The organism is Roseospira visakhapatnamensis, assembly GCF_014197915.1.
Classification (GTDB): domain Bacteria; phylum Pseudomonadota; class Alphaproteobacteria; order Rhodospirillales; family Rhodospirillaceae; genus Rhodospira; species Rhodospira visakhapatnamensis.
The window spans coordinates 114,006-229,348 of the sequence record NZ_JACIGK010000001.1; the positions used below are offsets into that span (position 1 = coordinate 114,006).

General features: G+C 71.0%; 94 protein-coding genes (2 of these 94 cut by a window edge). 37 read left to right on the plus strand and 57 right to left on the minus strand.

From position 1 onward, the window contains the following. Window positions 1-640, plus strand: partial view of an acyl-CoA dehydrogenase gene (locus GGD89_RS00475; RefSeq protein WP_184042133.1) — the final stretch only. The gene continues 1,184 nt to the left of window position 1, outside the view; 640 of the gene's 1,824 nt are visible here — the last part of the coding sequence; its start codon lies off the left edge, out of view; its stop codon occupies window positions 638-640. A gap of 169 nt (window positions 641-809) precedes the next feature. Here GGD89_RS00475 and GGD89_RS00480 read toward each other — a convergent pair whose 3' ends face one another. Beyond that, on the minus strand, window positions 810-1,196 hold the full coding sequence (locus GGD89_RS00480; RefSeq protein WP_184042134.1) for a tautomerase family protein: 387 nt from the start codon (window positions 1,194-1,196) through the stop codon (window positions 810-812). A gap of 715 nt (window positions 1,197-1,911) precedes the next feature. Between GGD89_RS00480 and phbB the strand changes: the two genes are divergently transcribed. The 5 genes from phbB to guaB all read left to right on the plus strand — a co-directional run bounded on the left by phbB (window position 1,912) and on the right by guaB (window position 9,710). After that, a complete protein-coding gene (gene phbB / locus GGD89_RS00485) occupies window positions 1,912-2,640 on the plus strand; it encodes an acetoacetyl-CoA reductase (protein ID WP_184042135.1) in 729 nt (242 codons plus the stop codon). Between the two features lie 638 nt (window positions 2,641-3,278). Further along, window positions 3,279-5,855 carry a sensor histidine kinase gene (locus GGD89_RS00490; protein ID WP_246422181.1) on the plus strand — a complete coding sequence of 859 codons (2,577 nt, stop codon included), beginning with the start codon at window positions 3,279-3,281 and terminating at the stop codon, window positions 5,853-5,855. A 173-nt stretch (window positions 5,856-6,028) separates the two neighbouring features. Then, complete coding sequence (locus GGD89_RS00495) at window positions 6,029-7,279, plus strand: Ppx/GppA phosphatase family protein (RefSeq protein ID WP_343058471.1); 1,251 nt, start codon at window positions 6,029-6,031, stop codon at window positions 7,277-7,279. Beyond that, the gene (locus GGD89_RS00500) at window positions 7,276-8,094 is read left to right on the plus strand and encodes an RlmE family RNA methyltransferase (RefSeq protein WP_184042137.1); all 819 of its coding nucleotides are present in this window, start codon (window positions 7,276-7,278) and stop codon (window positions 8,092-8,094) included. Before GGD89_RS00495 ends, GGD89_RS00500 begins: the two co-directional genes overlap by 4 nt. A gap of 152 nt (window positions 8,095-8,246) precedes the next feature. Continuing rightward, the gene (gene guaB, locus GGD89_RS00505) at window positions 8,247-9,710 is read left to right on the plus strand and encodes an IMP dehydrogenase (RefSeq protein WP_184042138.1); all 1,464 of its coding nucleotides are present in this window, start codon (window positions 8,247-8,249) and stop codon (window positions 9,708-9,710) included. 57 nt (window positions 9,711-9,767) lie between these two features. Here guaB and GGD89_RS00510 read toward each other — a convergent pair whose 3' ends face one another. The 14 genes from GGD89_RS00510 to GGD89_RS00575 all read right to left on the minus strand — a co-directional run bounded on the left by GGD89_RS00510 (window position 9,768) and on the right by GGD89_RS00575 (window position 26,574). After that, window positions 9,768-11,051 carry a hypothetical protein gene (locus tag GGD89_RS00510; RefSeq protein ID WP_184042139.1) on the minus strand — a complete coding sequence of 428 codons (1,284 nt, stop codon included), beginning with the start codon at window positions 11,049-11,051 and terminating at the stop codon, window positions 9,768-9,770. Continuing rightward, on the minus strand, window positions 11,048-12,172 hold the full coding sequence (locus tag GGD89_RS00515) for an NAD(P)/FAD-dependent oxidoreductase (RefSeq protein WP_246422144.1): 1,125 nt from the start codon (window positions 12,170-12,172) through the stop codon (window positions 11,048-11,050). The genes GGD89_RS00510 and GGD89_RS00515 overlap by 4 nt, the downstream gene beginning before the upstream one ends. A gap of 120 nt (window positions 12,173-12,292) precedes the next feature. Further along, a complete protein-coding gene (gene irrA, locus GGD89_RS00520) occupies window positions 12,293-12,703 on the minus strand; it encodes an iron response transcriptional regulator IrrA (RefSeq protein WP_184042140.1) in 411 nt (136 codons plus the stop codon). Window positions 12,704-12,824: 121 nt separating this feature from the next. Next, window positions 12,825-14,255, minus strand: coding sequence for an NAD(P)H-dependent flavin oxidoreductase (locus tag GGD89_RS00525; RefSeq protein WP_221238254.1), 1,431 nt, complete (start codon window positions 14,253-14,255; stop codon window positions 12,825-12,827). Window positions 14,256-14,633: 378 nt separating this feature from the next. Then, entirely contained in the window at window positions 14,634-15,389 is a 756-nt protein-coding gene (gene ugpQ / locus GGD89_RS00530) for a glycerophosphodiester phosphodiesterase (protein ID WP_184042141.1), read from the minus strand. A 141-nt stretch (window positions 15,390-15,530) separates the two neighbouring features. Continuing rightward, entirely contained in the window at window positions 15,531-17,651 is a 2,121-nt protein-coding gene (gene pnp / locus GGD89_RS00535; protein ID WP_184042142.1) for a polyribonucleotide nucleotidyltransferase, read from the minus strand. Window positions 17,652-18,053: 402 nt separating this feature from the next. Continuing rightward, entirely contained in the window at window positions 18,054-18,323 is a 270-nt protein-coding gene (gene rpsO / locus GGD89_RS00540) for a 30S ribosomal protein S15 (RefSeq protein WP_184042143.1), read from the minus strand. A gap of 149 nt (window positions 18,324-18,472) precedes the next feature. Then, window positions 18,473-19,426: a tRNA pseudouridine(55) synthase TruB gene (gene truB, locus GGD89_RS00545; RefSeq protein ID WP_184042144.1), complete on the minus strand. Its 954-nt coding sequence runs from the start codon at window positions 19,424-19,426 to the stop codon at window positions 18,473-18,475. Beyond that, window positions 19,416-19,904: a 30S ribosome-binding factor RbfA gene (rbfA, locus tag GGD89_RS00550; protein WP_184042145.1), complete on the minus strand. Its 489-nt coding sequence runs from the start codon at window positions 19,902-19,904 to the stop codon at window positions 19,416-19,418. Before rbfA ends, truB begins: the two co-directional genes overlap by 11 nt. Before the next feature lie 305 nt (window positions 19,905-20,209). Continuing rightward, window positions 20,210-22,843, minus strand: coding sequence for a translation initiation factor IF-2 (gene infB, locus GGD89_RS00555; RefSeq protein ID WP_184042146.1), 2,634 nt, complete (start codon window positions 22,841-22,843; stop codon window positions 20,210-20,212). Between the two features lie 76 nt (window positions 22,844-22,919). Continuing rightward, on the minus strand, window positions 22,920-23,744 hold the full coding sequence (locus GGD89_RS00560; protein ID WP_184042147.1) for an RNA-binding protein: 825 nt from the start codon (window positions 23,742-23,744) through the stop codon (window positions 22,920-22,922). Window positions 23,745-23,788: 44 nt separating this feature from the next. Beyond that, the gene (gene nusA / locus GGD89_RS00565; protein ID WP_184042148.1) at window positions 23,789-25,501 is read right to left on the minus strand and encodes a transcription termination factor NusA; all 1,713 of its coding nucleotides are present in this window, start codon (window positions 25,499-25,501) and stop codon (window positions 23,789-23,791) included. 19 nt (window positions 25,502-25,520) lie between these two features. Further along, on the minus strand, window positions 25,521-26,090 hold the full coding sequence (gene rimP / locus GGD89_RS00570; protein WP_343058474.1) for a ribosome maturation factor RimP: 570 nt from the start codon (window positions 26,088-26,090) through the stop codon (window positions 25,521-25,523). A gap of 283 nt (window positions 26,091-26,373) precedes the next feature. Continuing rightward, window positions 26,374-26,574, minus strand: coding sequence for a hypothetical protein (locus tag GGD89_RS00575; RefSeq protein ID WP_184042149.1), 201 nt, complete (start codon window positions 26,572-26,574; stop codon window positions 26,374-26,376). Between the two features lie 160 nt (window positions 26,575-26,734). Here GGD89_RS00575 and GGD89_RS00580 point away from each other — a divergent pair, with 160 nt between their 5' ends. After that, window positions 26,735-29,281, plus strand: coding sequence for an adenylate/guanylate cyclase domain-containing protein (locus GGD89_RS00580; RefSeq protein WP_184042150.1), 2,547 nt, complete (start codon window positions 26,735-26,737; stop codon window positions 29,279-29,281). A 74-nt stretch (window positions 29,282-29,355) separates the two neighbouring features. On the opposite strand, the gene GGD89_RS00585 is transcribed toward GGD89_RS00580, so the two are convergent. Next, complete coding sequence (locus GGD89_RS00585; RefSeq protein WP_184042151.1) at window positions 29,356-29,613, minus strand: DUF6489 family protein; 258 nt, start codon at window positions 29,611-29,613, stop codon at window positions 29,356-29,358. Between the two features lie 538 nt (window positions 29,614-30,151). On the opposite strand from GGD89_RS00585, the gene GGD89_RS00590 reads away from it, so the two are divergent. The 6 genes from GGD89_RS00590 to GGD89_RS00615 all read left to right on the plus strand — a co-directional run bounded on the left by GGD89_RS00590 (window position 30,152) and on the right by GGD89_RS00615 (window position 38,422). Further along, window positions 30,152-32,242, plus strand: a complete 2,091-nt coding sequence (locus GGD89_RS00590; RefSeq protein ID WP_184042152.1) for a thioredoxin domain-containing protein — start codon at window positions 30,152-30,154, stop codon at window positions 32,240-32,242. Between the two features lie 191 nt (window positions 32,243-32,433). Further along, on the plus strand, window positions 32,434-33,414 hold the full coding sequence (locus GGD89_RS00595; protein WP_184042153.1) for a quinone oxidoreductase family protein: 981 nt from the start codon (window positions 32,434-32,436) through the stop codon (window positions 33,412-33,414). Between the two features lie 312 nt (window positions 33,415-33,726). Then, complete coding sequence (gene mnmG, locus GGD89_RS00600) at window positions 33,727-35,718, plus strand: tRNA uridine-5-carboxymethylaminomethyl(34) synthesis enzyme MnmG (protein ID WP_184042321.1); 1,992 nt, start codon at window positions 33,727-33,729, stop codon at window positions 35,716-35,718. Beyond that, window positions 35,715-36,479 carry a 16S rRNA (guanine(527)-N(7))-methyltransferase RsmG gene (locus GGD89_RS00605; RefSeq protein WP_184042154.1) on the plus strand — a complete coding sequence of 255 codons (765 nt, stop codon included), beginning with the start codon at window positions 35,715-35,717 and terminating at the stop codon, window positions 36,477-36,479. Before mnmG ends, GGD89_RS00605 begins: the two co-directional genes overlap by 4 nt. Before the next feature lie 43 nt (window positions 36,480-36,522). Further along, complete coding sequence (locus tag GGD89_RS00610) at window positions 36,523-37,350, plus strand: ParA family protein (RefSeq protein ID WP_184042322.1); 828 nt, start codon at window positions 36,523-36,525, stop codon at window positions 37,348-37,350. 64 nt (window positions 37,351-37,414) lie between these two features. Then, window positions 37,415-38,422, plus strand: coding sequence for a ParB/RepB/Spo0J family partition protein (locus GGD89_RS00615; RefSeq protein WP_184042155.1), 1,008 nt, complete (start codon window positions 37,415-37,417; stop codon window positions 38,420-38,422). Between the two features lie 37 nt (window positions 38,423-38,459). On the opposite strand, the gene GGD89_RS00620 is transcribed toward GGD89_RS00615, so the two are convergent. The 9 genes from GGD89_RS00620 to hemE all read right to left on the minus strand — a co-directional run bounded on the left by GGD89_RS00620 (window position 38,460) and on the right by hemE (window position 52,254). Further along, on the minus strand, window positions 38,460-39,164 hold the full coding sequence (locus tag GGD89_RS00620) for an SOUL family heme-binding protein (RefSeq protein WP_246422146.1): 705 nt from the start codon (window positions 39,162-39,164) through the stop codon (window positions 38,460-38,462). A gap of 264 nt (window positions 39,165-39,428) precedes the next feature. After that, window positions 39,429-39,929, minus strand: coding sequence for an acetone carboxylase subunit gamma (locus GGD89_RS00625; RefSeq protein WP_184042156.1), 501 nt, complete (start codon window positions 39,927-39,929; stop codon window positions 39,429-39,431). 92 nt (window positions 39,930-40,021) lie between these two features. Further along, complete coding sequence (locus GGD89_RS00630) at window positions 40,022-42,340, minus strand: hydantoinase B/oxoprolinase family protein (protein WP_184042157.1); 2,319 nt, start codon at window positions 42,338-42,340, stop codon at window positions 40,022-40,024. A 2-nt stretch (window positions 42,341-42,342) separates the two neighbouring features. Further along, window positions 42,343-44,508, minus strand: a complete 2,166-nt coding sequence (locus GGD89_RS00635) for a hydantoinase/oxoprolinase family protein (RefSeq protein ID WP_343058478.1) — start codon at window positions 44,506-44,508, stop codon at window positions 42,343-42,345. Between the two features lie 489 nt (window positions 44,509-44,997). Then, the gene (locus GGD89_RS00640; protein WP_184042159.1) at window positions 44,998-47,085 is read right to left on the minus strand and encodes a sigma-54-dependent Fis family transcriptional regulator; all 2,088 of its coding nucleotides are present in this window, start codon (window positions 47,083-47,085) and stop codon (window positions 44,998-45,000) included. Between the two features lie 591 nt (window positions 47,086-47,676). Further along, complete coding sequence (rho, locus tag GGD89_RS00645; protein WP_184042160.1) at window positions 47,677-48,933, minus strand: transcription termination factor Rho; 1,257 nt, start codon at window positions 48,931-48,933, stop codon at window positions 47,677-47,679. A gap of 510 nt (window positions 48,934-49,443) precedes the next feature. Beyond that, window positions 49,444-49,905: a protoporphyrinogen oxidase HemJ gene (gene hemJ, locus GGD89_RS00650; protein ID WP_246422154.1), complete on the minus strand. Its 462-nt coding sequence runs from the start codon at window positions 49,903-49,905 to the stop codon at window positions 49,444-49,446. A gap of 46 nt (window positions 49,906-49,951) precedes the next feature. After that, the gene (gene hemH, locus GGD89_RS00655; RefSeq protein WP_184042161.1) at window positions 49,952-51,076 is read right to left on the minus strand and encodes a ferrochelatase; all 1,125 of its coding nucleotides are present in this window, start codon (window positions 51,074-51,076) and stop codon (window positions 49,952-49,954) included. Window positions 51,077-51,183: 107 nt separating this feature from the next. Continuing rightward, window positions 51,184-52,254: a uroporphyrinogen decarboxylase gene (hemE, locus tag GGD89_RS00660; protein ID WP_343058479.1), complete on the minus strand. Its 1,071-nt coding sequence runs from the start codon at window positions 52,252-52,254 to the stop codon at window positions 51,184-51,186. Between the two features lie 641 nt (window positions 52,255-52,895). Here hemE and GGD89_RS00665 point away from each other — a divergent pair. The 5 genes from GGD89_RS00665 to dnaQ are packed head-to-tail and all read left to right on the plus strand — an operon-like array spanning window position 52,896 to window position 56,676. Further along, complete coding sequence (locus GGD89_RS00665; RefSeq protein WP_184042163.1) at window positions 52,896-53,750, plus strand: pyruvate, phosphate dikinase/phosphoenolpyruvate synthase regulator; 855 nt, start codon at window positions 52,896-52,898, stop codon at window positions 53,748-53,750. Beyond that, entirely contained in the window at window positions 53,747-54,397 is a 651-nt protein-coding gene (locus tag GGD89_RS00670; RefSeq protein ID WP_343058481.1) for a Maf family protein, read from the plus strand. The genes GGD89_RS00665 and GGD89_RS00670 overlap by 4 nt, the downstream gene beginning before the upstream one ends. Window positions 54,398-54,447: 50 nt before the next feature. After that, on the plus strand, window positions 54,448-55,290 hold the full coding sequence (locus GGD89_RS00675; protein ID WP_184042326.1) for a shikimate dehydrogenase: 843 nt from the start codon (window positions 54,448-54,450) through the stop codon (window positions 55,288-55,290). 58 nt (window positions 55,291-55,348) lie between these two features. Then, window positions 55,349-55,966, plus strand: a complete 618-nt coding sequence (gene coaE, locus GGD89_RS00680) for a dephospho-CoA kinase (RefSeq protein ID WP_184042164.1) — start codon at window positions 55,349-55,351, stop codon at window positions 55,964-55,966. Continuing rightward, on the plus strand, window positions 55,966-56,676 hold the full coding sequence (dnaQ, locus tag GGD89_RS00685; protein WP_184042327.1) for a DNA polymerase III subunit epsilon: 711 nt from the start codon (window positions 55,966-55,968) through the stop codon (window positions 56,674-56,676). Before coaE ends, dnaQ begins: the two co-directional genes overlap by 1 nt. Before the next feature lie 187 nt (window positions 56,677-56,863). Here dnaQ and GGD89_RS00690 read toward each other — a convergent pair whose 3' ends face one another. Next, complete coding sequence (locus tag GGD89_RS00690; RefSeq protein WP_184042165.1) at window positions 56,864-57,112, minus strand: YfhL family 4Fe-4S dicluster ferredoxin; 249 nt, start codon at window positions 57,110-57,112, stop codon at window positions 56,864-56,866. Window positions 57,113-57,566: 454 nt separating this feature from the next. Here GGD89_RS00690 and GGD89_RS00695 point away from each other — a divergent pair, with 454 nt between their 5' ends. From GGD89_RS00695 to GGD89_RS00705, 3 genes are read left to right on the plus strand one after another with little or no spacing between them, the layout of a single operon-like run. Continuing rightward, window positions 57,567-59,285 carry a 2-oxoacid:acceptor oxidoreductase subunit alpha gene (locus GGD89_RS00695; protein WP_184042166.1) on the plus strand — a complete coding sequence of 573 codons (1,719 nt, stop codon included), beginning with the start codon at window positions 57,567-57,569 and terminating at the stop codon, window positions 59,283-59,285. Between the two features lie 12 nt (window positions 59,286-59,297). Next, window positions 59,298-60,137, plus strand: coding sequence for a 2-oxoacid:ferredoxin oxidoreductase subunit beta (locus tag GGD89_RS00700; protein WP_184042167.1), 840 nt, complete (start codon window positions 59,298-59,300; stop codon window positions 60,135-60,137). Window positions 60,138-60,190: 53 nt separating this feature from the next. Then, window positions 60,191-60,694 carry a ferritin-like domain-containing protein gene (locus GGD89_RS00705; protein WP_184042168.1) on the plus strand — a complete coding sequence of 168 codons (504 nt, stop codon included), beginning with the start codon at window positions 60,191-60,193 and terminating at the stop codon, window positions 60,692-60,694. Between the two features lie 29 nt (window positions 60,695-60,723). Here GGD89_RS00705 and GGD89_RS00710 read toward each other — a convergent pair whose 3' ends face one another. After that, on the minus strand, window positions 60,724-61,359 hold the full coding sequence (locus tag GGD89_RS00710) for a LysE family translocator (protein ID WP_184042169.1): 636 nt from the start codon (window positions 61,357-61,359) through the stop codon (window positions 60,724-60,726). Window positions 61,360-61,535: 176 nt separating this feature from the next. Here GGD89_RS00710 and mnmE point away from each other — a divergent pair, with 176 nt between their 5' ends. Beyond that, on the plus strand, window positions 61,536-62,870 hold the full coding sequence (gene mnmE / locus GGD89_RS00715) for a tRNA uridine-5-carboxymethylaminomethyl(34) synthesis GTPase MnmE (RefSeq protein WP_184042170.1): 1,335 nt from the start codon (window positions 61,536-61,538) through the stop codon (window positions 62,868-62,870). Between the two features lie 20 nt (window positions 62,871-62,890). Here the strand turns inward: mnmE and GGD89_RS00720 are convergent, their stop codons facing one another. From GGD89_RS00720 to GGD89_RS00735, 4 genes are all read right to left on the minus strand, one after another. Beyond that, window positions 62,891-63,562 carry an acyloxyacyl hydrolase gene (locus tag GGD89_RS00720; RefSeq protein ID WP_184042171.1) on the minus strand — a complete coding sequence of 224 codons (672 nt, stop codon included), beginning with the start codon at window positions 63,560-63,562 and terminating at the stop codon, window positions 62,891-62,893. A gap of 85 nt (window positions 63,563-63,647) precedes the next feature. Further along, entirely contained in the window at window positions 63,648-64,937 is a 1,290-nt protein-coding gene (locus GGD89_RS00725; protein ID WP_184042172.1) for a D-alanyl-D-alanine carboxypeptidase family protein, read from the minus strand. Next, the gene (locus tag GGD89_RS00730; RefSeq protein WP_246422155.1) at window positions 64,934-65,890 is read right to left on the minus strand and encodes a site-specific tyrosine recombinase XerD; all 957 of its coding nucleotides are present in this window, start codon (window positions 65,888-65,890) and stop codon (window positions 64,934-64,936) included. The genes GGD89_RS00725 and GGD89_RS00730 overlap by 4 nt, the downstream gene beginning before the upstream one ends. Window positions 65,891-66,035: 145 nt before the next feature. After that, entirely contained in the window at window positions 66,036-66,536 is a 501-nt protein-coding gene (locus GGD89_RS00735) for a MerR family transcriptional regulator (protein WP_184042174.1), read from the minus strand. Between the two features lie 272 nt (window positions 66,537-66,808). Here GGD89_RS00735 and aptA point away from each other — a divergent pair, with 272 nt between their 5' ends. From aptA to GGD89_RS00750, 3 genes are all read left to right on the plus strand, one after another. Further along, a complete protein-coding gene (aptA, locus tag GGD89_RS00740; RefSeq protein ID WP_221238257.1) occupies window positions 66,809-68,140 on the plus strand; it encodes an omega-aminotransferase AptA in 1,332 nt (443 codons plus the stop codon). 376 nt (window positions 68,141-68,516) lie between these two features. Beyond that, on the plus strand, window positions 68,517-68,948 hold the full coding sequence (locus tag GGD89_RS20315; protein ID WP_184042175.1) for a hypothetical protein: 432 nt from the start codon (window positions 68,517-68,519) through the stop codon (window positions 68,946-68,948). 314 nt (window positions 68,949-69,262) lie between these two features. Continuing rightward, window positions 69,263-70,375 carry a mitochondrial fission ELM1 family protein gene (locus GGD89_RS00750; protein ID WP_184042176.1) on the plus strand — a complete coding sequence of 371 codons (1,113 nt, stop codon included), beginning with the start codon at window positions 69,263-69,265 and terminating at the stop codon, window positions 70,373-70,375. 4 nt (window positions 70,376-70,379) lie between these two features. On the opposite strand, the gene GGD89_RS00755 is transcribed toward GGD89_RS00750, so the two are convergent. From GGD89_RS00755 to GGD89_RS00770, 4 genes are all read right to left on the minus strand, one after another. Then, window positions 70,380-70,988 (minus strand): methyltransferase family protein, encoded by a 609-nt coding sequence (locus GGD89_RS00755; protein WP_184042177.1) that lies wholly within the window; start codon window positions 70,986-70,988, stop codon window positions 70,380-70,382. A 50-nt stretch (window positions 70,989-71,038) separates the two neighbouring features. Then, the gene (locus tag GGD89_RS00760; protein WP_184042178.1) at window positions 71,039-71,395 is read right to left on the minus strand and encodes a cereblon family protein; all 357 of its coding nucleotides are present in this window, start codon (window positions 71,393-71,395) and stop codon (window positions 71,039-71,041) included. A 133-nt stretch (window positions 71,396-71,528) separates the two neighbouring features. Next, a complete protein-coding gene (locus GGD89_RS00765; RefSeq protein ID WP_184042179.1) occupies window positions 71,529-71,891 on the minus strand; it encodes a histidine triad nucleotide-binding protein in 363 nt (120 codons plus the stop codon). 58 nt (window positions 71,892-71,949) lie between these two features. Next, the gene (locus tag GGD89_RS00770; RefSeq protein WP_184042180.1) at window positions 71,950-72,675 is read right to left on the minus strand and encodes a hypothetical protein; all 726 of its coding nucleotides are present in this window, start codon (window positions 72,673-72,675) and stop codon (window positions 71,950-71,952) included. A 538-nt stretch (window positions 72,676-73,213) separates the two neighbouring features. On the opposite strand from GGD89_RS00770, the gene GGD89_RS00775 reads away from it, so the two are divergent. After that, window positions 73,214-74,635 carry a D-alanyl-D-alanine carboxypeptidase gene (locus GGD89_RS00775; protein ID WP_184042181.1) on the plus strand — a complete coding sequence of 474 codons (1,422 nt, stop codon included), beginning with the start codon at window positions 73,214-73,216 and terminating at the stop codon, window positions 74,633-74,635. Window positions 74,636-74,695: 60 nt separating this feature from the next. Here GGD89_RS00775 and parE read toward each other — a convergent pair whose 3' ends face one another. Continuing rightward, window positions 74,696-76,729 carry a DNA topoisomerase IV subunit B gene (gene parE, locus GGD89_RS00780; protein ID WP_184042182.1) on the minus strand — a complete coding sequence of 678 codons (2,034 nt, stop codon included), beginning with the start codon at window positions 76,727-76,729 and terminating at the stop codon, window positions 74,696-74,698. 192 nt (window positions 76,730-76,921) lie between these two features. Here parE and GGD89_RS00785 point away from each other — a divergent pair, with 192 nt between their 5' ends. From GGD89_RS00785 to GGD89_RS00795, 3 genes are all read left to right on the plus strand, one after another. Beyond that, a complete protein-coding gene (locus GGD89_RS00785; RefSeq protein ID WP_184042329.1) occupies window positions 76,922-77,293 on the plus strand; it encodes an acyl-CoA thioesterase in 372 nt (123 codons plus the stop codon). 35 nt (window positions 77,294-77,328) lie between these two features. Beyond that, on the plus strand, window positions 77,329-78,075 hold the full coding sequence (locus GGD89_RS00790) for a glutamine amidotransferase-related protein (RefSeq protein ID WP_184042183.1): 747 nt from the start codon (window positions 77,329-77,331) through the stop codon (window positions 78,073-78,075). Window positions 78,076-78,207: 132 nt separating this feature from the next. Beyond that, the gene (locus GGD89_RS00795) at window positions 78,208-79,017 is read left to right on the plus strand and encodes a class I SAM-dependent methyltransferase (RefSeq protein WP_184042184.1); all 810 of its coding nucleotides are present in this window, start codon (window positions 78,208-78,210) and stop codon (window positions 79,015-79,017) included. A gap of 9 nt (window positions 79,018-79,026) precedes the next feature. Here GGD89_RS00795 and ygfZ read toward each other — a convergent pair whose 3' ends face one another. The 5 genes from ygfZ to cobW form a co-directional block, all read right to left on the minus strand. Further along, the gene (gene ygfZ / locus GGD89_RS00800; RefSeq protein WP_184042185.1) at window positions 79,027-80,016 is read right to left on the minus strand and encodes a CAF17-like 4Fe-4S cluster assembly/insertion protein YgfZ; all 990 of its coding nucleotides are present in this window, start codon (window positions 80,014-80,016) and stop codon (window positions 79,027-79,029) included. 86 nt (window positions 80,017-80,102) lie between these two features. Beyond that, window positions 80,103-83,231: an ATP-binding protein gene (locus tag GGD89_RS00805; protein ID WP_184042186.1), complete on the minus strand. Its 3,129-nt coding sequence runs from the start codon at window positions 83,229-83,231 to the stop codon at window positions 80,103-80,105. A gap of 161 nt (window positions 83,232-83,392) precedes the next feature. Further along, the gene (locus GGD89_RS00810; protein WP_184042187.1) at window positions 83,393-83,788 is read right to left on the minus strand and encodes a PilZ domain-containing protein; all 396 of its coding nucleotides are present in this window, start codon (window positions 83,786-83,788) and stop codon (window positions 83,393-83,395) included. Window positions 83,789-83,845: 57 nt separating this feature from the next. Further along, entirely contained in the window at window positions 83,846-84,880 is a 1,035-nt protein-coding gene (locus GGD89_RS00815; RefSeq protein ID WP_184042188.1) for a radical SAM protein, read from the minus strand. A gap of 174 nt (window positions 84,881-85,054) precedes the next feature. Continuing rightward, window positions 85,055-86,128, minus strand: coding sequence for a cobalamin biosynthesis protein CobW (gene cobW / locus GGD89_RS00820; RefSeq protein ID WP_184042189.1), 1,074 nt, complete (start codon window positions 86,126-86,128; stop codon window positions 85,055-85,057). 310 nt (window positions 86,129-86,438) lie between these two features. Between cobW and recA the strand changes: the two genes are divergently transcribed. After that, window positions 86,439-87,548, plus strand: coding sequence for a recombinase RecA (gene recA / locus GGD89_RS00825; protein WP_184042190.1), 1,110 nt, complete (start codon window positions 86,439-86,441; stop codon window positions 87,546-87,548). Between the two features lie 121 nt (window positions 87,549-87,669). Here the strand turns inward: recA and GGD89_RS00830 are convergent, their stop codons facing one another. Then, window positions 87,670-88,470, minus strand: coding sequence for a response regulator transcription factor (locus tag GGD89_RS00830; RefSeq protein ID WP_184042191.1), 801 nt, complete (start codon window positions 88,468-88,470; stop codon window positions 87,670-87,672). Window positions 88,471-89,193: 723 nt separating this feature from the next. Here GGD89_RS00830 and GGD89_RS00835 point away from each other — a divergent pair. After that, window positions 89,194-89,868 (plus strand): hypothetical protein, encoded by a 675-nt coding sequence (locus tag GGD89_RS00835; protein ID WP_221238258.1) that lies wholly within the window; start codon window positions 89,194-89,196, stop codon window positions 89,866-89,868. A 197-nt stretch (window positions 89,869-90,065) separates the two neighbouring features. Here the strand turns inward: GGD89_RS00835 and GGD89_RS00840 are convergent, their stop codons facing one another. Together GGD89_RS00840 and GGD89_RS00845 are read right to left on the minus strand one after the other, a co-directional pair. Then, entirely contained in the window at window positions 90,066-90,473 is a 408-nt protein-coding gene (locus GGD89_RS00840) for an RNA-binding S4 domain-containing protein (RefSeq protein ID WP_184042193.1), read from the minus strand. Then, window positions 90,470-93,118, minus strand: coding sequence for a helicase-related protein (locus GGD89_RS00845; protein ID WP_184042194.1), 2,649 nt, complete (start codon window positions 93,116-93,118; stop codon window positions 90,470-90,472). Before GGD89_RS00845 ends, GGD89_RS00840 begins: the two co-directional genes overlap by 4 nt. A 219-nt stretch (window positions 93,119-93,337) precedes the next feature. On the opposite strand from GGD89_RS00845, the gene GGD89_RS00850 reads away from it, so the two are divergent. Then, window positions 93,338-93,748, plus strand: a complete 411-nt coding sequence (locus tag GGD89_RS00850; RefSeq protein WP_184042195.1) for a GFA family protein — start codon at window positions 93,338-93,340, stop codon at window positions 93,746-93,748. A 20-nt stretch (window positions 93,749-93,768) separates the two neighbouring features. Here the strand turns inward: GGD89_RS00850 and GGD89_RS00855 are convergent, their stop codons facing one another. The 5 genes from GGD89_RS00855 to GGD89_RS00875 form a co-directional block, all read right to left on the minus strand. Further along, the gene (locus GGD89_RS00855; RefSeq protein WP_184042196.1) at window positions 93,769-94,770 is read right to left on the minus strand and encodes a hypothetical protein; all 1,002 of its coding nucleotides are present in this window, start codon (window positions 94,768-94,770) and stop codon (window positions 93,769-93,771) included. A 118-nt stretch (window positions 94,771-94,888) separates the two neighbouring features. Next, on the minus strand, window positions 94,889-96,052 hold the full coding sequence (uxuA, locus tag GGD89_RS00860) for a mannonate dehydratase (RefSeq protein ID WP_184042197.1): 1,164 nt from the start codon (window positions 96,050-96,052) through the stop codon (window positions 94,889-94,891). Window positions 96,053-96,127: 75 nt separating this feature from the next. Further along, complete coding sequence (locus GGD89_RS00865; RefSeq protein ID WP_184042198.1) at window positions 96,128-96,877, minus strand: FCD domain-containing protein; 750 nt, start codon at window positions 96,875-96,877, stop codon at window positions 96,128-96,130. Further along, on the minus strand, window positions 96,874-98,685 hold the full coding sequence (locus tag GGD89_RS00870; protein ID WP_184042199.1) for a glycoside hydrolase family 2 protein: 1,812 nt from the start codon (window positions 98,683-98,685) through the stop codon (window positions 96,874-96,876). The genes GGD89_RS00865 and GGD89_RS00870 overlap by 4 nt, the downstream gene beginning before the upstream one ends. Window positions 98,686-98,773: 88 nt before the next feature. After that, a complete protein-coding gene (locus tag GGD89_RS00875) occupies window positions 98,774-99,754 on the minus strand; it encodes a TRAP transporter substrate-binding protein (protein WP_184042200.1) in 981 nt (326 codons plus the stop codon). Window positions 99,755-100,111: 357 nt separating this feature from the next. On the opposite strand from GGD89_RS00875, the gene GGD89_RS00880 reads away from it, so the two are divergent. The 5 genes from GGD89_RS00880 to uxaC are packed head-to-tail and all read left to right on the plus strand — an operon-like array spanning window position 100,112 to window position 107,245. Then, window positions 100,112-100,660 carry a TRAP transporter small permease gene (locus tag GGD89_RS00880; RefSeq protein ID WP_184042201.1) on the plus strand — a complete coding sequence of 183 codons (549 nt, stop codon included), beginning with the start codon at window positions 100,112-100,114 and terminating at the stop codon, window positions 100,658-100,660. Then, entirely contained in the window at window positions 100,660-101,967 is a 1,308-nt protein-coding gene (locus GGD89_RS00885; RefSeq protein ID WP_184042202.1) for a TRAP transporter large permease, read from the plus strand. The genes GGD89_RS00880 and GGD89_RS00885 overlap by 1 nt, the downstream gene beginning before the upstream one ends. Window position 101,968: 1 nt before the next feature. Further along, window positions 101,969-104,347, plus strand: a complete 2,379-nt coding sequence (locus GGD89_RS00890; protein ID WP_184042203.1) for a glycoside hydrolase family 31 protein — start codon at window positions 101,969-101,971, stop codon at window positions 104,345-104,347. 40 nt (window positions 104,348-104,387) lie between these two features. Further along, the gene (locus GGD89_RS00895) at window positions 104,388-105,836 is read left to right on the plus strand and encodes a mannitol dehydrogenase family protein (RefSeq protein ID WP_184042204.1); all 1,449 of its coding nucleotides are present in this window, start codon (window positions 104,388-104,390) and stop codon (window positions 105,834-105,836) included. Further along, the gene (uxaC, locus tag GGD89_RS00900) at window positions 105,836-107,245 is read left to right on the plus strand and encodes a glucuronate isomerase (RefSeq protein ID WP_184042205.1); all 1,410 of its coding nucleotides are present in this window, start codon (window positions 105,836-105,838) and stop codon (window positions 107,243-107,245) included. The genes GGD89_RS00895 and uxaC overlap by 1 nt, the downstream gene beginning before the upstream one ends. A gap of 39 nt (window positions 107,246-107,284) precedes the next feature. Here the strand turns inward: uxaC and GGD89_RS00905 are convergent, their stop codons facing one another. The 8 genes in view from GGD89_RS00905 to GGD89_RS00940 are tightly spaced (at most 57 nt apart) and all read right to left on the minus strand, a layout consistent with a single transcriptional unit that may run on beyond the window. After that, entirely contained in the window at window positions 107,285-107,758 is a 474-nt protein-coding gene (locus tag GGD89_RS00905) for an NUDIX hydrolase (RefSeq protein WP_184042206.1), read from the minus strand. After that, window positions 107,755-108,378 carry a hypothetical protein gene (locus GGD89_RS00910; RefSeq protein WP_184042207.1) on the minus strand — a complete coding sequence of 208 codons (624 nt, stop codon included), beginning with the start codon at window positions 108,376-108,378 and terminating at the stop codon, window positions 107,755-107,757. Before GGD89_RS00910 ends, GGD89_RS00905 begins: the two co-directional genes overlap by 4 nt. After that, complete coding sequence (locus GGD89_RS00915) at window positions 108,375-109,418, minus strand: beta-ribofuranosylaminobenzene 5'-phosphate synthase family protein (RefSeq protein WP_184042208.1); 1,044 nt, start codon at window positions 109,416-109,418, stop codon at window positions 108,375-108,377. The genes GGD89_RS00910 and GGD89_RS00915 overlap by 4 nt, the downstream gene beginning before the upstream one ends. A 31-nt stretch (window positions 109,419-109,449) precedes the next feature. Next, complete coding sequence (locus tag GGD89_RS00920) at window positions 109,450-110,814, minus strand: adenylosuccinate synthetase (RefSeq protein WP_184042209.1); 1,365 nt, start codon at window positions 110,812-110,814, stop codon at window positions 109,450-109,452. 38 nt (window positions 110,815-110,852) lie between these two features. Beyond that, window positions 110,853-111,845 carry a phosphoribosylaminoimidazolesuccinocarboxamide synthase gene (locus GGD89_RS00925; RefSeq protein WP_184042210.1) on the minus strand — a complete coding sequence of 331 codons (993 nt, stop codon included), beginning with the start codon at window positions 111,843-111,845 and terminating at the stop codon, window positions 110,853-110,855. Window positions 111,846-111,902: 57 nt separating this feature from the next. Further along, window positions 111,903-113,465 (minus strand): bifunctional phosphoribosylaminoimidazolecarboxamide formyltransferase/IMP cyclohydrolase, encoded by a 1,563-nt coding sequence (gene purH / locus GGD89_RS00930; RefSeq protein WP_184042211.1) that lies wholly within the window; start codon window positions 113,463-113,465, stop codon window positions 111,903-111,905. A 26-nt stretch (window positions 113,466-113,491) separates the two neighbouring features. Continuing rightward, window positions 113,492-114,574 carry an Ldh family oxidoreductase gene (locus tag GGD89_RS00935; RefSeq protein ID WP_184042212.1) on the minus strand — a complete coding sequence of 361 codons (1,083 nt, stop codon included), beginning with the start codon at window positions 114,572-114,574 and terminating at the stop codon, window positions 113,492-113,494. Continuing rightward, window positions 114,571-115,343: the 3' portion of a M20/M25/M40 family metallo-hydrolase gene (locus GGD89_RS00940; RefSeq protein WP_184042213.1), read on the minus strand. It continues 583 nt past the right edge of the window; the window shows 773 of its 1,356 coding nt (coding positions 584-1,356); its start codon lies off the right edge, out of view; the stop codon is at window positions 114,571-114,573. The genes GGD89_RS00935 and GGD89_RS00940 overlap by 4 nt, the downstream gene beginning before the upstream one ends.

A 115,343-nucleotide genomic window follows, 5' to 3' on the forward strand; every position in this document is an offset into this window, starting at 1 on the left:
CATGGACCTGCTGACCCCGGTGGTCAAGGGCTGGTGCACGGACGTCGGATTCGAGGTCAGCGACCTCGGCGTCCAGGTGTTCGGCGGCACCGGCTACATCGAGGAAACCGGCGCCGCCCAGTTCCTGCGCGACGCCCGCGTCTGCCGCATCTACGAGGGCACCAACGGCATCCAGGCCATCGACCTGGTGGGCCGCAAGCTGCTGCACGACCAGGGCGCGGCGGTGAGGACGCTGGTCACCGACATGCGCGCCACGGTCTCGGCCCTGGAGGCCGGCGCGCCGACCCGCAACACCCTCGACGCGGCGTCCCTGGCGCCGCCGCTGGGCGCGGCGGTGGACGACCTGGAGGCCGCCTCGGCCTGGATCCTGGAGCACGCCTCGCCCCTGGCGGCGCAAGGGGCCAGCACCCCCTATGCCCACCTGTTCGGCATCGTCACCGGCGGCTGGCTGATGGCCCGGGCGGCCATGGAGGCCCGGCGCCGCCTGGACGCCGACGAGGGCGACCCGGCCTTCCTGACCGCCAAGATCGCCACCGCGCGCTACATGGCCGACGCCATCCTGCCGTTCACGGGCGCCCATCGGGCGGCCATCGTGGCCGGCCCCGACAGCCTGATGGCGCTGGAGCAGGACTGGTTCTGATCCGTCGGCTCACCGGGCCCGCTCGGGATGACGGCGGACCGTATGGGGTCCAGACGGCCCATGCGGTCGTCGGTCCGAACGCCCATGCCCGGGTGTCCCGGGCCCCGAGGCGTCGGGACCGGGGGCGTCGGAACCGGGGGCGTCGGGACCGGGGGCGGACGCCGGGCCGTCATGACCCAGCCAGTTGCGCCTCGCCGTTCCCGAAGGACCAGTCGATCGGATCGTTTTCCGTCAGGACCACCATGACGTCCTGGCGACGCAGGCCGAGCCGGGCCTCGAGATTCGCGGCGATCGCGGCGTAGAACGCCGTCTTCTGCGCCGGGGTCCGGCCGCGTTTCATCGTGACCGCGATGAAGATGCAGTGGTCGGACCGGTCCACGCCCAGGTAGCCCCGATCGAACAGCAGTTCATCCCGGCCATGCTCCGAAATGACCTGAAACCGGTCGTCGGCCGAAACCCCAAGGCTGTCGACCATGGCGTCGTGCACGGCATCGCCGACGGCACCCTTGTGGTCGGGTCCCTTGCCGACGGGCACGGAGATTCTCAGAAACGGCATGCTGGCGTATCCTTTCGTGTCGCACAAAAGGGGATCCCAACGGTCATGGACCATGACCGTTGGCGGCGAAGCCGGCCCGCCCCCCGCCCCGCCACCCCGGGCGACATGCCCTCGGTGGCCGGGTGGCGGCACGAACCGGTGCCGTGGTGGACAAGACGCCCTCGTCCACCGCTGGTGCTTTTCGAGACTGACCGTCGACGCCACTGGCCGGCGCGCCATCTTACCCGAACGAGGGCCCGCCCCTCCACGACGGGATGCCCGACCCCGGGGAGATCGCGGCGGCGGAACGACCGGACACCGCGGATCCCCCTGCCGCCATCGCGGATCGGCGCGCGGGCCAGGGGCACCTCCGGCGTCCGGCGCGGCCCATTCCCGGGCGTGTTGCTCGGAAATTGATGCGAACGGCCTCTTTCTCCCGTGAACAAACCTCGCTAGACTGCGCTCATGGATGCCCAGGGTTGGCCCCGTCCAGCCCAAGGCCATCAGTCATCCATGGGACGACAGTATGTGGGGTCTTTCACCCAAAACCCTTCCTTTCCGTCAGCCTCACGCGTTCATGGCGTGATGGCGGCCTTCCTCACACCGGGCGCGGAGCCCTAGAACAGGGTGTTGCCCCGGGTTGGCACCCAGCCAGTCCGATCGCGCCTGTCGTTCCAATAAGAAACACGCTCATCACCGCGTTTGGGTCATCACCATACGAACAGGGAACAGAAACATGTCCAATGGTCGCGTCGCTCTCGTCACCGGCGGTACCCGAGGCATCGGCGCCCGGATCAGCCTTGAGCTCAAGGAAGCCGGCTACACCGTCGTCGCCAATTACGGCGGCAACGATGCCGCCGCCGAGAAGTTCAATCAGGAGACCGGCATCACGGTCAGCAAGTTCAACGTCGGCGACTACGAGGCCGTCAAGGCCGCCATCGAGACGATCGAGGCCGAGAAGGGTCCGATCGACGTGCTGGTCAACAACGCCGGCATCACCCGCGACAGCACCTTGCATCGCATGACCCCCGATCAGTGGCACGAGGTGATCGACACCAACCTCGGGTCGGTGTTCAACACCACCCGGTGCGTCATCAACGGCATGCGGGACCGCCAGTTCGGCCGCATCGTCAACATCACCTCCATGAACGGCCAGTGCGGCCAGATCGGCCAGGCCAACTACGCCGCCGCCAAGTCGGGCATGAAGGGCTTCACCAAGTCGGTGGCCCTGGAGGGCGCCGCCAAGAACGTCACCGTCAACAACGTGGCCCCCGGCTACACCGACACCGAGATGGTGCGCGCCGTGCCCGCCAATGTGCTTGAGAAGATCGTCGCCGGGATCCCGGTCAAGCGCCTGGGCTCGGTGCATGACATCGCGCGCGCGGTGCTGTTCCTGGTGGCCGACGAGGCCGGCTTCGTCACCGGCTCGACCCTGTCCATCAACGGCGGTCAGCATATGTACTGATCCGGCGTCCCGCGCGGAGGCCGGCGGATGATCACCCGCATCCGCCGGCGGGATCACCTCCGCGCCGGGAGCACCCGATTTCGCGAGACGGCCACGGACCCTTCCGTGGCCGTTTTCGTATGCGGACGGATCCCGGACAGGCGCGCGCGCCTGCCCCGCCGGACTCAGGGGTGGGACAGCACCGGAAGAAAGCAACCGATAGGTTCGCGGGCGATCATTTCACCAACGATATCAAGTCGGCGTCACGTTTCATGCAAAGCTGTTTTTCTGTTTCTCATCCGAATGACGGCGACCGGCGCAACACCCATTGTTCACCTGGATTATTGAAGCCGCAGGTCGTAAACTTCTTGTGTTCAGGATCCCGACTCTTGGGGGCACGTCGGGCTCTCCCGTCGCCCCGCATGTGCACCGGATCGGCACGGCGTGCAGCGCCTCCTGTTTGACAGTGCCCTCTGTTTGACAGTGCCCCCTGTTTGACAGTGGTCGACACCATGCGCTGGTCCCGAGTGAGGCACGAACGCCCCAGATCACACCGCCGCGAGGCCCGATCCGAACGCCCCGTCTCAAACCGGCGGGCATCCGGACCGGGGCGGCCCCCCCGCCTGCTCGCCCCCGTCGCGGCGGTCGCGGCCGTGGTGATGCTCTTCCCGGCGACCGCCGCCGCCCAGGCGCCACCCCAAGGCTTCGGCGAGACGCTGATCGCCGCGCTGACCACCTCCGACGCGCTGCTGGCCGAGGGGGCGAGCCTTCTTGTCCTGTCCCTGGGCCTGGGCGTCCTGGCCTGGTGGCAAAGCCGCCGCCGGCGCGCCAGCGAACGCGAGACCGAGGCCCTGGCCGACCAGGTGGAAACCCTGCGCGCCGCCATGGCCGCCGGCCCCGATACCTGCTTCGCCTGGCTGTACCGGCCCCCCCGGGTGCTCTGCGCGCGCCGCCTCGCGGTGCTGCTGAACCTGCCGGACGGCACGACCTCCGACATCGGCGCCGTGGTCGCCGCGCTGCGGCCGGACATCCGCCCGGCGCTGACCCAGGCGCTCGACCGGCTGCGCCAGGACGGAACGCCGTTCTCGCTGGAGACCACGCGGGCGGACGGCGAGCGGCGCCTGGACCTGCGCGGCCTGCGGGTCCACGACGCCACCGACAACCGCCCGCTGGCCGATGTCCTGTGGGTCCGCGACGTCACCGACGACGGGCGCGCCGTGGACCGCCTGGCCCGCGAGGCCGCCCGCCAGAGGGCCGAGGCCGACCGGCTGCGCGCGGTGCTGCACGCGCTGCCCCTGCCGGTGTGGGTGCGCGACGGCGACCTGGCGCTGATCTTCTGCAACGCGGCCTGCGCGCGGATGATCGAGGCCGCCGACGCCGCCGACGCCGTGGCCCTGGGACGCGACCTCGCGGTGGGCGAGGTGGGCCGTGACCTGCGGGCCCTGGCCGCCCGCAGCCGGGCGGTGGGGGCGCCGCTGTCGGAGCGGGTGCACCTGGTGGTGGATGGCGCGCGCCGCCTGATGGACGTGACCGAGGCCCCGTTCCTCGACGACTCCGATGGCGGCCAGGACCGCCTGACCGCCGGCGTGGCCCAGGACAGCACCGCCCTGGAGGACCTGGACAACCGCCTGACCCAGGAGCAGGCCGGCCAGGCCGCCGTGCTGGACCGCCTGTCGACGGCCATCGCCATCTTCGGGCCGGACACGCGGCTGAGCTATCACAATCCCGCCTTCGCCCGCCTGTGGCGCCTGGACCCGGCCTGGCTGGACCGGGACGGCCCGGGCTACGGCGCCCTGCTGAACCGGCTGCGCGACCAGCGCGCCTTGCCGGAGGTGGCCGACTACCCGGCCTTCCGCACCGCCGAGGTGGGCCGCTTCACCACCCTGATCGATCCGCTGGAGGATCTGATTCACCTGCCCGACGGCAAGACGTTGCGCCGGGTCATCACCCCCCAGCCCAAGGGCGGGCTGCTGTTCACCTATGAGGACGTCACCGACGCGCTCAGCCTGGAGCGCTCCTACAACACCCTCTCGGCGGTCCAGCGCGAGACGCTGGATCACCTGCATGAGGCGGTCGCCGTGTTCGGCGCCGACGGACGCCTGAAGCTGGCCAACCCGGCCTTCGAGGCCCTGTGGGGCGCGCACGCCGCCGACCCCGAACTGGCCCTTCCCCTGTCCGAGTTCATGGACCTCCAGCAGGCGCGGTTCGCCGACGAGACCAGTTGGCGCCACCATCGCTTCGCCGTGCTGGCGCCCCCCTCGCACCGCGCGCCTCATCGCGGACGGGTGACCCCGCAAGGCGCGATCGTGCTGGACTACGCCTGCGTGCCCCTGCCCGACAGCGGTGTCCTGCTCAGCTACAACGACGTGTCCGATACCGCGCGGGTCGAACACGCGCTGCGCGAACGCGCCGCCACCCTGAGCGCGGCGAGCATGCTGCGCGCCGACTTCATCGCCAGCCTGTCCTATGAACTGCGCACGCCGCTGACCACCATCGCCGGCTTCTCGGAGATGCTGTCGGCCGAGTACCACGGCCACCTGAACGCCCAGCAGATCGACTATGCCCAGTCCATCGCCGAGACCGCCCGCGACATGATCACCCTGCTGGACGACACCGCCGACCTGGTGGCCATCGAGGCCGGGCGCGCCGGGCTGGAGGTGGCCGCCTTCGACATCGCCGACCTGGTGGCCCGGGTGATGACCGTCAGCCGCGACCTGGTGCGCCGCCGCGCGGTGGCCATTCAGGTGGATTGCCCGCCGGACATCGGCTGGATGGTCGGCGACGCCGACCGCATCCGCCAGATCCTCACGCACCTGATGGGGCGGGCCATTCGCGCCTGCGCCGCCGGTGGGCATGTGACCGCGCGGGTCGCGCGCGCCCCGGCGGCGGACGGATCGGAGGTCCGGGGTTCCGACGGCGAGCCCCCGGAGGCCGCCGGCGCCGGGACCGGCCCCGGCGACCAGGGCCTGGAACGCATCGTCTTCAGCGTCGGCGACGACAACGGCGAGACCGCCGGCCGGCGGCTGGCCGCCGGCGCCGACCTGGGCGACGGCGGATCGCTCACCATGCTGCTGGTGCGGCGCTTCACGGAAATGCACGGCGGCACCATGACCCTGCAGGCGCTGCCGGGGACGGGCACCACGGTGATCTGCAGCCTGCCGTCGGGCCGGGCCGACACCATGCCCCAGGCCGCGGCGGACACGCTCCACCGCGACGACGCCACCGCCCCGGCCTGAGTGCTTCCCTCCCCTCGCGCGGACATCGTTTAACAAACGATTCCAACGCGAGGGGAGGTGCACTACACTGCACATGAGAGATACTAGATGTGGTCCCCCAGACGGGGCCTCCCGGACAGGCCCCACGGACCCGCCCGGACGAGGTTCCGACGTCCTGTCGCCCGAGCGTGCCCGTGCCCTTCGAACCGCCCAGCCTTCGCATCCCGCCCCTTCGCGTCCCGCGTCTGCGTGTCGGCGCGGCGTCCGTCGTGCCGGAGGCGCACGAGGCCCCGCGACCCGAGGCGTGCCGGGATCTGGCACCGGCCCCCCCCGCGCGCCTGTCGCCGCACGGGCGGGCGGAGCGGCGCCCGGCCGGCCTGCCCGCGTCGTCCGCCGGCAGCCGTCCCACCTTCGTCGCCGTGGACCTGGGCACCAACAACTGCCGCATGCTGGCGGCCCGCCCGGATCCACGCGGTGGCTTCCGGGTGGTGGATTCCTTCTCGCGCATCACCCGCCTGGGCGAGGGCCTGCACGACAGCAACCAGCTGTCGGAGGCCGCCATGGCCCGCACGGTCGAGGCCCTGCGCGCCTGTGCCCGCAAGATGAGCCGCCATCATGTCGCCGGCGCCCGCATGGTGGCCACCGCCGCATGCCGCCACGCCGCCAACGGGGCGGCGTTCCTGCATCGGGTGGAAGTCGAAACCGGCCTGCGCCTGGAGATCATCCCGCCCGACGAGGAGGCCCGCCTGGCGCTCGCCGGCTGCGCGCCGCTGTTGCGGCCGGGCTGTCGCGGCGCGGTGGTGTTCGACATCGGCGGCGGCAGCACCGAACTGATGTGGGTCGCGCCCGGCGGCGACGCCCGCGACCACGGCGAGGGCGACTCCGGCACGGGTGGCGACGACGGCGAGGGCGGCGTCAACGGACGCGGGCGACCGCGCGGGCCGCGCATCGTCGCCATGGCCTCGCTGCCCGTGGGCGTGGTGACCCTGGCCGAGGCCCGGGGCGGCGACCTGGGCGACCAGGACTATGCGCAGGTGGTGGACGAGGTCCGCCGCGCGCTGCGGGACTTCGACGGGTGCCACGGCATTTCCGAGCGCCTGGCGATGGGCGAGCCCATCCAGATGCTGGGCACCTCGGGCACCGTCACCACCCTGGGGGGCGTGATGCTGGATCTCCCGCGCTACAACCGCGACAGCGTGGACGGCCTGGAGGTGGACTTCCTGTCCATCCGCGCCGTCAGCCGCCGGCTGCGGACCATGACCTGCGACCAGCGCGCCCGCCATCCCTGCATCGGCACCGATCGGGCGGACCTGGTGGTCGCGGGCTGCGCCATCCTGGAGGCGATCTGCGACCTGTGGCCGACCGGACGACTGCGCATCGCCGACCGGGGCATTCGCGAGGGGGTATTGATGGACCTGATGCGGGCCGCCAGGGTGCTGGCATGACCGGTCGCGGCGGGGGACGAGGCGGACGGGGACGCGATGACCGAGGACGGGGCGGCGGCCAGGGCGCCGGGGAGAGTGGTGGCGGTGGCGGCGACCGGCCGGTCGGTTCGGGCCGCAAGCTGCACACCCGGGTGAAGACGGCGCGAGGCCGTAAGACCTCCTCGACCCGCTGGCTGCAACGCCAATTGAACGATCCCTACGTGCTGGAGGCCCGCCGCCAGGGATTCCGCTCCCGCGCCGCCTTCAAGCTGATCGAACTGGACGACCGCTTCGGCCTGCTGCGCCCGGGCCTGCGGGTGGTGGACCTGGGCGCGGCGCCCGGCGGCTGGACCCAGGTGGCCGTCGCCCGCGTGCGCGCCGGCCAGCCGCCCGGTGGCGGCGGCCCCAGGTCCAACGCCACCGGCCTGGTGGTCGGCCTGGACATTCTCGACTGGGAGGATGTGGTCGGCGCCGTCTGCCTGACCCTGGACTTCATGGACCCGGCCGCGCCGGACCTGCTGCGGCATCATTGCGGCGGCCCGGTCGATCTGGTGCTGTCGGACATGGCGGCACCCACCACCGGCCACCCCCAGACCGACCATCTGCGCGTCATGGCCCTGGCCGAGACCGCCTGGGACTTCGCCGAGGCGGTGCTGGCGCCCGGCGGCACGTTCGTCTGCAAGGTGTTCCAGGGCGGCACGGAAGGGGCGCTGCTGACCCGCATGAAACAGCTGTGCGCCAGCGTGAAGCATGCCAAGCCGCCGGCCAGCCGCAAGGACTCGGCCGAGATCTATGTGGTCGCCCAGGGGTTCAAGGGCCGCCCGACCGACGCGTAATCGACCGCGCCGGGCCGCCCCCGCGCGTCCGTCACACTCCGTCATGCCGCCGGCGAATGCCGGTCATGGCCGGCCCGCCCCTTGGCGCGCGCCGCCCGGCATGGCATATCCGGGGCTCCCCCCGATCCAGGCCGACATCCAGGAGGCAGTCCATGGCGTTTCCCGAGGCTCTCACCTTCGACGACGTGCTCCTCGTGCCCGCCGCCTCCGAGGTTCTGCCGTCCACCGCCCAGACCCGAACCCGGGTCACCCGGACCATCGAGCTGGGCGTTCCGCTCATGTCCTCGGCCATGGACACGGTCACCGAAAGCCAGATGGCCATCGTCATGGCCCAGTCGGGCGGCCTGGGGGTGATCCACAAGAACCTGACCATCGAGGAGCAGGCCGAGGAGGTCCGCAAGGTCAAGCGCTACGAGTCGGGCATGGTCGTCAACCCCGTCACCATGCATCCCGACCAGCCGCTCGCCGATGCCCTGGCCATGATGGCGCACCACAAGATTTCCGGCATCCCCGTGGTCGAGCGCGACACCGGCAGGCTGGTGGGCATCCTCACCCATCGCGACGTGCGCTTCGCCACCAACCTGGACGAGCCGGTCAGCGAGTTGATGACCCGCGAACGGCTGATCACGGTGGCCGAGGGGGTGTCGCAGGACGAGGCCAAGCGGCTGCTGCACCGCCATCGCATCGAGAAGCTGCTGGTGGTGGACGACGCCTTCCGCTGCGTCGGCCTGGTGACGGTGAAGGACATCGAAAAGGCGTCCACCTATCCCCATGCCGCCAAGGACGAACGGGGCCGGCTGCGGGTGGCCGCCGCCACCGGTGTGGGCCCGGACGGCCTGGCGCGGGCCGAGGCGCTGCTGGAGGCCGGCGTGGACGTGGTCGTGGTCGACACCGCCCACGGCCATTCCAACGGCGTGCTGGACACCGTGACCCGCGTCAAGGCGCTGTCCAACTACACCGGGGTCATCGGCGGTAACGTGGCCACGCCCGACGGCGCCAAGGCGTTGATCGACGCGGGCGCCGATGCCGTCAAGGTGGGCATCGGCCCGGGGTCGATCTGCACCACGCGCATCGTCGCCGGCGTGGGCGTGCCGCAGTTCAGCGCCATCCTGGAGACCGCGCGCGTCTGCCAGGACGCCGACGTGCCGCTGATCGCCGACGGCGGCATCAAGTACTCGGGCGACCTGGCCAAGGCCATCGCCGCCGGCGCCGACGTGGCCATGGTGGGATCGCTGCTGGCCGGCACCGACGAGGCCCCGGGCGAGGTGTTCCTCTACCAGGGCCGGTCCTACAAGTCCTATCGCGGCATGGGCTCGGTCGGCGCGATGGCCCGCGGCTCCGCCGACCGCTACTTCCAGCAGGAGGTGCAAAGCACCCTCAAGCTGGTGCCCGAGGGCATCGAGGGCCGCGTGCCCTACAAGGGGCCGGCGGGCACCATCCTTCACCAGTTGATGGGCGGCCTGAAGGCGGCCATGGGCTACACCGGCAACCGCACCATCGCCGACCTGCACACCCATGCCCAGTTCCGCCGCATCACCAACGCCGGCTGGCGGGAAAGCCATGTCCATGACGTGGCCATCACCCGGGAAGCGCCGAACTATCGGGAGACGCTTTAGAGAGGGCCGGGGACCGGGGAGCGGCCAAGGCGGCGGTTCCCCCGGTCCCGGCGCCGTCTACTCCACCGGGGTGATCGCCTCCCAGCGATGCACCACGTCCAGGCCGTCCAGCACCACGCCGTCGAAGCCCAGGTCCATCAGGCCGACGAAGTGCTCCCCCAGGTGCGTCTTCCAGTCCGGATCCCAGTATTCGGTGAAGTAGGCACCGGGCCGATCGCGCACCGTGGCGGACAGCCAGCGGGGATCCCCCAGGCGCCACTTGGGTTGCCAGTAGTAGGTATCCTCCCGGGCCAGGGCGACGTTGAAGGTCGCCAGCACCATCCGCCGCGCGCCCAGCTTCTTGTAGCGCAACTCGGCCACCTGCTGCGCCGTTAGCGCCCGGCCGCCGATGACGAACGGATTGACGATGATGATGTCGTGGTTGGTGGCGCGCAGCGCCCCCACCAGCAGGCTCACGTCGCCAAACCCGCCGCCGTGCTCCAGCACCAGCGCCGAGCGGGCCTGACGCGGATCGGTGATGTTGTCGGCGTTCTCGCCCATCGGGCGACCGCCGGGCACGCGGTCCAGCCGGCCGTGGTCGTCGGTGTCCACCAGCAGCAGCACGCCGGCCTCGGCGGCCAGCCGGTGCGCCTCGACCACGCCCTCGGCGTCCACGCAGTGATCGACGGACAGCAACGCCATGTCCAGGTCGCGCAGTACCGCCAGCGTTTCCGGATCCAGCGGCGGTTGGCCACAGAACTGGCCGTCCAGCACCAGGCCGTCGACGGCGCCGACGAAGCCGCTGCTGATCTCGCCCACCCCGGCGGCCGGCGAGTCGGGATCGACCGCGCCCAGGCCGGCCTCGACGGCGCGCGCCGCCTCCAGCACCGCCTCGCGGCGGTCGCGCACGGCCAGCGGCGCCCCGCCCCGGGCCAGGATGGCGAATCCCGGATCGCGGGCGCGGGCATAGCGCGCCAGCTCGCGGACGATGGCCCGCAGCTCCTCGCGGAAGGCGGGGATGGCCCAGGGGGGCAGCGACAGCAGGGGCTCGCCGGGACCCTCGGGCTCGGCCACCGGCTGCTCCGCCCGCAGCGCCTCCAGCAGGGTCGGGCGCGGCTCCGGATCGTACAGCCCCTCGGGCTCCATGCTCTCCTGTTCGGGCGCGAGGCCCAGATCGCGGAGCTGCTCCATCAACCGCTGGGTCCCCATGACCGGCGGGCCGACCGGCGAGTCCGAGGCCGCCGGGTCCTGCGCCCGGGCGGCGGGGGGCGGCGACATCACCGCCCCCAGGGACAGCGCGGCGACAAGCGCGCGGGCGGGCCAGACGGACCGGCGGGCGGGGTATGAGCGGTTGGCTTTCATGCGGCGACCTCCGCCACCATTTCGGCGATCGCCAGGCAGGCGGTCAAGCCCGGACTCTCGATCCCGTAAAGCGCGGTGTATCCGGGCACGCCGGTCTCGCGCGGGGACTGGATGACGAAATCCCGGGCCGGCGCGCCCGGTGCCTGGATCTTGGGGCGGATGCCGGCATAGGCGGGATGCAGGGCCCCGTCGGGCAGATCGGGCCAGTAGCGGCGAATGCTGGCCTCGAAGGCGGCGCGGCGACCCGCGTCCACGGTGTAGTCGACGGCGTCGTCCACCCAGGCCACGTCCGGGCCGAACCGGCCCTGGCCGCCCAGGTCGCGGGTGTAGTGGATGCCCAGGCCGGCTTGGCCCGGCACCGGATAGACCAGGCGGTGGAACGGCGGGCGCCCCGACAGGGCGAAGTACACCCCCTTGGCATGGTGGAGCGGCGGGATCGGCGCGGCGGGCACGCCGGCCAGCGCGCGACTCAGGGGCTGGGCGCCCAGGCCGGCGCAGTTGACGACGCCATCCGCCCGCAGCGTCATCGGCGCGGCCCCCCCCACCGCCAGCACCACGCCCGCCGCCTCCACCCGGCCGCCGACGACCGGCGCGCGCACCGCCAGCATGGCCCCGGCCGCCTGGGCGTCCCCCAGCAGCGCCAGCATCAGGCCGTGGCTGTCGACGATGCCCGTGGTCGGCGAGGCCAGGGCGGCGGTGCAGGCCAGGCCGCCGGGCTCCAGGGCCATGGCCTCGGCCGCCGTCAGCCAGGGCAGGTCCACGCCGGCGGCGGCGGCCCGCGCCTGGACGGCGCGCAACCCGTCGATCTCCGCCGCGCCGCCGGCCGGGGTGGCGACGATCAGCTTCTCGCAACGCTCATGGGCGATGCCGCGCTCGGCGAGATAGGCATACAGAAGCGTCTTGCCCCGCACGCACAGGCGCGCCTTGAGGCTGCCCTCGGGGTAGTAGACACCGGCGTGAATCACCTCGCTGTTGCGGGCGCTGGTGACGGTGCCGAAGGTCTCGGCGGCCTCCAGGAGGATCACCTCGCGGCCCGCCCGGGCCAGGGCGCGGGCCACCGCCAGGCCGACCACGCCGGCCCCCACCACCACCCGCTCGACCCGCTCCATGCCGCCGCTCATGTCCTTGCCGTCGCACACCCGGGCCTGCCGGGCACACGCCGTCCGTCCGTCTGGGTGTCATCACGTCGCGGCGGGAGTGTGCGGACCGGACCGGCGCCGGTCAAGGTCCAGCGCCCTGGATCAGTCGTCCAGGCGGACGATGACGTCCACGCTCTTGATGCGCGTGCCGTCAGGGGCCTCGGGCAAGGTCCCGATGGGGATCTGCTGTCCGGGAATGTCCGACAGCTTGCCGGTGCGCTCGTGGAAGAAATGGTGGTGCACCGAGGTGTTGGTGTCGAAATACGACCGCCCGGCCTCGACCACGATTTCCCGCAGCAAGCCGACCTCGGTGAACTGGTGCAGTGTGTTGTAGACCGTCGCCAGGGACACCCGCATGCCGGTGGCCAGGACCTCGGTATGCAGGATCTCGGCCGTGATATGGCGATCGCCGGCGTCGAACAGCAGATGGGCCAGCGCCAGACGCTGGCGCGTCGGCCGCAGGCCCGCGTCACGCAGACGATCGGCGGCCGTGGGGTGCTGGGCCATGTCCATCAAGGCGCTCCTGCTCTCCAACCGGTTTCACGGCCTATCCCATGCCACCAGGGCGCGCGGCCCACGCCGGCATGTCCGGCCCGGGCCCGTGGCGTCCCTCGGGCTTCCCTCGCGTCCGCCGTCAGTCTCCGGTCTCGATCCGCGCCACCAGTTCCCCGACGGACGGCACGCGCCCGTTGGCAAAGAAGGGATCCGTTGCGAATCGGTAGGCGTTGTGACCGGCAAACATCAACTCATTCTCGATATCACCACCATGAGCGATGTTCTGCAAGGTTTTCTGAATACAAAATGATCGGGGATCCGCGCGCCGCCCCGTGTTTCCCTCGTCCCCTTGCGACCAATTGGAGAAGGCGCACGCCGACAGGCACCCCATGCAATTGATCTGATCGGCCAGGATCTCCCGCGCCTTCGCGGGCGTCACGTAGATCAGGGTGGAGTCCGGGGTGCGCAGAACCTCGGTATGGCCCTCGGCCATCCAGTCCTTGATCATGTCCAGGGCGGACTCGGGCACGAACACCTGGCGACCGCGCGCGCCCACCGCCAGGGCCGCGTTGTGGGTCTCGTCGGGTTCGCTGGCGTAGGGCACCTGGCGCGCGCTGCGGGCTTCCAGGTCGTCCAGGAACGCGTTGCGGACCGCCGACGAATAGAAACCGGTGGGGCTGAAGCGGTGCAACAGCACGTCGCCCTTGGCCAGCCGCAACAGGCGCTGCTTCCAGGACTCGGGGATGGGGCTTTCCCGCGTCAGCAGCGGCCGGGTGCCGAACTGAAAGGCGATGGGTCCCAGATCCGGGTTGTCGATCCAGTCGGCCCATTCGCGCAGGTACCAGACGCCGCCGGCCATGAAGATGGGCACCTCGGGCGAGCCGGCCTCGCGCATGGACTTGCGCAGCGCCGCCACCCGGGGGTAGGGCGATTGCGGCTCGCGCGGGTTCTCGCTGTTGGACAGGCCGTTGTGCCCCCCGGCGAGCCAGGGGTCCTCGTAGACCACGCCGCCCAGCCAGTCGGCGGTCTTGCGATAGCTGCGCTTCCACAGCGCGTTGAAGGCCCGCGCGGAGGAGACGATGGGGTAGTAGGACACCCGGAATCGCTCCGCCAATTCGCCCAGGCGATAGGGCATGCCGGCGCCGCAGGTGATGCCGTGGATCAGGCCGCGCGCGCCTTCCAGCACCCCCAGCAGAACGCGTTCGGCGCCCCCCATTTCCCACAGCACGTTCATGTGCACGCGGCCGGCCCCGCCGGCCATCTCATGGGCGATGCGCGCCTGGGTGATGCCCCCCTGAATGCCGAAGGCCACCAGCTCCTCGTGACGTTCCCGGCGCGTCTTTCCCTTGTAGATCTGGGGAAGGATGTTCCCGGCATCGTCGTAGCTGTCGGCGTTCACCGCCGAGAAGGTGCCGACCCCTCCGGCCGCCGCCCAGGCGCCGGAACTCTGTCCGTTGCTGACCGCGACGCCCTTGCCCCCTTCCACCAGGGGCAGAACCTCTCGTCCGGAAATCTTGAGCGGATTGAGACGCTTCACACTCGACCCTTTCGCCTGATCCCAGTGGCCCATGAGCGAGTCTCATCGGCCTTATATCTCTTGGGGCCGTGGTCCGACCCGCGCCCACACCCGGCACCCCCGACGCGCGTGACGGGCCCCCCGGGAGACCGGCCCGCGACGACGCGCGCCCCTCGGGCCTCCCCTGGCGACCCACCGCATCCTGTGTTGGGAGAGGGGACATGGAAGGGAAACCGGCCGGTTCTCACGCCAACGACAGCCCCACCCGGGCGCCTCCTCGACCATGGTGTTCGCGGCGGCCTCGGACCTCCGTCGACGGCGGACCACAATCACCCGAAAACCCGCCGGGAATCCACTGGATTCGTGTGATGTCCCGCATGGGTAGCGGTCCACAAAAATCACGCGTCACGCCATGGTTCGACACGCGGCCGCTCAAGCACCCGCCATCGGCAACAGAACCTCGGGGCGATCGGTGAAGATGCCGTGCACGCCCCAGTCCCACAGGTTGGCGGCCCGCCCCGGATCGTTGACGGTGTACACCATCACCCGATAGCCCGCGTCCAGCACCTCGGCCACGTCCCGCGCGCGGATGACGTCGGCGTCGGCGTGCACCGCCCAGACGTCGGCGGCCTCGGCCTCCGACCGCCAGTCGTCGGTCAGCGCGCCCAGCAGCAACCCGCGCGGCCATTGCGGCGTCACATCGCGGGCCACCCGCAGCGCCGGGCGGCTGAAGCTGGATACCAGCAGCGGCGGCGCCGCCGCCGGCCACATCGCCCGGGCCACATCCAGGGCGACGACGGCGGTGTCGGTGTCGCGCCCCGGGGCGGGCTTCAGTTCCATGTTGGCACCCAACCCCATATCCGCAAGCAGGTCCAGGACCTCCTCCAGGGTGGGCACCAGTTCGCCGGCGAAATCGGGCGCGAACCACGTGCCGGCATCCAGGTCGGCCAGGGCGGCCAGCGTCGTCTCGGCGACGCGGCCGGCGCCGTCGGTGGTGCGCTCCAGGGTATCGTCGTGGATCACCACCGGACGGCCGTCGGCGGTCAGCGTGACGTCGAACTCCACCCAGCGCGCGCCCAGTTCGGCGGCGCGGCGAAAGGCCGCCAGGGTGTTCTCGGGCGCCGAGGCCGAGGCGCCGCGATGGGCGATCACGGCCGGCACGGCGGCGGCGGGGGCGACGGTGGTCATGGGGTGTCCTCCCTTGCGAGGGCGGCACGATACGAACGGTCCTTGACCATGACCGTTGGCATGACAGGGAGCGGGGCCGAGGTCTCCCCCGGCCCCGCTCTGCTGTCGGACGCCCCGATGAACGGAACGGTGCCCGCGCGGTCAGTCCGCCGGCGCCGTCAGATCCTCGCCGGTTTCCTGATCGACCTGCTTCATGGTCAGCTTGACCTTGCCGCGATCGTCGAAGCCGAGGACCTTCACCTTGACCATGTCGCCCTGGTTGACGACGTCGGTCACCTTCTGCGGCCGCTTCTGCGACAGCTCGGAGATGTGCACCAGGCCGTCGCGGCTGCCCAGGAAGTTCACGAAGGCGCCGAACTCGACCACCTTCACCACCTTGCCGTTGTAGACCACGCCCATCTCCGGATCGGCGGCGATGCCCTTGATCCACTCCACGGCGCGTTCGGCGTTGGCCGAGTCGGTGGCGGCGATCTTGATGGTGCCGTCGTCCTCGATGTCGATCTTGGTCTGGGTGGTCTCGGTGATCTCGCGGATCACCTTGCCGCCGCTGCCGATGACCTCGCGCACCTTGGACGGGTTCACCTTGATGGTGGTGATGCGCGGCGCGTTGCCGGAGACCTCGTCGCGGGCGCTGGTCAGCCCCTTGGCCATCTCGCCCAGGATGTGCAGGCGGCCGTCGCGGGCCTGGTTCAGGGCGACGTCCATGATCTCCTTGGTGATGGACGTGATCTTGATGTCCATCTGCAGGGCGGTGATGCCCTCGGCGGTGCCGGCGACCTTGAAGTCCATGTCACCCAGGTGATCCTCATCCCCCAGGATGTCGGTCAGCACGGCGAAGCGGTCATCTTCCTTGATGAGGCCCATGGCGATGCCGGCCACCGGGCGCGGCATGGGCACGCCGGCGTCCATCAGCGCCAGCGACGAGCCGCACACCGTGGCCATGGAGGACGAGCCGTTGGACTCGGTGATCTCGGAGACCACGCGCATGGTGTAGGGGAAGTCCGCCTTGACCGGCAGCAGCGGCCGGATGGCCCGCCAGGCCAGCTTGCCGTGGCCGATCTCGCGTCGGCCGGCGCCGCCCATGCGGCCGGTCTCGCCCACCGAATAGGGCGGGAAGTTGTAGTGCAGCATGAAGTGCTGGCGGTACTCGCCCTCCAGCGCGTCGATGATCTGCTCGTCCTGGCCGGTGCCCAGCGTGGCGACCACCAGGGCCTGGGTCTCGCCCCGGGTGAACAGGGTCGAGCCGTGGGCGCGCGGCAGGAAGCCCACGTCCACCTCGATCGGGCGGACCGTCTTGGTGTCGCGGCCGTCGATGCGCTGGCCGGTCTCCAGGATGGAGCCGCGCACGATGTCGGCCTCCAGGGCCTTGAAGGCGCCGGGCATCAGGGCCTGGCCGGCCTCGTCGTCGGCGAAGGCGGCGGCCACCTCGGCCTTCACCTCGGCCACCTTGGCCTGGCGGGCCTGCTTGTCCGCCTCGGCATAGGCGGCGCGCAGCCCCTCGGCGCCGATCTCGCGCACGCGGGCGGCCACGGCCTCGGCCTCCGGCGGCGGTGGCGGCACGTCACGCGGTTCGCGCGCGGCCTTCTCGGCCAGGTCGATGATGGCGTCGATGACCGGCTGGAACTGCGCGTGGCCGAAGGTCACGGCGTCGAGCATGATCTCCTCGGACAGCTCCTGGGCCTCGGACTCGACCATCAGCACGCCGTCCTTGGTGCCGGCGACCACCAGGTCCAGGTCGGACTCCTTGACCTGATCGAGGGTCGGGTTCAGCACCAGCTGGCCGTCGATGTAGCCCACGCGCGCGGCGCCGATGGGACCCAGGAAGGGCAGGCCGGACAGCGTCAGGGCGGCGGAGGCGCCGATCATGGCGACCACGTCGGGATCGTTTTCCATGTCATGGCAGAGCACGGTGCAGATGACCTGGGTCTCGCACTTGTAGCCCTTGTGGAACAGCGGCCGGATGGGCCGGTCGATCAGCCGCGAGACCAGGGTTTCCTTCTCGGTGGGCCGGCCCTCGCGCTTGAAAAAGCCGCCGGGGATCTTGCCGGCCGCGAAGGTCTTTTCCTGGTAGTGCACGGTCAACGGGAAGAAGTCGATTCCCGGACGCGCGGCCGAATCGCCGACGGCGGTACACAGCACCGTGGTCTCGCCCAGCGAGACCAGGACCGCGCCGTCCGCCTGACGGGCGACACGGCCGCTTTCCAGGACCAGCCGGCGGCCGCCCCAGTCGAGTTCGGTGCGGGATACGTTGAACATGGACATGCGTCTTGTCTTTCTCTTGCAAGCTCGTCGCCGCCCGTATGCGCACCCACCGGCCGCAGACTCGCGCGAGCACGCGGGCCCCTTGCGTCCCTGTCGGCGCGGTGCGGCCATCGGCCCGGCGATCCCGTCCCGTCGAGGGACCGGGGCGCGGTGGGTCGGCGGACGAACGCCAGGGGACACGGAGAGGGGGCCGGCGTCTCGGCCGGACCGATCGACGGTCCGGCGTGCCGGGGGCGGGAGTCCGGGTCCAGCCCGGAATCCGCAACGCGCGGGGGGCGCGGTCCCGCGATCGGCGTGAGGATCGGCCTACCCGGCCCTGGTCGGGTCCCGGTTTCGGTGGCCGGCTCACTGCGCCCTGATTGCCCGTGTGACAACGAAGGGGACACGGGCGATCCCCCTTTTTTACTTCCGCAGGCCGAGTCGGCCGATCAGGCTTTCGTAGCGCGCCTGCTCGCACTTCTTGACGTAATCCAGCAGGCGCCGGCGCTGGCCCACCATCATCAGCAGGCCCCGGCGGGAGTGGGTGTCCTTCTTGTGGACCTTCAGGTGTTCGGTCAGGTTGATGATCCGTTCGGTCAGGATGGCCACCTGCACCTCGGGCGATCCGGTGTCGCCTTCGTTGGTGGCGTATTCCTTGATCAGGTCCTGCTTGCGTTCGGCGGTAATCGACATCGGGAACTCCATGAGGTCGGGGCTGGGCCGCCCCGAAGGCGATTGGGTAACGACCGGACGCGCGGGCGGGCTGGGCCGCGCCCCCTCCGGATCGACTGGGACAAACACGGGGGCCGGGCTCACCGTGGGGGACCCCCCGGCCAACCCGGTCACAGGTTCATGACGCGGACCGGGCGGATCTCTCCGCCGACGATCCGAACCATCGCCACCAGACGCGACCCCGCCATGGCCCTCAGGACCGTGTCGGCGTCCGCCCCTTCCGGTCCCGTGTCCACGGGAGACCGGGACAGCACCGGCAGCACGGCCAGCGATTGCCCCAGGGACAGGCGGCAGGCTTCGGCGTCCGTCAGGGCCAGGGCCGGGATGTCGTCCAGCGCGGTCTCGACGGACAGAAGAAGCTCGGAAGGGTCGAGACTATGCCCCACGGCGTCCAGCTTTTCCAGGGAAATCGCCTGGGACTCGTCGAACGGCCCGCAGGCCAGCCGGCGCAATCCGGACATGTGGGCACAGGTCCCCAGCGCCTCGGCCAGATCGCGGGCCAGCGACCGCATGTAGGTGCCCTTGCCGGACCGCACCAGAAGGGTGATCCGATCGGGATCGGCCCGGGCCTCGGCCTCGGCGGTCAGGATGTCGATGGCGTCGATGCGCACCAGGCGCGGACTCAGGTCCACCGGCTGGTCGGCCCGCGCCAGATCATAGGCGCGCTTGCCGTCCACCTTGATGGCCGAGAAGCGGGGCGGCACCTGCGACACGGTGCCGAGGAAGGCCGGCAGCGCGGCCCGGACCTCGTCCAGGGTGGGCCGATGGGCGCGGGTTTCGGTCACCCGGCCTTCGGCATCGTCGGTGTCCCGGGCCTCGCCCCAGCGGATGTCTAGGCGGTAGACCTTGCGGCCGTCCATGACGTGGCTCACCGTCTTGGTGGCCTCGCCCAGGGCGATGGGCAGGATGCCGGTGGCCAGCGGATCCAGGGTGCCGCCATGGCCCACCTTGGCGGCGTCGGTGGCCCGGCGAACCCGGGACACCACCCGCGTGGAGGTGATGCCTTGCGGCTTGTCCACCACCAGCCAGCCGTGCACCGGCTTGCCCTTGCGCCTACGTCCCATCGCATCGTCCGGAGTCGGCCGCCTCGGGGGCGGGCCCATCCCCAACCCGATCCGGGTGATCCCGGTCGAGATCCCGGGCCACGTCCGGGCGGTGCAAGATCGCCTCGATGCGATCGGCGGTATCGAAGGTCTCGTCCACCGCGAAGGTCAGGTCGGGCACGTGGCGCAGATTGACCTTGTGGGCCAGTTCGTGGCGCAGGAACGACTTGACGCGCTTGAAGCCGGCCAGCACCTCGGCCTCGGCCATGTCGCCACCCCCCAGCGGCACCACGTAGACGGTGGCGTTGCGCAGGTCGGGGCTGACCCGTACCTCGGTGACGGTGACCGGACGCCCGGCCAGGGCCGGATCGCGAATATCGCCCCGCTCCAGCGTCCAGGCCAGCGCGTGGCGCAACTCCTCACCGACGCGCAACTGGCGCTGGCCGGGCGGACGGGCGGTCCTCTGCGACGAGGCGGACCGGGTGGCGTCTCGTCTCATGATGACGCGACTCCCTGTCTGGATGAGAAACGTGAGAGGGGAGAGCGCCGTCGCATCATCGCCCCGGCGTGTCGCCGGGTCCCCGGTCCCGTCCCCGCGAGGGAGGCGGGAACCGGGGGTCATGCTCCATCGATCCGACGCGGGCCTCGCCCCGGTGCCGGACGCAGGCGACCGGCCGCTCGTGCACTGATCCAGACAAAAGATGCGGTCCACAGTCTTTTGTCTGGATCGAACGTGCGCGAAAAACAATGTCTTGTGCAGCGACCTTTGCATTCAAGGGTGAATTCCTTGCATGCGTCGCCGCACTAGAGTTCGGCCGCCACCTCCTCCAGCTCGAAGCACTCGATCATGTCGCCCACCTGAAGGTCGTGATAGTGCTCGAACGACATGCCGCACTCGTAGCCCTCGCGCACCTCGCGGACGTCGTCCTTGAAGCGCTTGAGCTGGCCCAGGCTGCCCTCATGGATGACCACGTCGTCGCGCAGCAGGCGCACCTTGGCGCCCCGCTTGACCACGCCCTCGGTGATCATGCAGCCGGCCACCTTGCCCACCTTGGTGATGTTGAACACCTCGCGGATCTGGGCGTAGCCGATGAAGTTCTCCTTGAACGTCGGCTCCAGCATGCCGGCCAGCAGTGCCTTCACGTCGTCGGCGACGTTGTAGATGATGCTGTAGTAGCGGATCTCCACGCCGTCGCGCCGGGCCATCTCGCGGGCCTGAGGGTTGGCGCGGACGTTGAAGCCGATGATCAGGGCGTCGGACGCCTTGGCCAGCGTGATGTCGCTTTCGTTGATGCCGCCGACCGCCGAGTGCAGCACCCGCACCCGGACCTCGTCGCTGCCCATCTTCTCCAGCGTGCCGATGAGCGCCTCGACCGAGCCCTGCACGTCGCCCTTGATGACCACGGGCAGTTCCTTGGCCTCGCCGGCATGGATGCGCTCGAACATCTGCTCCATGGTGCCGCGCGCCGACTTCACGAACTGGGCCTCGCGGTCCTTGCGCTGGCGATAGCCGGAGACCTCGCGAGCCTGCGCCTCGTCGGCGACGACGATGAAATCGTCGCCGGCCTCGGGCATGCCGTTGAAGCCCAGCACCTCGGCGGGCGTGGCTGGACCGGCCTCCTCCAGGCGCTCGCCGCGTTCGCTGACCAGCGCCCGCACGCGGCCCCACTCCTTGCCGCACACGAAGGTGTCGCCGATGTGCAACGTGCCGCGCTGGATCAGCACCGTGGCCACGGACCCGCGCCCACGCTCCATCTTGGCCTCGATCACCGCACCCTCGGCCACCCGGTCCGGGTTGGCCTTCAGGTCCAGCAACTCGGACTGGAGCATCAGGGCCTCTTCCAGCTTGTCGAGGTGCAGGCGCTTCTTGGCCGAGACCTCGACGCACAGCACGTCGCCGCCCATCTGCTCCACCACCACTTCGTGGTTCAGCAGCGCGGTGCGCACCTTGTCGGGATCGGCCTCGGGCAGGTCGATCTTGTTGATGGCCACGACCATCGGCACCTTGGCCGCCTGGGCGTGGCGGATGGCCTCCACCGTCTGCGGCATGATGCCGTCGTTGGCGGCCACCACCAGCACGACGATGTCGGTCACATGGGCACCGCGCGCGCGCATCGCCGTGAAGGCGGCGTGGCCCGGCGTGTCGATGTAGGTGACACGCGCGCCGGAGGCCGACTGCACCTGATAGGCGCCGATATGCTGGGTGATGCCGCCGGCCTCGCCGGAGACCACGTCGGCCTCGCGCAGCGCATCCAGCAGCGACGTCTTGCCGTGGTCCACGTGACCCATGACGGTGACCACCGGCGGACGCGACATCAGCGTCTCGTCCTCGTCGGGACCCGCCACCAGGCCGATTTCCACGTCGGCGTCGGACACCCGCTTGGCCTTGTGACCGAAGTCCCCGATCACAAGTTCGGCGGTGTCGGCGTCGATGACCTGGTTGATGGTGGCCATCACGCCCAGCTTCATCAGCGACTTGACCACGTTGCCGCCACGCTCGGCCATGCGGTTGGCCAGTTCCTGGACGGTGATGGTCTCGGGGAGCGTGACCTCGCGGATGACCCGTTCCTGCGGCTGGGACTGCTGCTTGCGGCGCTCCTTCTGCTGGGCGCGGCGCATGGCCGCCATGGAGCGTCCGCGTTCCGACCGGTCGTCGCCGGTCAGCACCGAGGAAATGGTCAGCTTGCCGCGCCGCTTGGGCTCGACACGCTTGGTCGACGGTGTCTTGGCCGGCGCCTTGGCCGCCGGGGTGGCGGTGGCACCGCGCCGCGCCGGACCGGCGTCCTGCTCACCCTCGCGGCCGGTGGCCGGACGGCCCCGGGCCGCCGGACGCGCGCGATCGGCCTCGGCGCCATCGGCGCGCGGCTTGTCGCGGCGGGCCGCCGCGTCGGCGACCGGGCTGGCGGCCGCCGCCGCCGCATCGGCCGGCGTCGCGGTCCGGACGGCGCCGGGCTCACGCGGCGATGCGACCTCTTCCTCGGCCCTGCGGCGAGCGTCCTCCGCCTCGGCCAGGCGGCGCGCCTCGTCCTCCTCGGCCTTGCGGCGGGCGTCCTCCGCCTCGGCCAGACGACGCGCTTCCTCCTCGGCCTTGCGACGGACCTCCTCCTCGGCCTTGCGGCGCGCCTCGTCCTCGGCGCGCTGCTGGGCGGCCTGGAGGGCGCGCAGGCGATGCGCCTTTTCCTCGTTGGTCAGGTCCCCCGACAGGGATTCGGCGACCTCGCGCAGGCGCGCGTCGGATCCGCCGCCGCGCCCCCGGCGCGCCGCTTCCGCCTCGGCGGCGTGGACGGTGCGTTTCTTGCGCACCTCCACCTGGACCACCTTGGAGCGTCCATGGGAGAAGTTCTGGCGCACCTGGCCACTTTCCAGCGGGCGCTTCAGTTCCAGCTTGCCGCGCGAAGACAGCGACAACGGGGCCTTACGTTCCTTCTCGTCCGCCATTCGAACCAGCTATGCTCCATACCCTTGCCATGGGCCGGGCCCCGGATGGGCGACGGCCTTCGAATACACCCTGGCCTCATCGGGCCGGGCGCGCGCGAGTCCCACGCGTCCCGTCCGGATGCGCCGGGTCGGTCTCTGACCCCTCGGCCCGGACCATGGAAACGGGACCCATCACCGGCTCCGCCCGGAAACCGGCAAGCAACACACAACTCTCCAGGAGACGCGTCGCCAGGCGCCCCGTGTCCAGGGCCACATGCACGGCCCGATCCCGGCCCAGCGGCCGCCCCAGTTCCGCGGCGGTGAAGGCCGTCACCAGCACCGGTTCCGCCCGAACCCCCTCCTGGATCGGACGCTTTCCATCGGGGCGATCCAGATCGTCGCCGCCGGACTCTGCGGCCCGGGCGCGGGCCAGGGCGGCCGCCAGGGCCGCGACCTTGGTCCGTCCGTCCGGAGCCCCGTCGCTGGCCGCCAGAAGCACGCCAACAGCCCCCTCGCGCAGACGGGCGCGAACCTTTTCATACCCGGTCACCACCTGCCCGGCGCGGCGCGCCAGACCGAGACCATTCAAGCATCGTCGGACGAGCAGGGCCTCGACCCTGTCGGCCAGATCGGGCGGCACGGTGACGGGGCGGCGCGCGGCCCGGGCGAATGCACGCCGGGACGACGCCATCTCTACCATATCGCGGCCAGGGCTCAACCACAAACCTCGCCCCGGCAGCCGTTCATCCACATCGGGGACCACCTGACCGTCCAGATCGAGCACAAAGCGGATCAGACGGCGCCTGGGACGCCGCTCACGGGTGACGATACAGCGCCGTTCACCCTCGGGAAGGGACTCGCCAGAGTCGTCCTCCGGGGCATCATCGCCCGCGTCGTCGGTCCTATCGGCGCCCTCGATCATGGCCGCGCCCCCGCGATCCCCCGCGATCCCCGCTTGCGCCCCGGTCAGCCGGCGCGGTCGGAGTCGTCGTCCACGGCGGCGGTGTCCGCGTCCCCCGCCGCGTCTTCCGCCACGACCTCAACCTCGAGGCCAACCCCAGACTCAGTCCCAGACTCAGTCCCAGGGTCCGTCCCGGCGTCGGCATCGGCGTTCGCGTCCGTTGCCGCGCCCACGTCCCCCTCGGACTCCGCGCCGGAGTCGGCCGCCACGTCGTCGTCGTCGAACCAGTGCGCCCGCGAGGCCATGATGATGGTGTTGGCCGTCTCCTCGTCCATGGCCTCCAGGCCGACGATCTCGCGCAGCTCGTCGCTGGCCAGATCGGCCAGATCGTCCAGGGTCTTCACCCCGGCCTGACCCAGGGCCACCAGCATGGTCGCCGACAGCCCGTGCACGAAGGTCATCTCGTCGTCCACGCCCAGCTCGCGGCGCTGCTCGTCGGCGACACGCTCGCGTTCCTCCAGGTAGGACTGGGCCCGCTCCTTGAGTTCGGCGGCGATGTCGGGATCGAAGCCCTCGATGTCGGCGAGTTCGTCGTCGACGACGAACGCCACCTCCTCCACGGAGCTGAATCCCTCGGTGACCAGCAGATGGGCGATCACATCGTCCACGTCGAGGGCATCGATGAACGCCTGCGAGCGGGTGCGGAACTCCTCCTGGCGGCGCTCGGATTCCTCGGCCTCGGTCAGGATGTCGATGTCCCAGCCGGACAACTGCGACGCGAGACGCACGTTCTGGCCGCGCCGGCCGATGGCCAGCGACAGTTGCTCGTCGGGCACCACCACCTCGATGCGGTTGGTGTCCTCGTCCAGCACCACCTTGGCCACCTCGGCCGGGGCCAGGGCGTTGACCACGAAGCTGGCCGGCTCCTCGGTCCACTGAATGATGTCGATCTTCTCGCCCTGAAGCTCGGCGACCACCGCCTGCACGCGCGAGCCGCGCATGCCGACGCAGGCGCCGACGGGATCGATGCTCGAGTCCCTGGACAATACCGCGATCTTGGCGCGCGAGCCCGGGTCGCGGGCCACCGCCTTGATGTCGATGATGCCGTCGTAGATCTCCGGCACCTCCTGGGCGAACAGCTTGGCCATGAACTCCGGCCGGGTCCGGGACAGGAAGATCTGCGGGCCGCGCGGTTCCTGGCGCACGTCGAAGATGTAGGCCCGCACCCGGTCGCCGTTCTTGAAGTGCTCGCGCGGGATCAGTTCGTCGCGGCGCAACAGCGCCTCGGCGCGGCCCAGATCGACGATGACGTTGCCGAACTCCACCCGCTTGACCAGGCCGTTGACGACCTCGTCCATGCGGTCCTTGTATTCCTCGTACTGACGCTCGCGCTCGGCCTCGCGCACGCGCTGCACGATCACCTGCTTGGCGGTCTGCGCGGCGATGCGGCCGAAATCGATGGGCGGCAACGGATCGATCAGCTCGTCACCGGGCTCGGCGTCGGGCTTCTTGCGCCGGGCGCGGTCCACGGTGACCTGGGTGGCCTCGTCCTCGACCTCCTCGACCACCTGCAAGCGTCGCTCCAGGCGGATTTCGCCGGTGCGCCGGTCGATGGCCGCGCGGATGTCGTGATCGTGTCCGTACTTGGACCGGCCCGCCTTCTGAATGGCCTGCTCCATGGCCACGAACACCTCCTCGCGCTCGATGCCCTTGTCGCGCGAGACCGTGTCGGCCACCTGCACCAGTTCGGGCCGGCTCATGCCGGCAATACGTTCCATCTGACTCAGTCTCCCGAAACTACGCGTCCTGCGCCGCGGCCCGATCCGGCGCCGGATCCCGGCGGGCATCCTTGTCGGCCTTCATGACCGCCGCGATCAGATCATCCGTCAGCACCAGCTTGGCCTTGGTCAGCGATCCCAGCGGCACCCGCCACTCGGCCACGCCCTCGTTGGTGGGCTCGTCCAGCCGCAGCGACACCACGTCGTCCTGGTCGATGCCCAGCAGCCGCCCCTTGGCGCGCCGCCGGCCGTCCACCGCCAGATCCGCCTCCAGCCGCACCGCGTGTCCGGCGTAGCGCGCGAAGTCGGCGCGCCGGGTCAGGGGCCGGTCCACGCCGGGCGAACTGACCTCCAGGTCGTAGGCGCCGGCGATGGGATCGTCCACGTCCAGCACCGCCGACAGCGCATGGCTGATGGCCTCGCAGTCCTCCACGGTGATCGGCAGGCCATCCACGCGATCGGCCATCACCTGAAGGACCTTGCGTTGGCGGCCCATGAACAGCACGCGCACCAGTGTGAAGCCCATACCCTCCAGGACGGGTGCCACCAGGTCCACCAGCGGGCCGTTGTCGCCGATCAGCCGCGTCACGCCTGTTGCCGCTCCATCCCTTGCGATCAGGTCCCCACCCCCGACGTGACGACGCCATCGCCGGACTTCGGGAACAAAAAAAAGGGGGGCCGCTGGCCCACCCCATCATGGCGTCCCGGGTCCGTATCATGGTCCGGTCCGTTATGAGGATCGATACCGTCGTCGTATACCAACATTGCCGACCGCTGGCAAGACCGCGTCCCAGGGCGATTCGGTTCCCCATGGGGCATCCCGTCCGACCGCGCCCCTCCGGCGCTGGTCCCGCCGCGTCTCCATGCCGGCCTTAGCGCCGCTCGGCATACCAGCCGTGGCGCGCCGGCCATGGCCTGGGCGCGGCGCCCCCCTCGAACAGGTCGCCCCCCGTGACGATCTGATCCCAGGGGTCGGCGCCCCGGGGTCCGGTGTCGCGCACGAACTCGACGGCGCCGTTCCGCCCGACCGTGCCATGGATGCGCGTCACTTCGCCGCCGCCGGGGCGGGACACGCGGACCGGCCGTCGATGTCGGGTGACGGATCCTGCGCCCTTGTTCCCGCATCGGTCTCCTCTTACCCTTTTCTTTAAGGTCCCGGTGTCAGAATGGGGGACGCGGCCGGCCGGTCGGCGCGGCCGCGCCATGATGCCGACCGCCTTGGGGATTCGGGGCATGCCGACGATCGCCCACTACGAGGTCTACACCCTGGAGGACACGGGCTGGGTCCTGCACGCCCGCTATGTCACGGCCGAAAAGACGCGCGCCCTGGAAGAGGCCAGCGCCCTGGAGGCCCACCTGGGCCGCCCCACCAAGGTGATGCGGGAAAGCTACGACACCGACACCAATCGGTACGGCGAGCAGACCGTCTACCTCAGCCCCAAGGCCGTGGACCTGCGCCGGAACCAGCGCGCGCGCCGTGACCGTACCCTGGCGCGCCGCCGGGGCACCAGGGCCAGCCTGGGGGACGACCTGGGGGACTCCGAGTGGGGCCGGCCAACCGCGTCGTCCGGGCCTGTCGGCGCCGGGTACCGCCCCAATGCGCGGATTCCCGCCGGACTGAGCCAGTTCGCGGGACCGGGAAACGCCCAGGCCGGCCGCACCCGCTTCGGCGCGCCCACCCATGCCCGCTCCACGGGGGATCTGCTGGCGCGCCTGCTGTTCGTGCTGGTCGCCAGCCTAATCATCGCCACGGCGGGCGCGGCGGTGCTTCCGGTCGTCATCAACATGCTGCGGAGCTTCGACGTGGTCGTCGACAGCCGCTCGCTGTCCAACTCCCTGTTTTCGGTGTTCATGGTCCTGTTCCTGCTCAGCGGCTTCGTGTTGACGCTGCGCCTGGTTCCCCTGCAGGGCGTCGCGGGCGAAGACCAGCCGCGGCGGCGGCGACGCGCGCCCGGCGGCGCGCGGGTCCCGGGACACGCCGCCCCGCCGGGCGCGGCAGACGCCGCCGGCACGGTCCTTGGCGCGCCCACCGAGACGGAGACCACCAGCGCCGACCGGACGGTGGTGGAGGACCGCGCTGGCCAGGAGGCGGCCGAGACCCCGGACGACCGATCGCCCCCGCCCGCGACGGACGGCGACATCGACAAGAAGCGAAAAAGGAAAATTCAGGACGAAGAGGAAAAAGAAAGGAAAAGGCTGAAGAAAGAACTTGAAGACCAGAAAAAGAAACAAAAAGAAAAAGACCAGAAATCAGAGCAAATCCTTGCGGAGATGGACCTGACCGACGATCCATACGACGAGTCCATGGATGAGCTGACCCTGGACCCGCCCCCCAGCCGGGCCTTCGAGACCGGTCACGCCCTCACGGTGGACTTCCTCGGCACGTATGTCGCCGCCCTCAAGGACCTACGTCCCAAACTGGACACCTTCAACCGCTTCGGCATCAACCTCTACCTGGCCGGCGTCTGCGACGTGGTGTCCCAGACCGCGCACCTGAGCCAGGAGGAGTTCCACAAGCTGTTGCGCGAGACGGTGGAGGTCATGGGAACGCGCCCGGAACTGGCCAACTCGTTCGTCGAGCGTCTCGACACCTATCTGGCCGAGGACCGCTACGCCCGCATGGTGCGCTTCGGACGCGAGGCCATGACCCTGCACCAGTCCGGCGCCGACAATGCCTTCGCCAGCCTGGGCATGGTGCTGGAAGACTGGAACACCCCCAAGACACAGACCATCACCGGCAGCACCATCGCCATCGTCTTCACCGACATGGTGGGCTCCACCGACCTGACCAGCGAACACGGCGACCTCAAGGCCCAGCAGACCCTGCGCGCCCACAACGCGGCCGTGCGCTCGGCGCTGGCGCGTTTCAACGGTCGCGAGATCAAGCACACCGGCGACGGCATCATGGCCACCTTCGAGCATGTGCCCGACGCCGTCTGGGGCATGATCGACGTGCTCAAGGCGGCGCGCGTCCATAACCAAGCCGAGTCCGAACTGCCGCTTCGGATTCGGATCGGCATCAACGCCGGCGAGCCCATCAGCGCCGAGAACGACTACTATGGCCTGGCGGTCACGGTGGCGGCGCGCGTCTGCGCGCAGGCGGACATGGACGAGATCATGGTCAGCCAGATCGTGCGCGACATGTGCGAGGGCACCAAGCTGGTGTTCGAGGAGCGGGGGACCACCTTCCTGAAGGGCATCAAGGACCCCCAGCGGCTGCACGAGGCGGTGTGGGAGGGATCACCGTCCCGCCAGCGGCGCGCGGGGTCCGCCGCCGACGCCCCGCCGGCGGACGGCACGGCTCCGGCCACCGGCGCGCCCCCTCCCGGACCCGCCGACGACGGGACGGCGGAGACCGCCCTCACCGCCGTGCCCAGCCAGCCGGGGGCCGGACAGGTCCACGACGGCGGCGCCACCATCGACCCGGAGGCCGACGGCTGGCAGGAACCGCGCCTTGATCCGGACCCGGCGTCCGGCCCCCGGGCGGCGGCCGATCCCCGATCCGATCCCCGATCTGATTCTGGACCCGAGGTCCGGCGCGCGTCCGACTCCGACGGCGGTCCGGCGCCCGACGCCAGGGGCGAGACGGGGGACACCACGCGGGCCGACATCGGCGGTGATGCCGGCAGCGACGCCCCCTCCGACGTCGTCGACCGGACCCCGGCCCGGGACGGCGGCGCGCCGGGATCGGCCGCCCCGCCGGACACAACGGCCACGGCCCCCACGACGGAGAGTTCGACGACGGAATCCTCGACGACGGGGCGCCCCGCCTCCGCCTGATCCCGGCCGGCGGCGGGTCACGCGCCGCATGCGGAGCGTCGCCAGGCCCGGGGATCGGTCGGATCCGGTGGCCGTTACGGCGAGCCGCCGGTGGCCCGGCTGGCGGCCTGGGTGAACTGCTGCCAGAAAAATTTTTGAAGATGTTCCAGGTTGCCGATCTGCGCCGGCAGCCAGGTCCGGAACAGAACCTCGGGATCGGTGGCCGCCAGGTTGGCCTCCAACCGCTCCTGCAACTGCGCCATCACCGCCGACTGCATGGGCTGGACGTCGGGCAGGCCGAGGAAGGCCCGGGCCTCCTCCGGCGTGCAATCAATGTCGATATGCAGCTTCATCGGTGGTCTCCTCCCGGAGTCGGGGTGGACGGGGCGTCGCGACCGTGCCAAGGGCGAGACCCATGATCCCGGCGATCGTCGCACCCGCACGAGGTCCTGTTATTCCAACGGTCATAGAGACTGACCGTCGCCGTCCGTGGCCGATGCCGCTGGTATGAGGACTCCTGCCTGCCAGGGATCGTGCCCGGGACCCTGCCCGGGACCCTGCCCGGGACCCTGCCCGGGACCCTGCCCGGGACCCTGCCCGGGACCCTGCCCGGGACCCTGGTTGTATCGCCAGCCGTGGATCCCAACCTAAGGCAACGGGCGCGCGGTTTCCAGTGCGGCCCCACGATCCCTTGACCGGCCGTCCTTGCGCCTGACTGGTCAGTCCCAAGGACATGCGCCGCCCCGGACGCCCGACGGGGCATCCCGTCGATACGACCGGAGCCGCGTCGCGGCACCGGAGGCGATACCGACGCCGTCGCGTCGGCCGCCCGACACCACGTTGACCCCTTCTGTCGGGCGGTATTCCCCCCCCACGCGGAGTCGAGACGCGATGAGCCACAACCGCCTGGCCGACGAAACCAGCCCGTACCTGCTGCAACACAAGGACAACCCGGTCCACTGGTGGCCCTGGGGCGAGGCGGCCTTCGCCGAGGCCCGGGCGAGCGGCCGGCCGGTGCTGCTGTCGGTGGGCTACGCCGCCTGCCACTGGTGCCATGTCATGGCCCACGAGAGCTTCGAGAACCCGGCCATCGCCGCGCGCATGAACGCCCTGTTCGTGAACATCAAGGTGGACCGCGAGGAGCGCCCGGACGTCGACGCCCTGTACATGGGGGCGCTGGCGCTGATGGGCGAGCCGGGGGGCTGGCCGCTGACCCTGTTCCTGACCCCGGACGGGCGGCCGTTCACCGGCGGCACCTACTTCCCGCCCACGCCGCGACACGGGCGGCCGGGCTTTCCGGCGGTGCTGGAGCAGGTGTCCGCGCTGTTCCACGCCGACGACGGACGGGTGGCGCGGGCGGCGACCGGCCTCTGTCAGGCGCTGGAGGCCCAGGCCCGGGGCGGCGGGAGCGGGGAGGGGCCGGACGCCGACGGACCGGATGGGGCCGGCGCCGTGCCCACCCTGGCCGATCAGGATGCCTGGGCGCGGCGCCTGCTGGATCACCTGGATCCGGTGCATGGCGGCCTGGCCGGCGCGCCCAAGTTTCCCATGGTCACGGCCCTGGACGCCCTGTGGCGCGCCTTCCGCCGCACCGGTGACGAGTCCCTGGGCGACGCGGTGCGCCTGAGCCTGACCCGCATGGGCCAGGGCGGGATCTACGACCACCTGGGCGGCGGCTTCGCGCGCTACAGCACCGACGAGCGCTGGCTGGCGCCGCACTTCGAGAAGATGCTCTACGACAATGCCCAGGTGCTCGACCTGATGGTCCGGGTCTGGGCGCGGGACCGGACCCCCCTGCTGTTGGCGCGCATCGAGGAGACCGTTGCCTGGGTCGAGCGGGAGATGATCGCCGACAACGGCGCCTTCGCCGCCACCCTGGACGCCGACAGCGAGGGCGAGGAGGGACGCTTCTATGTCTGGCGCGAGGCCGAGGTGGATGCCGTGCTGGACGGCGATCCGGAGACGGCGGCGCTGGTCAAGGCGGCCTACGACGTGACCGCGGCGGGCAACTGGGAGGGGCGGGTGATCCTCAACCGCTCGGGCCCCCAGCCGGTGCCGCCGCCCGGGTGGTCCACCGACGATGTCGAGGCCGCCCTGGCGCGCGGCCGGGCACGGCTGCTGGCGGCCCGGGACACGCGGGTGCGCCCGGCCCGCGACGACAAGGTCCTGGCCGACTGGAACGGCCTGATGATCGCCGCGTTGGCGCGGGCGGCGGCGGTGCTGGACCGGCCCGCATGGCGGACGCGGGCGGAGACGGCCTTCGCGGCCGTGGTCCGCGATCTCGGCTGGCGTGACGAGGCCGGCCACGCACGCCTGAGCCATGCCTGGCGCCAGGGGCGGCGGCGCAAGGTCGGCGTTCTGGACGACCTCGGGCATATGGCCCTGGCGGCCCTGGCGCTGCATCGCGGCACCGGGACGGCGGATTATCTGGAGCACGCGCGCGCCTGGGTCGACACCGCCCTCGCCCTGTACGGGGACACCGAGGCCGGGGGCTTCTTCCTTGCCGCCGCCGATGCGCCCGACCTGATCGTCCGACCCAAGAGCGCCATGGACACGCCCGCGCCCTCGGGCAACGGGGCGCTGGCGCTGGCGCTGGCGCGGCTGGCGGCGATGACCGGCGACGAGACAGACGCGCGCCAGGCCGAGGCGACGGCCCGCGCCTTCGCCGCCGTGCTGCCCCGGGGCTATCCGCACACGGCGACGCTCCTGGCGGCGCTGGAGGCGCTGGCGCGCTGTCCCCAGGTGGTGGTGGTCGGCCGGTCCGACGACCCGGGCACGGCGGCGCTGATGGGGGTGGCGGCGGCCAGTCCGGACCCGGATCTGGTGCTGACCCGGGTGACGCCGGGCGATGCCGTGCCGGCCGGGCATCCGGCGGCGGGCAAGACGGCCGTCGCGGACCAGGCCACCGCCTACGTCTGCCGGGGACCCACCTGCGGCGCGCCGGTGACCGATCCGGCGGTCCTGGCCCGGGTGCTGGACTAGATGCGACTCCGGCGACGGCGGCCTCCCCCCTTGGCCCACCGGTGGTCCGCCCTTGGCGCGCCTCTGGTCCTGCCCTGGTCGCGGTCTCCGTCGCGTGCTATCCGGACGGCACGGCAGCCGGCGGGGACCGCCCGCGCCCGCGCGCGGATCGTCGTTGGATGCCCGGTCACTGCCACGAAAGGAGCCCGGCCATGTCCCACGCCATCCGCTTTCACAAGACCGGCGGCCCCGAGGTCCTGAGCTGGGACCCCGCGCCGGACGGCGACCCCGGCCCCGGCGAGGTGCGGGTGCGTCACCGCGCGGTGGGCCTGAACTTCATCGACACCTATCATCGCTCCGGCCTCTATCCGGTGGCGGCGCTTCCCTCCGGACTGGGGCTTGAGGCCGCCGGGGTGATCGAGGCGGTGGGGGCGGGAGTCCAGGGATTCGCGGCGGGGGACCGCGTCGCCTATGGCACCGGGCCTCTGGGGGCCTATCGCGAGACCCGGGTGATGGCCACGGACACCCTGGTCACGCTCCCGGACACCATCGACGACACCACCGCCGCCGCCATGATGCTGCAGGGCCTGACGGCGCAATACCTCATCCGCCGCCTGTTTCCGGTCCAGCCGGGCATGACCGTGCTGGTCCATGCCGCCGCCGGAGGCGTGGGGTTGATCGCCTGCCAGTGGCTCAGGCACATCGGGGCCACGGTCATCGGCACGGTGGGCTCATCGGAGAAGGCGGAGCTCGCGCGGGCGCACGGCTGTGATCATCCGATTCTCTACCGTGACGAGGATTTCGTCGCCCGGGTGCGGGAGATCACCGGCGGTCGGGGCGTGCCGGTGGTCTATGATGGCGTCGGCCAGGACGTGTTCGAGGGTTCGCTGGACTGCCTGGCGCGGCGCGGCACGATGGTCACCTTCGGCAATGCCTCCGGGCCGGTGCCGCCGGTCTCCCCGCTGACCCTTTCCGACAAGGGATCGCTGGTCCTGACCCGGCCCAAGCTGATGGACTGGGTGGCGACGCGGGACGAGTTGGTGGCGGCGGCCGAGGACCTGTTTTCCGTCGTCTCCAGCGGCGCGGTGCGCGTGGCCGTCCATCAGACCTACGCCCTGAGGGACGCCGCCCAGGCGCATCGGGACCTGGAGGGGCGCAAGACCACCGGCTCGACGGTGCTGCTCCCGGCGTGAGGACCATCGGGACGGGGGAGGGGACCGCCGGGGCCTGTTTCACGTGAAACACACGGTTGGGGAAGGGGAGGGCAGCCCTCGTTGTTTCACGTGAAACAGTTGGCCAAGCGCGTGATCACCCGTCGGTGACGAGGCGCGCATTCGCGCCTCTCCCGGCTCCGCGAGCCCCTTCGTGTCGCGGCGCGAGACACCACCGCACCGCGTCGCCCCTGGAACCCGGTGGCCACCGCCTCTATAAGGACGGGGTCCACGCCCGATGACGCGGACGCCGCCGGGTCCCACCCCGTCCCCATGACCGACCCCGTGCCGCCCATGCCGCGCTCGACCCCATCGTCTGGCCCACACACACTGCCCCCCGCCGACGTCCTGGTCGTGGGCGGCGGGCACGCGGGGGTCGAGGCTGCCGCCGCCGCCGCGCGCCTGGGGGCGCGTACCCTGCTGCTCACCCATCGGCGCGAGACCATCGGCGCGATGTCCTGCAACCCGGCCATCGGCGGCCTGGGCAAGGGCCATCTGGCGCGCGAGATCGACGCCCTGGACGGCCTGATGGCCCGGGCCATCGACCGCGCCGGCATCCAGTTTCGCGTGCTCAACCGCTCCAAGGGACCGGCGGTGCAGGGGCCACGCGCCCAGGCCGACCGCCGCCTGTACGCCCGGGCCATCCAGGACCTGCTGGCCGGGGTCCCGGGCCTGGACATCGTCGAGGGCGCCGTCGAGGATCTGATCGTTGACTCCACGCCGCGCCGGGCCGACACCGACCAGGGCGTCGTCGCCGGTGTCGTGCTGGCCGACGGCCGGCGGCTGACCGCCGGCGCCGTCGTTCTGACCACCGGGACCTTCCTGCGCGGGGTGCTGCACCGGGGGCACGCCACCACCCCCGGCGGGCGTCTGGGCTGCCCGGCCGCCCTGGGCCTGTCCACCGCGCTGGCCCGCCTGGGCCTGCCGCTGGCCCGCCTGAAGACCGGCACGCCGCCCCGCCTGGACGGCCGCACCATCGACTGGGAGGCCCTGGCGCCACAGCCCGGCGACATCCCGCCCGAACCCTTTTCCAGCCTGACCGACCGCATCACCACGCCGCAGGTGCCCTGCCACATCACCACCACGACCCCCGCGACCCACGCCCTGATCCGCGCCAACCTGACCCGCTCGGCCCTCTACGGCGGCCGCATCGAGGGCATCGGCCCGCGCTATTGCCCGAGCATCGAGGACAAGGTGGTGCGCTTCGCCGACCGCGACCGCCATCAGATCTTCCTGGAGCCCGAGGGGCTGGACACGCCCACGGTCTACCCCAACGGCATCTCCACCAGCCTGCCCGATGACGTTCAGGCCGCCCTGGTGGCCACCATCCCCGGGCTGGCGCGCGCGCGCATCCTCCAATCCGGCTATGCCATCGAGTACGACATGGTGGACCCTCGCGTGCTGCGCCCGACCCTGGAGGTCGCCCGCCTGCCGGGCCTGTTCCTGGCCGGCCAGATCAACGGCACCACCGGGTACGAGGAGGCCGCCGCCCTGGGCCTGATGGCCGGCGTCAACGCGGCCCTCCTGGCCGGCGCCCGGGCCGGCGACCGCCGCGACCCGGCCGGCGCGCCCGCCGACGACCGGCCGGCCTTCACGCTGGATCGGGCCGAGGCCACCATCGGCGTCATGATCGACGATTTGGTGACGCGCGGCGTGACCGAGCCCTATCGCATGTTCACCAGCCGCGCCGAATACCGCCTGCGCCTGCGCGCCGACAACGCCGACGAGCGCCTGACCGACCGGGGCCTGGCCGTCGGCCTGGTGGGCCGGGAGCGCGCCGCCCACTGGCGCGATCGGGCCGCGCGCCTGGCCCAGGCCCGCGCCCTGCTGGACGGGCTGTCCATGACCCCGACGCACCTGAACCGCGCCGGCTGGCGCATCAACCAGGACGGCCAGCGCCGCACCGCCTTCGACCTGCTGGGCCAGCCCGACGTGACCGTGGCCCGGCTGGCGACCCTGTGGCCCGCGCTGGCCAGCATCGACCCGGCCAGCGCCGCCCGCCTGGAGGTCACCGCCCGCTACGACCGCTACCTGGCCCGCATGGACCGCGACATCGCCCAGCACCGCCGCGACGAGGCGCTGCGCCTGCCCGACGGCGTGGACTACGCGGCCATCGGCGGCCTGTCCACGGAGATGCGCCAGGTGCTGTCCCGGGCCCGCCCGGCCACCCTGGGCGCCGCCGCGCGTCTGCCCGGCGTCACCCCGGCCGCGCTCACCGCCCTGCTGGCCCATGTGCGCCGGCGCGACCCCGGCGCCCGCGCGCGGCCCGGGACCGCCGGACCATGACCCGCCGCCCCCGATCCCCGATCCGTCCCACCGCCCCGCCCCGGACCACCGCCCGTCCGGCGTCGGCGCGGACGGCGCCCCCGCCGCCGCTGGCGGACGACCCCCCGGCCGCCCGCGCCGCCCGCCGCGACGCGCTGGCCGCCGTCCTCGGCTGCCCCCCCACGGCGATTCCCGACGACACCGTCCGCCGCCTGGAGACCCTGCTCGACCTGCTGGCCCGCTGGACCCGTCGCATCAACCTGGTGGCCCCGTCCACCCTGACCGGGCCGGACCGGGGGTGGGCGCGGCACGTGCTCGATTCGGCCCAGCTCCACCCGCTGATGCCCGGCACCGCCCGTCGCCTGGTGGACCTGGGATCGGGCGCCGGCTTTCCCGGGCTGGTGCTCGCGATCCTGGGCGCGCCCGATGCGCACCTCGTCGAGTCGGACCGGCGCAAGGCCGCTTTCCTGCGCGAGGCCGCCCGCGCCACCCACACAGCCGTCACCCTTCATGCCGCCCGGCTGGAGTCCGTCGCGCCGCTCGCGGGCGACGTGGTCACCGCCCGCGCCCTGGCCCCGCTGCCGGACCTGCTGCCCCTGGTGTTGCGTCACCGCGCGCCGGACGGCCTGGCGCTGCTCCCCAAGGGGCGGGACGTGGAGACGGAATTGACCGCCTGCCGGGATCAATGGATCATGCGCCTGAGCAGCCAGCCGGCGCGCGGTGATCCCGCCGGCCGCATTCTCGTCATTCGGGAGATCCACCGTGTCGCCACCCCCCGCTGACACGCCCACCCGGGGGCGCGCCGGTGCCCCCCGGACCGGCCCCATGGGCATCGGCCCCACCACGGGCACCGGTCCGCGTATCATCGCCATCGCCAACCAGAAGGGCGGCGTGGGCAAGACCACCACGGCCATCAATCTGGCGACCGCGCTGGCCGCCACCCAAACGCGTGTTCTGGTCATCGACCTGGATCCGCAAGGCAACGCCTCCACGGGCTTCGGCATCGCCCGGGGCAATCGCGGCCGCGACAGCTACCAGCTTCTGTCCGGCACCCTGCCGTTGTCCGAAACCCAGGTGGACACCGGGATTCCCGGCCTGACGCTGGTGCCCTCGGGGATGGACCTGGCGGGCGCCGAGCTGGAACTGGTGGACATCGACCGCCGCGAGCACCGCCTGGCCGATGCCCTGACCCGGACTCCCGCGGGGCGTCCCGGCCCGAGCGACGCGGCGGTCGACTACATCCTCATCGACTGCCCGCCCGCCCTGGGCCTGCTGACCCTCAATGCCCTGGTGGCGGCGCACGCGGTGCTGATCCCGCTGCAATGCGAGTTCTTCGCCCTGGAGGGCATCAGCCACCTCATGACCACCGTCGAGCGGGTCCGCGCCCGCTTCAACCCCGCCCTGGAGATCCAGGGAATCGTGCTGACCATGTTCGACCGCCGCAACAACCTGTCGGACCTGGTGGCCGAGGACGTGCGCACCTACTTCGGCGACAAGGTCTACGAGACGGTCATTCCCCGCAACGTCCGCGTCTCCGAGGCACCATCGCATGGCAAGCCGGTGCTGCTCTATGACCTGGCCTGCGCCGGATCCAGGGCTTACGTGAAGCTGGCCGGCGAGGTGATCCGCCAGACCCGCACCCTGGCGGCGTAGTACCCGACCGGCCCCCGGCGACCCGCGTCACGCTGGTCCCTCCGACTTCAGACCACGGATACAAATGGCCAAACGACAGACTCTCGGGCGCGGCCTGTCCGCCCTGTTCGGCGAGGCGGAGGCCTCGGCCATCGCCGCGTCGGCCGACGACACCGGCGCCGGTCCGGACGCCACCGCGATCCCGTCCGGCACCGGCGACGCCGCCGCGCCGGCGTCCGGCGTGCGCCAGCTGCCGGTGGACCGCCTGAGCCCCAGCCCCTTGCAGCCGCGCCGGGTGTTCGACGAGGCCGGGCTGGACGAACTGGCCGAGAGCGTCCGCCATCGGGGCGTCCTGCAGCCCTTGTTGGTGCGCCCGCGCGCCGGCGCGCCCGACCAGTATGAGATCATCGCCGGCGAGCGCCGCTGGCGCGCCGCTCAGCGCGCCCAGGTGCACCAGGTGCCGGTGCTGGTCCGGGACTTCACCGACCGCGACACCCTGGAGGTCGCCCTTGTCGAGAACCTGCAGCGCCAGGATCTCAATCCGATGGAAGAGGCCGAGGGCTACCGCCGCCTGGTCCACGAGTTCGACCACACCCAGGAGGCCCTGGCCGAGGCGGTGGGCAAGAGCCGCAGCCATGTGGCCAACACCATGCGCCTGCTGACCCTGCCGGAGGAGGTGCGTGGCCTGCTCAACGACGGCGCGCTCACCGCCGGCCATGCCCGGGCGTTGCTGACCCTGGAGCACCCCACGCAGGCCGCCCGGGACGTGGTCCGCAAGGGCCTGAACGTCCGCCAGACCGAGACCCTGGCCCGCGAAATGGCCCAGCGCCCGGCCCAGGCACGCCCCCGCAAGGGCAGCGGCCCGCGCGCCGGACGTCCCGACAAGGACGCCGACACCCTGGCCCTGGAACGGGACCTGAGCGCTCAGCTCGGTATGGCGGTGAGCATCGACATGAAGGCGGGCGGCGGCACCCAAGGCACCGTCACCGTGCAGTACGCCTCGCTGTCGCAGCTCGACGAGATCCTGGCCCGCCTGTCGCGCGGCCCCTCGGCGGAGGATGGCGACGACATCACACCGTCGCCCTTTGGGTAAGCCACCGCCCGCCGAGGCGTCCGGGCATGCGCGGTCGTCACCGCCGCTCCACGGCCACGGCCACCTCGTTGCGGCGCAGGAAGGGCAGGGTCCAGGGCGGATCGTAGAACCACGCCACCGGCTGGCCCACCGGGCGCCACGCGGTCCGGTCGAGAGCCGCCAGCAACGCCGCCTTGCGCGCCTCGGTCCGGTCGTCGTTGCGGAAGCCGGAGAAGCGCAGCACCGCCATGTCCCGCCCGGGCAGGCCCACGATGCGCACCCGCGCATGGGTGGGAACGGGCGCGGTGTCCGGCGTGGACCCGTCGGGCAGGAAGAAGCGCATGACGTAGGCGTCCTCGCCGGCGGCCCCGGTTCGGTCCGATCCCGTGCTTTCCACGGGCACGGTCATGGGAATCTTCGTGCCCGCGCGCCCGCCGCCCGTCGGCCGGGCCACCGGCGTGGTCATGGCCACCGTCTCGCCCTGGCGATTGGCTCCGGAGATGTAGTCGAACAGCAACCGGAAGGCGGCGTTGCCGGTGGTGGGCGCGCCGTCGTCGCGGGGGATCACCTCGGCGGCGACCCGATCGCCATAGCGGCGCACCTCGACATGACGGGTGCCGTCGTCCCCGGGCACGGACAGACGGTCCTCGATGGTGAAGGCGGACTCGGGCGTGCCCGAACGGCCGCCGGTGATGGCGCAACCGGCCATGGCCAGGACTCCCACAAGGCTGATCGCCACGAAGGCGCGAGATGAGCGTGTCATGCCCAGACATACGGCATTCGTGTCCACCCGGATCATGGGAGGCCCCAGGGACGCTGGACGTTGGGCGTCGGGCGTCGGGTGCTGGGCCTCGGGCACGCGGCGGGACGTCGCGCCGCCCGAAGGGACGTCCCCCATCCCAACCGCCGATGGGGGCGAAGGTCCGTCCTCCGCCCCCGATCGACAAACGCCGATCGACAAACACCGATCGGCGGCCCCGATGACCGGCCCGATGACCGGCCCGGTGACCGCCCGCCGGCGCGGGGATCAGGCGCGCTCAGGTACCGGCAGCTTCACCCAGTCCCGATAGAAGGTCTCGATATCCGGTTCGAAGTCATGCACCACCGGATACCAGGGCGTCGGTGCCTCCACGTCGTGCATCACCCCGCAGGTCGGGCAATAGTATTCCCGGTAAACCTGCCAGGCGGGATCGGGCGCCATGAGGCGTGGATAGACCTCGGCCATGGCCTCTTCGGTATCCCGCACGTAAACGAGAGCATTCAGCTTCCAGTTTTCGTCACAGTCACCAAAGTTGTGGCCACACTCGCACATCGTCACCCACGCCTTATCCCTGGTCTGGACGATGTGGAGATGGGGGCCGAGCGGCAGAATGATCCGGGTATCGAAGGACGCCTTGTCCTGCAAAACCTCCAGGTACAGGCGGAAACGGTCGGCGTCCTTGGGCATGGACAGCATGCGATGGACGGTGGTCCAGGGCGCGCGGCCCTCGATCAGATCGGCGATCTGGTGCTTGGTGTAGCTGGACATGCGTTTGAGTCCCTTGCTCGATATCCGTCACGGGGTGGGGCGGGGAGGGCAGGGGACGCGACGGCGGCACCGCCCCCCGGCCGCGTCCAGTCCTATTCCTCGACCAGCACGACGGTGCGCACGTCGGGCAGCGTCGACAGGTCATTGCGGTGCCGGGCGCCGAAGGCGGGCACGCCCAACTCGTCCTCCGTCAGGGTCCAATCCCCGGGCAGGTCCCAGAAGGCGCGGAAGCGGGCCAGGAAGGTGTCGCTGAGCCCGAAGCTGCTGGCGAACATGTGCTTCACCGGAAGGGCGGCCTGCTTGGCGAGGATGCGTTCCCGCTCCTCGGCCATCCACGCGCGGGTCGGCTTGGCGCGGGCGAGGCGCTCCCGGCGGATGTCCGCGCGCCGCCTGGCCGTGGCCTCCCCATCCACCGCATAGCGCCCCTCCGCGTCGCGCGCGAACACCGCGCCGTAAACGGTTTCGGCGAACCGGGGCAGCACAAGGCGGTCGTTCAGGTCGGCTTCCACCGCCGCCGGATCCCGGTCCAGGGGATCGCCGAAGCCGGGACCGCCGCGCAGGTAGTTCAGGTACAGGTCGTGGTTCTCGAAGATGGACTCGGTGGTCATGGCCTGGTTGTCGCGTTTGACCACGGCGCTCGCGCCCAGGTGCTGTTCGTAGGCGCGCGCGTCCGGATCGCGGTCGGCGCCCAGGGGCAGGGACAGGCCCTCGGCGATGCGCGCCTTGAGGTCGGTCTTGTGGGCCTCGAAGCGGTATCCGGTGGCCGAGGGATAGCCACCCATGAGCCCCCAGTCGGAGTTCATGTAGCCGTTGCCCATGAAGTACATGGTCCAGTCCTCGGCCTTCCAAACCATGCGCAGGGTCTCGAAGCCGCAGCCGCCCCGGTACGTGCCATAGCCGCCGGAGTTGGTCTTCACGGTGCGCCCCAGGTAGAGCAGGGGCTCGGCCAGCTCCCAGATCTCCATGTCGCCCATGTCGCCCTCGGGGTTCCAGATGGCGGCCGCGTTGTTCAGGCCATCCTTGACCGCGCCGGCGCCGGTGCCGCAGGCGGCGGCCTCGAAGCTGTTGACGGCGTGGATCTCCAGATCCTGGTTGATTCCGCCTCCCTGGAGCCAGTTGGAGGTATTGGCGTTGCCGGCGTTGACCTCCTCCAGGTAGCCCCGGGCGAAGTAGGCGGAGCCCAGCCCCCGCCATAGGGCGCTCCAGCCGGACACCAGGAAGTGCCAGGCGTAGGCGTGGCCGGTGCGCCGGTCGTCCGGGTTCATCCAGGTGCCCTTGGGTAAGCGGAACTGGGTGCCGTAATAAGCGCCGTCGTTGATCCGCTCGGTGGGCACCAGGGTCTGGGTCATCATCACCCAGATGCCCGAGGTGAACGCCACCTGGTTGGCGTTGTACGTATGCCAGCCCCAGCGGCTCGCGCCCTCGAAGTCAAGGCGCCAGGTGGCGTCGGGCTTGATCGTGATCTCCACCGGCGCGTGCATGATGGTATCGACCTTGGCGAAGGCCGAGGGACAGCCGATGTCCTCGTGGGCGTAGGGCACGTCCACGAAGGCCACCCGGCGGTAGGTGCCGGGCACAGTCATCGCCTTGACACGGCTGGCCAGGCCCCGGCGGCCCTCCTCGATGACCTCGTGGGCGAAGGTCCTCCAGGTCTCCAGGCCGTCCTCGCGGATGACCTCCTCCACCAGGTCGCGGATCATGTGACAGCCGGCGATGCGGGTGCGTTCGTCCAGGATCCAGTATTTCGTGGTGCGCACGGCGCGCTGGCTTTCATGCAGCCAGTCGCGGAAGGGCTGGTCGTTGGCGCCGGTCTTGCGGCAGGTGATCTGCACGCCGTCCCCGAAGCGCTGCACCTGGCCCGTGGACATGGACCCGGGCCCCACCGACCCGGTGTCGATGACATGGGTCACGCCGCCCACCCAGCCGACGAGCGTATCGTCGGCGAAGATGGGGACGATGGTGGCGATGTCGCAGGGATGCACGTTGCCGATGGAGCAGTCGTTGTTGGTGAACATGTCGCCGGGGTTGATGCCGGGATTGGACTCCCAGTCGTTCTCGATCATGTACTTGATGGCCGCGCCCATGGTGCCGACGTGGATGATAATGCCCGTGGAGGTCAGCACGCAGTCCCCGGCGGCGTTGTACAGGGTGAAGCACAGTTCGCCTTCCTGCTCGACGATGGGCGAGGCGGCGATTTTCTTGGCGGTCTCGCGGGCATGCACCAGACCGCCGCGCAGCTTGGAGAACATCTTCTCGTAGGCGATGGGGTCGTTTTCCTTGAAGGCCAGGGCCTTCAGGCCGTTGTAGAAACCGGTTTTGGCGGTGCGGGCCAGCACGGTGTCGCGGTTCTGCTTCAAGGTCTTGCCGCCGCCGGCCAGGCCCGCGTGGATCGTCTTGGAGATCACGTTCATGGTCAGGCGCTCCCCTGGGCGGTGGTTTCCGTGAGATGGAACAGCCGGTGCTCGTCCAGCCAGGCGGCGAAGCCATCGGGGACGACGAAGGTGGTGGCCGAGGATTCGATGATGGCCGGGCCGGTGATGTGGTTGCCGGCCTTCAGGGCCTCCATGTGCCAGACGGTCGCGTGGACCCAGCGGTTATGGCGGAAGACCGCCCGGCGGCCGATGCGGGCGTCCTCGGGCGGATCCTGGCCGGCCAGCGGCTCCTTGGGCAGGTGGGGCTTCTGGGTGGCGACCACGCCGCGCATGATGGCGCCGGTGATGCTGAAGCCCAGCTCCGGCGAGCGCGCGGCGCTGGCGTAGACGCGGGCGTAGGTTTCGTCGAACGCCGCCACCAGCCGGTCCCAGTCGGCCGCCGTTGTCGCCGAGGTGACGGGGGAGTCGATCTCCAGGTCGTTGAGCTGCCCCATGTACTGCATGCGGTAGCCGGGGTGGAGGGTTACCGCCGAGGCCTCGAAGCCGTTGATGGCGAACTCCTCGATCACCTTGGCGGCCAGCTCGGCCCAGGCCTCCTGAAGGGCCGAGACCGCCTGCGTCTTGAAGGCATCGGGCGCGCCGCCGGGAACGGCCACGTCCACGGACTTGTCGTACCGGTATTCGAAGTCCGCCGTGGCGCAGCCGAAGGCGGAGAATCCGGCGGCCCAGGCCGGGACGATGACATCCTTGAAGCCCAGTCCCTCGGTGTAACCATAGGTGTGCACCGGCCCGGCGCCGCCGTAGGAGAAGCAGACGAAGTCCGTGGGGCTGTAGCCCTTGGCGCTGATGGTGGCCCGCAGGTGGTCGCGCAGGCTCAGGTCCAGCAGCTCGACCACCCCGGCGGCGGCTTCCTCCACCGACAGCCCCAGCGGATCGGCGATCTGCGCCTTGAGCGCGGCGTGGGCGCGCTCCACATCCAGGGTGATCTGGCCGCCCAGGAAGTTGTGCGGATTCAGGTACCCCAGCACCACATGACAGTCGGTGACGGTCACCGTGTCGAGGCCGCCCTCGGGCCAGCAGACGCCCACCCGGTAGCCGGCGCTGTCCGGCCCCAGCTTGATGGCGTTGGTGTGGGGATCCAGGCGGACGAAGCTGCCGGCGCCCGCACCCACCGAGTCCATGGCCACCAGGGGCAGGGACAGCACCAGGCGGGCCATGTCCGGGTCGGCGGCGATGGCGAAACTGCCCTTGGTGATCAGCGCCATGTCGAAGCTGGTGCCGCCGATGTCCGAGCAGGCGATGGTGTCATACCCCAGCAACTCACCCAGGAACTTGGCGCCGATCACCCCGCCCACGGGGCCGGACACCATGGTGCGGGCCAGTTCCTTGGCCTTCCAGCTGATGGTGCCGCCATGGGTGGCCATGACGCGCAGGTCGTGGCGGGCGCCCTGGGTCCGCATGCGGTCGCTGATCCGGGTCAGGGTCTTGCGGGACGGTTCGGCGGCGTAGGCCTCCAGGATGGTGGTGTTGGTGCGATGGCTCTCCTTGCGCACCGGGTAGTAATCGACGGAGGCGAAGATGGGCAGGTCCGGCTTACCGTGTTCGGTGGCCACGGCCCGGCAGATGTCCCGCACCCGGCGTTCGTTGCCGCCGTTCTTGTGGGAGTGCAACAGGCTGATGGCGATGGCCTCCACGCCCAGGGCGATCAGCTCGGCCGCCGCCTGGCGCGCCTCGTCCTCGCGCAGGGGAATGGCCACGTCGCCTTGGGAATCGGTGCGCTCGGTCACGCCCCGGGTGCGCTCGATCGGCACCAGGGGCGGGTCGTAGCGATGGGTGTTCAGGTGGATACGATCCTCGAAGGCATAGCCGAGATAGGACTGGATGGCCCGCCCCATGCGGTGGAAGTCCTCCACGCCCCGGTTGACGATCAGGCCGACGGCGAGCCCCTGGCGTTGAACCACCCGGTTGAGCATCGCCGTGCCCGAGTACACGCAGGTGATCATCTCGGGATAGACGTCCTCGATCGACCGGCCCCATTGGGCCAGGGCATCGACCGAGGAATCGGAAATCGCCAGGGACTCGTCGGCGGGATTGCTCTGCGCCTTGCCGACGACGAACTCGCCGTCGGCCTGGACGAAGAAGGTGTCGGTCATCGTGCCGCCGGCATCGATGCCCATGACCTGGACCGAATTGGCTTGGTGTCCCACTGTGTCCTCCCATGAGACCTGTTCTGGGTGACGTCCGGGGACGGACCCGCGCGGCGGGGGTCCGATGGACGCCACCGGGAGGCAGGGCAACCGTCGTGCCATGGCAGGAACGACAAGGACTCTGTTGTATTTTCAAGGGGTTGGAAGGCAGTCATCGGGTCCTGACCGCGTCCGCACCCTGACCGGTTCGCGTTTGCGGTCCGGACGCGTCATCCGAAATCCGGATCCACGCAAGGGGGTCGGTACGCGACACGGCACGGCATGGCCTCGGGCCTGCGAGAGGCTGGATCACGGCCGGGCGGCCGCCCGGACCCGCCCCACGACATCATGGGGAGGACACCCCTCAAGCCCCCATTTCTCTTTTCAAATCAAAGGAATAAGTCCGAGGCTCCGGCAAGCGGCGGGGCAACGCCCCGCATCGGCGCCCTACCTGGGGCACGCGGCCTGTGTCGTGTCGTGTGGATCACGACGCCGGCGTGGCCGCGCGGTCTACCGACCCCCGTGTCGCGACCGCGCCGGCCGGGCCTGAAGGGCCGAAACCCGATCGACGCGGTGGCGTTTCATCTTCTCGTAAAGCGTGCTCTTGGCGATCCCCAGACGGGTCGCGGCCCGCGTCAGGTTGCCGCGTTCGTGGGCGATGGCGTCGACCATGGTTTCCCGTTCCCGGTCGGCCAGCGACACCGGATCCCCCGCTGCCGGCGCGGGACGGTGTCCGGGACCGGTGTCGGCGTCGCGATCGTCGTCGCCGCCCCCCTCCGGGGGGCCGGTCCCGATCCTCGCGGACCGCGGCGCCGGCGCCTCGGCGTAGTCCGGCGGCAGGTCGTCCCGGGTGACCCCCTCGCCCTCGACCAGCAGCATCAGGCCCTCGACCACGTTGCGCAGCTCGCGGACGTTGCCCGGCCAGGGATGGGCTTGCAGCGCCGCGATCAGATCCGCCGAGGGACGCTTCGCCGCCACGCCATAGGCCCGCCGGGTCTGGTCGATGAAGTGCCGCACCAGGATGGGGATGTCCTCCACCCGGTCGGCGAGACGCGGCAGGTGAAGCACGGTCACCGCCAGCCGGTAGAACAGGTCCATGCGGAAGGCACCGGCGGCCACGTCCGCGCGCAGGTCGCGATTGGTCGCGGCCACCACCCGAACCTTGATCCGGCGTGGTTTGTGTTCCCCCAGCCGGTAGACGACGCCGTCCTCCAGGACGCGCAGGAAATGGGCCTGCAGGTCCGGCGGCATCTCGCCGATTTCGTCCAGGAACAGGGTGCCGCCATCGGCGGCCTCGAACTTGCCGCCCATGCCTCCCCGGCGGGCTCCGGTGAACGCGCCATCGCCGTAGCCGAACAGCTCGCTCGCCAGCAGATCCCGCGTCATGGCGGCGCAGTTCAGGGGCACGAACGGCCCGGTGCCCCGGGGTCCGGCGGCATGCAGGGCGCGCGCGAACACCTCCTTGCCGGCGCCGGTCGGCCCCAGCAGCAGCACCGGAACCGGCAGCCGCGCCAGGCGGCGGGCCTTGGTCTTCACCGCCGCCAGGACCGCGCTGGTTCCGACGATGGCGGCGAAGGGATCCGCGTCCTCGGTCCCGGGGGGGACGGCCTCGGCCACCGCCGGGGATCGATGCCCGGGACGCGACGCCGGGATGGCCAGCAGCGTCCCCAGGTGTTCGGCCCGCTCCATCACCGGTTCCAGCCAGTCCCGCTTGAGCCAGGGAGGCAGGGGGGTGTCGGGCGGAGCGTTGTCCGGCCAGGGACCGGGCAGGGCCACGTCGTTGCAGGCGCCCAGATCCAGGCCCAGGCCATTGAGATACGCCTCGGCGCGATGGTTGGCCCGAACCATCCGGCCCCGATGGTCGAAGATCATCACCCCCTGATCGGCCCATTGCCGGGTGCGCGTCAAGGCGACATCGAGCAGTCGAGCCCGGCGCTCGCCGTGCACGGCGGCCAGGCGGGCCTCGATCCGGCTGGCTCCGGTGACCGCCAGGGCCAGGCAGTGCGTGTTGTGGCTGCCCTTGAGGCCGGAGATATCCAGGACTCCCACGATGCGCCCGTCGTCAGGGTCGTGAATGACGGTGGCCGAGCAGGTCCAGCGCTTGATGCCCTCGCAGAAGTGCTCGGCGGCGACGATGCGCACCGGCTGTCCGGCGGCCAAGGCCGTGCCGATGGCGTTGGTGCCACTGACGGACTCGTGCCAGGCCGCGCCCGGGACCAGGCGAATATCGTGACTTCGCGCCTTGGCCTGCGGATCGCCCTCGACCCACAGAATGACACCCTCGGGATCGGTCAACACCATCACGGTCCGGGACTCCGCCAGGAACTGCCGCGCCTGCGCCATGACCGGCCGCGCGGCCTGAACCAGGTCCCGGTGCCGGTCCTTGAGGGCGTCCAGGGCGTCCTCGGCGACCATCACGGGCGCGGACCGGCGAACCGGATCGACACCAAGGGACTGGCAGCGGCGCCAGGAGTCTTCCACCGTCCGGCGCACGGCATCGGTGGGCATGCCCTCCCCGGACAGGAATTTCTCCCAGGCGGCCATGGTCGTTGTGTCGCCGCCCGGCCCGACGGCTCGGCTGTACGGGGTGCCTGCCATGACGGAACCCTCCCCGAGGTCGTCCGTCCATGGGACGATCCTTTTTCATTGCGTCTTCAGTATAAACCACGGTTCCCATGTTGTCTGCGGACACCCCGCCGCCGTCGCGCCAGCACCCGATCTCGGGTGCGCGCCACGGCGTTTCCGAACGCCCGGTCGGGACACCGGCCAGAGGATCGTCCTAAGCAAGGCGTGGACCATGTCCCGTCGCCCTGGTTCGCGCGGACTCAGGGACCCTCGGGGCGGGGTCTGGGGACACGCCGACCGGTCGGACCCGGACAACCCGTCCGGATCCGGGTCGACTCGCCCGGAATCCGATCACCGACCCGTGATCTTGACTCCCGCCCCATGACACCTGCCGATGCGACGGCACCCCGCCACGGGGTCCGGAGTCCAGACCGCGATGCAGGGCACTCGTCACCAGCACACTATTCAGGAAGAACCGTTAGATCATATCGTAGGGACCACGGACCACGCTGTCCGCAACCTTAGAGCATGGTGCGTGAGTCTGGACTCACGCACCATGATTTATGATTCTGATATTTAAGAAAATCGTCGTCGCGATCCGGTTCGGATCGCTCGGGATTTTCTTTAACTATTCATACTATCGAAGAAATCATTATTGTTCTTGGTGTCCTTGAGCTTGCTCAGCAGGAATTCCATGGAATCCTGCACGCCCATGGGCATCAGGATACGACGCAACACCCACATCTTGGACAGCGTTCCCTTGGGCACCAACAGCTCTTCCTTGCGGGTGCCGGAGCGGGTGATGTCGATGGCCGGGAACACACGTCGGTCGGACAGCTTGCGGTCGAGGATGATCTCGGAGTTACCGGTACCCTTGAACTCCTCGAAGATCACCTCGTCCATGCGCGATCCGGTCTCCACCAGGGCGGTGGCGATGATGGTCAGGGAGCCACCTTCCTCGATGTTGCGCGCGGCGCCGAAGAACCGCTTCGGGCGTTGCAGCGCGTTGGCGTCCACGCCCCCCGTCAACACCTTGCCGGAACTGGGCACGATGGTGTTGTACGCGCGCGCCAGACGGGTGATGGAATCCAGCAGGATGACCACGTCACGCTTGTGTTCCACCAGCCTCTTGGCCTTCTCGATGACCATCTCGGCCACCTGCACATGGCGGCTGGCGGGTTCGTCGAAGGTGGAACTCACCACCTCGCCGCGTACCGAGCGGGCCATGTCCGTCACCTCCTCGGGTCGCTCGTCGATGAGCAGAACCATGAGGTAAACGTCTGGATTGTTTGATGAAATCGCGTGGGCGATGCTTTGCAGCATCATCGTCTTGCCGGTACGCGGCGGCGCCGTGATCAGCGCGCGCTGACCCTTGCCCAAGGGCGTGACCAGGTCGATGACCCGGGTGGTGAAGTCCTTGCGGGTCGGATTGTCGATCTCCAGCGACAGCTTCTCGTCCGGATACAACGGCGTCAGATTGTCGAAATTGATGCGATGCCGCACGTTGTCCGGATCCTGGAAGTTGATCCGGTTGACCTTCAACAGGGCGAAGTAGCGTTCCCCATCCTTCGGCGCCCGGATCTGACCTTCCACCGTGTCGCCGGTCCGCAGCGAGAAGCGTCGCACCTGGCTGGGCGAGACATAGATGTCATCGGGACCAGGCAGGTAGTTTGCCTCGGGAGAACGCAAAAATCCGAAACCATCCTGGAGGATCTCCAGGACACCGTCGCCGAAGATCGCCGTTTCGTTTTCGGCCAGTTGCTTGAGAATCGCGAACATCATTTCCTGCCGTCGCAGGGTGCTCGCGTTCTCGATTTCCAGCTCTTCGGCGAACGCCAAAAGATCCGTAGGGGTTTTCTTCTTAAGATCCTGGAGATGCATGGTGGTCTCGACGATCGCGCATGCGGGAGGCGGGGCGCGGGCTGGGGAGGGGAATCGCCGGTGGCGCCGTCGTGATCGACGGACTCTCCGAGGTCCGGTCCAGGGCCGCCAGGCGCGGTGAGGGTCCATCGACTCCCGATGTCCGATCCCGTACGACCACGGACGAAGATCAGGATGCGGCGACAGAACGATGAGGAAACCGGGGGTCACGGCACATGACGTGCGACGGTCCGGGCACCGCTCCCGTCAGCGCCCCGTGAGCTTCCACGAGAACACCGAGGGGCCAGACCCGCACGGCCTCACGCCACCTCCGGGAAACGAAGATTTGCCTGGATGACCAGCCCGATGAGGGATGAGACGGGTCGGGTCCCCACGGACCCAACCAACGGCAGACTACGGAAAGCCAGACCCCCACGCAAGGAAAAAACCCGGGCTTGTGCCCCGGCCTGTGCCCAGGCCCGTGATGGTGATGTGGCGGCGCGCGCGTCACGGTGCGCGTGCCCGGGCCGGCTAGAACGTCGGCTTGACGATCACCACCGTCACGATCACCAGCATCATCAGCGTCGGCACCTCCCCCCAGACACGATAGAACACCGCCGAATGCGTGTTCCGGTCGGCCTCGAAGTTCTTCCGCCACCGGGCATAGACGCCGTGCGCCACCAGCATCCCCGCGACCATGAGCAGCTTGATGTGGAACCAGCCGTCCAGCAGGAACTGTCCCCACAGAAGCAGGCCCGTGACCAGCACGATCCCCAGCGCGGGGTTCATGATCGCCCTCAACAGGCGCCGCTCCATGACCTTGAATGTTTCGGAGGCCGACGACCCGGCCTGTTCCCGGGCGTGATACCGATAAAGACGGGGCAGATAAAACAGTCCAACCATCCACAGGATGACGCCGACGACATGCAGGGCCTTGATCCACAGCATGTAGTCATACAGATCAAAGAGATCCATAAAATCCACGTATTCCATGGGTTTTATCCTCCCCATCGTTCCGGTCTGGCCCGAACGGGTGGCATCACGGTGTTTTCGTCTGCCGAGGATTGGGAACATGCGGACACATGCTCCAGGTCTCGGCGCAAACTCGCGCGCCCACCTGGGAGCACAGCCGCCCCTGCGCCGGTCCCGCCTCGATCAGGCAGCCGTCGCCCTCGGTCGGGTTCACCGCCCGGCTCACCAGGTCGGCCAGGCCCTCGATGAACGCGGCATGGGTTTGCACCGTCGGCACCCGCACATAGACCGGGACACCGCGCTCGCGGGCCAGGTCTCCGTACTCCAGATCCAGTTCCACCAGCGTCTCGGAGTGCTCCGAGACGAAGGCCAGCGGCACCACCACCAGCGGCACGCCATCGGCGCCGGCCCGCACGATCTCGGATTCCGTGTCCGGACCGATCCACTCCAGCGGCCCGACACGGCTCTGGTAGCACACCAGCCAGTCCAGGTCCGGCTGGTCCATCTGTTCAATCACGGCCCTGGCGGTCATCTCCACCTGGCTCTGGTAGGGATCGCCCTTCTCGATGCTGGTCTTGGGCAGGCCATGGGCCGAGAACAGCACCCGGGGCCCGGCGGTCAGGCCGTGGATCTCCACCCCGGCGCGGGCGCGACCAAGGCCCTCCAGCGTCAGATTGGCCAGCGCGGTGACAAACCCGGCTTCGGTGGGATAGCAGCAGACCGTCAGGGTCTCGGCCGACAGGCCCCGTGCCTCGGCGATTTCCACCCAGGCCCGCAGCGAGGATCCGCTGGTGGACCCCGAGTGCTGCGGGTAGAGCGGCAGCAGCACCACGGTATCCGGCTTGAAGCGCTTCACCTCGTCCACGGCGGCGCGGGTCATCGGATGCCAATAGCGCATGGCGATGAACACGCCGATCTCGTCGGCCAGACCACGGTCGGCGAGCACCGCCGCCAGCGCGTCGGTCTGCGCCTTGGTCTGCTCCACCAGGGGCGAGCGACCGCCGATGCGGTCGTAGATGGCGCGGGCGACCGGCGCCCGGCGTCCCGAAATCAAGCGCGCCAGGATCCAGCGCACGGGCGCCGGCAGGCCAATGATCGCCGGGTCATTGAACAGGTTGAACAGGAAGGGCTTGACCGCCTTCAGGCTGTCCGGACCCCCGAGATTGAACACAACAACAGCCAGTCGGCTCATGATCTCTCCAGATCCCCGTCTCGCCGATGGTCCAGCGGGCGGGGGAGCGCGCGGCGCGCGGCTCCCTCGTCATGCCGCCGGCATGTCACCAGCGAGTCGGGCCAACCCTACACCGAACCAGGGCGCGGCGCATTGCGAACGCGGTCCATCAGACGCGCCACATTCTCGGGGGGCGTCTGCGGCACGATCCCATGGCCAAGATTGAAGACATGGGGCCGATGTCCACCCAGGGTCTTCAGGACATGATCGGTGGCCGCGTCCAGCGCCGCGCCGCCGACCACCACGTGAATCGGATCCAGATTGCCCTGGGTCACGGCCAGCGGCTGGATGGCCTCGGCCGCCCAGCCGCAGGGTAGGCTGGTGTCCAGGCTGACGGCGGTCACGCCGGTGTCGCGCACGAAGTCGGGGTACAGTAGGCCGGCCCCGCGCGGGAACCCGATCACCGGAATGCCGGGCCGCTCGGTCTGAATGCGCCGGGTCAGGCGCCCGATCGGCGCCACCACCCAGCGCCGGAAATCGGCCTCCGGCAGCGCGCCCGCCCAGGTATCGAAAATCTGCACCGCCTCGGCGCCGGCGTCGATCTGGGCGATCAGGTAGTCTCCGGTCGCCTGCACCAGGGTGTCGATCAGGCGTTCGAACAGGTCCGGACGGCCATAGGCCCAGGCCTTGGTCTTGGCGAAGTCCTTCGAGCCGCCGCCCTCGATCATGTAGGTGGCCACGGTCCAGGGCGCGCCCGCGAACCCGATCAGGGCGGTGGTGTCCGGAATGGCCTTGGCCAGGCCGCCCACCGTCTCCAGCACCGGCCGCAGATGATCCAGGACCCGGCCGACGTCGAGTTTGGCCAGGTCGTCCTCGGTCTTCAGGGCGTCGAGCACCGGACCCTCGCCCTGCCTGAAGGCCAGATCCTGCCCCAGGGCGTGCGGAATCACCAGGATGTCGGAAAACAGGATGGCGGCGTCGAAGCCGTAGCGCCGCAAAGGCTGCAAGGTCACCTCGACGGCCAGTTCCGGGTTGTAGCACAGGTCCAGGAAGCTTCCCGCGGTCCGCCGCGTCTCCAGGTACTCCGGCAGGTAGCGCCCGGCCTGACGCATCAGCCACACCGGCGGCGGCCATACCGCCTCACCCGCCAGGACACGAAGGAAGGGCTTGTCGGCCGACGGGGCGCTCGACTGGGACACGAGGACATCTCCGGCTGGTTGCGACCCGGACGCGGGTCGGGGGAAACGGATCGATCCGGGGCCTCGATCGTGGCCAAACGCGGATCCGGCCGAGGAACCGGCCGACGGATCAGATCCTCCTTCTACCCATTCATAGAAGGAAAAAAAAGAGGAGGTGGTTGTTGTGGATGCCGATGGATTTCGGGAATTCGCGATCGTCCCGAGGTTATCCCCGGCCACGACCGGCCGGGGACGCCGTGTCGGCATGGCGTGTCGCCGGTCTGTGGGCAGGTCCGGGATGATCCGGGAGGGGTCGGGCGAGTCCATCATGGCCGTCCCAGGAGTCGTGGGACGCGAAAACCCGGCCTGCCCATCGACCGGGGAAAGCGGGAGTCATGGGGATAACGACTCCCGGATCGCGCGCGCCGTCCCCAAAGTCCCCGGAACCGCTTCAGGGTTATTCCGGTGGGGACAGGCAGGGGGGTGACCGGACGGGCGAACCGGGGTAAAACCCGGGGTCCGTGACGAGGCCGTTCCTTGTCCCCAGGACCGCCCCGGTCATGCACAGGGTTGTCCCCAGGACCAGGGTCCGACTCCGGGTCGATCCGTGGCGCATGGCGCGCGGGACCGCACCCATCGTGTTTCTCCGGCGAGCCCGAGGTGTGGTCGTGACCGAACACCATCTGCATCTGGTCTCCGACGCCACCGGGGAGACGATCAGCAGCGCGGTTCGGGCCTGCCTGGTGCAGTTCGACACCGTGCCGAAGGTCAACCAGCATCTCTGGTGGCTGGTGCGGACCCCGGGACAGGTGCGGCGCCTGATCGAGGGCATTCAGGCCCATCCGGGGGTGGTATTCTTCACCCTTGTGGATCCGGAGATCCGCGTCGTCCTGGAAGATGCCTGCCGGGATCTGGGCGTGCCGGCGGTGCCGTTGCTTGATCCGGTCCTGCTGGCCCTGAAGCAGTACTTCCAGGCCGACTTTCGCAGTGATCCGGGTCGTCAGCACAATCTTGACGACGCGTACTTCCGCCGCATCGACGCCATCCACTACACCCTGGCCCACGACGACGGCCAGCTGCTGGAGAAGCTTCACGACGCCGATGTCATTGTCCTGGGCGTCTCGCGCACATCCAAGACGCCGACCTGCATGTACCTGGCCAACAAGGGATTCAAGGCGGTCAATATTCCGCTGGTGCCGGCTGTGCCGGTGCCGGATCAGGTGCTGGCCCTGGTCAGGGATCCGGCGACGGATGCCGGCACGGCACCCCTGATCGTGGGGTTGACGCGCGAGGCCCGCAGCCTGTCACAGTTGCGCCGAAACCGCTTACGCGTTATGCACGAGAGCGTGGATAGCATCTACGCAGACGAGGAACACGTGCGGGACGAGGTGGCCCGTGCCCGGCGTCTGTTCGCCCGTCATGGCTGGCCGGTGATCGACGTCACCCGCAAGTCCATCGAGGAAGTGGCGGCGGCCATCATCCAACGCATTCAACGTCATCAGGGAATGTCGTGGTGACCGTATCCTACACAAGCCGCGTCGCGGTGCCCGCCGCCCCGAGCGCCCTGCCCCTTCTGCTGGCGTCGGCAAGCACCACACGCCGGGCCTTGCTGCTCGCGGCCGGTGTGCCGCTGGCGGGACATAGCGTGATGCCCATGGATGAAGGTGCCCTTCGCGACGATCTGCGGGCCGAGGGCGCCACCACCGAACAGGCGGCCGACCGCCTGGCGCTGGCCAAGGCGCAGATCGTGTCCAGCCGTTATCCCGGGACCCTGGTGCTGGGCGCCGACCAGATTCTGGAAACCGCCGATGGCGCCTGGTTGGGGAAACCTGCCGATCGCGCGGCGGCGAAGACGCAGCTTGAGGCCCTTCGCGGGACCACCCATCGTCTGGTGTCGGCGGCCGTGCTGGTTCATGATGGCGAACCGGTCTGGCGCACGGTGAGCGACGCGCGCCTGACCATGCGCCCGTTCACCGATGATTTTCTGGAGGCGTACCTGAATGCCACCAGCAAGGCGGTGACCCAGAGCGTCGGCGGATATCAGGTGGAAGGCATGGGTCTCCAGCTCTTTTCCCAACTTGACGGCGATTACTTCACCATCCTGGGCCTGCCCCTCATGGCGGTGCTGGAGGCCCTTCGCGCTCGTGGCGTGGTGCTCGCGTGAGTCTGGCCGACTCCGTTCCCGCCAATGCCAACGGTGCGGGCGGGCCGCGCCTGCCCAGCGGCGCCGCCCGGGTGGCGGGCGTGATCGGCTGGCCGATCGGTCATTCGCGTTCGCCGCGTCTGCACGGGACCTGGCTGGCCTGGTACGGCATCGACGGCGCCTATGTGCCGCTGCCGACCCCGCCGGACAGGGCCGATGAAGCGTTGCGCGCCTTGCCCGCGCTCGGGCTGGTCGGGGCCAATGTCACGGTCCCGCACAAGGAACGGGCCTTTCGGGCTTGCGATACCCTGACCGACCGCGCCCGGCGCGTGGGTGCCGTCAATACCCTGTCGATCACCGAAATGGGTGGCCTTCACGGCGACAGCACCGATGGCTTCGGGTTCCTGGAAAACCTGCGGCACGGGGCGCCGGGCTGGGATGTGACCCGGGGTCCGGCGGTGGTGCTGGGCGCGGGCGGCGCGGCGCGGGCGGTCTGCGCGGCGCTGCTGGAGGCCGGCGCGCCGGCGGTGCGCGTGCTCAATCGCACCGTGGCCCGGGCCGAGACCCTGGTGGCCGACCTCGACGAGGGCGGTGTCATGACCGTGGCGCCCCTGGCGGACGCGGCGGCGGCGCTGATCGATGCCGCGCTGCTGGTGAACACGACGTCCTTGGGCATGGTGGGCCAGCCGTCCCTGGTCCTGGATCTGGCTCCGCTGCCCCCCGACGCGCTGGTCAATGATCTGGTGTACGCGCCCCTGGAGACTCCCTTGCTGGCCGCCGCGCGGGCGCGCGGCAACGGCGTGGTGGATGGCCTCGGCATGCTGTTGCATCAGGGCCGGCCAGGCTTCCAGGCGTGGTTCGGCGTCGACCCGGAGGTGACCCCGGCGCTGCGCCGCGCGGTTCTGGATGACTGAACGGACGTTGGTCACGACCCGGCGTCGGGCCCGGGGCGCACGCCTCGGCGGCCGGCGCATGACGGTCCTCGGCCTGACGGGTTCCATCGGCATGGGAAAGTCGACGGCCGCCCGCATGATGCGCGGGCTGGGCGTGCCGTGCCATGACGCCGACGCCACGGTGCACGCCTTGCTGGGACCAGGCGGCGGCGCGGTGGCCGCCGTCGCGGCGGCGTTTCCCGGCGTGGTCCACAACGGCGCGGTGGACCGCGCGGCGCTGGGCACGCGGGTGTTCGGCGACGACGCGGCCTTGAAACGGCTGGAAGCGATCCTGCATCCTCGGGTGCGCGCGGCCGAGCGGGCCTTTCTCCGCCGCCAAGCCTTGGCACGCCGGCGGCTGGTGGTGCTGGACGTGCCCCTGCTGTTCGAGACCGGGGGCGAGCACCGGTGCGACCTCGTCCTGCTGGTCACGGCGCCGGCCTTCCTTCAGGCCCAGCGGGTATTGCGCCGTCCCGGCATGACGCCAGAGCGGCTGGCCCGGATCCGGGCGAAGCAGATGCCGGAGGCGGACAAGCGCCGCCGCGCCGATCGGACGGTCAACACCGGCCTGGGCATGGCGCCGGCCTATCGGCGGGTGCGCGCGCTGGTCGATTACCTGCGGGCCGCGCCGGCCGGCCCCATGACGAGGACCTCATGATTCGCGAAATCGTGCTGGATACGGAGACCACGGGCTTCGACCCGGACCAGGGCGACCGCATCGTGGAAATCGGTGCGCTGGAGCTGCTCAACCACGTGGCCACCGGCCGGACCTATCACGTCTACCTGAACCCGGAACGGGACATGCCGGAGGGCGCCTACCGGGTTCACGGCCTGTCCAGTGCCTTCCTGGCGGACAAGCCGCTGTTTCACGAGGTGGTGGACGCTTTCCTGACCTTCATCGCCGACTCGGCGCTGGTCATTCACAACGCCGCCTTCGACATGAAGTTCCTGAATGCGGAACTGGCCCGCATCGACCGCCCGCCCCTGTCCATGGACCGGGCCATCGACACCGTGACCATGGCCCGGCGGAAGTTCCCGGGGGCGCCGGCCAGCCTGGACGCGTTGTGCCGACGGTTCGCCATCGACAACGCCCATCGCGCCCTGCATGGGGCGCTGCTCGACAGCGAATTGCTGGCCGAGGTCTATCTGGAGCTGATGGGGGGACGCGAGCCGGGACTGGGACTCATGAAGACCGGCGCGGCGCGGCGCGGCGCGGACCCGGATGATCCTGGAGGAGCGGACGGCGCCCTGCCGTCGGCGGCCACGCGACCCCGGCGGTCGCCGCGCCCGCATCAGGAAAGCGCGGCGGAACGGGACGCCCACGGGGTGTTCCTGACGCGCCTCAAGGACCCGATCTGGTTGCGTTGACCCGACAGGGCCCCGCCGATCCCTGCATGACGGATGCGCGCATGATCACACGCACGTGATCACCGGGACATGACCACAGGGGGCATCGGTGAACGGTGGCCCGACGAACGGGGGTCGCCGGGCCGGCCACCGACTCCAGCGGTCCAGGACATGGGCCGCCGGATATCCTGACACGGACCGTCCGGGCTCAGGCGGCCTGCAGGCGCTCGAACTTGGCCTGCAACTGCGCCGGAGTCTCGGCATGCGCCGGATCCTTCACGATGCAGTCGACGGGGCAAACGCCAATGCACTGCGGATCGTCGAAATGGCCCACGCACTCGGTGCAGCGATCGGCGGCGATGACGTAGATCGTGTCGCCCTCGGAAATGGCGTCGTTGGGGCATTCAGCGATACAGGCATCGCAGTTGATGCAGGTGTCGATGATTTTCAGGGCCATGGATTGGGGATCCTCTTGAACGGTCGGGTCGTCCGGTCGGACCAAAGCGACGGGACAAACCCATGGGTGGTGAATGATCCAGCCCGGCGCGGGACGCCGGGGACTGGACCAATCCAGGGTGCCAGGGCCTCGGTCCCGACGCAACGGGATGAGCTATGGGGTCATCGAACCGAGCCGGTGTCCCAAGGCGATACACCCGTCCGAGCGGTACGCAAAACGCGAGATGGCGGCAATGATGTGTGTCAATCAGCGCCCCATCGCGTTCCTGTCTATTTCGTTGCGAACCCCATCATGGGGGGGCTATACCGGCAGACTTGCGCGGTCTTGTCTCCTCGTCCTCCCCTTCTCGGTCGGTCGTGGGGTGCCCTGGCACCGCGCCCCCGACGAGAGACGCCCGCGGACGGGCGCCGGCATGAGCCCGGACTCGGGCCCCGGATGATTTGGGAAGGACTTCATGGCGCATACTTCGGTCTCCATCGCCCTGACAGGCAGTGGCGGTGCGGGCGTGATGACGGCGGGACAGAGTCTTCTGGACGCCGCCGCCAAGGCGGGATTCTACGGCCTCATGGGGCGGACCCTGGGCCCCCAGATCCGGGGTGGCGAGTCGGCCGCCCTGCTGCGCCTGGGCACGCACCCGGTGCAGGGCACGGATGACGGTTACGACATCATCGTCGCCTTCGACTGGGGGAACTTCGCCCGGTTCCACGACGAAATGCCGCTCAATCCGGGCAGCGTGGTGATCGCCGATCCCCACAACGGCGCCGTGCCCGACGTGCTGGCGCCCAGCAATCCCCACGTGGTGATGGTGCCGTTCCACGACCTGGCGAAGGGCATTCAGGGCGGGCGCGTCAACATGGTCGGCCTGGGCCTGATCGCCGCGCTGATCGGGCTCGATCAGGCGTTCCTGATCGAGCGCCTGTCGCGCCAGCTCGCGGGCAAGGGTGCCGAGGCGCTGGCCGCCAGTAAGGCCGGCCTGGAGGCCGGCGCCGGGGCCGCCGCCGCCATCACCGGTGTCGCGCCCCTGTCGGCGCCGGACCCGGCGCGCGGCGAGCGCTGGTCGCTGACCGGCAACGAGGCCGCCGGCCTGGGCGCCATCCAGGGGGGCGTGCGCTTCTGCGCCGCCTATCCCATCACCCCGGCCACCGACGTCCTGGAATGGCTGGCCCCCAACCTGCCCAAGGTGGGCGGCATGCTGGTCCAGTGCGAGGATGAACTGGCCTCCATCAACATGCTGCTGGGGGCCAGCTTCGGCGGCACGCCCTCGGTGACGGCCACGTCCGGCCCCGGCCTGGCGCTGATGACCGAGAGCCTGGGTCTGGCCGTGGCCTCGGAGACGCCGCTGGTGGTGGTCAACGTGCAGCGCGGCGGGCCGTCCACCGGCATCCCCACCAAGTCGGAACAGTCGGACCTGAACATCGCCGTGCATGGCCTGCATGGCGACGCGCCGCATGTGGTGACCGCGCCCCTGTCCATCGGCGACTGCCTGTTCACCACCCAGTGGAGCGTCTATCTGGCCGAAAGCCTTCAGACGCCGGTGATCGTGCTGTCCGATCAGGTGTTGGGCCAGTCGCGGGCCATCATCGATCGCCCGGCGGACATCGCCTTCATCGGCCGCCGCCGGGTGCCGGAAACACTGGACGCCAGCTACCGCCGCTACGAGCTGACCGCCGACGGCATCTCCCCCATGGCCCTGCCGGGCATGGAGGGCGCCTCCTACACGGCCGAGGGGCTGGAGCACAACCCGTTCGGCCATCCCTCGACCCAGACCAACTTCCACGAGGAACAGCTCGCCAAGCGCCGCCGCAAGGTGGAGGGCTTCGACTACGGCGATCCCTGGGCGATGACCGCCGGAGACCCGGACGCCGACATCGTCGTGCTCACCTGGGGCTCGTCCACCGAGCCCGCGCGCGAGGCGATGGAACGCGTCCGCGCCGAGGGCCGGCGTGTCCGTCTGGTGGCGGCCCGCCTGATCGCGCCGGTTCCGGTGGACCGGTTGACCGCCGCCCTGGAGGGGGCCCGCCATGTCGTGGTGGTGGAGCAGAACCACAGCGGCCAGTACTGCAACCTGCTGCGCGCTCACATGGACCTGCCCGGCACCGTGCATCCTCTGCATCGCCCCGGCCCGCTGCCCCTGCGGCCCGGGGAAATCGTCGACCACCTTCGCGGCCTGTAGGGAGCGCGCGTCATGGATGTCCCCCTGGAAGAGACCCCCGTCTACAAGGTCAAGAGCTACAAGTCCGACCTGAAGCCGATCTGGTGCCCGGGGTGCGGCGACTTCTCGGTGTTGTCGGCCATCATGCGGGCGCTGACCGAATTGCAGCTGCCGCCCCACCAGGTCTCGTTGGTGTCGGGCATCGGATGCTCGTCTCGATTGCCGGCCTATTCCACCCTCTACGGCTTCCACAGCGTGCATGGCCGCGCCCTGCCGGTGGCGAGCGGCCTGAAGCTCAGCCGCCCCGATCTCACCGTTCTGGCGGTGGGCGGCGACGGCGACGGCTTCTCCATCGGCGGCAACCACTTCATCCATGCCTGCCGGCGCAACGTGGACATGACCTATATCGTCATGGACAACAGCGTCTACGGCATGACCAAGGGCCAGGCATCGCCCACCACGGATCCGGAGTGGCCGGGATCCAAGCTGACGCCGGACGGCCCGGGAGTGGCCGCGTTCAAGCCGCTGGAGATGGCCCTGTCGGCGGGCGCGACCTTCATTGCCCGGGCCTTTTCGGGCGATCCGCTGGAGGTGGCCCGCCAGATCTGCGAGGGCATCCAGCACCCCGGGTTCTCGTTCGTGCACGTCCTCAGCCCCTGCGTCACCTACCGTCCGGAACAGAAGACGTGGCGCGAGCGGGTCCACGAGGGCTTTCCCGAGCCCACGGATGATCGCCGCGAGGCGTTCTTGCGTCTGCTGGACGACGACGCCTTCTCGACCGGCATTCTCTACAAGGGCCGGACCGGGGCCTTCCAGCCGCACGCCGAGGCGACCACCCGGGCGGTGGCGCTGGGCGATCAGTTCGTGATCTGATCCCCGGCCGGAGGACACCCGCCGGGCATCGAGACAGGAAAGGGACGACGGGGATGGAGACGGTGGAGGAGTTCCTGGCGCACGCCGTGGCCCTGGAGGAGGACTCGGCGGTGCGCTTCGACGACATGGCCGATGCCCTGGAGGTGCACCAGAACGACGAGGTCACCGGACTGTTCCGCCGCATGGCCCACTTCTCGCGCCTGCATCTGGCCGAGGCGCAGAAGATGGCCGAGGGTCTGGACCTGCCGCACTTCAAGCCCTGGGAATACAAGTGGCCGGACGCGGAGGCGCCGGAAACGCCCGAGATGGACGCCACCCACTACCTGATGACACCGCACCACGCGCTAACCCTGGCGCTGGACAGCGAGAAACGGGGGCATGCCTTCTACGCCGATCTGGCGGCCAACAACGGTAACGACCGGATCCGGGAACTGGCGATGGAGTTCGCGGAGGAAGAGGCCGAGCATGTAGCCTTGCTGGAAACCATGCTGGCCAAGTATCCCCTGCCGCCCGGGGACTGGGACGAGGACATGGACCCGCCGGTGGCCGTGGATTGAGGTGAGGGCGGCGGTCGCCGCCCGCGTCGCTACAGCTGCGCCCGCAGCCCCTGGACGATGGACCCCAGACCCATGAGGCCCAGCACCGCCGCCACGGTCAAGCCGATGCCGGTGGAGACCGACGGGATGCGCACCAGCACGCGGATGGCCCGGCCCAGGCTGGCGTAGATCAGGAACACGCCCGCCGCGACGGCCGCCAGGGCCACGGTCAGGGCCAAACCCAGGGCCATGGAACTGCCCTCCCGGGGGATGATCTGCGGGAACAGGGCCACGAAAAAGACGATGGCCTTGGGGTTCATCAGGGTGACGACGAACACGTCCACGAAACCCCGCGCGCGCAGCGTGGCGGCCTGTCCCAGCGAGGACTCCAGGGCGCGGAACGGGTTGTGACGGGCCAGATCCACCCCCAGCCATACCAGATAGCCGCCGCCCAGCACCAGCATGACCCGGAACAGCGTGTCATAGGTGTCCATCACCACGCCCACCAGGGCGAAGGAGGCCAGCGCCTGAAGCACGGATGCCGCCACGTTGCCGGCGGCGGCGGGCAGGGCCCGCGCCACCCCGTGGCGGGCGCCGGTGGCCAGGGCCAACACGGTGGTCGGGCCGGGAATCAGGCCCACCGCCAGGATGGTCAGGCAGTAGGTGGCCCATTGCTGCGTGGTCATCGGGCATCGGGTCCCTGTGGGTGCACGATCAGGCTTCCATACTAGGAAGATCCCTGGGGGTTCACGATTAAAAAGTGTTCACGTCGGCCAGGCCCTCGGAACCGGCGTCGCTCCCGCCCGTGCCGGCTCCGTTTTCCGTCTTGACCGATCCCCTCGGCGGCGACCACACCTCGGCTATGACCGACATCTCTACCCTGTTCGCCCTGTCCACCGCGCCCGGCCGCGCCGGGGTGGCGGTCGTCCGCGTCTCCGGCCCGGGCGCCGGCCCCGCCCTGCTGGCGCTGACCGGCCGCGAGGCCCTGCCGGCGCCGCGCCGGGCCACGCGGACGGTGATCCGCGATCCCGCTACCGGCGAGACCCTGGATGACGGCTTGGTGCTGTGGTTTCCCGGGCCGGCCAGCTTCACCGGCGATGACGTGGTGGAACTGCACGGGCACGGGGGACGGGCGGTGACGCGGGCCATCCTGGACGCCCTGGCCGCCCGGCCCGGACTGGCGCCGGCCGAGCCGGGGGCCTTCACCCGCCGGGCGTTCGAGGCCGGCAAGCTGGACCTGACCGCCGTGGAGGGCCTGGCCGACCTGATCGACGCCGAGACCCGGGCCCAGCACCGCCAGGCGCGCCGGCAGATGGACGGTGCCCTCGCCCGCCTGACCGAGGGCTGGCGGGATCGGCTTGTCCGCCTGCTGGCCCACCTGGAAGCGACCCTGGACTTTTCCGACGAGGACCTGCCCGAGGCGCTGCTGGCCGATCAGGCGTCGGCGGTGGAGTCGCTGCGCGCCGAGATCGACGCCTGCCTGGCCGACGACCGGCGCGGCGAGCGCCTGCGCGACGGCGTGCACGTGGCCGTGCTGGGACCGCCCAACGTCGGCAAGTCCAGCCTGGTCAACACCCTGGCCCGGCGCGAGGCGGCCATCGTCTCGGCGGAGGCCGGGACTACGCGTGACGTGCTGGAGGTGCACCTGGACCTGGGGGGCGTGCCGGTGGTGCTGGCCGACACGGCGGGCCTGCGCGAGACCGGGGACCTGGTGGAACGGGAGGGCGTGCGCCGCGCCCGTGCTCGCGCCGAGGCCGCCGACCTGCGCCTGCTGTTGCTGGACGGCACGATCGACGCGCCGCTTGATGAGACTCTCGCGACGCTGGCCGCCGATCCCGACACCCTGGTGATCCACACCAAGGCGGACCTGTGGTCCAGGCGGCCCGACGGGGTGTCCCTGCCCCTGTCGCTGGTCACCGGCGCCGGGTTCGACGCCGTGATGACGGCCGTCGCCGGCCGGGTCCAGGCCCTGGCCGAACTGGGCGCCGGGCCGCCCTCGCCGCTCACCCGGGCGCGCCACCGCCAGGCGCTGGCCGAAACCCGCGAGGCCCTGGCGCGCGCCGCCGAGGCGCCGTTGCCCGAACTGGTGGCCGAGGACCTGCGCCTGGCGCTGCGGGCGCTCGGCCGCATCACCGGCCGCGTGGACGTGGAGGACCTTCTGGACGTGATCTTCGGAGACTTCTGTATCGGCAAGTAGCGCGCGGCCGGGGTGGCCCGTCAGTTCCCCAGGATCAGGTCCAGCGGCAGGGCATAGTTCAGGGTCAGCGTCTCGATGCCCGGGTTGCGGTCCCCCAGGCCGGCGTTGGAGATGTGGTGATAGGCCACACCCAGGCGGCCGCCATGATCGAACTGGTAGGCCGCCTCCAGCCCGGTGCGGAACTCCAGGGGGTAGCCGAGGTCGCGGCCGTCCCCGGCGCTGTAGTACCCCAGGGCGGCGCTGGGACTGATCAGGAACCGGTCGCCGAAAAACACGTCCAGCATGACGCCGCCGTAGCCATACACCGCGCCCCGGTCGGTGATCTCCACGCCGGTGATGGGCGTCAGGCGCCAGAGCTTGGTGGGCAGGCGGGCTTCCAGGCGCACCATGGAGACGGTGTCGTTGCCGTGATCGTTCTCGTTGTCCAGGCGCACGTTATGGGCGCCCGCGCCGACGGTCAGGCGGAACGGTTCCTCCGGCCCCTCCGCCCACACGTCGTTGCCGCGCAAGTGATCGCCGATCAGGCCCGCGCCGATGACCGCGACCGAGGCGGCGGCGATCAGGTTGAAGTCCTGATCTGCCCGGGCCGGCGCCGGCATCGCCGAGGTCAGGGCCGCCACCGTCACCGCCGCGACCGCCGTCGTGCCCATGCCGGCGCGTCGCCCCCGCCGTCCCCGTGCCTCGATCCGCATCGGCGCGTCTCCCCCCTTTGATAAAAGGCCGCCCACCTTACCGCCTCTCCGGACGCGAGGGAACCGGGGCCACGGCGTCCCGAGTCTAACGCAGCGACCGGCGCAGCCGGGCCACCGCCTGCATGGCGGCCCACATCATGCGCGGGCTGCGCACCACGCAATACCGCCCGCGCGCCTGGCGCTGCCGGCAGATGGAGCGCGCCTGTCCGGACCCCAGCGCGGCCACATAGGCGCGGTGGCGCACCATGCCGCCCATGCCGGCCGGGGAGGTCAACGGCTTGCCCCCATACACCCGCGCCACCTGGGTGGCCACCGACCGGGCGCGGCCCCGGCTGCGGAAGGTGCCCATCTCGATGGCCCACCCGCCGGCATAAAGGCCGCCGCAGCCCTCCACATCGGGGGCCGGCTGGACGCGCACGGCGCGCGGCGTGACGAGGGTCGCCAGACTCGGGGCGGCCGGGGTCAGCACCGGCGCGTCCGCCGCCTCGGTCCCGGCCGTGGGTCCGGTCTCGTCCTCGGTGCTCACGTCCCCCTTCCCCTCGGCCTTGACGTCGGCGTCGGCTTCGGCCGACAGGCGATCGAAACCGGCCTCCATGAGCCGGGTGATGGTGGCCAGGCGATCGGCGCTGGACGCGCCGCCCATGACCACGGCGATCACCCGCCGTCCGTCGCGCTCGGCCGAGCCGGCCAGGTTGTAGCCGGCGGCGCAGGTGAAGCCGGTCTTCAGGCCGTCGGCGCCGGGCAGGCTGGACAGCAACGGGTTGTAAGTGCCCAGGGCCTGGCCCCGGAACCGGAACACCCGGGTCTCGAACGCCGCCATGCGGTCGGCATGATCCCGCCACAGGGCCAGGGCGAGGCGGGCCATGTCGCGCGGCGTGCTCTGGTGGTCGTCGTCGGGCAGGCCGGAGGCATTGCGGAAGGTGGTGCGGGTCATGCCCAGCTCCTCGCGGGCGACCCGGGTCATGGCGCGGCCGAAGGCGGCCTCGTCGCCGGCCAGCAACTCGGCCACCGCGACCGCCACGTCGTTCGCCGAGCGGGCGACCAGCGCCGGGATGGCCTCGGCCACGGGCATCGAATCGCCCGGCGGCAGGCCCAGCTTCACCGGGTTGGCCGCCGCCGCCCCTCGGGAGATGGGAATCAATGTCTCCGGGGTCAGGGTGCCGGCGTCCAGGGCCCGGAACAGCATCAACACCGTCATCATCTTGGTCAGCGACGCCGGATAGCGCAGGTGGTTGGGCTTGCGGGCATCCAGCACCCGGCCGCTGGCGGCATCCAGCACCACATAGGCCTGGCGATCCTCGAAGGCCCATGCCGGCGTCGCCAGCAGCACCCCCAGGCTCGCCAGCATCAGCAGCCACCGGATGCGGCCGCTCATGCCGGCGGCTCCCGGGGCTCGCCGTCGGCCGGGTCCCGCCCCGCGAGGGGATGATGGTCGCGCACCAGGGCACGCAGGCGGGCGTCGAGCACATGCGTATAGATCTGCGTGGTGGAGATGTCGGCATGACCCAACATGGCCTGCACGCCCCGCAGGTCGGCGCCGTGGGCCAGCAGGTGGGTGGCGAAGGCATGGCGCAGCACGTGCGGCGACACCCGCCCCGGGGGCAGGCCGGCGCGCGCCGCCAGCTCGGCCAGCATCTTGGTGACGCCGTCGCGGGTCAGGTGGCCGGCCGCCGCCCGCGAGGGAAACAGCCACCGCTGACCGGCGCGGCGGGCCGATCCGGCGCGGGCCAGGAAGGTCTCGCGCGCCGGCAGGTAGGCGCGCACCGCCATCCGCGCGGCCTCGCCGATCGGCACCACGCGCTCCTTGTCGCCCTTGCCGCGCACCAGCAGCACCTCGGGGTCTCGGGCCACGGCGGCCAGCGGCAGCGCCACCAGTTCTGAAACCCGCAGACCGGCGGCATAGGCCAGTTCCAGGAGGGCGCTGGCACGCAGGCCGTGCGGCCCCTCCCAGGCCCGGGCGGCCTCCAGCAGGCGCTCGACCTCCGATTCCTCCAGCGTTTTCGGCAACGGCCGGCCCAGGCGTGGCGGGTCGAGCCCATCGGCGGGATTGTCCGCGCGGCGCCCGTCGGCGGCCAGGAAGGCGTAGAACTGGCGCAGGGCCGAGCGCCGCCGCGCCGCCGTGCGCGGCGCCATGCCCTGGTCCGTCTGGTGAGTCAGGAACGCCCGCAGATCCTCGGACCCGGCGGTGTCCAGGGACGCCGCCGCCGGCGCGCGGCCCAGGAACACGGCCAGGGCGTCCAGGTCGCGGCGGTAGGCGTCCAGGGTGTGCGCCGAGGCGCCCCGGTCCACCGCCATCATTTCCAGGAAGGACTCGACGTGTCGTGACATGGGCGCGGGCGGTCCCGATGGGCCGGTCGAAGGCATGCGCGACTGTAGCAGACCGGGCCGGCGCCGTCGCCGCGTCCGATCGCCCCGGGTTCGGGGCAGGGTTCGGGGCAGGGTTCGGGGCAGGGTTCGGGGCAGGGTTCGGGGCTCAGGGTTCGGGTGGGCGGCCGGCCGGCTCCCCGGGCGCCGACGCCTCTCCCGTGTCCTCGCCGGTGGCGTCCAGCAGGCGCTGGGCCTGGGCTTCCACCTCGTCCAGTTCCTTGAGGGTCAAGCGCAGGTCGGCCAGGCGGTCCTGAAGGACGGACCGGCGCTGGCGAATGGTCTCGATCAACCGCTGAAGCTGCGCGCCCTCGGTCGGCTCCGCGCCGTACATGTCGATGATGTCCTGACATTCCCGCAGCGAGAACCCCAATCGCTTGCCGCGCACGATCAGCAGCAGGCGCACGCGCTCGCGTTCCGAGTAGACTCGGCGCAAACCCTCGCGTCGCGGCTCCAGGAGGCCCTTGTCCTCATAGAACCGGATGGCCCGGGGGGTGATCTCGAACTCCCGGGCGAGGTCGGCGATGCTGTAGGTGATGTCGGTCCCGTCGGCATCCCTGGACAGGGATGCACCGGGGCCAGGACGGGGGGGAACGTGTGGTTCGGTCATGGCCGCAGTTTACGTAAACGTCAAGTGAGTGTCGAGTCGGAACGCGCCGGCGGTGTCGCCGGGTCCCGGCGCGGGGTGGTGTTGCACGACCGGCGCGCCACCACTCCTTTTCACCAAACCCGGTCGGAACCGAATCGCCCTGGGGGAACCGACCGGCGGGGGTGACCGGGTGGGGGCACCGACGATACAGTGTCGGCCCGGTCGTGGCGCGAGCCGCCCCGGCGCCCCCGGCCCCCTCGCCGCCCCGTCCTTCCCCAGGAGCCTCCGCCGCCATGACCTTCGACGTGACCGCGCCCATGGTGAACGATCTGGATGCCTATTGGATGCCGTTCACCGCCAACCGACAGTTCAAGGGCGCGCCGCGCCTGCTGGTCTCCGCCCGGGGGATGCACTACACCAGCCGCGACGGACGGCGCATCCTGGACGGCACCGCCGGGCTGTGGTGCGTCAACGCCGGCCACGGCCGCCCCGAGATCACCGAGGCCATCCGTGCCATGGCCGGTCACCTGGACTACGCGCCGCCCTTCCAGATGGGCCACCCGCTGGCCTTCGACCTGGCGGCGCGGCTGGTTTCCATCATGCCCGACGGCCTTGATCACGTGTTCTTCTCCAACTCGGGGTCGGAGGCGGTGGAGACCGCCCTGAAGATCGCCCTGGCCTACCACGCGGTCCGGGGCGAGGCCGGCCGCACCCGCCTGATCGGCCGCGAGCGCGCCTACCACGGCGTCAATTTCGGGGGTCTGTCGGTCGGCGGCATGGTCAACAACCGTCGCCTCTTCGGGACCCTGCTCGGCGGTGTCGACCACCTGCCTCACACCCACCTGCCGGCCGAGAACGCCTTCACGCGCGGCCAGCCCGCGCATGGCGCGCACCTGGCCGACGACCTGGAGCGCCTGGTGGCCCTGCATGGCGCCGAGACCATCGCCGCCGTGATCGTCGAGCCGATGGCGGGGTCCGCCGGGGTGCTGCCGCCGCCCAGGGGCTATCTGGAGCGGCTGCGCGAGATCACCACCCGGCACGGCATCCTGTTGATCTTCGACGAGGTCATCACCGCCTTCGGCCGCCTGGGCCACGCCAGCGCCGCCGAGCGCTTCGGCGTCACCCCCGATATCATGACCACCGCCAAGGCCCTCACCAACGCCGCCGTGCCCATGGGCGCGACCCTGGTATCCGGGGCCATCCACGACGCCTTCATGCGCGGCCCGGAGCATGTGGTCGAGCTGTTCCACGGGTACACCTATTCGGCGCATCCGCTGGCCTGCGCGGCGGCGGTGGCCACCCAGGAGGTCTACAAGGCCGACGGCCTGTTCACCCGCGCCCGGACGCTGGAGGACCCCTGGGCCGACGCCATCCACGGGCTGCGAGACCTGCCCCATGTCATCGACCTGCGCACCCTGGGCCTGGTCGCCGCCGTCGAACTGGCGCCGCGCCCCGAGGCCCCGGGCGAGCGCGGGTTCGAGGTGTTCCGGGCCTGCTACGACCGGGGGGTCCTGACCCGGGTGACCGGGGACACCATCGCCCTGTCGCCGCCCCTGATCATCGGGGACGGGCACATCGACCAGCTGGTCTCGACGCTGGCGGATGTGCTGCGCGCCATCCCGTGACGGCGCCGGACGGACCGGAGGAACCGCCCGAGTCCCCACTTCCAAAGAGGTCTTGCGCCGCATCGGACGCTGGCTGATAGTGACGCGCGGGACACAGGCGACGGGTCGACGCGGGGGATCCGCCCGGCATGGAGGGCGCCCACGGCGTCGGTCGTTGTCCTGATGTCCGTCAAGGAGACCATGACCGCCCGGGTCAGGGCGGCGCCGGAGTGTCTTGGGTGACAGTGTCGTCGGTGACAGTGTCTTGGGCGGCGGCCCTGGAGGGAGACGCGCGGGAGCACGGGACCGCGCCCGGGGCGCGTCGCGGAGGGGACGAAGGGAATACAAGGGAGTCGCGCCGTCGCGTTCAATCCATTCACCATGGAGGGATCGTGACATGGAAAGCGATATCGAAACCGTGACCACGAACGCCGCGCCGGAGTCTGGGACCGACCCTGGGACCGATCCTGGGGCGGACAGCAGGTCGGATCCGGGGGCGACGACGCCCGAGGATTCGCCCGGCCGGGCCGACGCCCTGGCGCGGGACCTGCGGGAGGAGCGGGCCTTTCGCCAGGACGAGCGATTCCTGTTCGTGTTCGCCATCATCGTGCTGCTGGACGTCATCGTGTTCGACGCGGTGGGCGGCTGGGTCGTGCCGGTGGTCCTGCTGATCCTGGAGCTGGCGTTCCTGGTGGTGCTGGCTCGCCTCATGGGGATCGAGGCGGTGGGGGATCTGGCCCGGCGTCTGGGCCACTGGTCCAAGCACCTGTTTGATCAGGCGGCGCGGGCCGTCCAGGGCCTGAGCAAGCCGAAGATCAAAGCCGGATAGGACGTGGCCGCCGCGTGGCCGCGCGATCCGCGACGGGTCGAGGCCGTCCGTTTTTCGACCCCGATTTCCGGATTGCCGGCCGCGCGCGCGGTGGCGGGCGCCGGCTCTCGACCCGAGGGCCGGCGGTCGCGTCCCGCGCCTTCGGGCCGCCGAGGTCGAGGCCCGGCGCGCGGCGCGGACCCGGGTTGCCCGGGTCGGCGGGGCATGGGAGAGTGCGCCTCCCCGCCGCGCCCATCGCCCCGGGGTCCGGCCGGCAGCCGGGGTCGGGGGCGGAGCGGCCGGCTTGCGCGAGTCCTCGACCAGGCATCCCGCTCATGATCCGTTCCGTGGCGTCCGCCCCCTGCTCCGACGGCGCCGACGCGGCCCATCCCGCGACGGTGCCCGTGGTGTGGGCGCTGGTGGACCGGCTGGTGGGGTCGGCCAACCAGGCGCGCGGCGTGGCGACCGCGCTGGGCCTGCCGACGGCGGAGCAGCCCCTGGAGTACGCCCGGGAATGGCCGTGGGACCGGCTGGCGCGGCACGTGGTGCTGGCGCCGGAGACGCGGGCGCGGGTGCTGGCGTCGGCGTCCGCGCCCCATGGGCCACCCCGTCTGGTGATCAGTTGCGGGCGCCGGGCCGGGGCGGCGGCGCGCTGGATCCGGGGTGCCCTGGCGGCCGGGGGCGGGCGGCCGCCCCGCCTGCTGCACATGCAGGACCCGCGGGTCGGCCATGGGGACTTCGACCTGATCGCCGTGCCCAGCCACGACCGCGCGGTGGCGCGCCTGCGCCGGCGCTCCAATGTGCTGGTCGTGCTGGGGGCGCCGCACGCGCTGACGCCGGCGCGGCTGACGGCCGAGGCGGCGCGCTGGCGGGAGGCCGTGGCCGCCCTGCCCCGCCCCTGGATCACGGTTCTGGTGGGCGGCGATTCCGGGCGGCGGCGCCTGGATGCCGGGGTGGCGGTGACGCTGGCGGGGCAGGCCCGCGCGCTCGCGGCACGCGCCGGCGGGAGCCTCCTGGTCACCACCAGCCGGCGAACGCGGCCGGACGCGGTGGCGGCGATCCGGGCCGGCCTGGCCGGCGTGCCCCACGTCCTGCACCCCTGGACGCCGGACCGGGCGGCCAATCCCTATCTCGGGTTCCTGGGACTGGCGGACGCCGTGGTGGTGACGGGCGATTCCATCTCCATGCTGACCGAGGCGACGACCACCGGCCGGCCGCTCTATGTGGCCTCGCCGCCGGGGTGGGCGCGGGGGCCGCACGCGCGGTATCACGCGGCCCTGATCCAGGCCGGGGCGGCGCGGCCCTTGAGGGATGGGACGCCCTGGAGCCCCTGGTCGGCGACGGCCGTCAATCCGGCCGGCCAGATCGCGGCGGCGGCCCGCGCGCTGCTGGCGGCGGATGGCCTGGAGGGCGACGGGGAGGGTGACGGGGAGGGCGGCGGGGCGTGATGCGTCAGGCCGGCGGCAGGGGACGGCGGCCCAGCAGCGGCGCCGGGATGAACCCGGGAATGCGGCGGCGATAGTCGGCGTAGGCGCCGCCGTAGAGGGCCAGCAGGCGCCGTTCCTCGACGCGGGATCCGATCAGGAAGTACAGCGAGCCCCACAGCGCCGTGGCCAGCCCGAGGGGGCTCTGGGCCAGGCCCCAGAACAGCATGAGGCCGGCGGCGTAGAACGGATGGCGCAGGAAGCGGTGCGGCCCGTCCAGGCGCAGGGGCTCGCTCTCGGGCGCGTCGGGGTCGCGGATCTGCCGCAGGCCGGCCAGGCGGCCCATGTCATAGAAGCGCGACGCCCAGGCCAGCAGCAGCAGCCCGGCGAGGGCCAGGACACCTTGGGCCGCCGTCAACGGCCAGGGCGGGGCGAACGGTGGCCGATCCCCCAGCAGCCAGACCCCCCCGGCGACCACGACGGCGAGATGGACGGCGGCCATGGCGTTGTAGGTCAGGCGATACCACCGTCCCAGCGCCGCCATCCGGGCCTTCATGGCACGGCCGGCGAACAGCGAGTGCCCGAGGCCGAAACTGGCCCAGAGGGCGGCATAGGCAAGGTGGGGTACCCAGTCCATCAGACGGTCTCACGATGTTGGCATAATACTGCCGTGGGTGGCGGGGTGGGTCACGCCGATGGCGTGGAGGGCGAGTCTCCGGCGCCCTCGACCAGCCGGTCCAGCACCAGTCCGTGGAAGACCGGTGGCCGCGCCGGCGCGCCGGGCGCGCTCGGCTCGGCCAGGAACAGCCAGCCCAGGTGGCAGCCGCAGCCCGCGCAGGCGCTCACCATCCAGGCGTGGCCGGGGAACCAGCTGAACGCCGTGCTGCGCGGGCCGAAGGGACGCACACCCGGCGCCTCGACGAAGCAGCCGATCCGGAACACCAGGCCGGCCGGATTGAAGACGGTGTGCTCGTGGGCGTCGCGCACGCGGATGGCCCAGGCCCGGCGGGTGATCGGTGCGCCGCAGGCTCGGCAGCGGATCATCGCCCCGGGACGCGGCGCCTCGGCGGGGAGTCGTCGCGGCTGCGGCCCCGGCCGCCCCGCCGGCCCGCCGGGCTCGCGTGGGCGCGGGCGGGCGGAAGCCCCGGGGCCTGGCGACGCGAGCCCCGCCATGGGGTCAGTCCTTGGGGACCATGCGGCCCAGGGGCCGGCCGCCGAAGACATGGATGTGCAGGTGCTCGACCTCCTGGTTGCCGTGGGGACCGATGTTGGACAGCACGCGATAGCCGTCCTCGGCCACTCCCTGCTCCCGGGCCACCACGCCCACCGCCCGCACCAGGGCGGCGATCTCGGCGTCGCTGGCGGTCTCGGCGAAGTCGGACCAGCTCACGTAGGCGCCCTTCGGGATCACCAGCACGTGGGTCGGGGTCTGCGGGTTGATGTCGTGGAAGGCAAGCGTGTGCTCGTCCTCGCGCACCTTGGAGCAGGGAATCTCGCCGCGCAGGATACGGGCGAAGACGTTGTTGGGATCGTAGGCCATGGCGGAGTCTCCCGTGGGGGTGGTCGTGATCGCCTGTCGTTAAACCCCAAGGGCGGGATCAGGGCAACCGTGGCGGCCCGTTGATGCCCTCGGGTCCCACCGACAGACGGAACCGCACCTCCTTGTCGGCCCGCGCCCGGTCGTACATCACCGGGTTGCCGCCATGGGGCTCGTCGGCCGGGGTCCGGATCGGAATCCCGGTGCCGTCCAGGGCCCGCAGCCGCGCCGGAGCGGTCAGCGCCGCGTAGCCGGGATCCGGGTCGGCCCACGCCTGGATGCGCATCCGCCCGTCCAGACACCCCACGGCCAGCCACCAGAACTCGTGGGAGTCGAGTCGCCGAACGGTCGGCGGCCCGCCGTCCAGGCCGTCGGCCTCCAGGGCGGCGCGCAGCCGCGCGGCGTCACCCGGCCCGATCACCCGGCGCGCCACCCGCCCGCCCAGGGGCGCCAGCGCCAGGCCCGGCGCCGCCGGATCGACGGTCAGGCTGGCCGGCGTCGGCCCCAGCACGCGGGTCATCAGGACCAGGCTGCCGGGCGGCGGTCCCTGGGGGGCGGGGGGCGGTTCGACCAGGTCGTACACGCGCACGCGGACCATGTAGTCGGCGTTGTGCACGAGTCTTACGCGCAGGGGCGCCCCCGGGGCGCAGGTGGCGCGGATGTCGTCCCCGTTCAGAAACGAGAACCAGGTCAGCTTCCGTGTCACCGGATCGGCGATGTCGCCGCTGCTCGCGCAGCCGGCGAGCACGCCAAGAGCCACCACGGCCATCCCAAGTCTTGGGGTCACCCAGCGGGTAACCCGGCACGTCTTGTGTAAGCCCAAACGTCGCATGCCGTTCCCATCTCTTTCGGGGGAGTCCGGCGACCGGCGCCGGGACCTCTGGATCTCAAGGGACTCGAACTCTTCTATGGACAGGACCTCAGGTATTTTCTATGCTGATCCCAATTAGGCATTGAATCCGCACCAAATTCCCAGACCGCCGGTGCTCCGTGGGAGCCTCGGAGGAGGCCGGCGCGACAACCCCTCGATCGTGGCCGGCGCGTGACGCGAACCGGGCCGATACCCGGCACCGGGCCGCGTGCGCCATGTGTTTGGACGCCGCCGGGGTGTGTTCGGGCGTCGTCGCCGTTCCGGGCCGCGCGGCCCGCCATCGGACCGCAGGAGTCGCACCGTGTTGCCGCACCCGCCTGATGCCCCTGGCCTCCCTTCCATGCTCGCCGACGGGTCCGCTCCCGCCGCGTCGCCCCGTCCTGTCGGCACGCGGGTCTGCCAACGAACGCCCGCGCGATCGCCCGGCCCGGCCCTGATCACGGCCCGCCGCCTCATGGCGGCGCTGGGCGTCGTGCTGCTGCTGGGCCTGGTCCTGCCGGCCGCCGCCGAGGCCCGGGGCTATGCCTCGATCGTGGTGGACGCCGCCTCGGGCCGCATCGTCTCCGGGCGCCACATCGACACCCGGCTCTACCCGGCCTCGATGACCAAGATGATGACGCTCTACATGCTGTTCGAGGCCCTCGACCAGGGCAAGCTTACCATGAACTCGCGGCTGCGGGTGTCGACCCGCGCGGCCGGGCAGCCGGCCTCCAAGCTGGGGCTCCGGGCGGGCTCCACCATCCGCGTGCGCGACGCCATCCTGGCGCTGGTCACCAAGTCGGCCAACGATGTGGCCACCGTGGTGGCCGAGGCCCTGGGCGGCACCGAAAGCCGCTTCGCCCGGATGATGACGGAGCAGGCGCACCGCCTGGGCATGAGCCGGACCACCTTCCGCAACGCCTCCGGGCTGCCCAACAGCGCGCAGAAAAGCACCGCCCGCGACATGGCGATCCTGGCGCTGTCGCTGCAAACGCACTTCCCGCGCCAGTACCGCCTGTTCTCCACCACCAGCTTCCGCCTTGGCGGCCGTACCATCGGCACCCACAATCACCTGCTGAAGCGCTATCCCGGCGCGGATGGCCTGAAGACCGGCTACATCCGCGCCTCGGGCTTCAACATCGCCTTCTCCGCGCGCCGCAACGGGCGCCGGCTGGTCGGCGTGGTGTTCGGCGGCCGCAGCGCCCGCAGCCGCGACGACCACATGGCCAAGCTGATGGACGCCGGCTTCGCCACGGTCGCGCACCCCACCTATGTCAGCTTCGGCGCCGACGGCCGTCACCTGCGCGTGGTGGCGCGCTCGGACCTGTCCTCGGGCGTCGCGCCGCGGCCGCCGATCCTGCCACCCGGCAAGACGGTCGGTCCGCAGGTGGCCTCCCCGCAGGGGGCGTCCCCCCAGGTGGTATCCCTGAGCGCGACCGTCCCCCCGGTCCCGACGCTGTCCGCGCCGCTGACGCCGGCGCGGGCCGGCGCCATGGTGCCGCTGCCCGCCGCCCGGCCGATCCTCGGCGCCGCCGGTCCCGCCGCCGGTCCCGTCGTCGTCTCCCTGCCCCGCCCCGCCGCCGCGGCGGCGCCGGCCCCGTCCGCCGCCACGGAGGCCAATCCGGGCGGGCGCTGGGGGATCCAGGTGGGCGCCTTCGGAAGCCAGGGCGCGGCCGAGCGCGTGGCGCACGAGGCCGCGCGCCTGCTGGCCGGGCGCATGAACGACGTGCGCGTGCGCGTCATCCCGCACACGGTGGACGATGGCCGCCTGTACCGGGCGCGGCTGGTGGGCATGGTCTCGGAAGGTCAGGCACGCGGCGCCTGCGACACCCTGAAGGCTCGTGGCGGCTCCTGTCTGGTGGTGGTGCCGACGGGTTGGACCGTGGCCGCGCGCTGACGGGCGCGGCCGCGCCGGCCGGCCACGGACTGCAACGGTCATTCTCAATGACCGTTGATATTACACGTCCAGTTCCTCCACGAACTTCGCGTTCTCCTGAATGAAGGCGAAGCGCGTCTCCGCCTTGCGGCCCATCAGGCGTTCGACGAGGCCGGCGGTGTCGCGGGCCTCCTCGCGGTCTTCCTCGGTGCCCTGGCCGGGCACGACCACGCGCAGCAGGACCCGCCGCTTGGGGTCCATGGTGGTGTCCTTCAACTGAGCCGGCGGCATCTCGCCCAGGCCCTTGAAGCGGCTGACGTCCACCTTGCCGCGTCCGGTCAGCACGGTGGCCATGACCTCGTCCTTGTGGGCCTCGTCGCGGGCGTAGACCACGGTCCCCCCCTGGCTGAGCCGGTAGAGCGGCGGTTGCGCCAGATAGAGGTGGCCGTTCTCGATCAGCCTGGGCATTTCCCGGTAGAAGAACGTCATCAGCAGCGCCGCGATGTGGGCGCCGTCCACGTCGGCGTCGGTCATGATGATGATCTTGTCGTAGCGGAGCGCGTCGTCGTCATAGCGGTCCCGGATGCCGCAGCCGAGCGCCTCCACCAGGTCGGACAGCTCCTGGTTGGCGCGCAGCTTGTCGGCGGAGGCGGCGGCCACGTTGAGGATCTTGCCGCGCAGGGGCAGCACCGCCTGGGTGTCGCGCGCCCGCGCCTGCTTGGCGGACCCGCCGGCCGAATCGCCCTCGACGATGAACAGCTCGGTCCCCTGGGCCACCGAGCGGGTGCAGTCGGTCAGCTTGCCCGGCAGGCGCAGCCTCTTGGTGGCCGACTTGCGCGACAGGTCCTTGGCCTGCTTGCGACGCTGGCGCTCTTCGGCGCGCTCCAGGGCGGCGGTCAGCAGGCGGCCCGCGCCCTCCGGATCGGCCGACAGCCAGTGATCCAGGTGGTCGCGCATGGCCTGCTCGACCAGCCGCGTGGCCTCGGCGCTGGACAGCTTCTCCTTGGTCTGGCCCTGGAACTGGGGCTCGCGCAGGAACAGCGACAGCATGCCGCGCGCGCCACCCATGACGTCCTCGGCGGTCAACTGGCCACCCTTGCGGTGGCCCGCCATCTCGGCATAGCCCCGAAGGCCGCGCAGCAGGGCGTTGCGCAGTCCGGTTTCATGGGTGCCGCCCTCGGGCGTGGGCACGGTGTTGCAGTAGGAGCGGAGGAACGCCTCGCCGGCCTCGGGCCAGCACAGCGCCCACTCCACCCGGCCCCGGTCGTCGGCCAGGTCGGCCGCGCCCGCGAAGATCCCCGCGCCCAGCAGCGGCGTCCCGTTCAGGGTGGCCTCCAGGTAGTCGCGCAGGCCGTTGGGGAAATGCAGCTCGGCCCTGGCGGGCGTCGTGTCGCCGTCCTCCAGGAGCGCCGGGTCGCACTGCCAGCGGATGCGCACGCCCCGGAACAAGTACGCCTTGGAGCGCGCCATGCGGAACAGGGTGGCCGGACGGAAGCGGGCGCGCGGGCCGAAAATCTCCGTGTCCGGGCGGAAGGCAATGGTCGTGCCCCGCCGGCTGGCCGGGGCGTCGGCGCGCTCCAACGCGGTCAGCGGCCGGCCGCGACCGTAGCGCTGGGTCCACTGGACGCGGTCGCGGGTGACGGTGACCGTCAGGTCCTCGGCCAGCGCGTTGACCACCGACAGACCGACGCCGTGCAGGCCGCCCGAGACCTTGTAGGCGCCGCCGCCGAACTTGCCGCCCGAGTGCAGCACGGTGAGAATCACCTCCAGCGCCGACGTGTCGGGATAGCGCGGGTGCGGGTCCACCGGGATGCCGCGCCCGTTGTCGGTGATCACCACCCGATTGTCGGCGTCCAGGCGCACGTCGATGGTCGTGGCATGGCCGGCGACGGCCTCGTCCATGCTGTTGTCCAGCACCTCGGCCACCAGATGGTGCAGGGCGCGTTCATCGGTGCCGCCGATGTACATGCCGGGACGCCGGCGCACCGGCTCAAGGCCCTCCAGGACCTCGATATCCTGGGCGGTGTACGGGGTCGCGCCGGTGGAGGCCGGCCGGCGGGCGGCGGCGGGACCGCCAGGGCGGGCCGCGTCGGGATGTCGGAAAAGGTCGTCCATGGCCGGGAGTATAGGCACGCCCGCGGGTGCGAACAAGACGATGGGCAAGGCGATCTGGTATAGACCCCGGACGTCATATACTTCATATCGTGTGGCCTTCCGGCCCTCCACCAAGGAGTTCTTTCCGTGACCCAGACCGACCCCTCCCGGTCGGCGCCGCAGCGTGGCGTCGTCTCCATCCGCACCATCGCCATGCCGGCGGACACCAACCCCTCCGGCGACATCTTCGGCGGCTGGCTGATGAGCCAGATGGACATGGCCGGTGGCACCCACGCCCGCCACCTGGCCGAGGGACGCGTGGTGACGGTCGCCGTGGACGGGTTCCTGTTCCACCGCCCGGTGTTCGTGGGCGACTGGTTGACCTGCTACAGCCACCATGTGAAAACGGGCCGCACATCCCTGACCATCCAGGTCGAGGCCTGGGCGCAGCGGGCCGCCGGCGGCGCCAACGAAAAGGTGACCGAGGGCACCTTCGTGTTCGTGGCCATCGATACCGAGGGCCGGGCCCGCTCGGTGCCGGCGGGTGTCGAGGACCGCGAGGCCGCGCTGGTCGGCACCCCCTGAGCGGCGCCGGCCTTCCTCCAGACCGAGCCCGCCGCATGCCCCCGGTCCCGCCCGTGCCTTCCTCCGCGTCTCCGCCGCGCGACCCGCGCGCGCCGATCCTGGTGATCGTCCATCAGGCGCATTCGACCTGCGGGCGCGTGGGGGCGGTGCTGCGCGCCCGGGGGCACATCCTGGACCGGCGGGTGCCGCTGCTGGGCGATCCCTTGCCCGCGGACCTGTCCGGCCATGCCGGGGTGGTGGTCTTCGGCGGTCCCATGAGCGCCAACGACGATCATCGCGACGGGATCCGCGCCGAACTGGCGGTCCTGGAGCGCGCCATGGGGGCCGGGTTGCCGGTGCTGGGCATCTGTTTGGGGGCGCAGATGATGGCCCGGGTGGCCGGCGCGCGCGTCAGCCGCCACCCGGCGGAGCGCGTGCAGATCGGCTACTACCCGCTTTGGCCCACGGCGGCCGGCCGCCGCCGTGGCCTGTTCGACGGGGAGACGCCCGCCGAGGTCTACCACTGGCACACCGAGGGCTTCGACCTGCCGCCCGGGGCCACGCTTTTAGCGCGCGGGCCGGACTTCCCCAACCAGGCGTTCGCCCTGGGGGAGCGCGCGCTGGGCATCCAGTTCCACCCCGAGGTCACCCACGAGATGATGGAGCGCTGGATCCACAAGGCCGCGCCCATGCTGATGCTGCCCGGGGCGCGACCGGCCGAGGACCACCGCGCCGGCCGCCGCCGCTTCGATGCCGCCGTGGCCCGGTGGGTGGAGCGGTTCCTCGATCGCTGGCTGGGGTAGACGACGCGCCGTTTTGACGTCAGGATCGGCCGGACTTCACCGAGACCGCGCTGGGGCAAGGCACCGGCACGAGAACGCCGCGACCGCTGTGGGGCGGCGCGCGGGGGAAACGGCCCGCCAACGAGAGACCCCATGACGACGGGCCTGTCCGGCATTCCAGAGACATTGTTGATCCCCCTCTGGGCGCGCGCGGCCGAGACCCGCGCGGCCGCCCCCATCGTGCGCGACACGCGCGCGGCCGACATCATGGCGCGCATCGACTACGACTTCGCCAGGTTCGACCGGGCCTGGCTGACCCAGGTCGGCGTGGCCGTGCGGACCAAGATCCTGGACCGGGCGACCCGCGCCTACCTGGACCGCGTGCCCGGGGCCACGGTGGTCTCGCTCGGGGCCGGGCTGGACACCCGCCATGCGCGGCTCGCGCCCCGGGTGACGCGCTGGTACGACCTGGACCTGCCGGAGGTCATCGCGCTGCGGCGCCGCTTCTTCTCGGACACGGACCGCTATCGGATGATCCCGGCGTCCATGTTCGCGACCACGTGGATGGACCGCGTGGCCGCCGAGGGCACGCCGGTCCTGCTGATCGCCGAGGGGGTGTTGCCGTACTTCGCCGAGACCGACCTCAAGCCCCTGCTGGCGACCCTGGCGGAGCGCTTTCGCGGCGGGGAAATGCTGCTCCAGACGCTGCCGCCGGCGCTGGTCGGGCGCGGCCGGTACCATGACAGCGTGCGCAGACTCGACGGCCGGCCCGACTTCAAGTGGGGCGTGACAGACGTCCAGACGCTGGCCGGCTGGCACTCCGGCCTCTCGGTCGCCGAGCACTGGAACTACTTCGACTATCACAAGGACCGATGGCGATGGTACGGACGACTCATGACCGTGCCGGCGCTGCGGCGCCGGATGTCCCGCCGCATCGTCCGCCTGCGCTTCGGCGAGGCGTGATCCCGGCCGTCAACCCGTCACCCCGGACGGCTCCGGCAACACCATCCAGTCCGGCACCCGGGGTGTCAGGCGCGCCGCGCCGGCCTCCAGCGGCCGTCCGTCGGCCAGCGCCTCCAGCCGCACGATGGCCAGCCCCAGGCCGGAGGCCGCGTCCAGCGCCACGCCCGAGCGCATCTCGCCGGCATCCTTGCCGGCGGCGGTGGTCAGCGGCGCGCCCGGCGCCGGCAGCGGTCCGCTCACCTCCACCGGCATCAGCCGGCGCTTGAGCAAGCCCCGGTACTTGGTGCGCGCCGTCAGTTCCTGGCCCATGTAGCAGCCCTTGCGGAAGTCCACGCCGGCCAGCTCCTCCAGGCCGCATTCCAGGGGCAGGCTTTTTTCCACGCCGATGTCCGGCGCCCCCTCGGGCAGGCCCAGGGCCAGCCGGTGGCGCTCCCAGACGGCGGACTCGGCCGGCCGCGCGCCCAGGTCCTCCAGGACGCGCCGGGCCCGGTCCCCGGGCAGGATCAGGCGCGCCCCGGCCGCCGTCAGGCGCGGGTCCACGAAGGCCACGCCGCCCCCGGGCAGCGCCCGCGCCGCGCCCGCCTCGGCCGGCAGATCCAGCGCCGCCAGGGCACCCTCGCCGAACACCACGGCCACCACCCAGCCCACGGCCCCAACCCCAACCCCGGTGAGGGTTACCTTGCTGCGCAGCCTGTACTTGGACAGGCGCGCGCGCAGTTCGTCCAGGCGGGCGGCCTCGGCCTCGACCAGCAGGAGGCCGTCCCCGTCGCCCGCCCCGGACACGCCGACCAGCATCAGGTCGAACAGCATCTTTCCCTGGGGGGTCAACAGGGCGGCGAACAGCGCCCGGTCGGGACCGGCGCGGGTGACATCGTTGCTCACCAGGCCCTGGAGGAACGGGACCCGGTCCGGCCCGGCCAGGGTCAGCACGCCCCGCGTGTCCAGGACGCGGCCCCACGGCGGGGCGGGCACGGCGGCGGTCTCGGTCGGGGCGGACATGGCGCGGATCTCCGGGGCAGGGGGGACGGACCCTGGAGACATGGGCCGCGCGGCCCCCCGGGCAAGGGGTCCGGGTCCGGTCGTCCTCAGGGCTCCGGGGAAAGGCGCGCGTCCAGCGCGGCCAGGGTGGCGTCACGGGCCGCCCGCAAGGCGGCGCGCGCGGCCGGGGGAGCCGGGGACGTCTCCACGTCCGGCCCGGCGAGGGTCCGCGACACCGCCCGCTCCAGCGTCCAGGCCGCCGCCGCCAGCCGGCGCGCCCCCAGGGTCGCCGCCGCCCCGGCCAGGCGGTGGGCGTGGGTGGCCTCGCTATCGCCGGCCCGCACCGCGGCGCTCAGGTCGCGCAGGTCCCGCACCCGGTCGGTCAGCCGCGCCCGCCCCAGCAAGGCCAGCCGGCGCGCCCACACGCTCTCGTCCAGCAGCGGCGGCACGGCCTCCGGGGCGGCATCCGGGGCGGCATTCGGCGTGTCGGGGGCGCCGGCCCCCGGCGCGGCCATCCCCGGCACCCAGGCCGTCAGGACCCGCGCCAGGGTCGCCGCCTCCACCGGCTTGAACAGGCAGTCGGCCATGCCGGCGCGCGTACACGCCTCGGGCGGGTGGCGTCCGGCGGCGGCGGTGACGGCCAGCACCGGCACCCGCGCCCAGGCCCCCCCCAGGTCGCGCAGGCGCCGGGTGGTGCGCACGCCATCCGGATCGGGCATGTTCAGATCCATGAGGATCAGGTCCGGCGCCGCCGCCGTGGGCGGCCAGGCGCGCGCGGCCGCCAGCAGGTCCACGCCCCCGGTGAACCCCCGGGGCACGCAGTCCAGCGCCGCCAGGGTGGCCTCCAGGACCTCGCGGTTGATGTCGTCGTCGTCGACCACGAGGACGATGGGGCACCGGGCCGGCCGCCCCTGCCCGCCGGCCGTCTCCCCGGCTTCGTCCCGATCGTCCTCCCCGTCGTCGTCCCCGTCGTCGTCCTGGGCTCCGGTCTCGTCCGCGTCGTCGGCCCGGATCCCGCGCCGGACCGCCGGCACCGTCGTGTCGACCGGTAGGGTGACCCGGAACAGCGCCCCGCCGCCGACGGCGTCCTCGACGGCGATCCGCCCGCCCACGCCCTCCACCAGGCGCCGGCAGATGGCCAGCCCCAGGCCCACGCCGCCGGGCCGGCGGCCCCGGACCCCGACCACCTCGCCGACGGCGCCCGGGCCGCCCTGGCTGAAGGGGTCGAAGATGCGCGCCCGGTCCTCGGCCCGCACGCCGGGGCCGGTGTCGGTGACCGTCAGGTCCAGCACCGTGGCGCCGTGCGGCGTCGTCTCCAGCCGGGCGCCCACGGTGACCGCGCCCGCCGGCGTGAACTTGACCGCGTTGCCGACCAGGTTGAACAGCACCTGGCGCATGACCAGCCTCGGCCCGGTCAGCCGCGCCGGCAGCGCCGGATCCACGTCCATGGTCAGGGTGAGGCCCTTGCCGGCGGCGTTGGCCATCAGCAGCCCCAGAACCTCGGAGATCACGGCGGCCGGCGAGACCGGCGCCAGCTCGGCCGCGCCCTGGCCGGCCTCCGCCTTGGACAGCGCCAGCACGTCGTCGAGCAGCGTCAGCAGCAGCCGCGCCGAGGTCTCGATGCGGCCCACGTTGCGGGCCTGATCGGCGCTCAGCGAGCCGTCCTGCAACAGGCGGGCAAGGCCGATCATCCCCGACAGGGGGGTGCGGATCTCGTGGCTCATCATGGCCACGAAGTCACTCTTGGCGCGGGCCGTGGCCTCCGCCTGGTCGCGCGCGCGCACCAGCAGGGCCTCGGTCGCGCGCCGCGCCGAGACATCCTGCACATGGGCCACCCAGTGGCGCAGGGCGCCGTTCTCGTCGCGCACCGGCGCCGCCTTGGTGCGGATCCAGACGTGGGATTCCGGGGCCGTGTCGTCGTCGGCCGGGTCGCCCTCCCCGGGGTCGTCGACCGCGTCGATCGGGTCGGTGCTGGCCGAATCGTAGCGCGCCCACGGGCCGGAGCCGGCCGGACGCACCCGCACCTCGCCGTCCAGCACGGCACCGCCATCCTCGGTGGCCCGCCGCAGGAGGTCCTGGAACACCGGCCGGTCGCGCGGCGCCAGCCAGAGCACCACCGAGGTCCCGGCGATGTGCTCCGGCGGCGCGCCCAGCAGCGTCGCCAGCGATCGGTTGACGCGCAGCCAGCGGCCCTCGGGCGAGATCAGGCCCATGCCCTCGGCGGCCTGATTGAAGGCGCTGCGAAAGCGCGCCTCGCTCTCGCGCAGGGCCTGTTCCGATCGCTTGCGGTCGGTGACGTCCAGCGTGATCCCGTCCCAGGCCACGGTGCCGTCCTCCAGGCCCTGGACCTTGCCCGAGGCATGGACCCACCGCACGCTTCCGGACTTGGAGACAATGCGGAACTCGCGCGCCCAGTCGGTCAGGTCCCGCGCCGAGCGATGGATGCTGTCCAGCACGCCATCGCGATCATCCGGGTGAAGCACCCCCTGCAACAGCCCGGAATCGATGACCGCCTGGGTGGGATCGACCTCGGTCAGGCGTTTCACGCCACTGCTGAGGTAGGTGTAGAGCAGCCGCCCGTCCGGGGTCAGCAGGCGCCGCCACACCGCGCCCGGCAGGTTGCGGGTGTAGGATTCCAGCCGGTGTTCGGTGTCGGCCCGGGCGCTGCGGTCGCGGGAGCGCGCCATCGCGATGGCGTACATCTCGGCCAGGAAGGCGAGCAGGCGGTGGTCCTCCTCACGCCAGGCCCGGAGCGGGCTGGTGGCGCCGGTGGCCTCCGCCCGGCCGGGGTCCCCCAGGGCCAGGGCCACCTGGGCCGCCGGCTCCCCGTCCACCAGCACCGGGCGGGCCATGACACGCATCGCCAGCACCGGGACACCGCGCGCGGGCCGGCCATCCGGGTCGGCCGGGTCGAGGGGGCCGGTGACCGGCTGGCCGCGGGCGTCGGACAGGCCCCGCCACCGCCATGGCCGCCCGACCGCCCGGTCCCGCCGGCCCCGGGTCAGGTTGATCAGCAGGGGCTCCAGCGGTGGCCGGGGATCGGCCTCCGCATGCCAGGCGCAGCACATCGCCGGGTCGTCGGCCGGGGCGTCTTTGCTGACCGCCAGGCCATGGGCGCCCAGGAACCGCCCCACCTCGGCCAGCGCGCGCGGCGTCGCCACGCCGAGCGGATCACGCACGAAGTGCTTGGCCACGGCCAGCATGAGTTCATCACCGGCGGAGCGCCGGCGGCGCACGGCCTCGATATCCTGAGGGGGTGTTGGGGCCGGGGTGGGGGCCGGGGTCGCAGGGGGAGGGGCGGCCAGGACGTCGCGGACCCCGCCGCCGCCCCGGGACGGGGTTTCCCGCTTCGGCCCGTGGGAGGTCGGGGCGCGGTCCATGGGGTGGTCGCTCCGGTTCAGCGCGGCGGGTCGGCCGGGCCCGTGGCCCAGGACATCGGCAGGCTGGCCTTGGCGGCGTACCGGTCGATATGGGCCGACAGCGCCTCGGTCACGGCGGCGTCCAGGACGAAGCGCACCCCGGCGACGGCGCCGGTGGACCAGCACACGACGCACGGTATGGGCACGTCCAGGCCCTCGAGGGTCAGCACCCCCCGGTCGTCCGGCGCCAGCGGCGCGCCAAGGTTCAGCGCGGCGCCGTGAAGCGAGATGTTCTCCACCAGGACATGGACCCAGCGCCCCCCGGCCATCCAGCGTCCGGACAGCGGCAGCGGACGGCGGGGCCCATGGCGGCGCCGCTCGCCGCCGGCGACGGCCGACCGGTCCATCATGTCGGGGGTCTGGGGCGGCTCCATCGCGCGACACTCCAGAGCCTGGGGTGAGGGGGCCGGGGGCGGGACGGTTGAGTCCCCCTAGCCTACGCTCGGAAGCGCGGAAACGGAAGGCGAAGGTGCGCCACGGTTGGGCCCGGCGCGCGACTCGCGCGGCCCGGCCTCGTCGGCGGATCCCAGGTCCACCACCTCCAGGTCCAGTGCGCGGGCCAGGGCGCGGGCCTCGGCCACCAGCGCCGGATCGGCGGGCGCGGCCAGGCCCGGCACCCGGTCCGCCTGGTGGGCCGGGTGGTAGCTGTCCAGGATGGCCACGGTCATGCCCGGGCCGCCCAGCGCCCGCGCCAGCTCCAGAACCGGGCGCACCCCGCCCATGTCGTCCGGCAGCACCAGGTGACGCAGCAGCACGCCGCGCCGCGCCAGCCCGGTGTCGGGGTCGAGTCGCAGCGGTCCGACCTGGCGGATCATCTCGGCGATGGCGGCGCGGTTGACGGTCCCGTAATCGCGCACCCGCGAGCAGCGGCGCGCCGCCATATCGTCGGCGTACTTGGCGTCCGGGGTGTAGATGTCCACGACGCCGTCCAGCAGGCGCAGCGTGTCCACCGAGTCGTAGCCGCCGCTGTTGTAGACCAGGGGTAGGCTCAGGCCGTCCTCGGCGGCCAGCACCAGGGCCTCCAGGATCTGCGCCACCACGTGGCTGGGACCGACCAGGTTGATGGTGGGGCAGCCCGCCCGTTGCAGATCCAGCATGGCGTCGGCCAGGGCGCGGGCGTCCAGGACATCGCCCTTGCCGCGCATGCTGGCGTCGGCGTTCTCGCAATAGACGCAACGCATGTTGCACCAGGCGAACACGACATCGCCCGAGCCGGCATCGCCGACCACCACGCGTTCCTCGGCGAAGCCCGGCCCCACCGACGCCACCCGCGCATGCCGCCCGGTGCGGCACACGGCCCCGGCGGCCAGCGCCCCGGCGTCTCCGGCGGTGCGATCGACGTGGCAGGCCTGCGGGCAGAGATCGCAGTCCGCCAGCCGGGCCACCGCCGCCTCGGCGCGCCGCGCCAGATCGCCCCGGCGGTGCAGCCGCAGGTACCCCGGATCGGCATCGATGGTCATGTCCATGGGGGATCCCTCCATCCCGTCCACCCGGTTGGTTCGGGCTTGCCACCCGGTTGGTCCGGGCTTGCCACCCGGTTGGTCCGGGCTTGCCACCCGGTTGGTCCGGGCTTGCCACCCGGTTGGTCCGGGCTTGATTGAGTCCTCCCGATCGGCGCCCCCCGATTGGGGGCCGCGTCCTCACCCGCCGCCGGACCTCAGGCTCGCCGCCAGTCCGGCGGTGACGGCGTCCGCGTCGAACCCGTTCAGGCCGATCACCACCAGACGCCCGGCGCGTCCCTCGGCGGCGCGCCACGGCCGGTCGTAATAGGCCTGCACGCGCGGCCCGACGCCCTGCACCACCAGCCGCATGGGCTTTCCGGGCACGTCCAGCGCCCCCTTCACCCGCAGCGCGCCATGCGCCGCCAGCACCGGCGCCAGGGCGTCGGCCACCGCCTGCGGACCGGCGCCGGCCAGCGACGCGGGCACCGGCGGCATCGCCGCGACGATGCTGTTGAAGTCGTCGTGATCGTGGTCCGAGGCCGAGTCGTGATGGGACGGCCGCGACTCGAGGTCGCTCTCGGCCGCCATGCCCAGGCCCAGCATGATCGCAGGATCAATGCGCCCGTGGCTGGCGCCGACCACCGCCACGCCCGGCCGGGCGGCGGCGCGCACCTGGTCCTCGACCGTCGCCCGCTCGGCGTCGTCCAGCAGGTCGGTCTTGTTGACGATCACCAGGTCGGCGCACAGGAGCTGGTCGGTGAACACCTCCTCCAGCGGATTGTCGTGGTCCAGCGCCGCGTCGGCGGCCCGGAGCGCCCGCACCGCCTCCGGATCGTCGGCGAACAGCCCGGCCCGCACCGCCGGCGCGTCGATCACCGCCAGCACGCCGTCGACGGTGACCCGCGAGCGCACCTCCGGCCAGGTGAAGGCGCGCACCAGCGGTTTGGGCAGGGCCAGACCCGAGGTCTCGATAACGATGTGGTCGGGGGGCGGGTCGCGGTCCAGCAGCGCCTCCATGGTCGGCAGGAACTCGTCGGCCACGGTGCAGCACAGGCAGCCGTTGGCCAGTTCGACGATGTCGTCCTCGCCGCAGCCCGCGACCCCGCAGGCCGAGAGGATGTCGCGGTCCATGCCCACATCCCCGAACTCGTTGATGATCAGCGCGATGCGCCGGCCGCCGGCGGTCTCCATCAGGTGGCGGATCAGGGTCGTCTTGCCGGCTCCCAGGAAGCCGGTCACGACGGTGGTGGGAATGGGGTTCGCCAGCGGCATGACGGGGGGATCTCTCACGTTGGGTTGATAGGGCGGCCGGGACTCGACCGCCAGGGTTTGGGTCAGCGGTCCGATTATGGCCGGCGCGCCGGACGGCGCAACCCTAACCCGCGTGGGTCTATGGTGTTCCGACCCTCAAACGTTCGTTTTATGTTCATTTTTGTTCTTGCGCGCCGGAACAAACGCTGTACGGTGGCGGATGAGACGCGTCGGCGCATCGACCGCCCGCCCGCGTCGCCGTCATCGTCCGGCCCGGGTCCGGCGCATCGCTTGCAGGTGCCCGACCCCTGTGGAATAAGGGGGCTCCCTCATGTCGCAAAGCGCGCTCCGACTCGTGGACAGGGACACCATGGACAAGCAAAAGGCGCTGGACGCCGCCGTCAGTCAGATCGAGCGAGCCTTCGGCAAGGGCTCCATCATGCGGCTCGGGCAACGCGAGCGGGCCGTGGAGATCGACGCCGTGTCCACCGGCTCGCTGGGTCTGGACATCGCGTTGGGCATCGGCGGGCTGCCGCGCGGCCGCATCGTCGAGATCTATGGACCGGAAAGCTCCGGCAAGACCACGCTGGCCATGCATGTGGTCGCCGAGGCCCAGAAGCGCGGCGGCACCTGCGGCTTCATCGACGCCGAGCACGCCTTCGATCCCGCCTATGCCCGCCGGCTGGGGGTGGACCTGGACACCCTGCTCATGTCCCAGCCCGACGCCGGCGAGCAGGCCCTGGAAATCGCCGATACCCTGGTGCGCTCCGGCGCTATCGACGTGCTGGTGGTGGACTCGGTGGCCGCCCTGGTGCCCAAGGCCGAGCTGGAAGGCGAGATGGGCGACACCCACGTCGGCCTGCAGGCGCGCCTGATGAGCCAGGCGCTGCGCAAGCTGACGGCCTCGGTGGCCCGCTCCAACACGCTGATCATCTTCATCAACCAGATCCGCATGAAGATCGGCGTCATGTTCGGCAACCCGGAGACCACGACCGGCGGCAACGCGCTCAAGTTCTATGCCTCGGTGCGCCTGGAAATCCGCCGCATCGGCGCCGTCAAGAACAAGGACGAGGTGGTCGGCAACCAGACCCGCGTCAAGGTGGTCAAGAACAAGGTGGCGCCGCCCTTCAAGACCGTCGAGTTCGACATCATGTATGGCGAGGGAATCTCCAAGCTGGGCGAGGTGATCGACCTGGGCGTGCGCGCCAGCATCGTCGAGAAGTCGGGCGCCTGGTTCTCCTACAACTCCCAGCGCATCGGCCAGGGCCGCGAGAACGCCAAGACATTCCTGCGCGACAACCCGGCCATCGCCGAGGAGGTCGAGAACGCCATCCGCGCCAACGAGGGCCTGATCGCCGACAAGATGATCTCCGGCCCCGGCGAGAGGGCCGGCGACAACGACGACGGCGACGCAGACCCGACCACCGCCGAGGATCGGTAGACGGCCCCGCACCCGGGCGTCACAGTCGAGCCATCCGGGTGTCCATCAAGAGATGGCGCACGTCACGGACGGGGTCAGAGTCCATCCCCGCCCCGGCCCGCCGGTCCGGTCGTCCACGCGGTCAGTCGCCGACGCAGTCGGGGGACAGGGCCGCCGCCTCCCCTGAGGAGTCGGAGTCCTGATCGACCCGCCCGGTGAAGACATAGCCGGCGCGGTGCACGGTGACGATCAGGCGCGGTTCCGACGGATCGTCCTCCAGCTTGCGCCGCAGCCGCCGCACAAGAACGTCCACCGTGCGTTCGGTGGGCTCGAAGGCGCCGGCGCGCCCCCAGGTCAGCAACTGCCGCCGTGTCATCACCGCCCCGGCGTTGTCCAGGAAGGTGGCCAGCAGGTCGAATTCGGCGCCGGTGAGGCGCACGTCGCGGCCCTCGTCGTCGGTGACCCGGCGGGCCTGGCCGTGCATCACCCAGCGGCCGAACCGGCGCGTGCGCGCCGTCGAGGCGGGGGGGCTCGACCCCTCCAGGCGCCGCAACAGGCCCCGGACCCGGGCGACCAGTTCGGCCTCGTCCACGGGCTTGACCAGATAATCGTCGGCGCCCAGCTCCAGGCCCGCCAGGCGGTCGTCGCGATCGTTGCGGGCCGAGACGATGATCAACCCCACATCGGCCGACTGGCGCCGCAACTCCCCGGTCAGGGTCAGGCCGTCCTTGCCGGGCATGCCGATGTCCAGAAGGATCACGCGCACGGAGTCCTCGCGCGCCAGCACCGCCGCCATGCCGGCGCCGTCGGCGGCCGTCAGGGCCCGCAGGCCGGCCGCCTCAAGCACCGCCTGTAGCACGTCACGGGTGATCGGATCGTCGTCCACGACCAGAACGGTTGCCCGCCGGGCGGCGTCTGGCGCGGTCGGTCCTGTCGCCGGCATGCTGTCTTGCCCCCGTTTTGCCAGGGTCGATGCCCCCATTTTTGTTGTAGCCGGCCCATGGCGGGCCGGCAAGGCGGGCCGGCCACGGAGGTCACCGGCCTTGGTCGGCGACCGTTGGTCTGATACCAACGATCATTGAGAATGACCGTTGTAGTCCATGGCCGGCCCGCTCCCCCTCCCCGGCCACCCCCCACTTTTCCTTGGGGCAGTATACTTGGGGTGGCCGGGTGGGGGAGTGGGCCGGTGCCGCCCTGGCACCGCTTTGCGGTGCCAAGATCTGGACCATCCGGGTGCCTGCAAGGCGCCCGGGGGCGGATGAGTCACACTCATCCGCCGCTGGTCTGATTTGTCCAAAATCCGATGCAAGGGACACGGTCGGTTTCACTGGGGGTGGTGATCTTGTCGGATCAGGATACGGGATCGGGATGTCGACGCACCAGTGATCCCCCACGATCCCGGCATCGTCCCTTGGAAGGATCGCATGATCTCTTCAAAACGAAGCCGAACCTTGTTATGATTTGCTCTGTCTATTTTATCGATGGCCGTGGGTGACGTCCGTCCCTGACTCGAGAGCGCGGAGGCGAAATCCGTGGCGCGAGGTGAGGCGAGACATCTACCCCTCCACCACCAGAAGGGATGTGTGAGATGGCTGACTCAGTTGGGGCGGGCGGGCCAAGTGGCTCCAGCGGCGTTTTGTCCTCCGCCATGCGCTCGATTACCCGGATGGGTGGCGAGCCCCATGATCGTGACGCGCGCCGTGTCGAGGATGTGGTGGACCTGTCGCCCAAGGCGGTCGCCGCGCAGGTGACCGACCGGCCGGTCGAACCGGCAGGATCGACCGACACGCTACGCAATCCGCCGGCGCAACGCCAGGAACAGGATCTGCGCGATGCCGAGGCACGCCTGGAGAAGGCCCGCGAGGCCGACATCGGGGCTCGGGTCGAGGCCGCCGACGTCGGACCCAACGGACCGATCAACATCGGCCTGGCCGCCGCCATCGCGGTGGGCCTGCCCGATCTGGTCGATCGCTTCGACATCAATGGCGACGACAGCCTGGACCAGCGCGAGCGGGAGCGGGCGATTCGGTCGGTGCAGTCCGAGGCCGCGTACGATCAGGTGCGCGGCGGCGGGCCGTTGACGCCGGAGGGCGAGGTTCCGGAGTCCGGCGCCGGCGAGGGCGCCGAGGCCTATGCCGAACTCCAGGCCCGCAAGGCCGAGGCCAGCCAGCAGCGGGCCGAGGAGCAGGAAAAGGCCGCCCGGGCCAAGGCCGAGCGCGTGGCCGAACTGGCCGAGCAGGCCCAGGGGGTCACCCCGCAGGCCGCCGCGTCCGACGACGCCTACGCCCGCTCCGAGGAACTGGGCCTCATCCCCGGCGCCGTGCGCTCCGTGAGCGCCTGACGCGGGTCGTCCCCGGACTCCGGACGGGCGACTCGGTCGGCAGCCGGTTGGCCGGGGCGTCAACGGTCCCTCTCAAGGACCGTTGGTCTGAAGGCCGGCCCGGGGTCGGGGTGAGAGACTCCCGAGAGGGACTCCGGGATCGACAGCGGACGGGGCCACAGGGCGACGGGACGCGATGTCCGGCGGCGTTCCGTGTGCTATCCGGGCGGCTCCTGCCACGGGTCGCGCAGCTTGTTCAGCGCGCGGCGGTCACGCTTGGTCGGACGCCCGCTGCCCGAGTCGCGCGGGGCCACCGGCGCCGGGGCCATGACCGGATCGGCCAGACGCTCGGGCGGGGCGAGGTCCTCATAAAGGGCCTGGGCCTCGGGGGCCGGTCCACGGCGCGCCCCGAGGGCCGCCACTCGCAGCCGCCGCCGCATCGGCCCCAGGATCAGCACCACCTCGTCCCCCGCGCGCACCTGGGCACTGGCCTTGGTGACGGTCGCGCCGTTCAGGGTCACGCAGCCGTCGGCGCACAGCGCCTGGGCCAGCGCCCGAGTCTTGCGGAACCGGGCATGCCACAGCCACTTGTCGATGCGCATCGACTCGCCGCTCCGGTCCGTCATGCGCGGATCTTCCCGGCCAGCACGGCGAACGGCGAGTCGGCGGCGCGCCGCTTGGCGTGCGCGATGCGGCAATGGCGATCGGCCTTGCTGTCCTTGGCGGGGCCGGTGTTTTGGGGGCCCGTCTTGGGGCGGGCGTCGGGGGCGTTGCCCGGACCCACCGCCGGGGCCGGGGCGGGGCGAGTGCCGCCGAGCCGGGCGCGGCGACTCCCACGGTCCGGACGCAGGCGGCAGACACCGGCGTCATCGCGCCAGACGCGGAAGCCCAGGGCCCGGGCCAGGGTCTCGGCCTCGTCCAGTGACGCGCCCAGCATGGGCGGCAGGGTGGCGGGCAGGGGGGCGCCCGCGTGGGGATCCCGTTTGTCGGCGCCGGCATCTCGCGTGGCCTGGCGCAGGCCGGCGGCGAAGCGCTCCAGCATGTCGGCGCGAACCGCCCGGCCGCCCAGCAGACGAAAGCCCAGCGCCCGGATCCCCGCCTCGTCGCTGGCCTCGTCGCCGGTCTCGACGGCATAGCAGACCCGGCCCATGGGCGGCGGCGCCAGCGGCCGGCCGGTGTATGCGCTCCACAGGATGGCGCGCAGGCGCTGGGCCGCCGGCTTCAGCAGCGGCGGCATGAACACGCTTTCCACCCCCAGGCGGATCTGCAAGCGGGCCAGGGCCTTGCGGTCGGCGCGGGAGAGCGCGCCCAGTTGCGGGGCGACGGCGGCGCGGGCCACGGTGCCCAGGGCCTCGGTCACCTGGAAGGCGATGCCGCGCGCCGGGCCGGACAGCCCCTCGGCCGCCCGGGTGACCAGCAAGGGCGCCAGGTCCCGGGCCACCCGGCGGTCGACCCAGGCGGCGAGGCGGGCACGCACCCGCTGGGCGGGGTCCCCTGTCAGCAGGTCGGAGGCCGGCAGCTCCACCGCCGGGCGCAGCGGCTCCGCACCCCTGGACAGGCGCGCCACGGGACCCCCGTTCCAGTGCAGGGCGCCGTCGTCGGCCAGGGTGAGGGTCTCGTCGCCGGCCGCCTCCAGGGCCGCGACCCGGCGGGCGGTCTCGCCGTGCAGGGCCTTGAGGGCGGCGTGGAGCACCGCCTTGTCGCCGCGCGTCCCGCCGCCCCGATCCGGCGTGAACACGAAGCCGTCCAGGCGGCCCACCGGGTGGCCCTCGACACTGACCGCGCCGTCGGCCTCGACCCGCGCCACCAGCACCGCGCGGTCGTGCAACCGCTTCATGAGCACCGAGGTTCGCCGGTCCACGAAGCGCTGGGTCAGGCGCTCGTGCAGGGCGTCGGACAGGCGGTCCTCCAGCGCCCGGGTGCGCTCGCGCCAGTGGGCGGCGTCGGCCAGCCAGGCGTTCTGGTGGGCCACGTAGGTCCACACCCGGATGCTGGCGATGCGGTCGGTGAGGGCGTGGATGTCGCCGTCGGCGCTGTCCAGGCGCTTGATGTGGCCGGCGATCCAGTCGGGCGGCAGGCGCCCCACCCGGCCCGTGAGGTGGCGATAGATCTGGTCCTGGAGCCGGTGGTGCGACTCCTCGTGGACCTTGCGGAAGTCGGGCACCCGGCAGACGTCCCACAGCAGGCGCACGGCGTCGGTCCCTCGGGCCAGCGCGCGGATCTCGGGGTCGCGGGTCAACACCTCCAGCGCCAACTGGTCGGGGGCGTCGCGGGTGCGGCGCAGAACCTCCAGGCCGGGGGGATGGTTGAGGCTGTTGGTCAGCGCCGCCACCGACGACAGGTCCAGCGCCGTGTTGCGCCACTGGATGGCGCGCACCGCCTGGAAGCTGTGGGTCTCCACCCGCTCTACCAGGTCCGTGGGCAGGGGACCGACGTCGGCGGTGGTGCCGAAGGTGCCATCGGTCTGGTAGCGCCCGGCGCGGCCGGCGATCTGGGCGACCTCGGTGCTGCGCAGAGGGCGGTGGCGGTCGCCGTCGAACTTCTCCATGGCGGCGAAGGCCACATGATCGACGTCCATGTTCAAGCCCATGCCGATGGCGTCGGTGGCCACCAGATAGTCGACCTCGCCCCCCTGGTAGAGCGCCACCTGGGCGTTGCGAGTGCGCGGGCTGAGCGCCCCCATGACCACGGCGGCGCCGCCCCGCTGACGGCGCACCAGTTCGGCGATGGCGTAGACGTCGGCGGCCGAGAAGGCCACCACCGCCGTGCGCCGGGGCAGGCGGGTGAGCTTGCGCGGCCCGGCATAGGCGAGGCGGGAGAAGCGCGGCCGGGTCTCGAACAGGCAGTCGGGCAGCAGCCGGCGCAACAGCGGCTCCATGGTGGCCGCGCCCAGGAACAGGGTCTCGGCGCGACCGCGGGCATGCAGCACCCGGTCGGTGAACACATGGCCCCGGTCGGGGTCGGCGCACAGTTGCACCTCGTCGATGGCCAGGAAGTCCACCGGCCGCCCCAGGGGCATGCTCTCCACGGTACAGAGGAAGTACGCGGGCTCCGGCGGGATAATCTTCTCCTCGCCGGTGATCAGGGCCACGCGATCCGGCCCCTTGGCCCGCACCACCCGCTCGTAGTTTTCGCGGGCCAGCAGGCGCAAGGGAAAGCCCATCATGCCCGACGAATGGCCAAGCATGCGCTCCACGGCCAGATGGGTCTTGCCGGTGTTGGTGGGTCCCAGGACGGCCCACACCCGGCCTCGGTCGGGCGGCAGGGTCATAGTGCTCAAAAGGATGAGGGGTCGGGGCCGCCGATGCAAGGGCATCCCCGGTCCCGCGAGAAATGATACCAACGGTCATTGAGACGGTCACTGAGAATGACCGTTGCGGCCCGCCCCCGGTTCCTGACTGGGGGCGCAGCCTCCCGCGTCGGCTTGGAAGGAGGCCGCCGGCGGGAAAAGGACGTGAGACCATGAGAGCGACGCGAAAGGAGGGTGACCATGGACCGGTTCACTGGCGGCTGCCTGTGCGGGGCCGTCAGGCTGGTGGCGTCGGGACGCCCGTACCGGGTCGGCCTGTGCCACTGTCTCGACTGCCGCAAGCATCACGGGGCGCTGTTCTTCGCGTCGGCGGTGTTCCCTCGGGACGCGGTGACGATCGACGGCGAAACACGCGATTATCGCGGGCGGCATTTCTGTCCCCGCTGCGGCTCGTCCGTTTTCGCGCGCAGCGGAGACGAAATCGAAGTGCACCTGGGATCCCTGGACGCCCCCGACCAACTGACGCCGACGTACGAAAGCTGGGTCGTCCGGCGCGAGTCCTGGCTACCGCCGTTCCCGGTCTCGCGACGATACGACCGCGACCGACCCTCCACCGGCCGGGCCGAGGACGAGCCCCCTGAGCAGACCTGACCGTCGTCGACCCGGCCCGCTCACGCGCCGCTGGCGGACGGGTCACGCCGCGCCAGGGACTCCGGTCGGTAGCGCAGCGAACGGCGCACGGGGCGGCCCTCGGTGTCCAGGAGATCCATCTCAAGGGTCGGGTCGGTGCGCATGGCGTCGCGCGAGGCGAGGTGCAGGATCCCCACCCGGTGATGGGGAATCGTCGCCTCGACGAAGGCGCCGCTGCGGGCGCAGACACGCGGCACGTCCAGGTAGTTGCAGGCGTGCGGCATGATCTCCACGGGCAGCCCGTCCAGATGCACGGCCATGACGATAGCCATCTGGTTGGCGCCGAAGATGCGGCCCTTGCGCACCAGCCGGCTCATGTTGGCCTGGATCACCGGCCAGTGGGGGGCGTCGCCGGCCAGGGCGAAGACGCCGTTGTTGAAGGGCCGCGCCCGGGCCAGACGGCGCAGCTCCTCGGGCGACAGGCGGGCGCGCCGGGCGTGCTTCATGCAGTAGGTGCGGCCCAGCGCCCAGCCGCCCACCCAGGCGCGCACCTCCAGGTCCAGGGCGCTGGTGGGGGTGTCGTCGTAGCCCACCGCCAGGCCGGCGCGGCGCACGCCCTCCAGCAGCCCGTCGATGGCCGTCGGATCGCAGACCCAGGCGTCGGCGTCGATCCAGATGTAGACGTCGTAGCCCGGGAAGTAGTCGCGGGTGAACAGCTTGTTGACCCGCGCCATCAGCCAGTCGCGCTTGCCGGCGCGCTGGCCGGCCTGGGCGATGTTCCAGGCGCCGTCGGCGAGGTTCTCGACCTTGGGACGCAGGCGCTCGGTCACCGCCGGGCTCATGCCGGTGGCGATCAGCGACAGGTCGATGGCATTGAGCGACCGGTGGGCGCGCACCGAGGCGATCAATTCCTCGGCCAGGGGCGCGTAGCGGTCGTCGGCGCCGGTGACGATGGTCACCCGGGGCCGCGCCGGCATGGCGATGGTGGAGGGATCCTCGGACGGGTCCTCGGACGGCGCTTGGGGTTGACGAACGGCGGTCATGGGTGCGGCTGGCCCTCGGTGATGGGAAGGGCCAGCTTACCCGGGCCGCCGCCGCCCACAAACCCCGACGTCGTCGCCGGGCGGCGTCGCGGCATCCCGGATCATCCGGATCGGTGTGTTAGGATAGGAAGCGCTTGACGGCCTGTTCGACGCCGCGCACCTCCGCAAGGCCCTTGAGCCGCCCGATGGCGGGATACCCGGGCGTGGACCGGCGGCGCAGGTCGTCCAGGATTTGATGTCCATGGTCCGGGCGGAACGGAATGGTCGTGTTCAGGCGGCGTTCGGCCCTCACCACGGCTTCGACGATGGCGACGATATCCAGGTCGCCGTCCAGGTGCGCCGCCTCGTGGAAGCTCATCGCGTCGTCCTCGCGCTTGGTCGAGCGCACGTGGACGAAGTGGATGCGATCGGCGAAGCGCTCGATCATCTGGACGATGTCGTTGTCGGCGCGCACGCCATAGGACCCCGTGCACAGCGTGAAGCCGTTCGCCGCGCTGTCGGTCATGAGGGAGATGGCCGCCATGTCCTCGATGGTCGAGACAATGCGGGGCAGGCCGAACAGCGGGCGCGGCGGGTCGTCGGGATGGATGGCGAGAAGGGTCCCGACCTCGTCCGCCACCGGCGCGACAATGCCCAGGAAGGCCCGCAGGCGGTCGCGCAGGGTCGCCGCGTCGACGCCGTCGTAACGGGCGAGCCGCTCGCGGAAGGTCTCCAGGGTGTAGCTTTCCTCGGCGCCCGGCAGGCCCGCGATGATGGTGCGGGTCAGGGACTCGACCTCGGCCTCGGTCATGGCCTCGAAGGTGGCGCGGGCCGCGTCGACGGTCTCCGGCGCATACTCGGCGTCGGCGCCCGGCCGTTTCAGGATGAACAGGTCGAAGGCCACGTAGCGGGCGTGGTCGAAGCGCAGGCAGCGCGCGCCGTCGGGCAGTTCGTGGGCAAGATCCGTGCGGGTCCAGTCCAGGACCGGCATGAAGTTGTAGCAGATGACATGGATGCCGCAGGCGGCCAGATGGCGCACGCTCTGGGCCCAGGTCTGGGCATGGGCTTGCCAGCCCGGGGCGGCGGTCTTGATGTCCTCGTGGACCGGGATGCTCTCGACGACGTCCCAGGTCAGGCCGGCCTTCTCGATCTCGGCCTTGCGCTCGGCGATGGCCTCGACGGGCCAGACCGCGCCGTTGGGCAACTCGTGCAGGGCGGTGACGACCCCGGTCGCCCCGGCCTGGCGGATGTCTTGCAGGGAAACCGGATCCGTCGGACCAAACCAGCGCCACGTCTGCTTCACTGTCTTTTCACCTTGCTCACATGTCCTCGCGGACGCGCCGCGCCGTCCAAAATACAGTCCCCGCCGGGTCGCCGGTCAGCCCGTGCCCACGGCGACCGGATCGGTGTGGAACAGATAGCCGTCGAACTGCGGGTCATCGACGTCGGAGAGTTCGAGCAGGGTGTGCCGGACGTTCTCCAGGTGTCGCCACATGGCGTCCCGGGCCTGCGCGGGGTTGCGGCATTGCAGGGCGGCCAGGATGGTCTGGTGGTCGTCCAGCCAGCGGGTGCGGTATCCGCTGTCGAAGATCCGCTCGTGCAGCCGCGCCCACATGGGGCTGCGCTTTCGCTTGCGCCACAGCTCGTCGAGCATGTCCACCAGCACGCCGTTCTGCGAGGACTCGGCGATCAGGCGGTGGAACAGCTCGTCGCCCGAATAGTCGTCGTCGTTCCGCTCGATGGCCCGGCGTTCCATGTCCAGGGCCTCGCGCATGCGCAGGATGTCGCCCTTGGTGACCATGGTCGCGGCGAAGGCCGCGATGCTGCTTTCCAGGATCTGGCGGGCCTGGAGCAGTTCGAAGGGGCCGATATCCGCCTGGGTGCGGCCGCCACCGACATCCGGCAGCCGGGCCAGGTAGATTCCGGACCCCTTACGCACCGCCACCAGGCCCTCGATCTCCAGCATGATGACGGCTTCCCGAACGATCGAGCGGCTGACATCCATGTCCGCCGCGATCTGACGTTCGGTCCACAGGCGGTCGCCGACGCGATAGCCGCCCTCGGCGATGGCCCTGCGCAGGTCTTCCGCCACGTCCTGGTAGCGTCGTTTGCCCGGTGCGATGGTCATGGTGACGGACTCCCGCGCTCGGCGGCGCGCTCCGCGTAATAGGCGGCGAGCACCTGGAACGCCGCCTTCCGGGTGGTCTTGTCGGCGGCGATGAGCCCCTTGCGATTGAAGCCCCGCTGGAACACGTTCTGTCGCCGCTCCACGCGAAAATCGTAGAGAATCCAGGGGGACATGCCCTTCACATAGTCGAGATGCCGCAAGGTTTCGATCTGTTTTTCATAGACCGCGCGCATGTAGGTCTCGCTGAACAGTCCTTGCGTCGGGCCGTTCGGGCCGATGTCGGCATCCGCGCCCGTCTCCGAGATGATGACGGGCTTGTCCGGCCTGGAGTTCCGTCCGATGTCCTCCAGGTCCTCGAAGTTCTCCTCGTACCAGCCGTAGTATTCATTCAGGCCGATGACGTCGATGTGATCGGCGAGGCGGTCCTCGATGCGCTTGCGGGCATGGTTCACCAGGCAGGCCGCCGAGGTCAGGCGGGTGGGATCGGCCGCCTTCGCCGTCTCCGCCAGCCGGCGCATGAAGGAAAGGCGGGCGTCGGTATCCGGGTTCTCGTTGCCCACGGACCAGATGATGACGCTGGCCCGGTTGCGGTCGCGCTTGATGAGTTCGAGGAGCTGGTTCTCGGCGTCCTGATAGGTCGCCGGATTGTCGAAGGCGATGGCCCAGTAGACGGGGATCTCCTCCCACAGCAGGAACCCCAGTTCGTCGGCCAGCCGCGCCGCGCGTTCGTGATGGGGGTAGTGGGCGAGGCGCAGGAAGTTGCAGTTCAGCGCCCGGGCATGGGCGAAGCGGCGGCGCAGATCCTGGTCGTTCGTCACCTTCCCCAGGACGGCGTCGTCCTCGTGGACCGAGATGCCGCGCAGGAACAGCGGCGCGCCGTTCAGCAGGATCGTGTCGCCGGACCGCTCGATCCGGCGGAACCCCACGCGGTCGGACACGCGATCGTCGCCCGCGCTCAGGTGGACGTCATAGAGCTTGGGGTCGTCCGGCGACCAAAGGCGGGGTTCGGCCTCCACCTCGATGGTGCCCGTCCCGTCCGCGTCCAGCGCCACGGCCTGGCTGATCCCCAGTTCGGGAATGTCCAGGCGCGCCGAGACGGCATCGCCCTCGACCGCTACGGCCGCGCGGATCCGGTTGAAGCCCTCGCCGGGCGCCAGATGCACGAACAGATCGCGGATCACCGTCGCCGGTGTTTCGTAAAGGGCGACCTCGCGGTAGACGCCGCCGTAGTTGAACCAGTCGGTGTTGCGCATGGGGACGCGGGTCAGGGTCCGCGTGTTGTTGACCATGAGCATCAGCCAGTTGCGGCCCGCCGTCAGGTCGTCGGTCAACTCCGCGAAAAACGGTGTCGACCCGCCGAGGTGATTGCCGATGAAGCGGCCGTTCAGGAAGACCTTGCAGTCGTACTGGGCGGCGCCCACCCGCAGGATGTAGCGACGGCCCGGCACGACGGCCGCTATGTCCAGGGGACGGGTGTACCAGGCGCTGCCCTCGAAGAAGTACCACTTTTCCTTGACCATGGCCCAGCAGGAGGGCACCGGCGTCGTCTCGCCCTCGTAGGGATCGTAGTCCCAGGGCTCCGTTCGCTCCGCCGCCGCCATGGGCGTCATGGTGAACCACTTCTGGCGCAGACCCGTGTCGAGCAGATCGACGCAGAAGGTCCAGTCGCCGTCCAGGGACCGGGCCTCGCGCCCGCCGGTGAACACCATGGTCCGATGGTTCAGGGACCGGGTGTCGAAGGGGACGCCGTAGTCTTCGTCGTGCAACGCTTGCAGGGCGTTTTCCGCCAGGTCGGACCGTTCCAGCATGGCTCGGCGTTCCCTTCGGTCGGTGGGCGGCCACCCCGCCCGACCCCGGGGAGGGGCGGGTGGAGGGGCCGTCTGGTGTTGCCGCGCGTTACTCGCCGAGGGCCTTGATGCGCTGGATCAGGTCGGCGACCCGTGGGGACGCGGCGGCGGCTTCCTCATGCATGGGCAGGACCGCCTCGACGAAAGGCGCCTTGTCGACCTCGATGAACCGCACGCCCATCTCCTGCTTGGCCGTCTCCACACCCTTGGCTTCCTGCTTGTTCCAGAGCGCGCGGGCGTGGTCCATGGAGTCCCGGCCCGCCTGCATCAGGGCCTTCTGCTCGGCCTCCGACAGCGACTCCCACGTCTGGGTGGAAATCAGCACCACCGAGGGGATCATGGTGTGCTGGTCGTTGGAATAGACCTTGGCCACCTCGCCGTGGCGCGCCGAGGTCAGGGCCAGCGGATTGTTCTCCGCCCCGTCCACCACGCCGAGCTGAAGCGCGCTGTAGAGTTCGCCGTAGGCGATGGGGGTCGGAATGCCGCCTAGCAACTCGACCATGCGGATGGCCGAGGGACTGGGCTGCACGCGGATCTTCATGCCTTCCAGGTCGGCGGGAGAGGTGATCTCCGTGTTGGCGTAGAAGGAGCGCGCGCCCTCCACGTAGTAGGCGATGCCCAGGAACCCCTTGTCCTTCGACGAGGACAGGATATCGGCACCGATATCACCGCTCAGCACATCATAGTAGTGAGCTTCGTCCTTGAAGATGTAGGGCAGGTTCAGCGCGCTATAGGACTCATCGAACGCTTCAAGCTCGCTGGCATTGGACCGCGCCATGTCCAACAGGCCGTTCTGAATCATTTCCATCGATTCGCGCTGGGTTCCCAACTGGGCATTGGCGTAAACGCGAATTTTCAGGTCGCCGTTGGTCAGCTCTTCCAGCCGCTTGGACATGTACTCGGCGGCTTCGTGGACCGGGTGCGACTCGGGATTGTTGTGGTTGAGCTTCAGGGTTCGCGCCTCGACCGCGGTACCCGACATCAAGAGGGACGCGCCCACCAGCGCGCCGAGATACTGCCGTTTGCTCATTTCAAATTTCCTCCAATCGTCTCGGAGGCTTTCCGCCTCCCACCCTTGACCGGGATGTCCATGCCGCCGGGACCGGCATCCGGCATGGTGCGCGGCCGACCGCTCGGGGCGACCGAGGCCAAAATGGTTGGCCAATATCGACAATCAGTCAACCAATTTCGCAAAATTGGTTGACCAATTTTGCGTTTGGGAGAAGGGTAGGGAAACGGACGGGCTCGACGCTCGGCCAAGGACCCCAGAAAAGAGACCCGCCGGCGCCCCGTCCGGGCGCCCTGGCGGTCGGGAGGGCACCGTGTCGAAACACCCTTGGAACGTCCCCGGATGGACCGTCGCCGAACCGGCGTCCCGGAGGACGCCATGAAACGGCTCACGGCGGCCGTCGACGCCGTCCTCGGGACGCTCATCGTCCTGGACTTCGGGCTTCTGATCGTCTGTGTCTTCTGGCAGGCGTTCTCGCGCTACGTGTTGGGCGCCCCGACCACCGTCACCGACGAACTGGCTCGCTTCCTGTTCATCTGGATGGCCTTGTTCGGGGGGGCCTACACCTACGGAAAGGGCCGGCACCTCGCCATCGATCTGCTGACGGGCCTGTTGAGCGGCCGCAAGGCCAAGGTGCTGCACGTCGCCGTCGTCCTGATCATCGGCGCCTTCGCCCTTCTGGTGATGGTCTACGGGGGCCAGCAGCTCATGATGAAGACGCTGGCGACGGGGCAGCTCTCCCCCGTCCTGCGCATTCCCATGGGGTACGTGTACAGCGCCATTCCCGTGTCCGGGATGCTGATCCTCTTTTACGGCGTCGGTTTTCTGATCGACATCCTGGGCACCAGGGACACCGGGGGCGACGCGCCCACCGGCGATCCGCGTGCCCTGGCGACGACCCAGGCCGGCCACGCGGAGCGAGACTGATGGAACTGCAAAGCGCGCTCACGCTGTTCGGCACGTTCGGACTGCTCATGGCCCTGGGGGTGCCGGTCGCCTTCGCCATCGGCATCGGGGCGGCGGTCACCTTCCTGGCCTTCATGTCCTTCGATCAGTCGATGTTCATCGTCGCCCAGCAGATGGCGTCGGGCCTGGACAGCTTCACGCTGCTGGCCATCCCGTTCTTCATCCTGGCCGGCAACATCATGAACCGGGGCGGGATCGCCCTGCGCCTGATCGACTTCGCCAAGGTCCTGGGGGGGCGCCTGCCCGGCGCCCTGGCCCATTGCAACGTGCTGGCGAACATGATGTTCGGGGCGATCTCGGGCTCGGCGGTGGCGTCGGCGGCCGCGGTGGGCGGCGTCATGGCCCCGTTGCAGAAGAAGGAGGGCTACGATCCCAACTTCTCGGCCGCCGTCAACATCACCTCCTGTCCCACGGGTCTGCTGATCCCGCCCAGCACGACCTTCATCGTCTTCTCCCTGATCACCAACGGCACGTCCGTGGCCGCGCTGTTCGTGGCCGGATACCTGCCCGGCATCCTGATGGGGCTGGGCCTGATGCTGGTCGCGGGCGTGATGGCCAAGGCGCGGGGCTACCCGGTGGCGGCGAAACCCAGCTGGACGGAGATCCGTCGCAAGGCCCTGGACGCGGTGCTGCCGCTGGGCCTGATCGTGATCGTCATGGGGGGCATCGTCAGCGGCGTGTTCACCGCCACCGAGGCGTCGGCGGCCGCCGTGGTCTACACGCTGTTCCTGGCCCTGGTCTGGTATCGCGAGATCTCCGTCAAGGACCTGCCCGCGATCATCCTGGAAGCCACGATCACCACCTCCATCGTGCTGCTGATGATCGGCTGCTCCATCGCCATGTCCAAGGCCATGGCCTTCGCCGACATTCCCTACACCATCTCGGACATCCTGCTGTCCCTGTCCGAGAACCCGCTGGTGCTGCTGCTGATCATCAACCTGCTGCTGCTGGTGGTTGGCACGTTCATGGACATGACGCCCGCCCTGCTGATCTTCACGCCGATCTTCCTGCCGGTGGTCACGGGCCTGGGCATGGATCCGGTGCACTTCGGCGTGATGATGACCCTGAACCTGTGCATCGGCATTTGCTCGCCGCCCGTCGGCTCGGCGCTATTCATCGGCTGTTCGGTGGGAAAGACGACGATCGCCGGCGTCTTGAGACCCATGCTGCCCTTCTACGCCGTCCTGATCGTGCTGCTGATGGTCATCACCTACGTCCCGGACATCAGCCTGACCCTGCCCCGGCTTTTCCTTGGCTACGGAAGCTGACATGAGAACCCTCAAGACCTGGACGGTGGCGCGGACCCTCGACAATGGCGTGGAGCTGCGCGTCGAGGACCGTCACCTGCTGACCATCCTCGTCCTCGAAGAGACCCTGATCCGCGTGCTGCTGCGCAAGGATGGCGCCTTCCGCCTCGATCGGACCTGGAGCATCGCCCCGGCGGGGGACGTTCCCTGGGCCGGCCGCCCGCGCCTGAGCGTGGACGGCTTCTCCCTGCCGCCCTTCACCCTGGACCAGGAGGACGGCCGCCTCCGCCTGACGACCGCCCGGCTGCGGGTCACCGTGGGCCATCCCCTGGCGCTGACCTGGGAGGCGCGGGACGAGGGCGGCGCCTTCCGGCTGATCGCCCGGGACCGGCCGACGGCGGCCTACATGCTGGGGGCCCGCACCCATGCCCATGCCCATTTCCTGCTGCGTCATCCGGGCGAACGCCATTACGGGCTGGGCGAGAAGGCTGGTCCCCTGGAGCGGTCGGGGCGGCGCTACGAGATGCGCGACCTGGACGCCATGGGATACGACGCGCGATCAACGGACCCGCTTTACAAGCACATTCCCTTCACCATCACGCGAACCGCCGAGGCGGGGGTCGTGGGCCTGTTCCATGACAACCTGGCGGGCTGCTGGTACGACCTGGGAAACGAACTGGACAACTACCACAAGCCCTTCCGCGCCTACCGCGCCGAGGACGGTGACCTCGACTACTACCTGAGCTGGGCGCCCTCCATCCTGGAGGTGGTCAAGACGCAGGCGCGCCTGACCGGCGGCACCGCCTTTCCGCCGCTCTGGAGCCTGGGGTACTCGGGCTCGACCATGCACTACACCGACGCCCCCGATGCCCAGGCCCGCCTGGAGGGGTTCCTCCGCCTGATCGCCGAGCACGATATCCCCTGTGACAGCTTCCAGTTGTCGTCGGGCTATACCTCCATCGGCGACAAGCGCTACGTGTTCAACTGGAACCGCGACAAGGTGCCCGACCCCAAGGGCATGGCGGCGACCTTCGCCCGGGCGACCGTCCACCTGGCGGCCAACATCAAGCCCTGCCTGCTCCAGGACCACCCCCGCTACGGCGAGGCCGCGGAAGCCGGGTTGTTTATCCGCGACGCCGAGACGGGCGCGCCGGAAAGGTCCGCCTTCTGGGACGACGAGGGCTCCCACCTGGACTTCACCAATCCCCGGACCGTCGCCTGGTGGCGCGCGAACGTCACCGAGGCGCTGCTGGACGTGGGGATCGGCTCCACCTGGAACGACAACAACGAGTACGAGGTCTGGGACTCCACGGCACAGTGCGACGGCTTCAGCGTCCCGGTGGACATCGGCCTGATCCGGCCCCTGATGCCCGTCCTGATGACCCGCGCCTCCCACGACGCCCAGGTGGCCCACGCCCCGGACACCCGGCCCTATCTGATTTCCCGCTCCGGGTCGCCCGGCCTGCAGCGCTACGCCCAGACCTGGTCCGGCGACAACCGCACCAGTTGGGACACCCTGCGCTACAACATCCGCATGGGCCTGGGCCTGTCCCTCTCGGGGCTGTTCAACGTGGGCCACGACGTGGGGGGCTTCGCCGGCCCCCGTCCGGACCCGGAGCTGTTCGTCCGCTGGGTCCAGAACGGCATCTTCCATCCGCGTTTCACCATCCATTCCTGGAACGACGACGGCACGGTGAACGAGCCCTGGATGTATCCGGAGGTGACGCCCCTGGTCCGCGAGGCCATCCACCTGCGCTACCGCCTGATCCCGTACCTGTATTCCGCGCTCCACCGCTGCGTGACGGAGCGCGAACCGATGCTGCGGCCGACGTTCCTCGATCACGAGCGGGATCCCCGGTGTTTCGAGGAGACCGACGACTTCCTGATCGGCCACGATCTGCTGGTCGCCACGGTGGTCGAGCCCGGCGCCACGGAGCGCCGCGTTTCTCTGCCGCGCAACGACACCGGATGGTGGTCGGTCCGGGACGGCACCTGGCACCCCGGCGGAACCGACCTGACCCTTGCGGTGGACCTTGCCAGTATTCCCCTGTTCGCGCGCGGCGGATCGGTCATTCCCTTCGCCGAGGGGCTGCGCCGGGCCGACGCCAGCCGGGACACCCGGCGGACCTGGGCGGTCTTCCCGCCGCCGCCGGACGGCCAGGGGCACAGCCGGGAGTACGCCGACGACGGCCTGGACGCCCGCGCCCTGGCCGCGACCCATCGGCTCACCCGGTTCTCCCTGACGGGCGACGCCGGGTCCGTCGCCCTGTCCTGGACGGCGCAGGGGACCTACCGCCCGGCCCACGCGGAGGCCACGGTTGTTCTGCCGGCGGGGGAACGTCGCCCGCTCACCGTGAACGGCCGGGCCATCCGCTCCGGCGACACCGTCCCGCTTTTCTAGCCCATCACGCGCGACCATCGGGTCGCCAAGGAAACCAACCGTGCCCAAGACCACGACGATCGAAACGCCCCGCTATAACCGGGCCCTCCTCAAGCCCCGCATCCTGCATCTGGGCTACGGCGCCTTCGCCCGCGCCTTCCTGTCCACCTATGTGGACGAAACCCTGGACAGGACCGGCGGCGACTGGGGCGTGGTGGCCGCCCGGCTGCATTCCGGGGTGGTCGAACTGGATGCCCTCGACGCCCGGGACCGAATCGTGACCGTCGTCGCCGCCGACGATGACGGACTGTTGGTCCGGCGGGTGGGCTGCCTGGTGGACACCAGCCACCCCGGGCGGGACGGCCTCGACGCGCTTCTCGCCATCTTCGAGCGGGAGTCCCTGTCCCTGGTCTCCCTGACCATCACCGAGAAGGGATACTGCTCCCGCGCGGGCGAACTGGATGAGGCCCACCCCGACCTCCGGCACGACTTGGCCAACCCGGCGGCGCCGCGCACGGCCGTCGGCGTGCTGGTCGCCGGACTGCGCCGGCGCATGGCCCTGGACAGGGGCGGCCTGACGATTCTGTCCTGCGACAACTTGCCGGAGAACGGCGCCGTCTGCCGGTCCGTCGTGCTCGGGTTCGCGGCCCTGGTGGATGCGGACCTGGCGGCCTGGATCGCGGCCCACGTGAGCTTTCCGTGCACCATGGTCGACCGCATCGTCCCGGCCCTGGACGAGGCCGGCCGGACCCTGTTGCGGGAGATCGGCGTGGAGGACACCGACGCCATCGTCTGCGAGCCCTTCCGCCAGTGGGTCATCGAGGACCGCTTCGTCCGAGGACGGCCCGATTTCGATCTGGCCGGGGCCGAGTTCGTCGCCGACGTGCGCCCCTTCGAGGAGATGAAGCTGCGCATGCTCAATGGCGCGCATTCGTTCCTCGCCTATCTGGGCGCCCTGGCGGGACACGCGACCATCGCCGACTGCGTGGCCGATCCGGCGTTCCGCGACGCGGCCCGGGACCTGATGACCCTGGAGCAGGCGCCCACCCTGGCGATGCCCGACGGCATCGACCTCACCGCCTACGCCGACGCCCTGATCCGGCGCTTCTCGAACAGCCGGTTGAACCATCGGACCACGCAGATCGCCACGGACGGCACGCAGAAGCTGCCCCAGCGGATGCTGGCCTCGATCCGTATCCATATGGCCCACGACAGGCCCTGGCCCCGGCTGGCCCTGGGGCTGGCCGGATGGATGGCCTATTGCCGGGGGACGGACGACACGGGGACGCCCCTGCCCCTGAACGATCCCCATGCCGACGCTCTGCGGGCCATCGCGGCCTCGACACCGGACGGGCCGGCCTACGTGGCGGCCATGCTGGAGGGATCCACGGTGTTTCCCGCGGACCTTGCCGCCTCGCCCTCGTTCCGGGAGCCCGTGGACGCCGCCTATCGGACCCTGCGTCGCGACGGCGCCCGCGCCGCCGTCGCCGGACTCGGAAAGGACGCGTGATGAAAGCCTTCATGGGAGACGACTTCCTCCTCGAAAGCGATGCCGCGTGCCGCCTGTATCACGAGGTCGCGGCCCCCCTGCCCATCATCGACTACCACAACCACCTGCCGCCCCGGCAGATCGCCGAGGACACGCACTGGGAGAGCCTGGGCCAAATCTGGCTGGAGGGCGACCACTACAAATGGCGGGCCATGCGATGGGCCGGGATCGACGAGCGGCGGATCACGGGAGACGCCAGCTTCCGCGAGAAATTCGACGCCTTCGCGGACATCATGCCCCAGTGCCTGGGGAACCCCCTGTACCACTGGACCCACCTGGAGATGTCCCGCTACTTCGGCCTCGACGGTACGGTCCTGTCCCGCGACACCGCCGCCGCCGTCTGGGATGCCGCCGCCGACCGGCTCCCCCGGCCGGAGTTCGGGGCACGCGGACTGTTGCGGCGGATGGCGGTCGAACTGGTGGGCACCACCGATGACCCGTGCGATTCCCTGGAGCATCACCGTGCCCTGGCACGAGAGCCGGACCTGGGCTTCCGGGTCGTGCCCAGCTTCCGTCCGGATCACGCCGTCAAGATCGAGGCGGCGGGCTTCCCGGCCTACCTGGAGCGACTGTCGGCGGCGGCGGACATGCCGATAACCCGCTTCGAGGATCTGGTGGCGGCGCTGGAGCGGCGGCTTGATCATTTCGTGGCGGCCGGGTGCGTGGCCACGGACCACGGCATCGAGATCGCGCGCCTCGGTGCGGAACGGACCGACGCGGCGCTGACCGCCATCCTCAAGCGGCGCCTGGCCGGACACACCCTGGACGAGGCCGACATCGCCGACTTCCAGGGCGCGGTGCTGGTCGCCCTGGGCCGGGCCTACGCCCGGCGGGACCTGGTCATGCAGCTTCACCTGGGCCCCATCCGGAACAATCGGAGCGCCCTGGTCCGGACCCTGGGGGCCGATGTGGGCGGGGACTCCATCGGTGACCGCCCCTTCGCCGCGGCGCTCAACGCGCTGCTCGATCGCCTCGACCGGACCGGCGACCTTCCCCGGACCATCCTCTATTCCGTGGATCCCTCGCGGAACGCGGTCATCGTGACCACCGCCGGCAACTTCCAGGACGGCTCGGTTCCCGGCAAGGTCCAGGCCGGGTCGGGCTGGTGGTTCAACGACCAGTTGGACGGCATGCGCCGGCAGATGACCCAGTTGGCGCAAATGGGTCTGATCGCGCGTTTCGTCGGCATGCTGACCGACAGCCGGTCCTTCCTGTCCTTCCCGCGCCACGAGTACTTCCGCCGCCTGTTGTGCGACATGGTGGGCGACTGGATGGAGCGCGGCCACATCCCACCCGACCACGACCTGGCGGCGGGGCTGGTGACCGACATCTGCTACCGGAACGCCGCGCGGTGGTTCGCCGCCCGATGACCGGTCCGTCGCCGCCCCCTCGGCCCCGATGCGGTCGCGTCACGGCACGTGTTCCCACACGTCGATCAACCGTTTGCTCTCGTCATAGGTAAAGACGGCTTCATACACCCCCGGCGTGTCCGCCAGCAGCCGGGGCGCGAACACCCGATCCGCATCGGGCAGGGTGAGGTCGGGAAGCCGGTCGATGTCGACCCAGATCAACTCGCCCTCCGGCGGCGCGGCCAACAACTCGCCAGTGAACGCCGTGACCCGGTACATGAACATCAGCCATTGCCAGTCGGCGACCGGCGAGGTCTCCCGGATGATGCCGCGCAGGACCGCGTCTTGCGCGTACAGCCCGGTTTCTTCCGCGAACTCCCGGACCGCCGCCTGCACGGGGCTTTCGCCCGCCTCCAGCTTGCCGCCCGGGGCCACCCAGAACCCGACGAAGGGGGGCTTGGTCCGCTTGAGCAGCAGGACCTGCCGGTCCCGCGTGCAATACACCATGGCGGTGATCTTGGGGGGCAGGATCATGGTTCCCTCCATGGCTCGTCGCGGGACAGCGCGGCGGCGATGCCGGCGTCGTAGGCGGACAGGACGGTGAAGACCTTGGCCGCCAGCCGGCGGCGCAGTCGCAGCGCGTCCCCGGCGGCATCGCCACCGGACGCGTCCAGGGCCTGGGCGACGTGCGGATAGTCGGCCGGGTCGACGATCGCATAGACCGACCGGAAATTCTTGGCGGCCGCGCGCAGCATGGACGGTCCGCCGACATCGATGACCTCGACGAGCGGTCGCTCCGGCGACGGTTCGGCCGCCCTGGCCGCGAAGGGGTAGGGCGTCACCGCCAGCAGGTCGATCGGCGGGTACCCGCCCGCCGCCATCTGGGCTTCGTCGTCGGGGTCCCCCCGGCGATAGAGCAGGCCGGCGAAGACCTCGATGGTCAGCGTCTTGAGCCGGCCGCCGAACAGCGCCGGGGTCGGCACCAGCCCGTCGACGCGCCGGACCGGCACGCCGGCCGCGTCCAGCGCGGCCGCCGTCCCGTCGGTGGCGACGATCTCCCACCCGGCCTTCGCCAGGGCCGCCCCGAAGTCCTCCAGCCCGGTCTTGTCCGACAACGACAGGAGGGCGCGGCGCCGGGAGATCGCGCCGGTCATAGGGGGACCCCCTCGATCACGGCGGGATGGTTCTGGGCGTTGGTGAAGAAGAAATCCCGGGCGATGCCGTCGCGGACCAGCCCGTCGCACCAGGCCAGGGCGGAGGTCCTGTCGCGGGTGAAGGCATAGCACATGGGGCCGGTGACGCTGATGCAGATGGCGTCGATGTCGTCGCGCGATTCCGCCTCCCGGAACATCCGCTGGACGGGTTCGGGCTGCACGAGGATCTGCTCGCGCTTGTAATGATGCTCGTAGGTCAGCACGTTGAGCGCCCGGCAGAAGTGGCGGTAGTCCGCCTCGATCACCGCCGTGGACAGGTTGAGCAGCACATGGTGGGCCGTGCGCCGGGCCTCGGCCGCCGGGATCGGCAGCGTCTTGCGGAACCAGTCCAGTTCCGGCTTGCCGTGCAGTTCGGACCCTTCCGTGATGATGCACAGGATGGGCCAGGGCGGAAACGGTGCCTGGATCAGCACCGGGGGCTTGGGCGCCGGATGGGCGAAGCGGCTGGGCAGCAGGTAGGCCTGCGGGTCGTCGTTGAAGTCGTCCGGGTTCAGATGGCCGCCGTCGACCAGATAGCCGCCGCGATCGATCAGGTTGACGCTGGCCCCCGACGTGCCGGCCCGGCCGGCCAGCCGCGCCAGGCTGGCGGTGTCGATCGCCTGGCCGTAGAGCGCCGCGTACGCCTTGCCGGCCGCCAGCAGGGTGGTGGTCTTCGACCCGAAGCCGTGATGGGGCGGAAGGCCGCGCTCCACCGTCAGGCCGACCGGCGGCAGCGCGAACCGGTCGGCCATCCTGCCCAGGAAGTCGACGAGGACCGGACGGTACTCGTCCGCGTTCGCGTCCGTGTCCACGGTCAGGCGGTCGGCCGGGCGGGCGACAAGCTGCACCGAGGGGTGGCGCAGGGACAGCGAGGCCATGCCGTTCCGCCGGCCGGTTTCGCCGTTCAGGTCGATGAGCGTGAAACTCAGGCGGCTTGCCGCCGTCACGCGGAGTCCGAAGGCCACCGTGGACGGATCGACATCGGGGCGTCTGGTCACCATGGGCGGTCGGCCTCGTCGGGGCGCGCGGGCGTCAGGACGCGCGGCTGTGGAAGGGATCGGTCACGGTGATGGTGTGCGCGCGATCGGCGCCGACGCCGATGGCGGCGAACTCGACGTCCAGGCTCCGGGCGATGAACGACAGATAGGCCCGGGCCTCCGGCGGCAGCGCCGACAGGCCCTCCCGCGCCGCGCGGTCGGGATCGAAGCCGGGCCACCCGGGAAAGGTCTCGTAAACCGGGTGAAAGTCGCCCACGCGGGCCTGTTCGGTGGCGTAGGTGGTGATGGTCCGGCCGTCGACCGTGTGGGCCACGGCGACCTGGACGGTGGGCAGGTCCGACAGGACATCCAGACAGGACAGACACAGGGCGCGCACGCCGTCGAGCTGGATCGAGCGTTTCAGCAGCGGCAGGTCCAGCCAGCCGATGCGCCGGCGCCGGCCGGTCACCGTGCCGTACTCGCGGCCCCGCTCGGCGATGGCGTTGGCGGTGTCCTCGTCCTCGATCTCCGTGGCCAGGGGGCCGCCGCCGACCCGGGTGGTATAGGCCTTGGCGACCGCCAGGATGTCCAGCGGCCGGCCGGGCGGGATGCCGGCCCCGACGAAGACGCCGCCGCCGGCGCTGTAGCCGCTGGAACAGAAGGGATACGTGCCATGCTCGATATCGAGCATGACGCTCTGCGCGCCTTCGTAGACCACCGACTTGCCCGAGGCCGACAGGCCCTCCAGCCACGTCGGAATGTCGTCCAGCGCGGGGGACAGCGTGGCCACGGCGTCGAGATAGCGCGCGGTGATCGCCGGGACATCCCATGCCTCGGCGTCGTCGGCCAGCGCCGGCGCCAGGGTGGCGATCCAGCGGCGCTTGAGGGCGTGCAGCTTCTCCATGCGGGGGCGCGCGCTGTCCGGGTCGAGAAGGTCGACCAGACGCAGGCCGATCCGGCCGATCTTGTCTTCCCGGCAGGGTCCCACGCCACGGCGCGTCGATCCCAGTTCCCGGTTCGCGGACGCCGACGCCTCCCGGTCCGTCGCCGGGGACCGAAGGGGCGCGCCGCGCCAGATCTCCATGGCCTCGTCCTGGAGGCGATGATAGGGGAAGATCACGTGACACGTCGGCGCGATATGCAGGTCAACGGACAGCCCGGCCTGTTCGAAGCCCCGGATTTCCTCGACCAGCGCGACCGGATCGACGACACAGCCGTTGCCCAGGCCGCAGGGACGGCCGCGCAGGACGCCGGCGGGGACCTGCACGAACCGGAACTGCCCGGCGTGGGTCACGACCCGATGGCCGGTGTGCGGTCCGGCCTGGTAGCGGACCACGGCGTCGGCCTGTTCAGCGTAGTAGTCCGTGAACCGGCCCTTGCCTTCGTCCCCGAACTGGCTGCCGACAACGACAACGTCCATGCGCGTGCTCCCTTCGGTGGGTGGCGGACGACCGTGCGTCATGACGGGCGGGTCGCGCTCTGTGGCGCCGGGAGCTGCCAGGCGCGCAGTTTCGAGGCCAGGTCGTAAAGGGGGGGGGCGCCCCAGATGGTCTCGCCCGTCCACAGCTCGCACAGCGAGCGGTACATGTCCGCCACCAGCGATAGCAGGTCGCCCGGCAGCGGCTCGGGCGTCGGCCAGGTGGACCGGGGGCGTCCCTCGGCGGCCCAGCGTTGAACGTCCGCCTCCAGGCCGCGCGCCAGATAGAAGTCGCGCAGGATCTGCTTGGTGACGTGGACGCCGTCCAGCGTGAAGCGGTTCTCGTCGGCGGTGCCGGCGGTATCGACCAGAATCACCCGGCCGTCGCCGTCGATTCCGAACTCGACCTTGCCGTCGGCATAGGTCAGGCCGCGCGATTGCGCGATCTCGTTCACGACGCCGTTGATGACGTGCGCCAGGCGCTTGACCTCCGCCACCTGCGCGTCGGACAGCGCGGCCAGGGCCTGCGCCTCGGCGTGGGTGATGAAGCGGTCGATCTCCTCCAGCTTGGTCGTGAACTCGATGATCGGTGTCTTCAACGTGGCTCCCGGCGTGGGCAAGCCGGTCAGGCCGAGCTCGTCCAGGGTCACCTTTTTCGCCGCCAGCCGCCGGAACACCGAGGCGCCGGGCGGCAGGCGGTTGCGGTAGATGACCTGCAGGGGCACCAGGCGGGCCCGGTCGCCCGGGTGCAACTCGCCCCGGGCCGGATCCAGAATACGCAGGAACTTCACCGTCATGGTGCGCGGGGGATCGAAGGCCACCATGTGCGTCGGCACGCCGGCCTGCTCCAGGCGCCGCAGGGTGTAGGCGGCCATGCGGCCCAGGGCCTCGCCCTTGTCGGGGATCCGGTCGGGCATCTTGCTGTAATGGAAGACGGAATAGTCGTCGGTGAACCGAAACGTCGCCAGACCCGGCTCGTGCTCGGACGGCGGCCTGAGGATGTCAACGTCCTTGGTCGACCAGCGCTTGGGCATGTGTTCAGTCTCCTCGTCCGAGAAACGCGTCGGATGCCTGCGGCCGGGGCGGGCACCTCAGTGCCGGAACTGGCGTGTTCCGGTGAAGACCATGGCCATGTCGCGCGCGTCGGCCAGGGCGATGACCTCCGCGTCGCGCTTGGACCCGCCGGGATGGATGGCCGCCGTCGCGCCGGCCTCCGCCGCGGCCTCCAGGCCATCGGCGAAGGGAAAGCAGCCGTCCGAGGCGACGACGGCCCCGGCCGCGCCGGGTCCGGCCGGGCGTCCGTCCGTGTCGCCGGCGGCGGCCGTTGCCTTCTGGACCGCCATCCGGGCGCTGTCCACGCGGCTGGTCTGCCCCGTGCCGATGCCGATGGTGGCGCCGTCCCGGACCAGGATCACCGCGTTGGAGCGCACGTGTCCCACCACCGCGATCCCGAACCGCATGTCCCTCCATTCGGGGTCCGTCGGCGGGCGCCGCGAGACGACCCGCCACGGCGTGTCGGTGTCGGGCGGGCGGTTGGCCGTCTGGATCAGGAACCCGCCGCCGACCGACCGGAAGCCCGGCGTTTCGGGGGGCTCCATGGTCGCGGTGCCCGTGGCCAGCAGCCGAAGGGCCGTCTTGCCGGCGAGGCGGGCGCGCGCGTCCTCGGCGAAGTCGGGCGCGACCACGACCTCGAAAAAGCGGCCGGCGATGGTCTCGGCCGTCGCCGCATCCAGGGGGCGGTTGACGGCGACGATGCCGCCATAGGCGCTGACGGGGTCGCAGGTCAGCGCCCGCCCGAGGGCGTCGGAGAGCGTGTCTCCCCGCGCCGCGCCGCAGGGCGTGCCGTGCTTCACGATCACGGCGGCGGGGCGATCGAAGGTCCGCGCCAGGCCGAACGCGGCGTCGGCGTCGGCGATGTTGTTGTAGCTGAGCGCCTTGCCGTGCACCTGGGTCATGGTGCAGACACCGGGTGCTTGTGTCTGTGGTTGCATCTGGAGGCTGTAAAGGGCGGCCTGCTGCTGCGGGTTCTCGCCGTACCGCAGCGCCAGGCGCCGTCGCCCGATCAGGGCCATGGTCTCGGGAAAGGGACCGTCGCCGTCGGTCGCGGACTCGGCCGGGATGGCCGCCGCGACGGCGGCATCGACGGCGGCGGTGTGGGCCAGGGCGCGGCGCGCCAGTCGCCGCCGCGCCTCGGCGGCGGGGCCGGCGGCCGATCCCGAGACCAGGGCCGCGACGGCGCCGAAGTCCGCCGGATCCACGGCCACGGCGACCCGGTGGTGGTCGTGGGCCGCCATGCGGACCAGGGTCGCCAGATCGTGGGCCAGATCCCGGGCCAGATCCCGGGCCAGATCCCGGGCCAGATCCGGAGACACAGGAGGGCGGTCGCGCCCGTCGTTCCCGTCGGGGCATAGCGTGGTCACGATCACCAGATCAAGGGCACGGACCGCCGCCCGCAACGGGTTTCGCGACACCGGCTGCCCGAGGCGATCCGGCAGCTCGAACGGATCGGCGACCTCGGTCACCGCCAGGCCCGCGTCGCGCAGGATGGGGGCGCTGGCCGGCGGCGCGAACAGGGCGACGGCGCCGTGGGCGAGCGCGGGCGCCAGGGTGTCGAGGCCGGTGCCGTCGCGAAGGCTGATGAATGCCTGGGACATCGTGCGCTCCCCATGGTCCTGTGCCGTTACCGCGCCGCCGGGAAGGCGACGCCCACCCGTTCCCCGGCCTCGACCAGGGACGCCACGGTCGCCCCGTCCAGCGGGATTCCGTGCGTCTGCCGATGCCGGGCGGTCATGGCCTCCCGATAGCCCGGGTAGACGACGGGGGTGTCGGGATCGGTGGTGTCCACGGCCAGGACCGCCGACAGGATCTGGTCCACGGCCTCGCGGAACGCGTCCATCGACCGCAGGGCCTTGGGATCGATGGCGATCAGGACCAGACCGATGTTCTCGTCGGATGCCGTGGCGCCGACCGGACCGGCCGCCGCGCCGGACAAGGCCGCACACAGCAGATCGCAAAGCAGCGCCAGCCCCAGGCCCTTGTAGCCGGATGCCTGTCCGCCCAGCGGCAGAAGAAAGGCGGTCCCGGCGTCCAGCGCCCGGGGGTCGGTGACGTCCCGGCCCTCGGCGTCGGCCAGCCAGCCCGCCGGGATGGGCTCGTCCCGCCGCGCCGCCAGACGCACCCGCCCGGTGGAGACGGCCGCCGTGCTCATGTCGAGCAGGAACGGCGGCAGGTCGCCCGCCGGAACGCCGGCGGCGACGACATTGGTGCCCACCAGGGGGGTCGTCGAACCCGGGGCCGGCACCAGCGCCTGGGACCCGAGATTGATCAAGGCGAGGCCGATCAGGCCGTCGTCCACGGCGGTCTTGACGTAGAACCCCATGCTGCCGGAATGGGTCAGCCCGTCGACCGCCGCGCAGCCGATACCGTGGGCGCGGGCCAGACGGCAGGCCTGGTCCATGGCGAAGGCGGCGCTCACGAAGCCGATGGCGCGGCGGCCCGCGATGCGCACCGTGGCGCCCTGGGCGCGCACCACGCCCGGGACGCCGTCGCGGGCAATCGCCCCGTCATGCACCTTGGGCAGGTAGATCCGGGCCAGATTGATCGCCCCGTGGCTGTCGAAGCCGTGCAGATCGGCGTAGGCGAGGCCGGCGGCGGCGATCCGCGCCTGCGCTTCGGGCAGGCCGGCCGCCGCGAGTGTCTCGACGGAGAACGCGACCAGGGCCTGGTGGTCGTAGGCGCGCACGTCCGCCGCCTGCATCGTCATGAGATGGTCCTCCCGTCCTCTCCGGTGCGCGGCGTCTCGTCCCGGAGATGCCGGGCCATGGCGAGGCACAGTCGGGCGATCCGGTCGACGTAGCCGTACAGGTCCCGCCGATCGATGAACTCACCCTCGGCATGGGCGCGATTGCGCCCCAGATCGCCCGGGCCGAAGACGATCGTGTAGGCCTCCGGGCGCGCGAGCCACATGGCGTCGCAGGTGAACGGCAACCGCGCGTCGCCCTCGGCGATCCGGTCGAGACCGATGGCGGCGAGCAGCGCCTCGCAGGTCGGGTCGCGATTCGACAGCACCGGCAGGCCGCGCTTCAGCCAGTCCATCCGGCAAATCCGGTCGGCCGCCAGGGCCGCCGCGCGCGTCACCGCCAGGTCGCGATAGTCGGCGGCGAACCGGTCGCGGGCCTCGGTGAACGCGGCCTCGGCCATGGCCTCGATGGCCTTTGCCATCGGCGGGTCCGTGTAGGCGAAGTTGATCAGCAGGTGTCCCGACCCATAGACGCGATTGTGCGCGGCGCCGGTCTGGAGACCCGCCAGGCAGATCTTGCCGCCCCGGTCGAGGACGCGCGGCGCCAGCCGGTGGGCGAGCCGGTCGGCGAGGGCGGCCAGCAGCAGGGTGGCGTTCTCGCCCCGGCAGGGATCATCGTCGGTGGACCCCTGGCCCTCCACCCGGATCCGCGCCGTCGCCGAGGTCGTGGTGCGGTCGAAGTAGCCGCCGTCGGTCGGCTCGCAGATGACGTTGAGCCGTCCCCAGACTCCGG

Bases quoted from the DNA above. Each gene is read 5' to 3' on its own strand.
- purH (WP_184042211.1), bottom strand. From the start codon at position 113,465: ATGTCCCAGGCATTCATCAGCCTTCGCGACGGCACCGGCCTCGACACC.
- GGD89_RS00595 (WP_184042153.1), top strand. From the start codon at position 32,434: ATGTCCCACGCCATCCGCTTTCACAAGACCGGCGGCCCCGAGGTCCTG.
- GGD89_RS00690 (WP_184042165.1), bottom strand. From the start codon at position 57,112: ATGGCCCTGAAAATCATCGACACCTGCATCAACTGCGATGCCTGTATC.
- GGD89_RS00630 (WP_184042157.1), bottom strand. From the start codon at position 42,340: ATGAACGTGATCTCCAAGACGATCCACGCGGGCCTGGCCGGCGGCGGC.
- GGD89_RS00835 (WP_221238258.1), top strand. From the start codon at position 89,194: ATGGGTGGCGAGCCCCATGATCGTGACGCGCGCCGTGTCGAGGATGTG.
- GGD89_RS00500 (WP_184042137.1), top strand. From the start codon at position 7,276: ATGACCGGTCGCGGCGGGGGACGAGGCGGACGGGGACGCGATGACCGA.
- rbfA (WP_184042145.1), bottom strand. From the start codon at position 19,904: ATGAGACGAGACGCCACCCGGTCCGCCTCGTCGCAGAGGACCGCCCGT.
- GGD89_RS00915 (WP_184042208.1), bottom strand. From the start codon at position 109,418: ATGGTGACCAGACGCCCCGATGTCGATCCGTCCACGGTGGCCTTCGGA.
- GGD89_RS00815 (WP_184042188.1), bottom strand. From the start codon at position 84,880: ATGGACATGACCATCGATGCCGATCCGGGGTACCTGCGGCTGCACCGC.
- GGD89_RS00730 (WP_246422155.1), bottom strand. From the start codon at position 65,890: ATGTCACGACACGTCGAGTCCTTCCTGGAAATGATGGCGGTGGACCGG.
- pnp (WP_184042142.1), bottom strand. From the start codon at position 17,651: ATGTCCATGTTCAACGTATCCCGCACCGAACTCGACTGGGGCGGCCGC.
- GGD89_RS00605 (WP_184042154.1), top strand. From the start codon at position 35,715: ATGACCCGCCGCCCCCGATCCCCGATCCGTCCCACCGCCCCGCCCCGG.
- GGD89_RS00840 (WP_184042193.1), bottom strand. From the start codon at position 90,473: ATGACGGACCGGAGCGGCGAGTCGATGCGCATCGACAAGTGGCTGTGG.
- GGD89_RS00580 (WP_184042150.1), top strand. From the start codon at position 26,735: ATGCCGACGATCGCCCACTACGAGGTCTACACCCTGGAGGACACGGGC.
- GGD89_RS00790 (WP_184042183.1), top strand. From the start codon at position 77,329: ATGCCCCCGGTCCCGCCCGTGCCTTCCTCCGCGTCTCCGCCGCGCGAC.
- parE (WP_184042182.1), bottom strand. From the start codon at position 76,729: ATGGACGACCTTTTCCGACATCCCGACGCGGCCCGCCCTGGCGGTCCC.
- GGD89_RS00515 (WP_246422144.1), bottom strand. From the start codon at position 12,172: ATGAGCGGCGGCATGGAGCGGGTCGAGCGGGTGGTGGTGGGGGCCGGC.
- coaE (WP_184042164.1), top strand. From the start codon at position 55,349: ATGACGGTCCTCGGCCTGACGGGTTCCATCGGCATGGGAAAGTCGACG.
- GGD89_RS00880 (WP_184042201.1), top strand. From the start codon at position 100,112: ATGAAACGGCTCACGGCGGCCGTCGACGCCGTCCTCGGGACGCTCATC.
- GGD89_RS00490 (WP_246422181.1), top strand. From the start codon at position 3,279: ATGCTCTTCCCGGCGACCGCCGCCGCCCAGGCGCCACCCCAAGGCTTC.
- irrA (WP_184042140.1), bottom strand. From the start codon at position 12,703: ATGGACATGGCCCAGCACCCCACGGCCGCCGATCGTCTGCGTGACGCG.
- nusA (WP_184042148.1), bottom strand. From the start codon at position 25,501: ATGGAACGTATTGCCGGCATGAGCCGGCCCGAACTGGTGCAGGTGGCC.
- GGD89_RS00725 (WP_184042172.1), bottom strand. From the start codon at position 64,937: ATGAGCGGCCGCATCCGGTGGCTGCTGATGCTGGCGAGCCTGGGGGTG.
- phbB (WP_184042135.1), top strand. From the start codon at position 1,912: ATGTCCAATGGTCGCGTCGCTCTCGTCACCGGCGGTACCCGAGGCATC.
- GGD89_RS00510 (WP_184042139.1), bottom strand. From the start codon at position 11,051: ATGAAAGCCAACCGCTCATACCCCGCCCGCCGGTCCGTCTGGCCCGCC.
- uxaC (WP_184042205.1), top strand. From the start codon at position 105,836: ATGAAAGCCTTCATGGGAGACGACTTCCTCCTCGAAAGCGATGCCGCG.
- GGD89_RS00885 (WP_184042202.1), top strand. From the start codon at position 100,660: ATGGAACTGCAAAGCGCGCTCACGCTGTTCGGCACGTTCGGACTGCTC.
- GGD89_RS00850 (WP_184042195.1), top strand. From the start codon at position 93,338: ATGGACCGGTTCACTGGCGGCTGCCTGTGCGGGGCCGTCAGGCTGGTG.
- GGD89_RS00905 (WP_184042206.1), bottom strand. From the start codon at position 107,758: ATGATCCTGCCCCCCAAGATCACCGCCATGGTGTATTGCACGCGGGAC.
- GGD89_RS00925 (WP_184042210.1), bottom strand. From the start codon at position 111,845: ATGCCCAAGCGCTGGTCGACCAAGGACGTTGACATCCTCAGGCCGCCG.
- GGD89_RS00710 (WP_184042169.1), bottom strand. From the start codon at position 61,359: ATGACCACGCAGCAATGGGCCACCTACTGCCTGACCATCCTGGCGGTG.
- recA (WP_184042190.1), top strand. From the start codon at position 86,439: ATGTCGCAAAGCGCGCTCCGACTCGTGGACAGGGACACCATGGACAAG.
- GGD89_RS00765 (WP_184042179.1), bottom strand. From the start codon at position 71,891: ATGGCCTACGATCCCAACAACGTCTTCGCCCGTATCCTGCGCGGCGAG.
- truB (WP_184042144.1), bottom strand. From the start codon at position 19,426: ATGGGACGTAGGCGCAAGGGCAAGCCGGTGCACGGCTGGCTGGTGGTG.
- mnmG (WP_184042321.1), top strand. From the start codon at position 33,727: ATGCCGCGCTCGACCCCATCGTCTGGCCCACACACACTGCCCCCCGCC.
- hemJ (WP_246422154.1), bottom strand. From the start codon at position 49,905: ATGGAATACGTGGATTTTATGGATCTCTTTGATCTGTATGACTACATG.
- rpsO (WP_184042143.1), bottom strand. From the start codon at position 18,323: ATGTCGATTACCGCCGAACGCAAGCAGGACCTGATCAAGGAATACGCC.
- GGD89_RS00920 (WP_184042209.1), bottom strand. From the start codon at position 110,814: ATGGACGTTGTCGTTGTCGGCAGCCAGTTCGGGGACGAAGGCAAGGGC.
- GGD89_RS00525 (WP_221238254.1), bottom strand. From the start codon at position 14,255: ATGGGCCACTGGGATCAGGCGAAAGGGTCGAGTGTGAAGCGTCTCAAT.
- GGD89_RS00830 (WP_184042191.1), bottom strand. From the start codon at position 88,470: ATGCCGGCGACAGGACCGACCGCGCCAGACGCCGCCCGGCGGGCAACC.
- GGD89_RS00585 (WP_184042151.1), bottom strand. From the start codon at position 29,613: ATGAAGCTGCATATCGACATTGATTGCACGCCGGAGGAGGCCCGGGCC.
- GGD89_RS00480 (WP_184042134.1), bottom strand. From the start codon at position 1,196: ATGCCGTTTCTGAGAATCTCCGTGCCCGTCGGCAAGGGACCCGACCAC.
- GGD89_RS00620 (WP_246422146.1), bottom strand. From the start codon at position 39,164: ATGACACGCTCATCTCGCGCCTTCGTGGCGATCAGCCTTGTGGGAGTC.
- GGD89_RS00640 (WP_184042159.1), bottom strand. From the start codon at position 47,085: ATGGCAGGCACCCCGTACAGCCGAGCCGTCGGGCCGGGCGGCGACACA.
- GGD89_RS00610 (WP_184042322.1), top strand. From the start codon at position 36,523: ATGGGCATCGGCCCCACCACGGGCACCGGTCCGCGTATCATCGCCATC.
- ugpQ (WP_184042141.1), bottom strand. From the start codon at position 15,389: ATGACCACCGTCGCCCCCGCCGCCGCCGTGCCGGCCGTGATCGCCCAT.
- GGD89_RS00935 (WP_184042212.1), bottom strand. From the start codon at position 114,574: ATGACGATGCAGGCGGCGGACGTGCGCGCCTACGACCACCAGGCCCTG.
- GGD89_RS00625 (WP_184042156.1), bottom strand. From the start codon at position 39,929: ATGTCCAGCTACACCAAGCACCAGATCGCCGATCTGATCGAGGGCCGC.
- GGD89_RS00845 (WP_184042194.1), bottom strand. From the start codon at position 93,118: ATGACCCTGCCGCCCGACCGAGGCCGGGTGTGGGCCGTCCTGGGACCC.
- GGD89_RS00910 (WP_184042207.1), bottom strand. From the start codon at position 108,378: ATGACCGGCGCGATCTCCCGGCGCCGCGCCCTCCTGTCGTTGTCGGAC.
- GGD89_RS00785 (WP_184042329.1), top strand. From the start codon at position 76,922: ATGCCGGCGGACACCAACCCCTCCGGCGACATCTTCGGCGGCTGGCTG.
- GGD89_RS00760 (WP_184042178.1), bottom strand. From the start codon at position 71,395: ATGATCCGCTGCCGAGCCTGCGGCGCACCGATCACCCGCCGGGCCTGG.
- GGD89_RS00590 (WP_184042152.1), top strand. From the start codon at position 30,152: ATGAGCCACAACCGCCTGGCCGACGAAACCAGCCCGTACCTGCTGCAA.
- cobW (WP_184042189.1), bottom strand. From the start codon at position 86,128: ATGCCGCTGGCGAACCCCATTCCCACCACCGTCGTGACCGGCTTCCTG.
- GGD89_RS00890 (WP_184042203.1), top strand. From the start codon at position 101,969: ATGAGAACCCTCAAGACCTGGACGGTGGCGCGGACCCTCGACAATGGC.
- ygfZ (WP_184042185.1), bottom strand. From the start codon at position 80,016: ATGTCCGCCCCGACCGAGACCGCCGCCGTGCCCGCCCCGCCGTGGGGC.
- GGD89_RS00720 (WP_184042171.1), bottom strand. From the start codon at position 63,562: ATGCGGATCGAGGCACGGGGACGGCGGGGGCGACGCGCCGGCATGGGC.
- infB (WP_184042146.1), bottom strand. From the start codon at position 22,843: ATGGCGGACGAGAAGGAACGTAAGGCCCCGTTGTCGCTGTCTTCGCGC.
- GGD89_RS00865 (WP_184042198.1), bottom strand. From the start codon at position 96,877: ATGACCATCGCACCGGGCAAACGACGCTACCAGGACGTGGCGGAAGAC.
- rho (WP_184042160.1), bottom strand. From the start codon at position 48,933: ATGCATCTCCAGGATCTTAAGAAGAAAACCCCTACGGATCTTTTGGCG.
- GGD89_RS00615 (WP_184042155.1), top strand. From the start codon at position 37,415: ATGGCCAAACGACAGACTCTCGGGCGCGGCCTGTCCGCCCTGTTCGGC.
- GGD89_RS00695 (WP_184042166.1), top strand. From the start codon at position 57,567: ATGGCGCATACTTCGGTCTCCATCGCCCTGACAGGCAGTGGCGGTGCG.
- GGD89_RS00755 (WP_184042177.1), bottom strand. From the start codon at position 70,988: ATGGACTGGGTACCCCACCTTGCCTATGCCGCCCTCTGGGCCAGTTTC.
- GGD89_RS00705 (WP_184042168.1), top strand. From the start codon at position 60,191: ATGGAGACGGTGGAGGAGTTCCTGGCGCACGCCGTGGCCCTGGAGGAG.
- GGD89_RS00870 (WP_184042199.1), bottom strand. From the start codon at position 98,685: ATGCTGGAACGGTCCGACCTGGCGGAAAACGCCCTGCAAGCGTTGCAC.
- hemH (WP_184042161.1), bottom strand. From the start codon at position 51,076: ATGAGCCGACTGGCTGTTGTTGTGTTCAATCTCGGGGGTCCGGACAGC.
- GGD89_RS00560 (WP_184042147.1), bottom strand. From the start codon at position 23,744: ATGATCGAGGGCGCCGATAGGACCGACGACGCGGGCGATGATGCCCCG.
- GGD89_RS00700 (WP_184042167.1), top strand. From the start codon at position 59,298: ATGGATGTCCCCCTGGAAGAGACCCCCGTCTACAAGGTCAAGAGCTAC.
- GGD89_RS00875 (WP_184042200.1), bottom strand. From the start codon at position 99,754: ATGAGCAAACGGCAGTATCTCGGCGCGCTGGTGGGCGCGTCCCTCTTG.
- GGD89_RS00775 (WP_184042181.1), top strand. From the start codon at position 73,214: ATGGCGGCGCTGGGCGTCGTGCTGCTGCTGGGCCTGGTCCTGCCGGCC.
- aptA (WP_221238257.1), top strand. From the start codon at position 66,809: ATGACCTTCGACGTGACCGCGCCCATGGTGAACGATCTGGATGCCTAT.
- GGD89_RS00750 (WP_184042176.1), top strand. From the start codon at position 69,263: ATGATCCGTTCCGTGGCGTCCGCCCCCTGCTCCGACGGCGCCGACGCG.
- GGD89_RS00735 (WP_184042174.1), bottom strand. From the start codon at position 66,536: ATGACCGAACCACACGTTCCCCCCCGTCCTGGCCCCGGTGCATCCCTG.
- GGD89_RS00855 (WP_184042196.1), bottom strand. From the start codon at position 94,770: ATGACCGCCGTTCGTCAACCCCAAGCGCCGTCCGAGGACCCGTCCGAG.
- mnmE (WP_184042170.1), top strand. From the start codon at position 61,536: ATGACCGACATCTCTACCCTGTTCGCCCTGTCCACCGCGCCCGGCCGC.
- GGD89_RS00795 (WP_184042184.1), top strand. From the start codon at position 78,208: ATGACGACGGGCCTGTCCGGCATTCCAGAGACATTGTTGATCCCCCTC.
- GGD89_RS20315 (WP_184042175.1), top strand. From the start codon at position 68,517: ATGGAAAGCGATATCGAAACCGTGACCACGAACGCCGCGCCGGAGTCT.
- guaB (WP_184042138.1), top strand. From the start codon at position 8,247: ATGGCGTTTCCCGAGGCTCTCACCTTCGACGACGTGCTCCTCGTGCCC.
- GGD89_RS00810 (WP_184042187.1), bottom strand. From the start codon at position 83,788: ATGGAGCCGCCCCAGACCCCCGACATGATGGACCGGTCGGCCGTCGCC.